This window comes from Haemophilus sp. HMSC071C11 (assembly GCF_001837655.1).
Taxonomy (GTDB): Bacteria; Pseudomonadota; Gammaproteobacteria; order Enterobacterales; family Pasteurellaceae; genus Haemophilus; species Haemophilus influenzae.
The window spans coordinates 1-93,726 of record NZ_KV833409.1 but is presented as its reverse complement, the minus strand read 5'-3'; the positions used below and the strand labels follow the sequence as shown (position 1 = coordinate 93,726).

At 37.7% G+C, this 93,726-nt stretch carries 90 protein-coding genes; 49 read left to right on the top strand and 41 right to left on the bottom strand.

The genetic code is table 11. From position 1 onward, the window contains the following. Positions 1-96 precede the first annotated feature (96 nt). On the bottom strand, positions 97-636 hold the full coding sequence (gene hpt / locus HMPREF2644_RS03995) for a hypoxanthine phosphoribosyltransferase (RefSeq protein WP_070828246.1): 540 nt from the start codon (positions 634-636) through the stop codon (positions 97-99). 374 nt (positions 637-1,010) lie between these two features. Next, positions 1,011-2,366, bottom strand: a complete 1,356-nt coding sequence (pmbA, locus tag HMPREF2644_RS03990; protein WP_005686457.1) for a metalloprotease PmbA — start codon at positions 2,364-2,366, stop codon at positions 1,011-1,013. An 88-nt stretch (positions 2,367-2,454) separates the two neighbouring features. On the opposite strand from pmbA, the gene yjgA reads away from it, so the two are divergent. Genes yjgA through rapZ form a run of 6 tightly spaced genes read left to right on the top strand, consistent with a single transcriptional unit; the run spans position 2,455 to position 6,256 of the window. Beyond that, complete coding sequence (yjgA, locus tag HMPREF2644_RS03985) at positions 2,455-2,991, top strand: ribosome biogenesis factor YjgA (RefSeq protein ID WP_005651852.1); 537 nt, start codon at positions 2,455-2,457, stop codon at positions 2,989-2,991. A gap of 50 nt (positions 2,992-3,041) precedes the next feature. Further along, the gene (gene lptC, locus HMPREF2644_RS03980) at positions 3,042-3,656 is read left to right on the top strand and encodes an LPS export ABC transporter periplasmic protein LptC (RefSeq protein WP_005647563.1); all 615 of its coding nucleotides are present in this window, start codon (positions 3,042-3,044) and stop codon (positions 3,654-3,656) included. Then, on the top strand, positions 3,637-4,155 hold the full coding sequence (gene lptA / locus HMPREF2644_RS03975) for a lipopolysaccharide transport periplasmic protein LptA (protein ID WP_005661318.1): 519 nt from the start codon (positions 3,637-3,639) through the stop codon (positions 4,153-4,155). The genes lptC and lptA overlap by 20 nt, the downstream gene beginning before the upstream one ends. A 3-nt stretch (positions 4,156-4,158) precedes the next feature. Next, complete coding sequence (gene lptB / locus HMPREF2644_RS03970; protein WP_005686454.1) at positions 4,159-4,884, top strand: LPS export ABC transporter ATP-binding protein; 726 nt, start codon at positions 4,159-4,161, stop codon at positions 4,882-4,884. 2 nt (positions 4,885-4,886) lie between these two features. After that, a complete protein-coding gene (ptsN, locus tag HMPREF2644_RS03965) occupies positions 4,887-5,381 on the top strand; it encodes a PTS IIA-like nitrogen regulatory protein PtsN (protein ID WP_014550926.1) in 495 nt (164 codons plus the stop codon). A gap of 17 nt (positions 5,382-5,398) precedes the next feature. Beyond that, positions 5,399-6,256: an RNase adapter RapZ gene (gene rapZ / locus HMPREF2644_RS03960; protein ID WP_005686449.1), complete on the top strand. Its 858-nt coding sequence runs from the start codon at positions 5,399-5,401 to the stop codon at positions 6,254-6,256. Positions 6,257-6,299: 43 nt separating this feature from the next. Here the strand turns inward: rapZ and pheA are convergent, their stop codons facing one another. The 18 genes from pheA to HMPREF2644_RS03870 all read right to left on the bottom strand — a co-directional run bounded on the left by pheA (position 6,300) and on the right by HMPREF2644_RS03870 (position 27,553). Further along, positions 6,300-7,457 (bottom strand): prephenate dehydratase, encoded by a 1,158-nt coding sequence (gene pheA / locus HMPREF2644_RS03955; RefSeq protein WP_014550927.1) that lies wholly within the window; start codon positions 7,455-7,457, stop codon positions 6,300-6,302. A 126-nt stretch (positions 7,458-7,583) separates the two neighbouring features. After that, complete coding sequence (gene lpxC, locus HMPREF2644_RS03950) at positions 7,584-8,501, bottom strand: UDP-3-O-acyl-N-acetylglucosamine deacetylase (RefSeq protein WP_014550928.1); 918 nt, start codon at positions 8,499-8,501, stop codon at positions 7,584-7,586. 38 nt (positions 8,502-8,539) lie between these two features. Continuing rightward, positions 8,540-9,805 (bottom strand): cell division protein FtsZ, encoded by a 1,266-nt coding sequence (gene ftsZ, locus HMPREF2644_RS03945; protein ID WP_005686445.1) that lies wholly within the window; start codon positions 9,803-9,805, stop codon positions 8,540-8,542. 83 nt (positions 9,806-9,888) lie between these two features. Further along, positions 9,889-11,166, bottom strand: a complete 1,278-nt coding sequence (gene ftsA / locus HMPREF2644_RS03940) for a cell division protein FtsA (protein WP_005667496.1) — start codon at positions 11,164-11,166, stop codon at positions 9,889-9,891. Between the two features lie 18 nt (positions 11,167-11,184). After that, positions 11,185-11,949 carry a cell division protein FtsQ/DivIB gene (locus HMPREF2644_RS03935; RefSeq protein ID WP_005651833.1) on the bottom strand — a complete coding sequence of 255 codons (765 nt, stop codon included), beginning with the start codon at positions 11,947-11,949 and terminating at the stop codon, positions 11,185-11,187. Then, entirely contained in the window at positions 11,949-12,869 is a 921-nt protein-coding gene (locus HMPREF2644_RS03930) for a D-alanine--D-alanine ligase (protein ID WP_005651831.1), read from the bottom strand. The genes HMPREF2644_RS03935 and HMPREF2644_RS03930 overlap by 1 nt, the downstream gene beginning before the upstream one ends. A 71-nt stretch (positions 12,870-12,940) precedes the next feature. After that, entirely contained in the window at positions 12,941-14,368 is a 1,428-nt protein-coding gene (murC, locus tag HMPREF2644_RS03925) for a UDP-N-acetylmuramate--L-alanine ligase (protein ID WP_005690680.1), read from the bottom strand. A 137-nt stretch (positions 14,369-14,505) separates the two neighbouring features. After that, the gene (murG, locus tag HMPREF2644_RS03920; protein WP_005690682.1) at positions 14,506-15,561 is read right to left on the bottom strand and encodes an undecaprenyldiphospho-muramoylpentapeptide beta-N-acetylglucosaminyltransferase; all 1,056 of its coding nucleotides are present in this window, start codon (positions 15,559-15,561) and stop codon (positions 14,506-14,508) included. An 11-nt stretch (positions 15,562-15,572) separates the two neighbouring features. Further along, the gene (gene ftsW, locus HMPREF2644_RS03915) at positions 15,573-16,757 is read right to left on the bottom strand and encodes a putative lipid II flippase FtsW (RefSeq protein WP_070828245.1); all 1,185 of its coding nucleotides are present in this window, start codon (positions 16,755-16,757) and stop codon (positions 15,573-15,575) included. A gap of 22 nt (positions 16,758-16,779) precedes the next feature. Then, positions 16,780-18,093 (bottom strand): UDP-N-acetylmuramoyl-L-alanine--D-glutamate ligase, encoded by a 1,314-nt coding sequence (gene murD, locus HMPREF2644_RS03910; RefSeq protein ID WP_005690684.1) that lies wholly within the window; start codon positions 18,091-18,093, stop codon positions 16,780-16,782. 111 nt (positions 18,094-18,204) lie between these two features. Next, entirely contained in the window at positions 18,205-19,287 is a 1,083-nt protein-coding gene (gene mraY, locus HMPREF2644_RS03905; protein ID WP_005690686.1) for a phospho-N-acetylmuramoyl-pentapeptide-transferase, read from the bottom strand. Beyond that, entirely contained in the window at positions 19,281-20,654 is a 1,374-nt protein-coding gene (gene murF, locus HMPREF2644_RS03900; protein ID WP_005686434.1) for a UDP-N-acetylmuramoyl-tripeptide--D-alanyl-D-alanine ligase, read from the bottom strand. Before murF ends, mraY begins: the two co-directional genes overlap by 7 nt. Before the next feature lie 13 nt (positions 20,655-20,667). Continuing rightward, entirely contained in the window at positions 20,668-22,134 is a 1,467-nt protein-coding gene (gene murE, locus HMPREF2644_RS03895; protein ID WP_011272398.1) for a UDP-N-acetylmuramoyl-L-alanyl-D-glutamate--2,6-diaminopimelate ligase, read from the bottom strand. Positions 22,135-22,143: 9 nt separating this feature from the next. After that, on the bottom strand, positions 22,144-23,976 hold the full coding sequence (locus HMPREF2644_RS03890; RefSeq protein ID WP_014550929.1) for a penicillin-binding transpeptidase domain-containing protein: 1,833 nt from the start codon (positions 23,974-23,976) through the stop codon (positions 22,144-22,146). Between the two features lie 11 nt (positions 23,977-23,987). Then, a complete protein-coding gene (ftsL, locus tag HMPREF2644_RS03885) occupies positions 23,988-24,311 on the bottom strand; it encodes a cell division protein FtsL (RefSeq protein ID WP_005647600.1) in 324 nt (107 codons plus the stop codon). A gap of 2 nt (positions 24,312-24,313) precedes the next feature. Next, the gene (gene rsmH, locus HMPREF2644_RS03880; RefSeq protein ID WP_014550930.1) at positions 24,314-25,279 is read right to left on the bottom strand and encodes a 16S rRNA (cytosine(1402)-N(4))-methyltransferase RsmH; all 966 of its coding nucleotides are present in this window, start codon (positions 25,277-25,279) and stop codon (positions 24,314-24,316) included. Positions 25,280-25,309: 30 nt separating this feature from the next. Further along, on the bottom strand, positions 25,310-25,765 hold the full coding sequence (gene mraZ / locus HMPREF2644_RS03875) for a division/cell wall cluster transcriptional repressor MraZ (RefSeq protein ID WP_014550931.1): 456 nt from the start codon (positions 25,763-25,765) through the stop codon (positions 25,310-25,312). A gap of 201 nt (positions 25,766-25,966) precedes the next feature. Beyond that, positions 25,967-27,553: a carbon starvation CstA family protein gene (locus HMPREF2644_RS03870; RefSeq protein WP_005690693.1), complete on the bottom strand. Its 1,587-nt coding sequence runs from the start codon at positions 27,551-27,553 to the stop codon at positions 25,967-25,969. Positions 27,554-27,749: 196 nt separating this feature from the next. Here HMPREF2644_RS03870 and HMPREF2644_RS09050 point away from each other — a divergent pair, with 196 nt between their 5' ends. Then, the gene (locus HMPREF2644_RS09050) at positions 27,750-27,980 is read left to right on the top strand and encodes a zinc ribbon domain-containing protein (protein ID WP_083321799.1); all 231 of its coding nucleotides are present in this window, start codon (positions 27,750-27,752) and stop codon (positions 27,978-27,980) included. 648 nt (positions 27,981-28,628) lie between these two features. On the opposite strand, the gene tal is transcribed toward HMPREF2644_RS09050, so the two are convergent. Beyond that, positions 28,629-29,582 (bottom strand): transaldolase, encoded by a 954-nt coding sequence (gene tal, locus HMPREF2644_RS03865; protein ID WP_005690695.1) that lies wholly within the window; start codon positions 29,580-29,582, stop codon positions 28,629-28,631. Between the two features lie 294 nt (positions 29,583-29,876). Between tal and HMPREF2644_RS03860 the strand changes: the two genes are divergently transcribed. From HMPREF2644_RS03860 to oppF, 5 genes are all read left to right on the top strand, one after another. Then, the gene (locus tag HMPREF2644_RS03860) at positions 29,877-31,502 is read left to right on the top strand and encodes an ABC transporter substrate-binding protein (RefSeq protein WP_005690697.1); all 1,626 of its coding nucleotides are present in this window, start codon (positions 29,877-29,879) and stop codon (positions 31,500-31,502) included. 80 nt (positions 31,503-31,582) lie between these two features. Then, positions 31,583-32,503 carry an oligopeptide ABC transporter permease OppB gene (oppB, locus tag HMPREF2644_RS03855; protein ID WP_005661284.1) on the top strand — a complete coding sequence of 307 codons (921 nt, stop codon included), beginning with the start codon at positions 31,583-31,585 and terminating at the stop codon, positions 32,501-32,503. A gap of 9 nt (positions 32,504-32,512) precedes the next feature. Beyond that, entirely contained in the window at positions 32,513-33,448 is a 936-nt protein-coding gene (oppC, locus tag HMPREF2644_RS03850; RefSeq protein WP_005661282.1) for an oligopeptide ABC transporter permease OppC, read from the top strand. 9 nt (positions 33,449-33,457) lie between these two features. Then, entirely contained in the window at positions 33,458-34,429 is a 972-nt protein-coding gene (locus HMPREF2644_RS03845) for an ABC transporter ATP-binding protein (protein ID WP_005670792.1), read from the top strand. Next, a complete protein-coding gene (gene oppF / locus HMPREF2644_RS03840; protein ID WP_005657282.1) occupies positions 34,426-35,424 on the top strand; it encodes a murein tripeptide/oligopeptide ABC transporter ATP binding protein OppF in 999 nt (332 codons plus the stop codon). The genes HMPREF2644_RS03845 and oppF overlap by 4 nt, the downstream gene beginning before the upstream one ends. Positions 35,425-35,463: 39 nt before the next feature. Here the strand turns inward: oppF and HMPREF2644_RS03835 are convergent, their stop codons facing one another. Further along, complete coding sequence (locus tag HMPREF2644_RS03835) at positions 35,464-36,330, bottom strand: VirK/YbjX family protein (protein ID WP_032824635.1); 867 nt, start codon at positions 36,328-36,330, stop codon at positions 35,464-35,466. 104 nt (positions 36,331-36,434) lie between these two features. Here HMPREF2644_RS03835 and yihA point away from each other — a divergent pair, with 104 nt between their 5' ends. Both yihA and HMPREF2644_RS03825 read left to right on the top strand, forming a co-directional pair. Beyond that, positions 36,435-37,052 (top strand): ribosome biogenesis GTP-binding protein YihA/YsxC, encoded by a 618-nt coding sequence (gene yihA, locus HMPREF2644_RS03830; protein WP_005662749.1) that lies wholly within the window; start codon positions 36,435-36,437, stop codon positions 37,050-37,052. A 114-nt stretch (positions 37,053-37,166) separates the two neighbouring features. Continuing rightward, on the top strand, positions 37,167-38,696 hold the full coding sequence (locus tag HMPREF2644_RS03825; RefSeq protein ID WP_032824634.1) for a YifB family Mg chelatase-like AAA ATPase: 1,530 nt from the start codon (positions 37,167-37,169) through the stop codon (positions 38,694-38,696). A gap of 33 nt (positions 38,697-38,729) precedes the next feature. Here HMPREF2644_RS03825 and deoC read toward each other — a convergent pair whose 3' ends face one another. Further along, positions 38,730-39,401, bottom strand: a complete 672-nt coding sequence (deoC, locus tag HMPREF2644_RS03820; RefSeq protein ID WP_070828244.1) for a deoxyribose-phosphate aldolase — start codon at positions 39,399-39,401, stop codon at positions 38,730-38,732. Positions 39,402-39,511: 110 nt separating this feature from the next. Here deoC and HMPREF2644_RS03815 point away from each other — a divergent pair, with 110 nt between their 5' ends. Continuing rightward, a complete protein-coding gene (locus HMPREF2644_RS03815; protein WP_032824633.1) occupies positions 39,512-40,015 on the top strand; it encodes a protein disulfide oxidoreductase in 504 nt (167 codons plus the stop codon). 52 nt (positions 40,016-40,067) lie between these two features. Continuing rightward, complete coding sequence (rfaD, locus tag HMPREF2644_RS03810) at positions 40,068-40,994, top strand: ADP-glyceromanno-heptose 6-epimerase (RefSeq protein ID WP_070828243.1); 927 nt, start codon at positions 40,068-40,070, stop codon at positions 40,992-40,994. Between the two features lie 50 nt (positions 40,995-41,044). Here rfaD and xylB read toward each other — a convergent pair whose 3' ends face one another. Together xylB and xylA are read right to left on the bottom strand one after the other, a co-directional pair. Beyond that, the gene (gene xylB / locus HMPREF2644_RS03805) at positions 41,045-42,526 is read right to left on the bottom strand and encodes a xylulokinase (RefSeq protein ID WP_070828242.1); all 1,482 of its coding nucleotides are present in this window, start codon (positions 42,524-42,526) and stop codon (positions 41,045-41,047) included. 56 nt (positions 42,527-42,582) lie between these two features. Beyond that, positions 42,583-43,902, bottom strand: a complete 1,320-nt coding sequence (gene xylA / locus HMPREF2644_RS03800) for a xylose isomerase (protein WP_070828241.1) — start codon at positions 43,900-43,902, stop codon at positions 42,583-42,585. 212 nt (positions 43,903-44,114) lie between these two features. Here xylA and HMPREF2644_RS03795 point away from each other — a divergent pair, with 212 nt between their 5' ends. The 4 genes from HMPREF2644_RS03795 (at position 44,115) to waaF (ending at position 49,086) form a co-directional block, all read left to right on the top strand. Beyond that, positions 44,115-45,287: a MalY/PatB family protein gene (locus HMPREF2644_RS03795; protein ID WP_070828240.1), complete on the top strand. Its 1,173-nt coding sequence runs from the start codon at positions 44,115-44,117 to the stop codon at positions 45,285-45,287. Between the two features lies 1 nt (position 45,288). Continuing rightward, positions 45,289-46,695, top strand: a complete 1,407-nt coding sequence (nhaC, locus tag HMPREF2644_RS03790) for a Na+/H+ antiporter NhaC (protein WP_005651758.1) — start codon at positions 45,289-45,291, stop codon at positions 46,693-46,695. Between the two features lie 111 nt (positions 46,696-46,806). After that, on the top strand, positions 46,807-47,970 hold the full coding sequence (locus tag HMPREF2644_RS03785) for a XylR family transcriptional regulator (RefSeq protein WP_011272388.1): 1,164 nt from the start codon (positions 46,807-46,809) through the stop codon (positions 47,968-47,970). A 75-nt stretch (positions 47,971-48,045) separates the two neighbouring features. Beyond that, the gene (gene waaF / locus HMPREF2644_RS03780) at positions 48,046-49,086 is read left to right on the top strand and encodes a lipopolysaccharide heptosyltransferase II (protein ID WP_011272387.1); all 1,041 of its coding nucleotides are present in this window, start codon (positions 48,046-48,048) and stop codon (positions 49,084-49,086) included. A 108-nt stretch (positions 49,087-49,194) separates the two neighbouring features. Here the strand turns inward: waaF and HMPREF2644_RS03775 are convergent, their stop codons facing one another. The 3 genes from HMPREF2644_RS03775 to cysZ all read right to left on the bottom strand — a co-directional run bounded on the left by HMPREF2644_RS03775 (position 49,195) and on the right by cysZ (position 52,533). Then, a complete protein-coding gene (locus tag HMPREF2644_RS03775) occupies positions 49,195-50,418 on the bottom strand; it encodes an MFS transporter (protein WP_005632805.1) in 1,224 nt (407 codons plus the stop codon). Between the two features lie 247 nt (positions 50,419-50,665). Continuing rightward, entirely contained in the window at positions 50,666-51,616 is a 951-nt protein-coding gene (gene cysK / locus HMPREF2644_RS03770; RefSeq protein WP_005690723.1) for a cysteine synthase A, read from the bottom strand. Between the two features lie 98 nt (positions 51,617-51,714). Next, the gene (gene cysZ / locus HMPREF2644_RS03765; RefSeq protein WP_005690724.1) at positions 51,715-52,533 is read right to left on the bottom strand and encodes a sulfate transporter CysZ; all 819 of its coding nucleotides are present in this window, start codon (positions 52,531-52,533) and stop codon (positions 51,715-51,717) included. Positions 52,534-52,685: 152 nt separating this feature from the next. Between cysZ and zipA the strand changes: the two genes are divergently transcribed. Together zipA and ligA are read left to right on the top strand one after the other, a co-directional pair. Continuing rightward, positions 52,686-53,672: a cell division protein ZipA gene (gene zipA / locus HMPREF2644_RS03760; RefSeq protein ID WP_005690727.1), complete on the top strand. Its 987-nt coding sequence runs from the start codon at positions 52,686-52,688 to the stop codon at positions 53,670-53,672. A 111-nt stretch (positions 53,673-53,783) separates the two neighbouring features. Beyond that, on the top strand, positions 53,784-55,796 hold the full coding sequence (ligA, locus tag HMPREF2644_RS03755; protein WP_053521071.1) for an NAD-dependent DNA ligase LigA: 2,013 nt from the start codon (positions 53,784-53,786) through the stop codon (positions 55,794-55,796). 5 nt (positions 55,797-55,801) lie between these two features. Here the strand turns inward: ligA and HMPREF2644_RS03750 are convergent, their stop codons facing one another. The 11 genes from HMPREF2644_RS03750 to ccmA form a co-directional block, all read right to left on the bottom strand. After that, entirely contained in the window at positions 55,802-56,101 is a 300-nt protein-coding gene (locus tag HMPREF2644_RS03750; protein WP_005647674.1) for a hypothetical protein, read from the bottom strand. 10 nt (positions 56,102-56,111) lie between these two features. Next, on the bottom strand, positions 56,112-56,603 hold the full coding sequence (locus HMPREF2644_RS03745) for a DUF8095 domain-containing protein (protein ID WP_053521070.1): 492 nt from the start codon (positions 56,601-56,603) through the stop codon (positions 56,112-56,114). Between the two features lie 120 nt (positions 56,604-56,723). After that, positions 56,724-57,641: a c-type cytochrome biogenesis protein CcmI gene (gene ccmI, locus HMPREF2644_RS03740; RefSeq protein WP_014550933.1), complete on the bottom strand. Its 918-nt coding sequence runs from the start codon at positions 57,639-57,641 to the stop codon at positions 56,724-56,726. Beyond that, positions 57,642-58,103 (bottom strand): cytochrome c-type biogenesis protein, encoded by a 462-nt coding sequence (locus tag HMPREF2644_RS03735; RefSeq protein WP_014550934.1) that lies wholly within the window; start codon positions 58,101-58,103, stop codon positions 57,642-57,644. Next, positions 58,103-58,648, bottom strand: coding sequence for a DsbE family thiol:disulfide interchange protein (locus HMPREF2644_RS03730; RefSeq protein WP_005690739.1), 546 nt, complete (start codon positions 58,646-58,648; stop codon positions 58,103-58,105). Before HMPREF2644_RS03730 ends, HMPREF2644_RS03735 begins: the two co-directional genes overlap by 1 nt. 142 nt (positions 58,649-58,790) lie before the next feature. After that, complete coding sequence (locus tag HMPREF2644_RS03725) at positions 58,791-60,737, bottom strand: heme lyase CcmF/NrfE family subunit (RefSeq protein WP_014550936.1); 1,947 nt, start codon at positions 60,735-60,737, stop codon at positions 58,791-58,793. Continuing rightward, positions 60,734-61,255 carry a cytochrome c maturation protein CcmE gene (ccmE, locus tag HMPREF2644_RS03720; protein WP_053520997.1) on the bottom strand — a complete coding sequence of 174 codons (522 nt, stop codon included), beginning with the start codon at positions 61,253-61,255 and terminating at the stop codon, positions 60,734-60,736. Before ccmE ends, HMPREF2644_RS03725 begins: the two co-directional genes overlap by 4 nt. Next, complete coding sequence (gene ccmD / locus HMPREF2644_RS03715) at positions 61,252-61,455, bottom strand: heme exporter protein CcmD (protein ID WP_053520996.1); 204 nt, start codon at positions 61,453-61,455, stop codon at positions 61,252-61,254. Before ccmD ends, ccmE begins: the two co-directional genes overlap by 4 nt. A gap of 42 nt (positions 61,456-61,497) precedes the next feature. Next, positions 61,498-62,238: a heme ABC transporter permease gene (locus HMPREF2644_RS03710; RefSeq protein WP_011272382.1), complete on the bottom strand. Its 741-nt coding sequence runs from the start codon at positions 62,236-62,238 to the stop codon at positions 61,498-61,500. Between the two features lie 60 nt (positions 62,239-62,298). Beyond that, a complete protein-coding gene (ccmB, locus tag HMPREF2644_RS03705) occupies positions 62,299-62,964 on the bottom strand; it encodes a heme exporter protein CcmB (RefSeq protein ID WP_005651732.1) in 666 nt (221 codons plus the stop codon). A 4-nt stretch (positions 62,965-62,968) separates the two neighbouring features. Continuing rightward, positions 62,969-63,607: a cytochrome c biogenesis heme-transporting ATPase CcmA gene (gene ccmA, locus HMPREF2644_RS03700; RefSeq protein WP_042599622.1), complete on the bottom strand. Its 639-nt coding sequence runs from the start codon at positions 63,605-63,607 to the stop codon at positions 62,969-62,971. 248 nt (positions 63,608-63,855) lie between these two features. On the opposite strand from ccmA, the gene sodA reads away from it, so the two are divergent. From sodA to pnuC, 12 genes are all read left to right on the top strand, one after another. After that, positions 63,856-64,503 (top strand): superoxide dismutase [Mn], encoded by a 648-nt coding sequence (gene sodA, locus HMPREF2644_RS03695; RefSeq protein ID WP_011272381.1) that lies wholly within the window; start codon positions 63,856-63,858, stop codon positions 64,501-64,503. A 405-nt stretch (positions 64,504-64,908) separates the two neighbouring features. Next, positions 64,909-65,703 (top strand): phospholipid ABC transporter ATP-binding protein MlaF, encoded by a 795-nt coding sequence (mlaF, locus tag HMPREF2644_RS03690; RefSeq protein WP_005651729.1) that lies wholly within the window; start codon positions 64,909-64,911, stop codon positions 65,701-65,703. Further along, a complete protein-coding gene (gene mlaE, locus HMPREF2644_RS03685) occupies positions 65,700-66,485 on the top strand; it encodes a lipid asymmetry maintenance ABC transporter permease subunit MlaE (RefSeq protein WP_011272380.1) in 786 nt (261 codons plus the stop codon). The genes mlaF and mlaE overlap by 4 nt, the downstream gene beginning before the upstream one ends. A gap of 9 nt (positions 66,486-66,494) precedes the next feature. Next, on the top strand, positions 66,495-66,995 hold the full coding sequence (mlaD, locus tag HMPREF2644_RS03680; protein WP_005647699.1) for an outer membrane lipid asymmetry maintenance protein MlaD: 501 nt from the start codon (positions 66,495-66,497) through the stop codon (positions 66,993-66,995). 32 nt (positions 66,996-67,027) lie between these two features. Then, the gene (mlaC, locus tag HMPREF2644_RS03675; RefSeq protein WP_011272379.1) at positions 67,028-67,672 is read left to right on the top strand and encodes a phospholipid-binding protein MlaC; all 645 of its coding nucleotides are present in this window, start codon (positions 67,028-67,030) and stop codon (positions 67,670-67,672) included. Between the two features lie 10 nt (positions 67,673-67,682). Next, on the top strand, positions 67,683-68,000 hold the full coding sequence (locus tag HMPREF2644_RS03670) for an STAS domain-containing protein (protein ID WP_005651726.1): 318 nt from the start codon (positions 67,683-67,685) through the stop codon (positions 67,998-68,000). Between the two features lie 20 nt (positions 68,001-68,020). After that, positions 68,021-68,278 carry a BolA family protein gene (locus tag HMPREF2644_RS03665; protein WP_005647705.1) on the top strand — a complete coding sequence of 86 codons (258 nt, stop codon included), beginning with the start codon at positions 68,021-68,023 and terminating at the stop codon, positions 68,276-68,278. Positions 68,279-68,288: 10 nt separating this feature from the next. Further along, on the top strand, positions 68,289-69,563 hold the full coding sequence (gene murA, locus HMPREF2644_RS03660) for a UDP-N-acetylglucosamine 1-carboxyvinyltransferase (protein WP_014550937.1): 1,275 nt from the start codon (positions 68,289-68,291) through the stop codon (positions 69,561-69,563). Positions 69,564-69,863: 300 nt separating this feature from the next. Further along, positions 69,864-70,637, top strand: a complete 774-nt coding sequence (locus tag HMPREF2644_RS03655; protein WP_005651725.1) for an amino acid ABC transporter substrate-binding protein — start codon at positions 69,864-69,866, stop codon at positions 70,635-70,637. Next, on the top strand, positions 70,621-71,337 hold the full coding sequence (locus HMPREF2644_RS03650) for an amino acid ABC transporter permease (protein WP_005633396.1): 717 nt from the start codon (positions 70,621-70,623) through the stop codon (positions 71,335-71,337). The genes HMPREF2644_RS03655 and HMPREF2644_RS03650 overlap by 17 nt, the downstream gene beginning before the upstream one ends. A 9-nt stretch (positions 71,338-71,346) precedes the next feature. Then, on the top strand, positions 71,347-72,114 hold the full coding sequence (locus tag HMPREF2644_RS03645; protein ID WP_005647711.1) for an amino acid ABC transporter ATP-binding protein: 768 nt from the start codon (positions 71,347-71,349) through the stop codon (positions 72,112-72,114). Between the two features lie 181 nt (positions 72,115-72,295). After that, the gene (gene pnuC, locus HMPREF2644_RS03640) at positions 72,296-72,976 is read left to right on the top strand and encodes a nicotinamide riboside transporter PnuC (protein ID WP_005651723.1); all 681 of its coding nucleotides are present in this window, start codon (positions 72,296-72,298) and stop codon (positions 72,974-72,976) included. 144 nt (positions 72,977-73,120) lie between these two features. Here the strand turns inward: pnuC and pyrG are convergent, their stop codons facing one another. After that, complete coding sequence (pyrG, locus tag HMPREF2644_RS03635) at positions 73,121-74,758, bottom strand: glutamine hydrolyzing CTP synthase (RefSeq protein ID WP_042599621.1); 1,638 nt, start codon at positions 74,756-74,758, stop codon at positions 73,121-73,123. Between the two features lie 652 nt (positions 74,759-75,410). Between pyrG and HMPREF2644_RS03625 the strand changes: the two genes are divergently transcribed. The 9 genes from HMPREF2644_RS03625 (at position 75,411) to nrfD (ending at position 87,268) form a co-directional block, all read left to right on the top strand. Beyond that, positions 75,411-76,976, top strand: a complete 1,566-nt coding sequence (locus tag HMPREF2644_RS03625; protein WP_011272374.1) for a cytochrome ubiquinol oxidase subunit I — start codon at positions 75,411-75,413, stop codon at positions 76,974-76,976. Between the two features lie 14 nt (positions 76,977-76,990). After that, positions 76,991-78,127, top strand: coding sequence for a cytochrome d ubiquinol oxidase subunit II (cydB, locus tag HMPREF2644_RS03620; RefSeq protein ID WP_011272373.1), 1,137 nt, complete (start codon positions 76,991-76,993; stop codon positions 78,125-78,127). Between the two features lie 265 nt (positions 78,128-78,392). Then, positions 78,393-78,845, top strand: a complete 453-nt coding sequence (locus HMPREF2644_RS03615) for a DUF441 domain-containing protein (RefSeq protein ID WP_005665908.1) — start codon at positions 78,393-78,395, stop codon at positions 78,843-78,845. After that, positions 78,846-79,220 (top strand): DUF423 domain-containing protein, encoded by a 375-nt coding sequence (locus HMPREF2644_RS03610; RefSeq protein ID WP_005647722.1) that lies wholly within the window; start codon positions 78,846-78,848, stop codon positions 79,218-79,220. Then, positions 79,217-83,128, top strand: coding sequence for an ATP-dependent RNA helicase HrpA (hrpA, locus tag HMPREF2644_RS03605; RefSeq protein WP_042593756.1), 3,912 nt, complete (start codon positions 79,217-79,219; stop codon positions 83,126-83,128). Before HMPREF2644_RS03610 ends, hrpA begins: the two co-directional genes overlap by 4 nt. Before the next feature lie 251 nt (positions 83,129-83,379). After that, positions 83,380-84,906, top strand: coding sequence for an ammonia-forming nitrite reductase cytochrome c552 subunit (nrfA, locus tag HMPREF2644_RS03600; protein ID WP_038441381.1), 1,527 nt, complete (start codon positions 83,380-83,382; stop codon positions 84,904-84,906). Between the two features lie 75 nt (positions 84,907-84,981). Then, complete coding sequence (nrfB, locus tag HMPREF2644_RS03595; protein WP_038441383.1) at positions 84,982-85,632, top strand: cytochrome c nitrite reductase pentaheme subunit; 651 nt, start codon at positions 84,982-84,984, stop codon at positions 85,630-85,632. Next, a complete protein-coding gene (nrfC, locus tag HMPREF2644_RS03590) occupies positions 85,629-86,306 on the top strand; it encodes a cytochrome c nitrite reductase Fe-S protein (RefSeq protein ID WP_038441385.1) in 678 nt (225 codons plus the stop codon). The genes nrfB and nrfC overlap by 4 nt, the downstream gene beginning before the upstream one ends. Continuing rightward, positions 86,303-87,268 (top strand): cytochrome c nitrite reductase subunit NrfD, encoded by a 966-nt coding sequence (nrfD, locus tag HMPREF2644_RS03585; protein WP_005669842.1) that lies wholly within the window; start codon positions 86,303-86,305, stop codon positions 87,266-87,268. Before nrfC ends, nrfD begins: the two co-directional genes overlap by 4 nt. 238 nt (positions 87,269-87,506) lie before the next feature. On the opposite strand, the gene pyrH is transcribed toward nrfD, so the two are convergent. Further along, entirely contained in the window at positions 87,507-88,220 is a 714-nt protein-coding gene (gene pyrH, locus HMPREF2644_RS03580; protein ID WP_005662848.1) for a UMP kinase, read from the bottom strand. Between the two features lie 131 nt (positions 88,221-88,351). On the opposite strand from pyrH, the gene HMPREF2644_RS03575 reads away from it, so the two are divergent. The 6 genes from HMPREF2644_RS03575 to HMPREF2644_RS03550 form a co-directional block, all read left to right on the top strand. Then, positions 88,352-89,920, top strand: coding sequence for a phosphoethanolamine transferase (locus HMPREF2644_RS03575; RefSeq protein WP_038441387.1), 1,569 nt, complete (start codon positions 88,352-88,354; stop codon positions 89,918-89,920). A gap of 117 nt (positions 89,921-90,037) precedes the next feature. Continuing rightward, positions 90,038-90,442, top strand: a complete 405-nt coding sequence (fabZ, locus tag HMPREF2644_RS03570; RefSeq protein WP_042599657.1) for a 3-hydroxyacyl-ACP dehydratase FabZ — start codon at positions 90,038-90,040, stop codon at positions 90,440-90,442. A gap of 13 nt (positions 90,443-90,455) precedes the next feature. Then, positions 90,456-91,244 (top strand): acyl-ACP--UDP-N-acetylglucosamine O-acyltransferase, encoded by a 789-nt coding sequence (lpxA, locus tag HMPREF2644_RS03565; protein WP_011272366.1) that lies wholly within the window; start codon positions 90,456-90,458, stop codon positions 91,242-91,244. Positions 91,245-91,310: 66 nt separating this feature from the next. Continuing rightward, the gene (lpxB, locus tag HMPREF2644_RS03560) at positions 91,311-92,483 is read left to right on the top strand and encodes a lipid-A-disaccharide synthase (protein ID WP_011272365.1); all 1,173 of its coding nucleotides are present in this window, start codon (positions 91,311-91,313) and stop codon (positions 92,481-92,483) included. Next, entirely contained in the window at positions 92,476-93,069 is a 594-nt protein-coding gene (gene rnhB / locus HMPREF2644_RS03555; RefSeq protein WP_011272364.1) for a ribonuclease HII, read from the top strand. The genes lpxB and rnhB overlap by 8 nt, the downstream gene beginning before the upstream one ends. 215 nt (positions 93,070-93,284) lie before the next feature. Further along, a partial coding sequence (locus HMPREF2644_RS03550; RefSeq protein ID WP_257285946.1) for a site-specific DNA-methyltransferase occupies positions 93,285-93,726 on the top strand: 442 nt, incomplete at its 3' end.

Genomic DNA, 93,726 nt, shown 5'->3' with positions numbered 1-93,726 from the left:
ATGAAATGAAATGAAATGAAATGAAATGAAATAATATAAAAAAGTTCGGCTAAAAATTCATTTAAAATTTCAACCGCACTTTTCAATAAAATCAAATTATTCTTCTAAAACAACTTTACCGATATAGCCTAAATTACGATGGCGTTGCGCGTAATCGATACCATACCCCACCACAAATTCATCAGGAATGTCAAAACCAACCCATTCAACAGGCACTTCCACTTCGCGGCGAGAAGGTTTATCAAGTAACGTACAAATTGTAAGGCTCGCAGGCTCACGTAAATTCAAAATATCACGCACTTTTTCCAAGGTATAACCCGTATCAATAATATCTTCCACAATTAAAACGTGTTTACCTTTTATATCGCCGTCCAAATCTTTGGTAATACGAACGTCGTGATTCGTGGTCATACCTGTGCCATAACTTGAAGTTGTCATAAATTCAATTTCCACAGGTAAATTTATCTGACGAACGATATCCGCCATAAACATAAAGGAACCACGTAAAAGCCCTACGACAACAAGGCTATCGATCTGTTTTTCTTGATAAAATTTTGTAATTTGAGCACCTAATTCAGCAATACGCGCATGAACATCATTCTCTGAGATTAAAACATCTACGTGGTGTTTTTTCATTGTGTTTCCTTATGAAATGATAGGGGATAAAATCGTTTGCTATTTTACAAAAAAAAGGCTGAAGTTTAAACCTTCAGCCTTTGTATTCCTGCCCTACATTAGCCCACGAGTTTGTTATATCCCGCGACACCACGTTTTTAATTAGTTGTAGGGTGGGCTAAAGCCCAGCCTATAAACTGAAAAACTTCCTTTGGCGAATAAAAAATCAAAAAATAAAAAAGACTGAAGTTTAAACCTTCAGCCTTTTTGAACCCTAACGAATTTACTTTCTACTCTACCTGTTGGAGCAACCTGCAATCGCTTAACAGATGTGTGTATAGTAACAGATATTTATTCATTGTCAATAAGAATTATTCTCAATTTCAAAAATATTCTTAATTTCCTGAAATTTTCATTTTATCTAACAAAATAGAACCCGTTTGAATGTTAGAACGATGCTCTATATCATCGGCTACAGCAACCATATTTTTCAGCATATCTTGTAGTTGCCCTGCAATGGTAATTTCAGCCACTGGATACTGAATTTCACCATTTTCCACCCAAAAACCTGATGCACCACGGGAATAATCGCCTGTAACGATATTGACACCTTGTCCCATCACATCTGTTACTAACAATCCCGTTCCCATTTGATGTAAAAGTGCGGTCAATCCTCCCGTTAAATTTGGCTTAACAAGCCAGTTGTGAATGCCTCCAGCATGCCCTGTACTTGGCATACCAAGTTTTTTACCACTGTAGCTTGTCACTAAATAAGTTTGTAATATCCCGCCTTCAACAATTTCACGATCTTGCGTACGAACACCTTCACTATCAAAAGGCGTTGAAGCCAAACGACGTAATAAATGTGGTCTCTCACTGATATTGAACCAATCTGGTAAGACCTGTTTGCCTAAATGATCGAGCAAGAAACTCGATTTTCTATATAAACTGCCACCACTTATTGCAGCGGCAAAGTGAGAAATAAGACCAGTTGCAACATCATTTAAGAAAATGACAGGCACTTCTCGTGTACTCAATTTTTGAGGATTTAAACGAGAAACGACTTTCTTTGCACAATTTTCTCCGACCCAAATTGGCGATTGGAGTTTGTCGAATTCACGAGAAATTGTATATTCGTAATCATTTTCTAAGGCAGCTTCTACGCCACCAATAACCGAACAAGATAAAGAATAACGGCTTGATAAATAACTTTGCAACATACCGTGACTATTACCATACACTTTCACGCCTGTATGTGAATTAAAACTTGCGCCATTACTATTTATAATACGTTCATCCGCCTCTAAAGCCGCCTTTTCAGCCTGAAGTGCAAGTTCTGTTGCTTTATCAACATCCACATCAGCAGCATGATAAAGCTCTAAATCAGGCGCATCAAAAGCCATTAGATCTTTATCAGCCAACCCTGTGCAATCATCAGGCGAGGTGTATTTTGCAATAGCAAGTGCGGCTTCCACTGCATTTTTAATTGCGCTTTCGCTTAAATCGGAAGTCGAGGCATTGCCTTTTTGTTGCCCCATATAAACAGAAATCCCCAATGCACCATCATTAGTAAATTCTACGTTTTCAATTTCTTGCAAACGAGCAGATACAGATAAACCGCTCACTTTAGTGACCGCGACTTCTGCACTCGCGCCAGCTTTCGTTGCTAACGCCACTGCAAAACTGACGGCTTGACGTAATTCTTGTTCTTGTGCTTTTAAAAGTGCGGTTGAATTTTCAGCTGTTTTCATTATTTTTTCCTATTAAAAATTTTCAACATTTTATCTTATTTTCAAAGTTTATGGTAAAATGTGCACCAATTTTTATAAAGGATAAAAAATGGCAAAACGTAAGAAAAAAGAAGTTTTCGATTGGGAAGATGAAGATCAAGAAGAAATTATTTGGGTGAGTAAAAGCGAAATCAAACGCGATGCGGAAGATTTAAAACAACTTGGCGAAAAGATTGTCAATTTAACCAAAGCTAATCTTGCCAAAATCCCACTTGATGAATCCTTACTTGATGCCATTGAACTTGCACAGCGTTTACAAAAAGAAGCTCGTCGCCGTCAATTACAGTATATCGGCAAATTATTTCGAGGAATTGATGTTGAACCCATTCGTGAAGCCTTAGATAAAATTGAAAATAAGCATAACCAACAACAAGCTATGCTACATAAAATCGAAAAAGTGCGCGATGAATTGGTGGAAAAAGGCGATGTGGCTTTAACAGATTTATTAAATGATTATCCTAATGGCGATCGTCAGCAACTACGCAATCTGATTCGTTCTGCACAAAAAGAACTGGAGCAAAATAAACCATCGAAAGCCTATCGAGAAATTTATCAAATGCTCAAGGTATTAATGTTGGAAGATTAAAAACATTGAAATTTTCATCCGCACTTTGTGGATAAGTGATTGAAATAAAAATGAATATTCGTTGGAATGTAATTTTGGGCGTTATCGCACTTTGTGCTTTGGCGTGGTTTTATTCCTTAAATCAGGAAACCGCAGATTTATCTGAACTGGTGAAAAAGCCAGATAGTCCTGATTATGTGGGTTATAAAATGGAAACTACGGTTTTTTTCCCTGATGGTAAAAAACAATATTTGGCTTTATCCGATAAAATTGAGCATTATACAGTCAATGAACAAACCCTTTTTACCGCGCCTTTAGTTTATTTATATCCCACAACATCAAATGAAAAGGAAGAGGAAAAAAATGCCAATCAAAATGTAGATTTTTTTAGCACACAAAGCTGGAAATTAAGTGCAAATCAAGCAAGATTGACAAAAGATCAAATATTGTATTTAGAGGGTAATGTCGTCGCGCAAAATTTAACATCAGATTCACGTTTGCAACGCATTGAAACAGAATCAGCGGTCGTCAATTTGAAAACACAGGATATGACTTCCGAAACACAGGTTAAAATTAAGGGTAAAAATTTTAGTTCTACAGGATTAAAATTAGTCGGAAATTTACGCCAACAAGTGGCGACATTAAAGGAACAGGTAAAAACATATTATGAAGTTAGTAAGCAATAAAATTCTTTTTCTTGCAACGATGGTATTAGCATCAAGTTCAGCTTTTGCATTGAAAGGTGATGTTAATCAGCCGATAAATATTGTTTCGGATAATCAATCCTTAGATATGGAAAAAAGTGTAGTGACATTCACAGATAATGTGGTAATTACACAGGGGTCTATTGTTATCAAAGCAAATAAAGTTGTCATCACTCGTCCTGCTGAAAAATCAGGGAAAAAAGAAACTGTAGAAGCATTCGGCACGCCAGTCACATTCCATCAACAGTTAGATAATGGTAAGCCAGTGGATGGAAAAGCAAATAAAGTTCATTATGATCTTGGTAACGAATTTTTAACATTAACTAACAATGCCGAATTAAAGCAGCTTGATAGTAAAATTAATGGCAGTGTTATTACCTATGATGTGAAAAAACAACAACTTAAAGCTAATGGTAATGGAAAATCACGGGTAACAACAGTTCTTATTCCATCTCAATTACAACAAGCTAAAGGGAAGTAATCTATGTCAATTTTGACTGCAGAGAATTTAGCTAAAAGCTACAAAAGTCGTAAAGTTGTTTCGGATGTCAGTTTAACTGTAAACTCTAATGAAATTGTTGGTTTACTCGGGCCAAACGGTGCAGGTAAAACAACAACTTTCTATATGGTCGTTGGGCTTGTTCGCCAAGATCAAGGTAAAATTGTTATTGATGGCGAAGATATTAGTTTGCTCCCAATGCATAATCGTGCGCAACGTGGCATTGGTTATTTACCGCAAGAAGCCTCGATTTTTCGCCGTTTGACTGTCTATGAAAATTTGATGGCGGTATTGGAAATTCGTAAAGATTTAACCCTACAACAACGTCGCGAAAAAGCAGATGAATTAATTGAAGAATTTAACATTAGTCATATTCGAGATAATTTAGGGCAAGCCTTATCAGGCGGAGAACGTCGCCGTGTAGAAATCGCACGAGCCTTAGCAGCAAATCCAAAATTTATTCTATTAGACGAACCTTTTGCTGGTGTAGATCCTATTTCTGTGAGCGATATTAAGAAAATTATTACTGATTTGCGCAATCGTGGATTAGGTGTATTAATTACTGACCATAATGTTCGTGAAACCCTTGATGTTTGCGAACGTGCTTATATTGTTGGCGCAGGTAAAATTATCGCAACAGGCACACCAGAACAAGTGATGAACGATGAACAGGTTAAACGCGTTTATCTTGGCGAACAATTCAAATTATAAAAATGAAAATAACTGAACTATTAAGCCCTGAAAATATTCGTCAGGGCGTTAGTTTTTCTAGCAAAAAACGATTATTTGAGTCTATTGCGCATTTTGTAGAAGAACAAATCCTTGCAGAACAAGGCGAACAAGCCTGTTTTGAATGCCTTTTTGAACGTGAAAAACTGGGGAATTCTGGTTTAGGAAATGGGATTGCAATGCCAAAAGCGAAAATCCCCGTAATAGTATCAGATAAAACAATTGCAGTGTTTATGCAACTCGATAATCCGATTGATTACGATGCTTTTGATGGTAAACCAGTGGATTTAATCTTTGCCTTGCTGATTCCAGAAAATCAATGTGAAACCTACATTCCAATTTTAGCATCATTAATAGAAAAACTGACTGATAAAAATGTGTTGAAACAATTACGATCAGCCAAAAGTGCGAATGAAATTTGGCAAGTTTTTGAAATTACCGATCAATCAGAAACGACACTTGAAGAAGTGAAAGAATAATTACAGTGGGGAAACTTATGGAAATTATCATTATTAGTGGACGTTCTGGCGCAGGAAAATCTGTAGCCTTACGAGCATTAGAAGATGCCGGATATTATTGTGTTGATAATATTCCTTTAGATTTGCTTCCTCAATTGACTGATATTCTATCTCAATCCCAATCATCTGTCGCCATCAGTCTTGATATTCGTAATATTCCAAACTCCGCTCATTCTCTTAAGCAAACCCTTTCAACATTACAAAAGCATCATCAGATTAAAATCATTTTCTTAGAGGCTGATCGTGCCACCCTGATTCGCCGATATAGCGATTCACGCCGTTTGCACCCGCTTTCATTAAAAGATTTATCTCTTGAAGCCGCAATTGATGAAGAATATTGCTATCTTGAACCATTGATTCAACACGCAAATCTTATTCTTGATACCACCCATCTTTCTACGCATAGTCTTGCAGAGCGATTACACGAATTTTTACGCGGTAATAGTGAAAAAGAATTAAAAATTATTGTTGAATCTTTTGGTTTTAAATATGGGATTCCTTTAGATGCGGATTATGTTTTCGATGTACGATTTTTACCTAACCCCCATTGGGATCCAACATTACGCCCAATGACTGGATTAGAAGCCCCTGTCGCAGAATTTCTAAATAGTCATACAGAAGTCAATGAATTTATTTATCTCACTCGTCATTACATTGATACTTGGTTGCCGATGTTAGAAAAAAATAACCGTAGCTATTTGACGATTGCCATCGGATGTACTGGGGGAAAACATCGCTCCGTTTATATTGCCCAGCAATTAGGCGAATATTTTCAAGCCAAAGGAAAAACGGTGAAAATTCAACATAAATCTTTAGAACGGAACAAAAAAATATAAAAAGTGAGGTCATAAAAACATTATTTTTATTGACCGCACTTTTTTATACACTCACAGGCTTTACAATCTCACTAGGATAACAGCCTAAAATCTTTAAGTAATTACTATAATTTTTTAGTTCTTCCAAAGCCTGTTTTGTATCTGGATGATGAATATTTGCTTCAATTTCTAGATAAAACATTTCTTCCCAAGGCTTACCATAAATCGGTCGAGATTCCAGTTTTGTCATATTGATTTGATGCTTTTTAAACACCAATAAAGCATCCACTAACGCACCAGCTTGCTGTGAAGTTGTCATTAATAATAAGGTCTTTGTGGGAATCTGTGATGAAACTTCGCGAGGCTCTTTAGCCACCACAATAAAACGCGTAATATTGTTCTCTTGATTAGCAATATTAGTTTTTAATACACTAAGTCCATACAATTTTCCACCGTCTTCATTGCCCAATGCTGCAATATTAGGTTTATTCAAACTTGCGACTAATTGCATTGCGTGTGAACTACTTTCGCAATATTCAATATGCACGCGATCAAGGCTATGAATAAATTGACTACATTGTTGAATCACTTGAGGATGACTATACAACGTATCAATTTGGTTCAAATCTGTCTTATCATTGACAAGTACGCAATGTTTGATTGGATATGCCAACTCTCCCACTAATGATAAATCAGTATGCTGAAGTAAATCATAAACTTCATTAATTGCACCCGATGTTGTATTTTCTAAAGGTAACACACCAAAGTCAGCTTCTTCAGTCTGAACTTTTTCAAATACTTGCTCAAAAGACTGACATCCTAGTTCTACAAATTGTTTTTGATAACGAGCAGCATAACTACGTGCAGCTAAATTAGAATAAGAACCTCGTTTACCTAAAAAAGCGATATGTAAATTTTGATTACGTTGTTCATTAAGTTTATTCTGCAAATAGACTTGCTGGGTCAATACCGAGTCTTCAATGATTTTTTGGAAAATTGAAGTGATATATTGTGCTTCAAGCTGATAATTTTCATTTTCTGCAAATTGCACTAGTTCTTGTAAAAGTTGCTGTTCTCGCTCTACATCACGTAAAGATTTTTGCGAGATCTCTTTACTTCTCACTACATCGAAAGCTAAACGATGACGCTCAGAAAGTAATTTTAATAAACTACGATCTATTTGCGTAATTTGTTGGCGAATGTCAGATAATTCTAATGCCATAATGCTTCCTTATAAAAAATCCCACGAAATTGACCGCACTTTTAGTACATTCGATATTTAAGCACGAGATGAAATAAAAAAGCTATACTTCCCACCAGAAATATAGCTTTTTCAACAATAAAACAATTAAATAAGCACTTGCACTGGAGCTACATACCCTTGTGGCACTTGCTCTTTATCTTCAAAGGTTACAAATTCCCACGCTTCTTGATTTGCTAAAACAGCACGAAGTAACTTGTTATTTAAACCGTGACCTGATTTATAGGCTTTAAAATCACCGATAATGTTATAACCAGCCATATAAAGATCACCAATTGCGTCTAACATTTTATGACGAACAAGTTCATCTTTAAAACGTAAACCATCTTCATTTAAAATTCTATAATCATCAAGAACAATCGCATTATCAAGGCTACCACCTAATACTAAACCTTGAGATTGAAGATATTCAATATCTTTCATAAAGCCAAAAGTTCTTGCTCGGCTAATTTGATGAACAAATGCTTGGGCAGAAAAATTCATTTCATAGTTACGTACATCTTTGCCAATCGCAGGATGGTCAAAATCAATAGTAAAATCTAAACGAAAACCATTGTAAGGCTTAAATTCAGCCCATTTATCGCCATCTTCAACTCGAACATATTCCTTAATACGAACAAATTTTTTCGCTGCATTTTGTTCTTCAATTCCCGCATCTAACAACAAATAGATAAACGGACTAGCACTACCATCCATAATTGGAATTTCAGGAGCATCAACTTCAATAATAATATTATCAATACCAAGCCCTGCCAAAGCTGCATTTAAATGCTCGACGGTAGAAATACGCACACCTTGTTCATTAATTAGTGCGGTACAAAGCATTGTATCACGCACTGAATTAGGATCAGCAGGGAATGCCACCGCAGGGTTTAAATCTGTACGATAATAAACAACACCAGTGTTTGGCATAGCTGGGCGCAAAGTTAATGTCACTTTTTCACCGCTATGCAAGCCAACGCCTGTAACTTTAATACTTTGTTTTAATGTTCTTTGTTTAATCATTCTACTACCTTCATTTACTAGGTATTTTCCGAAACTTATTAATTTTCTTCACGCTGTGCAGGATTAAAGAAATTATTTTTCTTAAATGCTTCCAAGCGATCTGTAATCGGTTTATCTAACGGCCGTTGATATTCTTCTGATGCAGCTCTTGACACTTCAACAGATTCACGACGATGAAGTTCAGGAACAATGTTTACACGTCCTTCACCTTCAATATTCTGCGTAGAAAGCCCTTGACGAACAACCTGAATTGGTTCATTTCCTGCAATTTCACCGAGACCAGTTGCCACAATAGTTACACGAATTTCATCGCTCATCTCAGGCACTAAACTCGTACCAACAACAACTGTAGCTTCTTCAGAAGCAAAACTACCTATTGTCTCACCTATAATGTTAAACTCTTCAAAAACTAAATCCATTCCAGCAGTAATATTAACTAAAATTCCTTGAGCGTTAGAAAGATCGATTTTTTCTAGAAGATCATTGCGTACTGCAAGACGAGCTGCCTCTTCTGCTCTACCTGCACCGGGTTCTCCCACAGCTGAACCAAAACCAATCATAGCTTGCCCTTGAACTGACATTACCGTTCTTACATCAGCGAAGTCCACGTTAATTAAACCAGGAGAGGTAATCATATCTGAAATTCCCATTACAGAATTACGCAATACGTCGTTTGCAGCAGCAAAAGCATCAATTAATTTAGCATTTTTAGGGAGAACTTTTTGGATTTGTTGATTCGGAATAATAATCATTGAATCAACATATTGGGATAAATCTTTAATACCAAGCTCTGCAAATTGCATACGTTTTTTGCCTTCAAAGGCAAAAGGTTTAGTCACTACAGCAACAGTCAAAATACCCAGTTCTTTAGCAATTTTAGCAACAACAGGTGCCGCACCCGTACCTGTGCCGCCGCCCATACCTGCTGCAATAAAGACCATATCGGCACCTTCAAGCATTTTGCGGATTTCATCCTGATCATCTTCAGCTGCCTTACGACCAATATTCGGATTTGCCCCAGCACCTAAACCTTTGGTTGTTTCTCCACCAATTTGTACGGTCTGTTGAACTTGACTTTTACGCAATGCTTGAGCATCAGTATTGACGGCATAAAATACTATGCGACCGTGTTCCTCTGATGTTAATGAACTTTCGCCAACAAAGGTTCCGCCCATTTCTTGTTTTACCATATTCATTACCATATGGTTTACGGCATTGCCACCGCCACCGCCTACACCTACGACTTTGATCAGTGCGCCGGATTCGTTAAAATTATCGTACTCAGGGTACTCTGGGTATAGCATTGATGTTCTCCGTTACTGCCAGATAAGCTGACTAAATATATAAAATATAAATTCCCTTTATTGTAGATGAAAAATTAAAATAATCAAAATTCTGACCGCACTTTATTGACAATTTTTTTTACTCCTTGCCAAATAGATTCAAAGAAAGTTCCTTCAGAATCATCACTTCCTGAAATTAAATCATCATCACTATTACTGTGATTATATTGCAATAATCCCACCACCGTTGAATATTGTGGACGATTCACGTAATCAGTCAAACCAGTAATATTTAATGGACTCGCAATACGCACCTGACAATGGAAAACATTTGAAGCACATTCTTTAAGATCTTCAATCTGCGCTCCACCACCAGTTATTACCACACCTGCAATTAATTCAAATTTAATATGTTTTGCTTCTAATTCAGCTTTTAACTTATCTAATTCATCTTTTACCACGCCTAAAAGCTCCGTATAACGAGCTGATGTAATTAAAGATAAATCACTTTTTGTTAATGAACGAGGCGCACGACCGCCAATACTTGCCACCTCAATTTTTTTATCTCCGTGCAAACGAGCTGGGTAAAATGCACTAGCATAGTTCACTTTGATCCGTTCTGCTTCTGCTCGCGAAATTGTACAAGCGTGCGCAATATCATTTGTCACAATATTTCCTGCGTAAGGAATTACCTTGCTAAAACGTAATGCTCCATTCGTATAAACCATCACGTTCATTGTGCCAGCACCAAAATCAATTAAACACACGCCGAGATCTTTTTCATCCTCAGTTAGCACAGAATGTGTTGCTGCAAAACCAGAGAAAACCACTTTATCCACTTGCAATCCACAACGTTCAACGGCTTTTTTTAAGTTATTTTGCCAATCTTGATGACAAGCGATCAAATGTACTTGTGCTTTTAAACGCACGCCTTGTAATCCCAATGGATTTTTAATGTTCATCTGACGATCAACAGCGTATTCTTGTGGAATAACATGCAATAAAGATAAGCCTTCTGGCAATTTTATTGAGCTTGCTGTATGAAGTGCGGAATCGATTTCCTCTTGTGTTACTTCACTTTCTGCTATCGGCACAAAACCACTTTCATTGAGGCTTTGAATATGCTCTCCAGTAATAGCTAAAGTCACACTCATAATCTGACAATCAGCCATAGATTCTGCCGCTTCAATAGCACGTTGAATCGAACCCACTACGGCATCAAGATCAGTGATGCTGCCACGATCAATCCCTTTTGAAGGACAACTGCCTACACCAAGCACATTCACTACACCATCAGGAAATACTTCGCCAACTACAGCGACCACTTTTGACGTGCCAACCTCTAAACCTACTATTGTTTTTGTTTCCACACCTTTAACCATTTTCGCACCCAGTTATTTTTATCTATCAACCATACCTACAGCTGCACCTGCCGTATATCTTAAATCTATATAATCTATTTTTTTGTTTTCTGGCACATCAATTTGCGGATAAATTGTGACAAATCGCTCAAGTTTTGATTTCCAATCGCCACGACCTAATTTTAGCACAATATCATTATCAAGCTGGATCTGCCACGCACCGCGATCATCAATATTAATTCCCTTTGCCATTATATTATTTGATTTTAAATTAATATAAATTTGGTTCCACGTCTCAATTACTTTCAAACTCTGATAATCGGGCCCGCCCAAATAGGGCAAATTTTTTGCAGTTAAACGTACAGAGGGAAGCTGAAAAACGATACCATCAAGGGTAACAAATTGATTTTGATTCCAAAACGCAACAGGTTGATATTCTGATACCCAAATACTTAAACGATTTGGCCACATTTTTCTTACGATTGCACCTTTAACCCAAGGTAAAGCCTCAATTTGCTCTTGAATCGGTGCCACATCTTGCCCCCAAAATCCTTTTAATTCGCCCATTTTTAATAGGCTTTCTTTAATATCATCAGCAGTAGTAAAGGTATTTTGTCCAACAAGTGCAAATGCACTAATCGGCTTATCATCCATTTTTTCTAAAATGCTTTGCCAATTAAAATAAACACCAAGTAAAAAAAAGACACCAAGCAATACCGCAAAAGCCCGAATATGAAAATAATATTTAGGCTTTTGTTCTCCAAAACGAATATTCTGTGGCGTTTTTCTTTTCAGAATGTTCATTACAGGCTCAACTCCAAAATTTTCACGACGAGTTGCTCAAAAGAAATACCTACTGTCGCTGCAGATTTTGGGAATAAACTATGGCTCGTCATTCCAGGATTAGTATTAACCTCAACCAAACGGAAATTACCTTTTGCATCACACATTACATCAATACGACTCCAACCACGACATCCCAGTGCATCATAAGCACGTTTTACTAATATTGCTAACTCTTGCTCGCGTTCAGGCGTTAAACCTGCTGGGCAGAAATATTGCGTATTATCAGAAATATACTTCGCTTCATAATCATAAAATTCGCCCTCTGGAACAATACGAATTGCGGGTAATACTTGATTGTCAAGCACAGGCACAGTTAATTCATCGCCAGCTAACCACTCTTCAATTAGAATGGTATTATCAAATTTAAGCGCATATTCCACCGCACTTTTTAACTCTTCTACCGCTTTTACTTTCGTTAAGCCAACGCTAGAGCCTTCTAAAGAGGGTTTAACCATTAATGGTAAGCCTAATTTTGCCACAACAGCCTGAGGATCTAATTCAGAAAAAGTTTCTCGGGTAACCACTTTCATATCTGCAACAGGTAAACCAAAAGCTTTCCACAACATTTTTGTACGCATTTTGTCCATCGTTAATGCAGAAGCCATCACGCCACACCCCGTATAAGGCAAACCAATTTGCTCTAATAAACCTTGCATTGTGCCATCTTCTCCACCACGACCGTGCAAAATATTAAATGCTCGATTAAAGCCATCCTTTTTAAGATTTGCAACATTATATTCTTTAGGATCAATAGGATGTGCATTATAACCTTGCTTTAATAATGCTTCTAATACCGCTTTGCCTGAATTGAAAGAAACTTCACGTTCAGCAGATGTGCCGCCTAATAACACCGCGATTTTTTCTTGTTTTAAGTTCATTTTCTATCCTGTTTTTCTTCTTACTGATGATACTTTTCTAATACTAAGATTTTCAATCAATCCATCTGGCATTAATTCTTCCAAGATTCAGCCAAGCCACGAGAAATTTTACTTACGCTACCAGCACCTTGTGCCAAAATCAAATCGCCATCTTGAATAATTTGATCGAGAACATCGCCTAGTTGCGAAGTATCTGATACCAAAATAGGATCAACTTTACCAAGATTACGAATGGAACGGCAAAGAGATTTACTGTCAGCGCCAACAATAGGGGCTTCTCCCGCTGCGTACACATCAAGCATAATCAAAGCGTCTACTAGCGAAAGCACTTGTACAAAATCATCAAACAAATCACGAGTGCGCGAATAACGATGCGGTTGGAAAATCATTACAATACGTTTATCTCCCCAGCCTTCTCGCGCTGCTTTAATGGTTACGTCTACTTCTGTTGGATGATGACCATAATCATCAACTAAACGCACTTTACCATTTGGACGAATAAATTCGCCTAGCTGATCAAAACGACGACCAGCCCCCTGAAAATCAGCCAGAGCCTCTAAAATTGCCTCGTTAGCAATACCCTCTTCTTTTGCTACAGCAAGTGCAGCCGTTGCATTTAATGCATTATGTTTTCCAGGAACATTGAGCAACACATTAATACGTTCATTATTTGGGCAAATCACTGTGTAATGACCTTGAAAACCTGTTTGTTCATAATCTTCAATGCGATAATCTGCCTGCTCACTAAAACCATATGTAATCACTTGGCGACCAACTTTTGGCACAAGTTCCATTAAAACAGGATCATCAGCGCACATCACGGCTAAACCATAGAATGGTAAATTATGCAGGAATTTCACATAAGTGGCTTTCATTTTTTCAAAATCGCCTTCGTAAGTATCCATATGGTCTGGCTCCATATTAGTTACAACAGATACCATTGGCTGTAAATGCAAAAACGACGCATCACTTTCATCGGCTTCGGCAATTAAATAACGACTTGCCCCTAAATGTGCATTCTTACCCGCCGATTTCACTAAACCACCATTTACAAAAGTCGGATCAAGTTTAGCTTGGGTGTAAATCATTGAAATCATTGCTGTTGTTGTCGTTTTCCCGTGTGTTCCTGCAACAGCAATACCGTGACGAAAACGCATAATCTCCGCCAACATTTGTGCGCGTTGAATCACTGGAATGCGTTTTTGTTTCGATGCAACTAATTCAGGGTTATCATCTTTTATCGCACTAGACACAACAACAACACTGGCACCTTTAATATGTTCTTCTGCATGACCAATGTAGATTTTTGCCCCAGCTTGAGCTAAACGTTGAGTGACTACGCCATCGGCAATATCTGAACCTGAAATTTGATAACCTTCATTTAATAAAATTTCTGCAATGCCGCTCATTCCCGCACCACCAATGCCAATGAAATGAATTTGCTGTACACGGCGCATTTCAGGGATAATTTTTCTAATTTCTTCGTGGGAATGTTTCATTTATTTTTCCTTTTCTCCCAATGACAAAACTCAACTAAAAGTGCGGTTAAAATTCGCAACGTTTTTATTTCTAATATTAGCACTTTTGGATATAAAAAATACTTATGACTGAGGCTATTTATAAAACGCCACAACCCCTAGTTTGAATATTGTTTAATTACTTCAGCTACACGTTGTGCCGCATTAGGCATCGACATTGTTTTCGCTTTCAATGCCATCTGCAATAAATTTTCACGAGTTAAATTTTTTAAATAATTCACTAGCATTTCAGGCGTTAAATCTGCCTGTTCTATAATTTTCGCCGCGTCAACATCTGATAAATATTTCGCATTTAAATATTGTTGGCGATCTTTATGTTGGAATGGTACAAAAATTGCTGCGACTCCCACTGCTGCAATTTCACATACGGTTAATGCGCCAGAACGGCAAATAACCACATCAGCCCAAGCATAAGCCTCTGCCATATTATCAATAAATTCTGTTATTTTAACTTGTTCTAAATTCTCGCCATAAAGTTGGCTGACTTCTTCTACCGCACCTTTACCTACTTGATGACGAAGCTCTAATTTATCTGCAAGCTGGGCGACTACTTTAGGTAAAGTATGATTAAGCACTCTCGCTCCTTGACTACCACCAACCACTAAGACACGTAATTTTTCCTCACGATCCGAAAAACGAATATCAGGATTTGGCATCTCAAATAAATCTTCTCGAACTGGGTTTCCTACTACTTCAGCATGAGGAAAAGCAGTTGGAAATGCCTGTAATACACAGGTTGCAATTTTACCTAATAACTTATTCGTTAAACCCGCTATCGCATTTTGTTCATGTAAAATGATTGGTACACCACAAAGTTTTGCCGCAACGCCAGCGGGGCCAGAAACATAGCCTCCCATACCAAGTACAGCGTCAGGCTTTTCTTCTTGAATAATTTTTTTTGCCTGCAACACGGCACGAAAAATGGCAAAAGGCGCATTTAACAAAGCTTTTATACCTTTACCACGCAAACCAGAAATTTGAATAAATCGAATAGGAATACCATATTTTGGTACAAGTTGAGCCTCCATTCTATCTTTCGTACCTAACCAGCAAATATCCCATTCTTGTTTTTGTAAAGTTTGAGCAACTGCAATGGCAGGAAAAACATGACCGCCAGTGCCACCCGCCATCACTAATAATTTTTTATTTTTCATCTTTTTTATCTCTAATCATCACGCAAGCGTGCTTGACCTATACGAAATAAACGATTTTCGTGATCAATTCGCAATAAAATACCAATAGTGGCGGACATAATGATAATACTCGAACCACCATAACTCACGAGTGGAAAGGTTAAACCTTTAGTTGGTAGCATTCCAAGAGCCATACCTAAATTCACAAAGCCTTGAAAGAAAATCCAAAAACCAATACCTAATGCAAAAAAACCTCGAAAACGTTGTTCTAACATTAAGGATTCTCGTCCAATTTTCATTGCACGAAAAATTAATAAACCTAATAAAAGAATAACAATCAATATACCGATAAATCCAAATTCTTCGCCGATAATCGCCATAATGAAATCGGTATGTGCTTCAGGCAGATAATCTAATTTTTGAATTGAATTACCTAATCCTTCGCCAGTAATTTCTCCCCGCCCAAATGCTATAAGAGAGTTTGTTAATTGGAAACCAGTGCCATAAGGATCTTTAAAGGGTTCTAAAAATCCTATAAATCGCTTTAACCGATAAGAGGCGGTCAATACTAGCCAAACGAATAAGATTCCACCTAATGCTATCAATCCTACAAACTGTAAAATTTTCGCCCCTACGATAAAAAGCATCCCAGACATAATAATAAATAGCACGACTGTACTACCTAAATCAGGTTGCAATAAAAGAAAACAACCCAATACAAGCATAACAATAAACGGTTTAAAAATACTAATATGTCGCGACCGCACTTCATCATAACGACGAGTGAAATAACTTGCTAAAAAACAAGTCAAAGCCAATTTTGCAAATTCTGCAGGTTGAAAGTTTAAGATCCCCAATGAAATCCAACGTTTTGCGCCATTAACCGATGTACCGATAAAAGGGACAAGCAATAATAATATGACAGAAAATAAAAAAATTTTAGCGTGCCATTTTTCCCATTGCGAAGAAGAAATTTGTAATGAAATATAACAAGTGAGCAAAGAAAGTAGCACATAAATAGCGTCGCGTTTTGCAAAGTAAAAAGGATCATTAAATAAACGAGAGCTATAAGGAATAGAAGCAGATGTTACTGCCACTAAACCAATTAAAAGCAAAATAACAAATAACCAAAATAGTGCGCGATCATACAACAAACCTTGAGGTGTGATGCGTGTCCATTCATCGTAATTTTTTTTGATGTTCTGTAAAAATTCCATCTTATTTTTATTAATGACTAAATTAGGCTGAATATTGCGCTAAATGCGTAAATTCTTCGCCGCGCTTTTCAAAAGAAGCAAACTGATCGAGACTTGCACAAGCAGGCGACAATAATACCATATCTCCGCTTTGCAATGTTGGGCGTAAAAATTCTATCGCTTGTTCCATTGTTTCAAACAAATAGCTTTGTGATGAAAATTTTGCAAGCTGCACACCATCTCGACCAAAACAATAACAAATAATGTGTGGTTGATTAATTAATTCAGCTAATTCTGAAAAATCAGCCCCTTTTCCGTCTCCGCCTAGCAACAAATGCAATTTACCCTCAATATAAAGCCCAGCTAATGCAGCAACTGTACTCCCCACATTTGTTGCTTTAGAGTCATTAATCCAACGAATACCATTAGCTTGATGCACTAATTGAAAACGATGATCTAACCCTTTGAAATGACGAAGTGCGGTACGAATTGAATCTAAATTAATACCGACAGCTTGTGCCAATGCTGTTGCTGCCAAAATGTTCATATAATTATGGCGACCGACTAATGTTACTTCTTCACAAGGCAAAATTACTTCATCTTTTACCATTAAGTATTGCTTGCCATTTTCAGTTTTTAGCCAATAATCCGCACTATTTTCCGCAAAAGAAACGGTTTGTCTCGCTTGATTTTCACCTTCACCAAAAGTCAGCTTATCCTCATTATTCAAAACTCCGACCTCAGCATTATGATAAATGCGTAATTTTGCTTGGCGATAATCTTCTAAATCCATATAGCGATCCATATGATCTTCAGTCACGTTCAAAACAGTCGCAGCCGCAGCTTTTAAGCTATAAGTTGTCTCAAGCTGAAAACTAGAAAGCTCTAGTACATAAAGTTCACAATCTTCATTCAACAATGACAAAGCGGGAATCCCAATATTTCCGCCCATACCAACTTTCACGCCAGCAGCTTTCGCCATTTCATAAACTAAAGTAGTAACAGTACTTTTTCCATTTGAACCTGTAATCCCTACAATTGGCTTTGTCGCTGCGCGGCAGAATAATTCAATATCGCCGATTACTTCCACTCCCGCTTTAAGTGCGGTTTGAATTTCTGGTGTTTTTACCGCAAGCCCTGGGCTAATAACAATCATATCGCTTTCAAGTAACCATTCCTGATTTAAACTACCAGTATGAAGAGGGATATTTTGAGGAAGTTTATCAATACCAGTAGGCTTTTTTCGGGTATCAATCACACGAATATTAGCCTGTTGGGATAAGAGATAATCCACACAAGAAAGACCTGTTTTGCCAAGCCCAATGATCGTAATATTTTTGTTTTGATAGGCATTCATTTTATTTCTTCTTAATTACTATAAGTTTTAAATTTTGCTGATGGGAATATCAATTTATAACGTAAAAGCTCGCTCTTTCAAAAACTGAAAGAGCGAACCTCACAACATTTATTAACGCAACTTCAAGGTGACTAATCCCATCAACACTAACATTAAGGAAATAATCCAAAACCGAATAATCACTCTTGGCTCAGGCCATCCCTTCAATTCAAAATGGTGGTGAATCGGTGCCATTCTAAAAATGCGTTGTTTGCGTAACTTATAAGACCCTACTTGCAAAATAACAGAGAGTGCTTCAACAACAAATACACCACCCATTATCACAAGCAAAAATTCCTGACGAACAAGAATTGCTACGACACCCAGCGCACCACCTAATGCTAGAGAACCCACGTCCCCCATAAATACTTGAGCTGGATAAGTATTAAACCATAAAAATCCTAAACTCGCGCCAACAATAGCTGTACAGAACACCACTACTTCAGAACTGTATTTAATATACGGAATGTGCAAATATTCTGCGAAATTCACGTTACCTGTAGCCCAAGCAATTAAAGCAAACGCACCTGCAACAAGCGCAGTAGGCATAATCGCTAATCCATCTAAACCGTCGGTTAAATTCACTGCATTACCGGTTCCAACAATCACAAAGTAAGATAACACAATATAGAACAAACCTAACTGAGGCATAATGTCTTTAAAGAATGGAATCACTAAACGGGTGGCATCAGTGTCGTGACCAAGCCAATAAAGCCAAAGGATTGCCACTAATGCCACCACAGACATCCAGAAATATTTCCAACGCGCAATCAATCCATCAGTATTTTTACGGGTAATTTTACGGAAATCATCCACAAAACCAATTGCGCCGTATCCAAATAAAACAAATAAACAAACCCAAATATAAGAATTAGCAAGATTTGCCCATAATAACGTACTTACGCCAATAGAGAATAAAATCATCACACCGCCCATAGTGGGTGTGCCTTTTTTTGCAAAGTGACTTTCAGGGCCATCATTTCGCACTTCTTGACCAAATTTTAAGATCTGTAAACGTTTGATCACTTTAGGGCCAATCCAAAGTGAGATAAAAAGTGCGGTTAATAATGCAAGAATTGCGCGGACGGTAATATAAGAAATCGCATTAAAGGCGGTTTCGTAACGAACAAGATATTCAGCAAGCCAGACTAACATTTAATTTTATCCTTTAATGAATAGATCACATCTTCCATTTTCATTGAGCGTGAGCCTTTTCCCAGCACCACAACTTTTTTATTTTGTTGTAATTGGTTTTCAATAAGTGGAACTAAGAAATCCACCATTTCAGTTTTATCCGTAAAATGCTTACCCAAAACAGCCTCAGAAATAACCGCACTTTCATTGCCATAAGAACACACCAAATCTAAATTTACCAAATTAACATATTGTCCAACTTCACGATGAATAGCGAGAGAATTTTCGCCCAATTCTTTCATATCTGCGACACATAGAATAAGGAAAGCATCATAACTTTTTAGGACATCAATAGCCGCACAGAGAGAATCTTTATTTGCGTTATAAGTATCATCTAATAACAATAAATTAGGCGTTACTTGAATAGGAAATAAACGCCCTTTCACTTGTGAACGTTGTTCTAATCCAGCTTTGACATCGGCAAGCGTAGCACCAACATTCATCGCTAGTGCGGTAGCAGCTAAAGCATTTTTTACATTATGCTCTCCAAGATAAGGTAAACTAATATCAATTTCGCCTTGCGGAGAAACTAACGTAAAGGTTGAACCTTGTTCGTTACCTTGAACATTTTTGACGGAATAGTCCTTGCCGTTGAAATATTGAATGGCGTGATTACTAATTTCTTTTTGCCAAATATCTAAGTGATTATGTTCAGCATTGATAATCGCCACACCATTTTTTGTTAAACCTCGATAAATCTCGCCTTTTGCTTGAACAACTCCCGCTAAAGAACCAAACCCCTCTAAATGTGCGGGCGCAATATTATTAATCAATGCGGCATTAGGTTGAACTAATTTTGTGGTGTAATTGATTTCATTTTGATGATTTGCACCAAGTTCAATCACAGCAAAACGATGTTTTTCTGTTAAGCGAAGCAGAGTTAAAGGCACACCTATATCGTTATTGAAGTTACCATTGGTAAAAAGTACCGCTTCTGAATCTGCTGCGGTATGCTGCAAAATACTTGCTGTCATTTCTTTTACTGTGGTTTTTCCAGAAGAGCCGGTCATCGCCACAGTACGCGGATTAATTTTCTCGCGTAACCATTTTGCAAGCTCGCCCAAAGCAATACGAGTGTCTTTAACCACAAGTTGAGGAACTAAAATAGACGAGTTTTCTTGCTGAACAACAAGCGCAAGCGCACCCTGTGACACCGCTTGATCAAGATATTGATGAGCATCAAATTTTTCGCCTTTTAAAGCAAAAAATAAGCTATTTGATACGCTTTTTCGAGTATCCGTATTAATTTCTTCAACTTGCACATTTTCATCGCCAATTAATTTAGCTTGAAGAATCTGTGCAAGTTGTACAGTAGAGAGTTTAATCATAATTGAGTGATTATTATTTTAAGAAATCAAGTGCAATTTCTTGGTCGGAAAAATGCACAACTTCCGAACCAATAATTTGATAATGCTCGTGACCCTTTCCAGCAATTAAAATCACGTCATTTTCTACCGCACTTTCAATCGCAAACTGGATCGCCTGTGCGCGATCAGGAATAATCCCCACTTTTTCCATATTTTTAAAGCCAGCTACAATATCTGCTTCAATTTGGCTTTGTGGTTCTGTTCGTGGATTATCTTTTGTCACAATAATCTTTTCAGCAAACTGCTCTGCAACCTGTGCCATTAACGGACGTTTGCCTCTATCACGGTCTCCGCCACAACCAAAGATGCACCATAATTCGCCTTGGCAATGTTCACGCGCAGCAATCAACGCTTTTTCCAACGCATCTGGTGTATGCGCATAATCTACAATAACGATTGGTTTATTTGGATATTGAATCATTTCCATTCTTCCACATACTCCTTTTAAAGATTTCGCCGTAGCGAGTAAATTTTCCAATGGGTAACCAAACGATAACAACGTGGTCATTACTAATAATAAATTACTTACATTAAAAGCACCAATTAATGGGCTATGCAAAACACCATTACCCCAGCTAGATTCAAAAGTAATATCTGCACCTTTAAAATGATAATGGATATTTATTGCTTTCATCCATTGGTGTGAACCTACTTTAAAATCCGCATTCATACTTACGGCAATAGCATCAGGTAGTTCAGTTAGCCATTGGTATCCAATTTCATCATCAGCATTAATCACTTTAATTTGGGTATCTAATTCAGTGAACAAGCGTTTCTTCGCCGCAGCATAATTTTCCATAGATTGATGATAATCTAGATGATCACGGGTTAAATTCGTGAAAATTGCCGCTTTAAAATGCAAGGCTTCTACACGATGCTGCGCCAAACCGTGTGATGAAACTTCAATAGAGGTAAAATCTGCACCTGCGTGTTTGAAAGTTGAAAGAGATGACTGAATTTCTACTGCTGAACCTGTCGTATTTTTAGCTTCTACAATTTGCCCCAAAAGTCCATTACCAATGGTTCCCATCACAGCCGCACGATGCCCCAATAATTCCGCCCATTGCGCTAATAATTGAGAAATAGTGGTTTTGCCATTTGTTCCTGTAACGCCAACAAGGGTTAAATTTTTAGAGGGCGAATCATAAAAAACATCAGCTAAGGACGAAAGATGACGTGCAAGTTGATAATATTTAACTACCGGCACATTCCTGATAAACGCCACAGTTAAATGCTCGCTAGATAATTCTGTCTCAGAAACCACCGCACTCGCACCAGAATGAAGAGCAGAATCAATAAATTGATTTCCATCCACCTGATGACCTTTTATCGCCACAAAAAGATCGCCAGCTTTAACCTTACGGCTATCTAACACCATATTATGGAGTTCTATATCATTCTTTAATTCAGGCAAATTAAAAAGTGCGGTGAGTTTTTTCATAATTTTTCCTTAATTCACTTTTTGATTCTTGTGTTCGCCAATATAAACAATTCGTTTTGCACTTTTCGTTGTTGTGTTTTCAGCTGCTTCAGCATCTTGCGGAATAGCATTTGCACGTAACGCATAGCCCATAATGTTAGAGAATACAGGGGCAGAAACCGCACCACCATAATATTCTCCTGCTTTTGGATCATTGATCAAAACCACTAATGCATAACGAGGATCACTAATTGGTGCAATACCCGCAGTAAATGCCACATATTTATTTACATAATGTCCATTTTCAATCTTACGTGCCGTACCTGTTTTTACGCCGACACGGTAGCCTTCCACCATTGCGCGTTTATTTTTAATTGCTACTTTCTCTAAAATTCCCACAATATCTTTAGTTATTTTTTCAGAGAAAACCCGTTTCCCAATAACTGGCGGATCAACTTTAGTGATAGAAAGCGGGCGATAAACACCGAAACTACCAAGGGTTGCATAGGCACGAGCAATTTGTAAAGGTGTCGCAGTAATACCATAACCATAAGCGACTGTTGCACGCTCAATATCTGCCCAGCGTTTACGATTTGCATTCAAAATCCCAACTTGTTCTCCGATCAAGCCTAAATCTGTCGGTTTACTTAAACCTGCATTTTGATAAGTTTCCATTAATGCGCTAGGTGGCATACGTAATGCAAGACGACTTACACCACGGTTACTAGAGTTCATTAAAATCTCGTCTAAAGTTTGCTGAGCACGTGGTGCAACGTCCACAATTTCTTTACCGCTTAATTTAAAGGACGTAGTATCAATAATTTCATCTCGTTTAACTACACCTCGTTGAAGTGCGGTTAAAACAACGAAAGGTTTTACCGTAGAACCTGGCTCAAAAGTATCGGTAATTGCACGGTTACGCATTAACTCTGATTTCACGCCGACACGGTTGTTTGGATTATAAGAGGGCGCAGTCGCCATAGCTAACACTTCCCCAGTACGAACATCAACTAACACCGCAGTACCAGATTCTGCATTATTCTCAGACACCGCCTTTTTAATCTCACGATACACCATAGATTGCAATTTTTCATCGATACTTAAGGTAACATCTTGTGCATCATATTTTTTCTCATCGGAGATATGTTCAACAATATTTCCTCGTTTATCTTTACGAACAGTACGTGAACCGTCTTTACCAACAAGCAGGGAATTAAAACTTTTCTCAATGCCTTCAATACCATTTCCATCAATATCCGTATAACCCACCACGTGTGCAGCTTCTTCTACACGAGGATAAAAACGGCGATGCTCTGTTTCTAAAATAATACCCTTAATTTTTAATTTACGAATATAGTTAGCTTTACTTAATTCAACTTGACGTGCTAAATACAAATAACCAGATTTAGAATTTTTCTCAATTTTTTTCACTAAATCATTTTTAGTCATACCTAATTCTTCGGCTAAAGCTGCAATTCGTTCTTTATCCGCAAGCGAATTTTCCTTCAACATCGTTTTTGGATCTGCCACAATCGCGCTCATCGGCACGCTTACAGATAAAAGCTGACCATTACGATCTAAAATAGAACCACGCACCGATAATACTTCATCTTTACGCAAAGAACGCTTATCCGCTTCATTTGATAACGTATCGGCATTAATAGATTGAACATAAGCTGCTCGTGCGACTAAAGCACACAGACCGAGTAAAATAAGAACCGTAGAAAGCATATAACGTCCACGCATAAAGCATTTTTCAAACACCTTTTGAGACTTGTTTTGCTTTACAGTTTCAGGTGCGGTCAATTTTCTAATTGTTTTTTTTGACTTACCTGATTTACGCGAGGAATTAAATTTCACCATTTTTTTACCTATTATTCTCTAATTTCAACTTCTTGCTCTGAAGAAACAACTTTCATTTTTAATGTACTAATCGCAATAGATTCTACACGCGTGCTATCCCCTTCCGTAGCTTCCTGCACTTGTAAATTACGGTATTCATTCTCAAGTGCTTGACGCTGTAAAATTAACATTCCATTTTCAGAAATTAATTGGCGAGTTTTATGGGTTATCCAAATCGTTCCCATTGCAGAAACTAAAATCCCTATTAACAGCAACACCACTAACTTATTTGAAGAAAATAAATCTTCGACTAAAATCTGCTGTAACGGATAACGAGGCTTATTATTTTCAGACATCGCTAAATTCTCTCTGCCACACGTAATATGGCACTTCTTGAACGAGGATTTGCTTGAATTTCTGCATCACTTGGCTGAATGGCTTTACCAATAATTCTTAATTTTTGATTACGCTGAATTTGATCTTCTCGCAATGGTAAACCTTTGGGAATATCCTCGCCCTTACTTTGTTTTTTCATAAAATGTTTCACCATTCTATCTTCTAAAGAATGGAAACTAATAATTGATAAACGACCTTCTGGTGCTAACATATCTAACGCAGAATTAAGCAGACTTTCTAATTCATCTAATTCCGAATTAATAAAAATACGAATAGCTTGGAAACTACGCGTCGCAGGATGTTTATGTTTATCTTTAAAAGGAACTGCCTGTGAAATAAGTTCCGCCAATTGACTGGTACGCGATAAAAATTCTGTGCTATTTTTTACCGCACTTTTATTGAAATCAACAATAGCAGTGGCAATACGTTTAGCGAAACGCTCTTCGCCAAAAGTTTTCAACACCCAAGTTAAATCCTCAATGGACACTTGTTTTAACCATTCTTCAGCAGATAAACCTTGAGTTGTATCCATACGCATATCAAGCGGGCCATCTTTCATAAAACTAAAACCACGTTCTGCTTCATCAAGCTGAGGGGAAGACACACCAAGATCAAGCAAAATACCGTCAATTTTGCCCACTAAATTTAATTTGTCACAAATTTCAGGAATATGCGAAAAGCTGTTATGTTCAATCTGAAAACGCGAGTCTTGGATTTTGTGTGCTTCTGCAATAGCACGAGGATCGCGATCTACAGCTATCAAACGACCATTAGAAGAAAGTTGAGAAAGGATAAACCGAGAATGCCCCCCACGCCCAAAAGTACCATCAATATAAATGCCATTCTCCTTCAATGCCAAGCCATTCACGGCTTCGTGAAGTAAAACTGTAATATGTTCAGATGAAGAAAAGGAATTTTCGCTATTCATAAATTTAAGATAAAAGTACTACATTATTTTCTATAATGAGAAATCATTTAACGCATCAGCAGCAAAATCTGTGCTGGAGCCAATTTCTATATCCTCTGCAATTTGAGTATGCCATTCTACATCGCTCCAAATTTCAAATTTATTAAGTTGCCCTACCAACATTAAACCTTTTTCTAATTTTGCGTGTTGGCGTAATGGCCCACTAAGCAAAATACGACCCTGAGCATCCATCTCACATTCAGTGGCATGGCCAAGCATTACTCGCTGCAAACGGCGTTGGGTAGGATCAAAGTTAGAAAGTGCGAGAAGTTTTTGTTCGATTTTTTCCCATTCATCAAGGGGATAAAGTAAAAGACAGGGTTGGCGAATATCTACAGTACAAACCATTTTCCCTTGGTTCTTTTCAAGAATTTCAGCGCGATAGCGAGTTGGAATCGCTACACGTCCCTTAGAATCTAAATTAACCGCCGTTGCACCACGAAACATATTACGCCTTAAAAATTGAACTTATTTTTAGAAAATCTCTAAAAATCTCCACAAAACACCACTTTTCTCCACTTCTGGCAAGTTTATAATTTGTTCGCTCAACTTGCAAGTAATTCCACATTAAAGCAACTGATTTTTATCAAAATAAAAAAGCCGTTTGAATAAACAATTCAAACGGCTTTTTTCATCAAATTTTATTGACTAATTATTTATATAAGCTTCTTCATCTCGCGTACCTAATGGTTTAAGCATTGTGAAGAACAATACGATACAAACGATGGTTGTTGCTAAACCAAGATACACAGAAAGCTGATAATCTAAGCCGAAACCAATTTTGTTGTAGAACAAATAAGTTGCACATACTGTTGTGATAAACCACGCAGGAAGAGACGCAACCCAGTGGAATTTATGATAACGATATAAATATCCCGCTGCAGTCCATAACATTACCATTGCTGTCATTTGGTTTGCCCAAGTGAAATAACGCCATAATACGCTGAAATCAATGGTTGAAATAAAATAACCTAATACAAACAACGGCACAGCAATTAATAAACGTTTAGGTAATGAACGTTGATCAACATTAAAAATTTCGGCTATCTGTAAACGCGCAGCACGGAATGCAGTATCGCCAGAAGTAATAGGAAGAACAATCACGCCTAATATGGCAAAAATACCACCAATAAAACCTAAGAAATGTAACGAACTATCATACACAACTTTAGATGGAGAACCTGCTGAAATTGCATCTTGTAACGCTTGTGGATTTTCATAGAATGCAAGACCAACCATACACCATACTAATGCAATTACCCCCTCAGTAATCATTGCACCGTAGAAAATGAAGCGACCTTCACTTTCATTTTCTGTACAACGCGCCATTAATGGAGTTTGCGTTGCGTGGAAACCTGATAATGCGCCACAAGAGATAGTTAAGAATAAAAGTGGCCAAATTGGAACATCACCTTTCACTTGGAAATTTTGTGTAAATTTCGCCCAAGTTAAACCCTCGCCATCAGCATTGATTGTACGGAAAAACTCAATTGGATCTGTTGCACTAAAATGTGAAACAACTAATCCGTATACCATACCAACTGACATAAAGAGTAATAACGCACCAAAGAGTGGATAAATTCGACCAATAATCTTATCAACTGGAAGTAAGGTTGCAAGAATATAATAAGCAAAAATAATTGCTGTCCACAGAGCAACCACTGTTGCTTTATCCATTCCCCATACTTTAATCCCACCAGCTTCAACAGAATGATGAACTGCCTCTGCATCACCAAGCACTAACGCACTTTGCGAAGCACCAAATACATCCATTGTAATGGTACCCATTAATTGAGCTGGGCTTGCCACAAACACAACACCGACAAGTAAAAGCAACACAAGTGCTAATGTATTGATAAAGACTTTAACGGGACGACCTAAAAACTTACCCGCCAAATATGGCATTGTTGCGCCACCGTGACGAATACTTAACATACCACAGAAATAATCGTGTACTGCGCCCGCAAAAATACAACCAATAACAATCCAAAGCATTGCAACAGGTCCATATAATGCACCAAGAATAGGGCCAAAAATAGGGCCTGTTCCCGCAATATTTAACAATTGAATTAGCCAAATTTTCGTTTTAGACATTGGCATATAGTCCACACCATCATTTACTTGGTAAGCAGGTGTTTGACGTTTTGGATTAATCACAAAAATTTTTTCGATAATTTTTCCATAAATAAAGTAACCGATAATCAACACGGCTACACAAAAGAAAAACCATAACATAGGAAGGCTCCTCAAAAAATAAAGTAAAAGTATTTATATGCCCTAAACAAGCGGCTGTATTCTATTTCAAATTACGTCAAATCAAAATTGAATTTAAAGATTTTTATAAGATTTGTGACTTGTATCACATTTGTAAAATCTAAAACATCCATTAAAATGCTAATAAATAAGTAATTGAATAGGTATAAAAGCAAATATGTCCTTAACAGGATGCCCTGAATGCAGAAAAAAGATTAGTGAAAATGCAGAAAATTGCCCTAATTGCGGCTTCTCTTTCAAACAAAAAGATCTAGAGATGTACAAACAAAGATTAGAAGCTCGACGCTTACATAATGAAGAAGTCAATCGTAAAAGCACAAAACTCCACATAATTTGGTTTTGCATCTTTGCTATTTTTATCGCAGTCACAAGCTGGATGGTAAATTAATCTATCAATGATAAATTTATTAAGGAGTTACTATTAACTCAAAAAGCTGATAAAAATTATAATTCTATTTATAACTTACAATGGCTTGATGAAAATACATCGAAAAAAAGATGCTTCTCTTGAAGAATGGTAGATAAAAATGCAAAATCTAATATAACCTCTTTTTTCGACAACCATCTTTATACCTGATGTGAACTTATCTATTGGTAATTTTGATCAATTCTTTGAGGAAAGAAAAATTATCTTAATTAAGAAATTAAGTGATTTATTAAGCTAATTTATAATCATATATCAAATGGTAGTCATTCTGGAATGTATAAAATCTTAAGAGAACTACCACTTTTATCTGATTATCGCAAGTTAAAATTCTAACTACTAATTTAGTATAAATTAAAAATATAATTTATCTTTATTAAAATATTTTTATAATAAATTTCATCTATTTTGTTATGAAAATGTATTACTTAATAATATTTCTGTAACCATTATCTATTGCCGCTAGGAGTAAATAAACAAAAATACACCGAATTTTTACCGCACTTTTATATCTTAATAAATAAAAAATCTGCACTCAAATTAGTTAAATATTTTCTTTAACTAATTCAAGAGCAGATTGAAGTGCGGTTATTTTTTATATTGAATTATAGATTAAAGTTTTGCTGAAAGCATGGTTTCCAATTTTTCTTGGTCAATAGCAAATTTACGAATACCCTCTGCTAATTTTTCAACAGCCATAGCATCGCTGTTATGTTGCCAGTAGAACTCAGCTTCTGTTAATGGTTGTGGTTTCGCTTTTACTTCGCCTTTGTATTCTAGTTTGCGTATAAGTGCGGTTGAATTTTCTTGTAATTCTTTCAGTAACGCCGGTGCAATAGTTAAGCGATCGCAACCTGCAAGTTCAGTAATTTCGCCTACATTACGGAAACTTGCGCCCATCACAACGGTGTTGTAGCCATATTCTTTGTAGTAATTATAGATTTTGGTAACAGAAATAACGCCTGGGTCTTCTGCTGGCGCATATTCTTTTTTGTCGGAGTTTGCTTTGTACCAGTCTAAAATACGACCTACAAATGGCGAAATTAAGTAAACGCCCGCTTCTGCACAAGCACGAGCTTGCGCTTCAGAGAATAATAAGGTTAAGTTACAGTTAATGCCTTCTTTTTCAAGGATTTCTGCAGCTCGGATACCTTGCCATGTGGAAGCGATTTTAATCAAAATACGATCATTTGAGATGCCAGCTGCATTATAAAGTGCGATTAATTTACGTGCTTTTTCAACCGTTGCTTGGGTATCGTAAGAAAGGCGAGCATCCACTTCAGTAGAAATACGTCCCGGAACGATTTTTAAAATTTCTAAACCAATATTTACCGCTAATTTATCTTCTGCATCAATAAGTTGCTGTGCTTTATTCGCACTTTGAGCTTTTGCATAAGCAATCGCTTCATCAATTAATGGTGCATATTGTGGTAATGCTGAAGCACTTAAAATTAAAGATGGGTTTGTTGTTGCATCTTGTGGTTGGTATTTTTTGATTGCATCAATATCGCCAGTATCAGCTACGACGACGGTCATATTACGAAGTGAATCTAACTGTGTTGTCATTGTATTCTCCTTGAATGGACTTGTTTAAATCTAATCAGGTTACGATAGCACAATTAGCATTAAAAGGGTAATTTATGTAGGAAAATATTTACAATAGGAAAAATCAATACATCCTAGATTCCCCCCTCTCATATCATCACTTTTAGCAATTTTTTTAGCGATTTATTAGACACAACTCACAAAACTCAATTTTTCTTCAAATAATTTCCTGACAAATCTTTACAAAAATGAATTTTTGAGCTAATAAGTAGAAGACTTTTTATAAAAATATTGCCTAATGACAAGGAGGCTCAAATGCAACACAAACTACTCTTCTCTGCAATCGCTCTTGCTCTTTCCTATTCTGCACAAGCAGTTATAGTGCCTGAAGGAACACAATTAGATGAAAAACAACATATCGTCATCAATAACGGAGCTGAACCACAAAGTTTTGACCCACACAAAACCGAAGGTGTGCCAGAATCTAACGTTGCTTATCAATTACTTGAAGGCTTAGTCACCTCAGACTCTGAAGGTAAACTTCAACCGGGTGTGGCTGAAAGCTGGGAAAATACACCTGACTTCAAAACCTGGACATTCCATTTACGTAAAGATGCTAAATGGTCAAACGGAGATCCTGTTACTGCACACGATTTCGTGTTTGCGTGGCGTCGTTTAGTGGATCCTGCAACTGCTGCACCTTATGCGAGTTACTTAAGTTATTTACAAGTTGAAAATGCGCAAGACATTATTGACGGTAAGAAAAAACCGGCTGAATTAGGCGTGGAAGCAAAAGATGATTACACCTTTGTGGTTCATGCAACCAATCCTGTGCCTTATGCAGTCAGTTTAACGACTCACCAATCCTTATTGCCATTACCACAAAAAGTAGTCGAAAAATTGGGTGATGCATGGGTGAAAAAAGAAAACTACGTGGGTAACGGTGCGTATAAGCTGGCTAACCACATCATTAACGAAAAAATCGAATTTGAACGTAACCCACTTTATTGGAACGATAAAGAAACCGTAATCAATAGCGCGACATTCCTCGCCATTGAAAACCCAAGTACCGATGTAGCGCGTTATCGTGCGGGCGATTTAGACATGACCAGTTATGGTTTACCGCCAGAACAATTCGCTAAATTACAAAAAGAATTGCCAGGCGAAGTATACGTTACTCGTACCCTAGGAACTTATTCTTATGAATTAAACAATAAGAAAGCACCTTTTGATAACGTGAATATTCGTAAAGCCTTGAACTTATCCCTTGATCGTAATGTGATCACCGATAAAGTATTGGGCCAAGGTCAAACACCAACCTATGTGTTTACTCCAACTTACATCGAAGAAGGCCATCTCATTCAACAACCTGCTTATTCAAAAGAACCGATGGCACAACGTAATGAAGAAGCCATTAAACTCTTAGAAGAAGCTGGTTACAGTAAAGCGAATCCGTTGAAATTCAGCATTCTTTACAATACCAATGAAAACCACAAAAAAGTGGCGATCGCTGCAGCATCTATGTGGAAAGCGAACACCAAAGGTTTGATTGACGTGAAATTAGAAAACCAAGAGTGGAAAACTTACATTGATAGCCGTCGTGCAGGTCGTTACGATGCGGCACGTGCAGGATGGAGTGCGGATTACAACCAAGCAACAACATTCGGCAACTATTTCTTATCTAATTCTAGTAACAATACCGCGAAATACGCGAACCCAGAATATGATAAAGCGATGGCAGAATCTTACGCAGCAACTGATGCAGAAGGTCGTGCAAAAGCTTATGCGAAAGCCGAAGAAATTCTTGCAAAAGATTACGGTATCGTACCAATCTTTAACTATGTAAATCCACGCTTAGTGAAACCTTACGTAAAAGGTTATTCAGGCAAAGATCCACAAGATCATATTTACTTACGCAATCTTTATATTATTAAACATTAATTCGTTGCTCGTATTTAAGTGCGGTTAAAAATCGTCGTATTTTTTGACCGCACTTTTCGCCCATTTTGGTTGGAGTTGTTATGCTCAAGTTTATTTTTAAACGGCTGTTGGAAGCCTTGCCGACGCTGTTTATTTTAATTACTTTTTCTTTCTTTTTGATGCGTCTTGCCCCTGGCAGCCCGTTCACTTCTGAACGCGCTTATCCGCCAGAAGTCATGGCTAATATCGAAGCGAAGTATCATTTAAATGAACCATTATATAAACAATATTTCCTTTATTTAGAAAATCTTTCCAAAGGAGATTTTGGTCCCTCTTTTAAATATAAAGACCAATCAGTCAATGATTTAATCGCGTCAGCTTTCCCTGTTTCCATAAAATTGGGCATGGTGGCCTTCGCCTTTGCAGTCGTGCTAGGAGTAACAGCAGGTACGCTCGCCGCTCTGAATCAAAATAGCCGTTGGGATTATATTTTGATGAGTTTCTCAATGCTTGGGGTCATTATGCCAAGCTTCGTATTTGCACCTATTTTAGTGCTAATTTTCGCCATTTATCTAGGATGGCTGCCAGCTGGCGGTTGGAACGGCGGTACCGCCATATACATGATCTTACCTGTAGCCTCCTTAACTATCGCTTATGTTGCAGGGATTGCGCGTATCATGCGTGGTTCGATGATTGAAGTGTTACATTCCAACTTTATTCGAACCGCCAAAGCTAAAGGACTTTCCATGTCGAGAATCATTTTAAAACATGCTTTGCGTCCCGCACTTTTACCCGTGATAACCTATTTAGGACCTGCTTTCGTAGGGATTATTACCGGCTCAATGGTCATCGAAAGCGTATTTGGTTTACCTGGCATGGGATTATTATTTGTAAACGGCGCATTGAACCGCGATTACTCTTTAGTTTTGAGCCTCACCATTTTAGTGGGGACATTAACCATTTTATTTAATGCGATTGTGGATATTTTATACGCCATCATCGATCCAAAAATTCGTTATTAAGGATAAGTTATGACAGATTATCGTACTCAGCCGATTAATCAGAAAAATGCGGATTTTGTGGAACAAGTGGCTGACCGTATTGAAGAAATGCAACTGGAAGGCCGCAGCCTATGGCAAGATGCGAAACGCCGTTTTTTCCGCAACAAAGCGGCCGTTGTCAGTCTGATTATTTTGGCGTTTATTATTATATTTATCACCGTAGCGCCTTGGTTCTTCCCATTTACCTATGAAGATACCGATTGGAATATGATGAGCGCCGCACCAACAATGGAAGGCTATCACTTCTTCGGTACCGATGCCTCAGGTCGAGACTTGTTGGTACGTACTGCTATCGGTGGACGTATTTCATTATTGGTCGGTATTGCTGGTGCTTTCATTTCCGTCACTATCGGCACAATTTATGGGGCTATTTCCGGTTATGTAGGCGGTAAAACAGATATGCTGATGATGCGCTTTTTGGAAATTCTTAGCTCATTTCCATTTATGTTTTTCGTGATTTTGTTGGTGACCCTTTTTGGCCAAAACATTTTCTTAATTTTTATCGCTATCGGGGCCATTGCCTGGCTTGGTCTTGCACGTATTGTACGCGGACAAACCCTCAGCCTAAAAAATAAAGAATTCGTCGAAGCCGCCATCGTTTGTGGCGTACCTCGTCGCCAAATCATTTTGAAACACATTATTCCGAATGTATTAGGCTTAGTGGCAGTTTATGCCTCGCTTGAAGTGCCTGGACTCATTCTATTTGAATCATTCTTAAGCTTCTTAGGATTAGGAACTCAAGAACCGATGAGTAGTTGGGGCGCACTCTTAAGTGATGGTGCTGCACAAATGGAAGTGTCGCCTTGGTTATTAATTTTCCCGGCATTTTTCCTTTGCCTTACCCTATTTTGTTTTAACTTTATCGGTGACGGGTTGCGTGATGCACTCGATCCGAAAGATAGATAGGAGCGAATAATGAATCCTTTATTAGATGTAAAAAATCTCTACGTTCGCTTCAAAACACCAGATGGCGTCGTCACAGCAGTGAATGACTTAAACTTCACGCTGAATGCAGGAAGCACGCTGGGCATCGTAGGCGAAAGTGGATCAGGCAAGTCACAAACAGCCTTTGCTTTAATGGGTTTATTGGCAGCCAACGGTGAAGTGGAAGGCTCTGCCATTTTTGAAGGGAAAGAATTAGTTAATTTACCGAATGCTGAATTGAATAAAATCCGCGCCGAGCAAATTTCCATGATTTTCCAAGATCCAATGACGTCGCTAAATCCTTACATGAAAATCGGTGAACAACTCATGGAAGTGCTGCAATTGCACAAGGGCTATGATAAACAAACTGCCTTTGCCGAATCCGTGAAAATGTTAGACGCAGTTAAAATGCCAGAAGCTAAAAAACGCATGGGCATGTATCCGCACGAGTTTTCTGGCGGTATGCGTCAACGGGTGATGATTGCGATGGCCTTATTATGCCGTCCCAAACTACTCATTGCAGATGAACCAACAACCGCTTTGGATGTGACCGTTCAAGCACAAATCATGACTTTGTTAAATGAGTTAAAACACGAATTTAATACTGCGATTATTATGATTACCCATGATCTTGGGGTAGTGGCTGGTATCTGCGATCAAGTCATGGTGATGTATGCTGGACGAACCATGGAATACGGCACATCGGAACAAATTTTCTATTATCCAACCCATCCCTATTCCATAGGCTTAATGGATGCGATTCCTCGCTTAGACGGCAATGAAGAACACCTGGTAACCATTCCTGGCAATCCACCGAATTTATTGCATTTGCCAAAAGGTTGTCCATTCTCACCTCGTTGCCAATTTGCTACCGAACAATGCCAAATTGCGCCAAAACTGACTACATTTAATCACGGTCAATTACGTAATTGTTGGTTATCAGCGGAGAAATTTAACCTATGACAGTCTCAAACAACAAAGAATTACTCCTTGAAGTCAATCACTTAGGCGTCAGTTTTAAAATTAAAAATGATAAATCCCTTTTCTTCGCCAAACCGCAAACCTTAAAAGCGGTGAAGGATGTGTCTTTTAAACTTTACGCAGGTGAAACTCTCGGCGTAGTAGGTGAATCTGGTTGCGGTAAATCCACACTTGCACGCGCTATTATCGGTTTAGTCGAAGCGAGTGAAGGGGAAATCTTGTGGCTTGGTAAACATTTACGAAAACAATCAGCGAAACAATGGAAAGAAACGCGTAAAGATATTCAAATGATTTTCCAAGACCCACTAGCCTCTCTCAATCCGCGAATGAATATTGGCGAAATCATTGCTGAGCCATTAAAGATCTACCAACCGCACTTAAGTGCCGCCGAAGTGAAAGAAAAAGTGCAAGCTATGATGTTGAAAGTTGGGCTTTTACCGAACTTGATTAACCGCTACCCACATGAATTTTCTGGTGGTCAATGTCAGCGTATCGGTATTGCTCGTGCGTTAATCATTGAGCCCAAAATGATCATTTGTGATGAGCCCGTTTCAGCGTTAGATGTGTCGATTCAGGCTCAAGTGGTGAATTTATTGAAATCCCTGCAAAAAGAAATGGGGCTTTCCTTAATTTTTATCGCCCATGATTTAGCGGTAGTAAAACATATTTCTGACCGCGTATTAGTGATGTATTTAGGCAATGCAATGGAATTAGGCAGCGATGTGGAAGTATATAACGATACCAAACATCCTTATACCAAAGCCTTAATGTCTGCTGTTCCGATCCCCGATCCAAAATTGGAACGCAATAAATCCATCGAATTACTTGAAGGTGATTTGCCTTCGCCAATTAATCCACCGTCTGGTTGCGTATTTCGTACTCGCTGTCTAAAGGCTGATGAGAATTGTGCGAAACAAAAACCACCTTTCACCAGCCAAAACAACAGCCATTTTGTGGCTTGCTTGAAAGTCTTATAAAACAAAAAGTGCGGTTAAAATTCACCGCACTTTTTACTTTTACAATCCTAACTTTTCTTCAATTACCTTAGCCAAATCATCTAGCATCGCATAACGTTTACGATACATGGAACGTTTTTTACTTGGAATATCATCCAGATTTCTATCCATTTCTAAAGGCAATTCCCAGTAATCTTTTAATTCTCCGCCTGATTCGCCAAAAATTGCATCATAGTCCACTGTATATTGTTTGCTTTGGATGAAACGAGATTTATTTTGGTATTTTTGTGGAATGCCCAGCAATTTATTGTAGCCTAGTATTTTTGTGAGTGATTTCATGGTTTCAACCATTAAATAGGCAGGGCGTAAACCGTGGCATAATTTGGTTAGTTGTTTCACCATTTCCTTTGAGCCTTCAAAATTTGGCCCTTGTACAACAGCAATAAGCAACGCATCGCCTAATTTGGCAAAAGTAAGCAAATAAACTAATTCATTTCTTGGTTTATGCCATAGCTCCAATACCCAATATCCTTCCATTGGTTGATGGGTTGTCATGCTTAATGTCATTTCAAAATCAGGAATGACTTCGCCAAAACTTAATGGTTTTTCCCATAACGGCGTAGAAAGTGCGGTAAGTTTTTCGGGTAAAAATAAAAGATTCTCACAAACGGCATGAAAACGTTGTGATGCGTTAAAACGCTTATCTAAAAAACGACAAGCAACAGGATAACTATAATCCAAGTGCGTATTAAAAATATCGACGAGAAAAGGATATTGATTGATAAATTGTTCAAAGCGACGAATTGAACCACGATTTAAAAAGCTACGTAAGTTATAACGCCAATGTTTTGGTGCATCAAAACGCCCTGGTCGATATGGATAAATATCCTTAGATTGAGGCCATTGGTAAGTTGTTTTTGTTGTCATCTGGATTGCCATTAATTGATTATAATTTCAGAGAGAATTTTGACATAATTTCAGGAAATTTTCCATTTATGCTATTCTAAACACAATTTTTAAAAGGAATACTTATGTCTGAAATTAAACTTAATTACCACAAAACCCACTTTTTAACGAGCGCGCCGAATATTCGTTCCATTCCTGAAGATACGGGCATTGAAATTGCGTTTGCGGGTCGTTCAAATGCAGGAAAATCAACCGCACTTAATGCATTAACCAATCAAAAAAATTTAGCGCGCACCTCAAAAACACCGGGGCGCACGCAATTGATTAACTTATTTGAAGTAGAGCCTAATTGTAAATTGGTAGATTTACCGGGTTATGGCTATGCCGCAGTGCCAGAGCAAATGAAAATCCAATGGCAAAAATCCTTGGGCGAATATTTGCAAAAACGAGAATGTTTGGCGGGATTGGTTGTGTTGATGGATATTCGCCATCCGCTTAAGGATCTTGACCAACAAATGATTGAATGGGCGGTTTCCGCAGATTTACCAGTACTTTTATTGCTAACTAAAGCCGATAAATTGAGCCAAAGCGCACGTAGTAAACAAGTAAAAATGGTGCGTGAAGCAATTCTTCCATTTCAAGGCGATATACAAGTTGAGGCTTTTTCTGCACAAAATAAAATTGGTATTGATAAATTGGCGGCGAAATTAGATTTTTGGTTTTCGCCACTTTTTGCGAAATAAAATATGAATTTTGCGATCTAGATCGCAAAAAAAGCACGGAATGAATGATTTCATTACGTGCTTTTTTTATAGTGCAAAAACTATCTTCATTTTTACCGCACTTTAAGGATTATCATGTCCCTTGCTATTGTTTACAGCCGTGCTTCTATGGGTGTGCAAGCGCCGCTAGTCACCATTGAGGTGCATTTAAGCAACGGAAAACCAGGATTTACACTTGTTGGTTTGCCAGAAAAAACCGTGAAAGAGGCACAAGACCGGGTGCGTAGTGCGTTGATGAATGCACAATTTAAATACCCAGCCAAGCGTATCACAGTGAATCTCGCCCCTGCGGATTTACCGAAAGAAGGTGGGCGATTTGATTTGCCTATTGCTATCGGAATTTTAGCTGCATCGGATCAGCTTGATGCAAGCCGTTTAAAGCAATTTGAATTTGTGGCTGAACTTGCGCTGACGGGACAATTGCGTGGCGTACATGGTGTGATTCCCGCTATTCTTGCAGCACAAAAGTCAAAGCGAGAGTTAATTATCGCGAAACAAAATGCTAATGAAGCCTCGCTCGTGTCTGATCAAAATACTTATTTTGCACAAACGCTTTTAGATGTAGTGCAATTTCTCAATGGTCAGGAAAAATTACCCCTCGCCACTGAAATTGTGAAAGAAAGTGCGGTAAATTTTTCAGGTAAAAATACGTTAGATTTAACGGATATTATTGGACAACAGCACGCTAAACGAGCATTGACCATTGCCGCAGCGGGGCAGCATAATTTGCTCTTTCTTGGCCCACCGGGTACAGGAAAAACCATGTTAGCCAGCCGTTTGACAGGGCTTTTACCTGAAATGACAGATTTAGAAGCGATAGAAACAGCATCTGTAACGAGTTTAGTTCAAAACGAGTTAAATTTTCATAATTGGAAGCAACGTCCTTTTCGCGCACCACATCATAGTGCATCAATGCCAGCTTTAGTTGGTGGCGGAACGATCCCAAAACCAGGCGAAATATCCTTAGCAACAAATGGGGTACTTTTTCTTGATGAACTTCCAGAGTTTGAACGAAAAGTGTTAGATGCACTACGTCAGCCTTTGGAAAGTGGTGAGATTATTATTTCTAGAGCCAATGCCAAAATTCAATTTCCGGCTCGTTTTCAATTGGTGGCTGCAATGAATCCAAGCCCCACAGGCCATTATACTGGGACACATAACCGTACTTCACCGCAGCAAATTATGCGTTATTTGAATCGACTTTCAGGGCCATTTTTAGATCGTTTTGATTTATCTATTGAAGTGCCTTTATTGCCACAAGGCAGCTTACAAAATACAGGTGATCGTGGCGAAACCAGCGCGCAAGTTCGTGAAAAAGTGTTAAAAGTGCGTGAGATTCAAATGGAAAGAGCAGGGAAAATTAACGCTTATTTGAACAGTAAAGAGATTGAGCGTGATTGCAAGTTAAATGATAAAGATGCCTTTTTCCTTGAAAAAGCACTGAATAAACTGGGGCTTTCTGTTCGGGCTTATCATCGTATTTTGAAAGTTTCTCGAACCATTGCCGATCTACAAGGAGAACAACAAATTTCTCAACCGCACTTGGCGGAGGCCTTGGGCTATCGAGCAATGGATCGTTTGCTGCAGAAATTGTCGAATATGTAAAAACGCATGGAAAGAATACCACGCGTGAAAGGATTAGTAAGTGCTTTGAGTGTCTTGAGTACCGCTAATAATTGCAATGCCAGCACTTGCACCAATGCGAGTCGCACCCACCTTAATCATTGCAAGTGCAGTTTCAGTATCACGCACACCGCCTGATGCTTTAACACCAATATTGCCGACCGTTTGTTTCATCAATGCAACATCTTCTACAGTTGCGCCGCCTTTGTTGAAACCCGTTGATGTTTTAACAAAAGCCACGCCGATTTCTTTACAAATTTCACAGGCTTTCACTATTTCATCTTTAGTGAGCAAACAAGTTTCTAAAATCACTTTTAATGGCGTGCCATTACAAGCATTAAATACCGCTTGAATATCTTGTTTTACTGCATTCCATTTTTGCGATTTTATCCAACCTACATTGATTACCATATCAATTTCATCTGCACCTGCTTTAATGGATTCTTGTGTTTCAAATGCTTTGACTGAGGTTAAATTCGCCCCCAAAAGGAAGCCAACTACGGTGCAAATTTTTACATTTGAGCCAGCAAGTTTTTCTTTAGCGAGTGGAATATAACCAGAATTGATACATACAGAATAAAATCCGTGTTCAATCGCTTCATTACAGAGTATCGAAATATCTTGTTCATTTTTTTCTGCGGTAAGTGCGGTGTGATCGATATATTGAGCAAGTTGATTCGGTGTCATGATTTTCCTCCTTTTATTTATGTTTTACCTATTGTAGCAAAAATTCTTTATTTTTGACTATGGTTTTACGCTCAATTACAATCATCTCAACAAGATAAGGAATAAATAAAATGAAGATTAAAAAATTACTCAAGAATGGATTATCCCTCTTTTTAACTTTTATTGTGATAACTAGCATACTGGATTTTGTTCGTCGCCCTGTAGTGTCAGAGGAAATAAATAAAATCACGTTACAAGATCTTCAAGGGAATACGTTCTCTCTTGAAAGTCTTGATCAAAACAAACCCACATTACTTTATTTTTGGGGAACTTGGTGTGGTTATTGTCGTTATACTTCGCCAGCAATTAATTCTTTAGCAAACGAAGGCTATCAAGTTGTATCGGTGGCATTACGTTCAGGCAATGAGGCGGACGTAAATGATTATTTAAGTAAGCATGACTACCACTTCACTACGGTTAATGATCCTAAAGGGGAATTTGCAGAACGATGGCAAATTAATGTGACGCCCACAATTGTGTTGTTGAGTAAAGGCAAAATGGATCTTGTTACGACCGGCCTAACGAGTTATTGGGGATTAAAAGTGCGGTTGTTTTTCGCAGAGTTTTTTGGCTAAGCGGTAGAAAATCTATTACAATACGCAGACTTATTTTAAAGAGGACAGAATTATGATTATCGTAACAGGCGGCGCTGGTTTTATTGGCAGCAATATTGTCAAAGCATTGAATGATTTAGGGCGCAAAGATATTTTAGTGGTGGATAACTTACAAGATGGCACGAAATTTGCCAATTTAGTTGATTTAGACATTGCAGATTATTGTGATAAAGAAGATTTCATTGCTTCTATTATTGCAGGAGACGAATTTGGCGATATTGATGCGGTATTCCACGAGGGGGCATGTTCTGCGACTACGGAATGGGATGGCAAATACATTATGCACAATAACTATGAATATTCTAAGGAGTTGTTGCATTATTGCCTTGACCGCGAAATTCCTTTTTTCTATGCCTCAAGTGCAGCAACTTATGGAGACACCAAAGTATTCCGTGAAGAACGTGAATTTGAAGGCCCATTAAATGTTTATGGCTATTCTAAATTCTTGTTCGATCAATATGTACGCAACATTTTGCCAGAAGCAAAATCGCCAGTATGTGGTTTCCGTTATTTCAATGTTTACGGGCCGCGTGAAAATCATAAAGGTTCTATGGCGAGTGTGGCATTCCACTTGAATAACCAAATCTTAAAAGGCGAAAATCCAAAATTATTTGCAGGCAGCGAAGGATTCCGCCGTGATTTTGTTTATGTGGGCGATGTGGCTGCAGTGAATATTTGGTGTTGGCAAAATGGTATTTCGGGTATTTACAACCTTGGTACAGGAAATGCAGAAAGTTTCCGTGCGGTGGCTGATGCGGTAGTGAAATTCCACAGTAAAGGCGAGATTGAAACCATTCCATTCCCAGAGCATTTGAAATCTCGTTATCAAGAATATACGCAAGCAGATTTGACTAAACTTCGTTCAACAGGCTACGATAAACCATTCAAAACAGTGGCGGAAGGCGTGACTGAATATATGGCATGGTTGAATAGAAAATAAATTATTAATGTAGTAAATCCCCTATAGCTTATCGGTATAGGGGATTTTATTTAATATAATTGTGATAAATGTGTTAAATAACGCTCATAAGCACTTTGATAATTTTTCACCTGTGATGAGTTGGGATAAGCTTTTGAGTTTTCATCTAAGTGAATGAAGGTTTCGCATAAAAATTCCAGTTCTCCTTCTCCATTTGCCCACATAGCTTGAATTGCTCCTCCTAATGCAGCAGCTTCTTCTTCCTGCAAACATACCACTTCAGAATTCATCACATCAGCAATCATTTTCCGCCAAAATGAGCTTTTCGCGCCACCTCCAATTAGGCGAATTTGTGAGGTTTCGAGGCCAGCTTGACGAAATAAATCTAAGCCATAGCGAAGCGTAAAAGTAGCACTTTCCATCATTGCTCGACAAAGATTTTCTCGTGTGAAATTACTTGAATCTAATCCTAAAATGCTCGCTTTTGTATTGGGTAAAGGTGGAACTCTTTCACCATTAAAGAATGGCAAAATAGTGATGCCATTCGCACCAATAGATGCTTGTTGAGCAAGTTGATTTAATTCTTCAATATCAATATTGAGCAAATTCATTAGCTGTTTATTTGAGGAGGTTATATTCATTACACAAACCAGTGGTAACCAGCCATTATTACTTGAACAAAAATTTGCGATCATTGGTGGTAAATTAAGTAATGGCTTTTGCGTATAAGCATACAAGGTACCAGAAGTACCGAGACTCATCGTAGCAATCCCTTCTCGAATATTTCCTGTACCAATTGCTCCCATCATATTATCGCCACCACCTGTGGAGACGATGACATTCTCATTAAAACCAAATAAAGTCGCAATTTCAGGTTTAATCACACCGATTTTTTGTTCAGCAGAAAGTAATTTTGGTAACACTTCATCCATATTTAATTCTGGCGCAAGATATTTGAAAACTTCTCTTTTCCATTCTCTTTTCACAACATCGAAATAACCACTACCAGAAGCATCACCAAATTCAGTGCAGAATTTTCCTGTTAGCCAATAATTTAGATAATCGTGCGGCAGCATAATTTTGCGAATATTGGCAAATTTGTCAGGATAATTTTGACGAAACCAACTCAGTTTTGAAGCCGTGTAACCAGTTTGACAAATGATGCCTAATTTTTCAAATACGGCTGTTTGTCCGCCTAATTTTTCGATCAGTATATCATTTTCCGTAGCGGTTTCTGTATCACACCAAAGCTTAGCCTTATATAGAGGACGATCGTTTTTATCTAACATTACCAGTCCATGTTGTTGCCCTGAAATGCCTATTCCCTTCACTAAATTAGGTGAAAAGTGCGGTGAATTTTTTGCTTGTTTCAATGCAATTTGTAATGCTTGCTGTAATGCCTCAATCCACCAATTTGGTTGTTGTTCACGTCTTCCATTGGATTGTGTAATTAATTCATGTTTTGCGTAACCAACTCCAATCACTTTTTTTTGGACAGAATCAAGCACTATTGCCTTTGTTCCTTGTGTGCCACAATCAATTCCTATATACATAATGTCTCCTAAAATAAAAAAGTGCGGTGGAATACAACCGCACTTTTGCTTCATTTTTAGCTATAAATAACTTGGTTTACCAAATTTTCCAAATATTCTTGCTGACCTGAAACTGGTTTTGGTGCTAAATCTTTTTGTTGGACAAGTTGCGCAAGTGTTTCAAGTGAAGTTTTGCCTTGCAAAATATGCTGACCAAGTTCACTATTCCAACCTGCATAGCGTTCATTAACAATTTTTTGTAAGGTTTCCTCTTGTAACATTTTTGCTGCACGTTTTAAGGATAATGCCAATACATCAATTGCACCGATATGAGCGTAAAATAAATCATAAGGATCAATACTTTGTCGGCGAATTTTCGCATCAAAATTAAAACCTCCAGTAGTAAAACCACCATGTTTTAAAATTTCATACATAACTAACGTGTTTTCTTCAACACTATTTGGGAATTGGTCGGTATCCCAGCCTAATTGTGAATCGCCACGATTAGCATCAATTGAGCCAAAAATATCTAATGCACAAGCTGTTGCAATTTCATGTTGAAAGGTATGGCCAGCAAGCGTCGCATGGTTAGCTTCAATATTAACTTTAATTTCTTTTTCTAAACCAAATTGTTTTAGGAAACCATACACTGTTGCCACATCATAATCATATTGATGTTTAGTTGGTTCTTGCGGTTTTGGCTCAATTAATAATGTACCTTTAAACCCAATTTTATGCTTATGTTCTACCACCATTTGCATAAAACGACCAATTTGTTCACGTTCACGTTTCAAATCGGTATTCAATAAAGTTTCATATCCCTCACGTCCACCCCATAATACGTAATTTTCTCCACCTAAACGTTGAGTGGCATTCATCGCATTAAACACTTGTGTTGCAGCCCAAGCAAAAACCTCAGGATTAGGATTGGTTGCTGCACCAGACATATAACGAGGATTAGTAAAACAATTTGCAGTTCCCCATAAGAGTTTTACACCCGTTTCTACTTGTTTGCGTTCTAAAATATCAACAATATGATGAAAATTTTGTACATATTCCCGCACTGAATTACCTTCAGGTGCAATATCGACATCATGAAAACAATAATAAGGCACGCCTAACTTATTCAAAAACTCAAAAGCAATATCGGCTTTTTGTTCTGCACCAGCAAGCAAATTTGGATTTTTCTGCCAACTTCGCTCCAAAGAACCTAGCCCAAACATATCATTCCCATTCCAGCAAAAGGTATGCCAATAACACACCGCTAAGCGTAAATGTTCAGCCATAGTTTTACCTAAAATTACTTGATTAGCATCATAATGTTTGAAAGCAAAAGGATTTGTGGATTTTTCTCCCTCAAAGGAGATTTTTTCAATTTTATCGAAATAGGTTGTCATAACATTTTCCTCTCTAGGTGATGAAATTTTTCGCATTTTTGTGAAAAACTAACTTTTCATCAATTATGTTATTTAATTTTTCTATGTTGATTATTTGCAACTGTGGCGTGGATCACAGTTGTGAAAAAACGTAATAGATAAAGTAGTTTTAGTAATTTTAATTCTTTTCTTCTTTGACTAAAGTAAATTTGCCTTATACATCAGGAGGAATAATGAATAATTTTTATAATTTTGATGTGATTATTGATCGTCTAAATACATTTAGTGCTAAATGGAATGTAGATAATGATATTATTCCAATGTCTGTTGCGGATATGGATATTCCAGCCCCTCAGATAATGATAGATGAATTAGAAAAATTTAATCGTTTAGGAATTTATGGTTATACTGAATTACCAGCCGACTATTACAAGATAATCAGTGATTATATTTTCGAACAATATCATTATTCTGTTCTCTCTGAAAAAATTGTATTTTGCCCAAGAATAATCCAAGCCGTATCTATTTATATACGAGCATTTACAAAAGAAAATGATGGAATATGTATTCTATCACCTTCATATAGTCCAATATTAAACAAGATAAAATTAAATGACAGAAAATTATATCAATGTCCTTTGGTTTATGAAAATAGAAAGTATCATATTGATTTTCATTTATTAGAGGAATGTTTTAAACATTCTAAAGTATTTGTTTTAATTTCTCCTCATAATCCAACTGGAACGATTTGGAATAAAGAAGTCCTTATTAAAATTATAAACTTAGCTAAAAAACATAATGTATTTATCATTTCCGATGATGTCCACGCAGACTTTACACTAACAAATGACTCCCACTATTTAATATCATCATTAGATGAATGGGTAGCAAATCACTCAATGATCTGTTTATCCCCAGCAAAAACTTTTAATATTCCTGGATTGGAAATAGCTAACCTAATTATTGAGAATAAAGAAATTCGAGAAAAATTTATAAAAGAAATGATGGCATTAGGTATACATAATCCAAATTATTTCTCTATACCAGCTATTATTTCGTTATATAAATATTGTACTGATTGGGTAATCTATCTAAAAGAATACATAAAGAATAATAAGAAGATAGTAAAAGAATTTTTCAATGAGTATATTCCATTATTAGATATTACTGAAAGTGATGGAACTTATTTACTTTGGATAAACTATAAAAAGCTAAGTATAAATGAAAATGAATTAGCTTATTGGATTAATAATTTATCAAGAGTAAAAGTATCTTTGGGGAGTGAATTTGGCAAAGAGGGAGATGGTTTCTTTCGTATGAATGTCGCTATGCCTAGAAAAAAATTATTAGAAGCATTGAATCGAATCAAAAATGGGTTTTGTTTATTAAACAATAGGGAGATTTAATATGAAAACCACTCATCGCACAAGAATGCCAACAACATTAGAAGCTTTTTCACCAATCATTGTGATGCTATTACTGTTAGGGCTTGGGTATGCTTTATTTGATTTGCCAGCAGAGCCATTAATGATTATTTCAACGGTATTTGCTGGTTTTTTAGTTATTAAATTAGGTCATTGCTATTTAGATATTTTAGACGCCATTTCAGAAAAAATAGCTAAAACAATGCCTGCGCTATTAATTTTAATTACTGTAGGATTATTAATTGGAACTTGGATTAGTGGAGGAACAATTCCTATGATGATCTACTACGGACTAAAAGCAATATCACCAGAATATCTTTATGTGACAGCCTTATTCCTTACTGCTATTGTTTCCATTTGTACTGGAACCTCTTGGGGGTCAGCAGGGACTGTCGGTGTGGCATTTATGGGAGTTGCGATTGGATTAGACGCCAATTTGGCTGCTACGGCAGGTGCTGTGGTCGCTGGTGCGTATTTTGGAGATAAATTATCGCCATTATCTGATACAACCAATATTGCATCCGCAGCTGCTGGCGTAGATTTATATGAGCATATAGTTCACTTACTTTATACAACATTACCATCTTTTATTCTTTCGGCTACTGTCTATGTGGTATATGGTTTAAACTACGATTTTTCTAATGTAGCGACTCCAGAAAAAGTAAATACAATGATTCATGAGTTAGAGCAAGTTTATCATTTTAACTTTCTATTACTTATTCCAGTCGCTATTGTATTATGGGGATCTATTACTAAGAAACCGACTATTCCAGTGATGTTATTATCAGCATTTATCGCAATTATTAATGCTATCTTAATTCAAAAATTCTCTCTATCTGATGTGATTAATAGCGCAGTTAATGGATTTGATACCTCAATGATTCACCATACTTCAGTTAGCTCTGATTTAAGTCGTTTGTTGAATCGTGGTGGAATGAACTCAATGATGGGAACACTATTAATTTGTTTCTGTGCATTATCATTTGCAGGTGTATTACAATTGAGCGGTGCATTAACCGTGATTATTCAAAAATTACTCACCTTTGTTCATTCAACTCTTTCTTTGATTATTACAACGATTCTTTGCGGTCTAACAATGATTGGGGTTACTTGTAATGGGCAAATTTCTATTCTAATTCCAGGAGAAATGCTTAAAAATGCGTATGTAGAAAAAGGATTACATCCAAAAAATCTAAGTCGAACAGCAGAAGACTCCGCAACAATTATTGAACCTATTTTGCCATGGACTGCCGCAGGTGCATATATGGCAGGCACATTAGGTGTTGCAACATTGTCTTATTTACCTTGGGCAATTTTATGTTGGAGCGGTATTATCTTTGCTATTATTTATGGTGCAAGTGGAATAGGTATTGCGAAGCTAAAAAAATAAATGTGGTATTGGATATAAAAATGGCCAGTTATTCTGGCTATTTTTATCTTGAAGCTAAATATCTTTTCTATTATAACTTAAATAGCAATTTCCCATAGATAAGGATATAAAATGACGGAACAATACTACAAAATTGCCCTCTTATTTAATGCAAACAAAGTATATGATCGGCAGGTGGTGGAGGGTATTGGACAATATATTCAGGCATCGCAATGTATGTGGGATATTTTTGTAGAAGATGAATTTATCTATCATACTGATACTATTAATCAACTTTCTATTGATGGCATTATTGCAGACTTTGATGATCCAAAAACTGTTGAATTATTGCAACACACTCTTATTCCTACTATAGCAGTTGGTGGATCTTATAAACAAGCTGATTTTTATCCGCACTTTCCTTATGTAGCAACAGATAATATGGCATTGGTTGAAATGGCTTTATCTCATTTACAGGAGAAAGGACTGTCACAGTTTGCATTTTATGGTTTGCAAGTAAATACTCATAAGCATTGGTCTATAGAACGAAGAGATGCTTTTGTAGAGTTGATGGAGAAAAATCATTACCCTATTTACCTATATGAGGGTGTGCAGGTTCATGCTCAAAATTGGTTGGAAGAGCAACAAAAGCTAATTGTCTGGTTAAAATCTCTTCCTTCTCATACTGGTATTATTGCTGTTACGGATGCGCGTGCTCGTCATTTATTGCAGGCTTGTGAATACAGTAAAATTGCTGTACCTGAAGAGCTTTGTGTGGTTGGTATTGATAATGAAGAATTGATCCAATATTTATCGCGTATGTCCCTTTCCTCCGTAGAACAAGGCACGAGAGAGATTGGTTATCAAGCTGCGAAATTATTACACAAATTACTCAATGGTCAAAAAGTTTCACATACCCCTATTTTAATTCCACCGATTACCGTTCACTCTCGAAATTCTACAGATTATCGATCATTAACAGATCCGCTTGTCATTCAAGCAATGCATTATATTCGTCATCGTGCCTGTCATCGAATTAAAGTAGAACAAGTTTTAGATCATCTTGAAACCTCACGTTCTAATCTTGAACAACGTTTTAAGAATGAAATGAATAAAACAATTCACCAAGTCATCCACGAAGAAAAAATTTCCCGAGCAAAGAATTTATTACAACAAACAGATATTTCTATTCAAGAAATTGCTGAGATTTGCGGCTATCCATCAATTCAATATTTTTACTCTGTTTTTAAGAAAGAATTTGAAATGACTCCTAAAGAGTTTCGACTAAATTGTTAAAGGAGCATATTTTTATTCAACTCTGTGCCATAATAACAAGTATTTTTGACCGCACTTTTATCTGAAAGACAGAAAATGAATATTCTAATTATTGGCCCATCTTGGGTTGGCGATATGATGATGTCGCACAGTTTGTACCAGCAACTGAAAATTCAATATCCAAACTGCAATATTGATGTGATGGCACCGAATTGGTGTAAGCCTTTGCTTGCGCGTATGCCAGAAGTGCGTAAGGCGATTGAAATGCCATTAGGGCACGGAGCCTTTGAATTGGGAACGCGTTATCGTTTAGGTAAGGCATTGCGCAATCAATATGATATGGCGATCGTATTACCAAACTCCTTGAAGTCAGCTTTTATTCCCGCTTTTGCAAAAATTGCGGTGCGTCGTGGCTGGAAAGGGGAAAGCCGTTATTTCTTGCTTAACGATTTACGCAATAATAAACGTGATTATCCTATGATGGTGCAACGTTATGTCGCGTTAGCTTTTGAGCAAAATGCGGTACCGAAAGCGGCTGATATTCCTGTTCTAAAACCTTATTTAACCGTTGATCCCACTCAACAAGCTGAAACCTTAAAAAACTTTAAAAAACAAACCGCACTTTTAGGCGAGCGTCCAATTATTGGTTTTTGTCCTGGTGCGGAATTTGGCCCGGCAAAACGTTGGCCACATTATCATTATGCAAAATTAGCAGAAATGTTAATTACCCAAGGCTATGCTGTGGCGCTATTTGGTTCAGCTAAAGATGAACCAGTGGGAGAAGAAATTCGTCAAGCACTGCCAGAAGCGTTGCGTGAGTTTTGTGTCAATTTAGCAGGAAAAACCAACTTAAATGAAGCAGTGGATTTAATTGCAAATTGTACGGCGGTCGTGACCAATGACAGTGGTTTAATGCATATTGCGGCAGCAGTAAATCGTCCATTGATTGCACTTTATGGACCAACTAGCCCACAATATACGCCGCCGCTTTCAGATAAAGCAACGATTATTCGTTTAATTGAAGGTGGATTGATTAAAGTCCGTAAAGGCGACAAAGAGGGGGGGTATCATCAAAGTTTGATTGATATTACGCCAGAAATGGCATTAGAAAAATTGAACGAACTGTTGGCAAAATAATGAAAGTTTGCTTAGTGAAAAGAAAACTTATAAAGATATTACTTATAAGATGACTTGTTTCATAAAAAATGCTCGCACTTGGCGAGCATTTTTATCTTTTATATTTTCTTAGTCTAAGGCTTTACCTTTTAATTCAGGGATTAAGAAAATTGTCGCTAACATATCAATTACGTAGATAATCGCAAGTAGAGCGATGGCCGTTTGGAAAGAGTAAGCAAGTACAACTGCGCCCACAACTACAGGTCCAAATCCCCCTACGGCACGACCAATATTGAAAAGTACGTTTTGTGCCGTTGCTCGAGCTTCTGTTGGGTAGGCTTCCGCCATCAATGCACCGTAACCGCCCAGCATTCCGTTCACAAACATACCTAAAAATGCCCCAGCAAGAAGCATGATGTCAGGATCGGTAAGTTGTGAGTAAACCACGATACTTATCACTGCGCCTAATTGGAAAAGTAAGAAACTTGGTTTGCGTCCGATTCGGTCGGCGAGTTGTCCGAAAATCCAAATGCCAGCCATCATGCCGCAGACGGTAACGGCGGTCCAAAGCCCAGATTTAGTTAAACTGAATCCAAGTTGTTTTGATAAGAAATTAGGTAACCAAATCATAATGCCGTAATAACCGAAGTTTTGTACAGAAGTGAGTACGACGATACCAAGACTAATTTTGCTCGTGGCTTTGTCTTTAATCAGAAGCTGGAATGAACGTAATTTATCAGTAAAGCTGGATTGCGTTGAAAGTGCGGTTTGTTTTTGAGTGAAAATTTCAGGTTCGTGCAGATGAGAACGTAAGAACCAAGCGACAAATGCAGGGAAGATACCCACTAAGAACATTCCACGCCAGCCAATATGCGGGAGCAATAATGGTGTAAGCAACGCAGCACCTAACACACCAACTTGCCAACCCAATGCAACATAAGATGCTGCTTTCGCTCGGTGGCGTGCAGGCCATGCTTCTGCTGCTAGAGCCATCCCAATTCCAAATTCACCGCCTAAGCCAATACCAGCAATTGTGCGATAAATCAGTAAATCCCAATAACCTTGTGCAATCGCACATAAACCAGTAAACACCGCAAAAAGAAGAATAGTCCAAGTCAGTACGCGTACACGACCGTATTTATCGCTTAATGCACCAAATAAAATGCCGCCAAATACGGCACCAATCAGAGTCCAAGTTACGAGAGATCCACCTTGGGCGGGTGTTAGATTTAAGTCTGCGGAAATTGCACTAAGCATGAAACCTAAAATGAGAAGATCGAAACCGTCCATTGCATAGCCGACGGCAGAGCCAATTAAGGCTTTCCAGCCATAACTGTTTACTTTGTTTGTCATGATGTGTCCTTTTGTTACTCGCGGGTAACATTTAAAGTGAAAAGAAAGATGATTAAAAATCGGTGGCTAGTTTACTGCATTAATAAAAAAATTCAATGAACAGAATATGAAAAGAAGAAAAAATTGATTTTGAATAAGAAGGAAAGGATAAAATAAGGGGATTAAACAATCTAATGTCATTCAGATTGAACTACTCTAGTCTTAATAAAAGTGCGGTAAAAATTCACCGCACTTTATTCTTTTTTGTTTATCCCTCAATCCCTTCAAACAGTGCTGTGCTTAAGTAGCGTTCAGAAGCTGAAGGCAAAATAACAACAATGAGTTTATCGGCAAATTCTGGTAATTTAGCTAAGCGATCTGCAGCCGCGACAGCTGCACCAGATGAAATACCTGCAAGAATGCCTTCTTCCGCCATTAAGCGACGAGCTGTGGCAAGTGCGGTATCACTATCAACAGTTTCTACGCGATCAATAATAGATAAATCTAAATTTTTGGGAATGAAACCCGCACCGATACCTTGAATTTTGTGTGGACCTGGTTTTACTTCTTCACCCGCTAAAGTTTGACTAATGACCGGAGATTCCACTGGCTCAACGGCAACAGAAGTGATTTGTTTACCAAAATCTAATTTAATCGCGCGAGAAATACCCGTAATCGAACCACCTGTTCCTACGCCAGCAACAACAACATCGACTTTGCCATCCGTATCTTTCCAAATTTCAGGCCCTGTTGTTTCTCGATGAATTTGTGGGTTGGCTGGATTTTCAAATTGTTTAAGCATGACATAGCGGCTTGGATCAGAAGCAACAATTTCTTCTGCTTTCGCAATAGCACCTTTCATTCCTTTTGCACCTTCGGTAAGCACTAAATTTACACCCAATCCGCACAATAAGCGTTTTCTTTCAAGACTCATTGTTTCTGGCATAGTGAGCGTGATTTTATAACCTCTAGCCGCCGCAACATAAGCCAAAGCAATGCCCGTGTTACCACTCGTTGCATCTACAATCTCTTTCCCTTTTGTGAGCGTGCCATCTTTTTCTGCTTGCCACACCATATTCGCCCCAATACGGCATTTTACGCTGTAGCTTGGGTTACGACCTTCAATTTTTACCACCACATTGCCGTTATGGCCAAAGTGTTTTAAACGCACAAGCGGCGTATTTCCGATAGAATAAGAATTGTCTGCATAAATTGTCATAATATTTCCCTTTCGTTGGACTTCGTTAATGTTGGTTTATTTATAGTACCGCACTTTTGATTAAAAAAATAGTTATTTGATCTATTTATAACTGTAGGCTATTTAACAATCCCTGTATTTTCTGAACGAACATCAAGCCCCGTTTGAGAGGAAAAAGATCTATTCATATTAAAACCTAAGTCATTACGATAATTTTCCACCCACATCAGCGTCGCACCACATACTGCAACAGGCATAATTAATAAATTAATCACTGGCACAAATGTGCAACAAGTAACCAATCCACCAAAAGTTAAACTTTGAGTTCGTTGATTGCCAAGTGCATTTTTCATGATATCAAAAGAGACTTTGTGATTATCAAAAGGATAATCACAATATTGAATTGCCATCATCCAACAAGTGAACAAGAAAGTAAGTACTGGCACGATGGTTTGCCCAACCAGAGGAATAAAACTCAGTAAAAATAAGGCGATAATTTTGGGTAGGCTATAACGTAATTTTTGCCACTCTCGAGCAAGCATACGAGGCACATCCCTCATTATATCCACGAGACTATCATCATTAATATTTTCCTCCGTCAGCATTTTTTCTACTTTTTCCGCCAACAAACCATTAAAGGGGGCTGCGATAAAGCCAGAAAACGTGGTAAAAGTAAAATAAAAGAGCAATAAAATCGTTAAAATCGAAAGTGTCAGTAAAATGACACTGAGAAAACTAAGCCAATCTGGAATAAAATTCATCACCCAATCAATAGCACTGCTGATTTGGCTAATAAAAAGCCAAAATAAACCACAAAGCAAAATGGTATTGAGCAAAATTGGAATAATAACAAACCGACGCAAACCTTTTTGTGTGATGAAATGCCAGCCCATCACAAAATAGTGGAAACCAGATTTTAATTCATTAAGATTTAACATTTTTCTTTCCTTTCAATAAAAATATGCTTAAAACAGACCGCACTTTTCCTTTAAAATTCCACACTTTGAAGTATTTTTTCACCTACTGAAATATGGTAGCATTAGCACCATTTATAGCACTCTCGCCGAACTATCGCGCGTAAGGAATAAAAATGGATTTAAATACAATTTTGATTATTGTGGGTATCGTAGCACTTGTCGCCTTAATCGTACACGGATTATGGTCAAATCGTCGTGAGAAATCAAAATATTTTGATAAAGCCAATAAATTTGACCGCACTTCTCCAACATCTAGATCCCATACGCAAGAAGAAATGGTACAGCCAAACAATATTTCGCCGAATACCTATGTGGAAAATGGGCATACACCAATTTCTCAACCGACCACAGAAAAATTACCATCAGAAGCTGAATTGATCGATTATCGCCAAAGCGATAAAAGTGTGGATGACATCAAAATTTCTATTCCTAACACGCAACCTATTTATGATATGGGGAATCATCGTTCCGAGCCAATACAACCAACGCAACCTCAATACGATATGCCAACCGCAAATAATGTCGCAAGTATGACCTTAGAACAACTTGAAGCACAAAGTCAAAATGTTGGTTTTAATGGCATTAATTCATCATCGCCAGAATTAAGAGTGCAGCTTGCAGAATTATCTCACGAAGAACATCAAGTAGACTACAACCTCTCGTTCAATGAACCAAAAGCAGAAACGACAGCTCAGCCAAAACAAACAACTGGCTATATTCAACTTTATCTTATTCCAAAATCTAGCGAAGAATTTAATGGTGCTAAATTGGTGCAGGCTCTTGAAAACTTGGGTTTTATCTTGGGTAAAGATGAAATGTATCATCGTCACTTAGATTTAAGTGTGGCAAGTCCCGTGCTTTTTAGTGTGGCAAATTTAGAACAACCCGGCACATTCAATGCTTATAACTTAGCGGAATTTAACACCATAGGAATTGTATTATTTATGCAATTGCCCTCTCCAGGTAATAATCTTGCTAATTTACGTATGATGATGCGTGCTGCCCATACATTAGCCGAAGATTTACAAGGTGTTATACTGACTGAAGAACAAGAAATTTTTGATGCAAATGCAGAGCAAGCCTATCTTGCTCGAGTGTAAATTCATACCTTAAATTTACCGCACTTTTATATTCATTTAGACAGGCTTTGTACCTGTCTATTTTCACGCTAAATACATAGAAAAGTGCGGTCATTTTTCTCCGAGAATTTTATGACAAATATTCAAACTCAACTAGACAATCTACGCAAAACCTTGCGCCAATATGAATACGAATACCACGTTTTAGATAATCCGAGCGTGCCTGATAGCGAATACGATCGTTTATTTCATCAGCTCAAAGCCCTAGAATTAGAGCATCCTGAATTTCTGACGTCAGATTCGCCCACTCAACGTGTTGGTGCAAAACCACTTTCTGGGTTTAGCCAAATTCGTCACGAAATTCCTATGCTCTCTTTGGATAATGCTTTTTCCGATGCAGAATTTAATGCTTTTGTAAAACGCATTGAAGATCGTTTAATCCTATTACCGAAACCACTTACTTTCTGTTGCGAACCTAAACTTGATGGCTTGGCTGTGAGTATTTTGTATGTTAATGGTGTACTTACCCAAGCAGCTACTCGTGGCGATGGCACTATAGGAGAGGATATTACGGCAAATATCCGTACTATTCGTAATATTCCATTACAACTTTTAACAGATAATCCTCCAGCACGTTTGGAAGTGCGAGGCGAAGTTTTTATGCCGCACGCAGGCTTTGAGCGTTTAAATAAATATGCGCTAGAACATAATGAAAAAACCTTTGCTAATCCTCGCAATGCAGCGGCAGGCTCTTTACGCCAGCTTGATCCTAATATTACCAGTAAACGTCCACTAGTATTAAATGCTTATGGTATTGGAATTGCTGAGGGGGTTGATCTGCCGACTACGCATTATGCTCGTTTGCAATGGCTAAAATCTATCGGGATTCCAGTAAATCCTGAAATTCGTTTATGCAATGGTGCAGATGAAGTTTTAGGTTTTTATCGAGATATTCAAAATAAACGAAGCTCGTTAGGTTATGATATTGACGGAACGGTATTAAAAATCAATGATATAGCCTTACAAAATGAACTAGGATTTATTTCTAAAGCACCTCGCTGGGCAATTGCTTATAAATTCCCCGCCCAAGAAGAATTAACGGTGCTGAATGATGTTGAATTCCAAGTGGGGCGAACTGGTGCAATCACACCAGTTGCCAAATTAGAGCCAGTGTTTGTTGCAGGCGTTACAGTAAGTAATGCCACCTTACACAATGGCGATGAAATTGAACGTTTAAATATCGCTATTGGCGATACTGTTATTATTCGTCGAGCAGGCGATGTAATTCCACAAATTATCGGTGTATTACACGAACGTCGCCCTGATAATGCTAAACCAATCATTTTCCCAACAAACTGCCCAGTGTGCGATTCTCAAATTATTCGTATTGAGGGCGAAGCGGTAGCACGTTGCACGGGAGGATTATTCTGTGCTGCACAACGCAAAGAGGCGTTAAAACATTTCGTCTCTCGTAAAGCGATGGATATTGATGGTATTGGCGGAAAATTAATAGAACAATTAGTCGATCGAGAACTGATTCATACACCAGCCGATTTATTTAAACTTGATTTAACCACGCTCACACGCTTAGAAAGAATGGGCGTAAAATCGGCAGAAAACGCACTCAATAGTCTTGAAAAGGCAAAAAGCACAACGCTTGCTCGCTTTATTTTTGCTTTAGGCATTCGTGAAGTAGGCGAAGCCACTGCATTGAATCTTGCGAATCACTTCAAAACCTTAGATGCGCTTAAAGAAGCCGATCTTGACCAACTTCAACAAGTACCTGATGTAGGGGAAGTTGTGGCGAACCGAATTTTTATATTTTGGCGTGAAGCACATAATGTTGCAGTCGTGGAGGATTTAATCGCACAAGGTGTGCATTGGGAAACTGTAGAAGTGAAAGAAGCAAGTGAAAACTTATTTAAAGATAAAACCGTCGTCCTCACAGGCACCCTCACTCAAATGGGGCGTAATGAAGCAAAAGCCTTATTACAACAGCTTGGCGCAAAAGTAAGTGGTTCGGTATCCAGTAAAACAGACTTCGTTATCGCAGGCGATGCAGCAGGCTCTAAACTTGTAAAAGCTCAAGAGTTAAATATTACAGTATTAACAGAAGAAGAATTTTTAGCACAGATAACAAGATAATTTTTTTATCTAAAATAGTGATAATTATAATGATACCCAACGCTTGGTGTAACTGGAAGAACAGGCAATACACGTCTTGTTCTCGTTTTAACTTTATTGTCACTTTGGTTTAATTTTAAACTTGTATCAATTTGTTGCGTTATTTTATCCTTTTGAGTTTGTGTAACAGTATTACCACTAATAACTCGAGCATTATATTCTTGCACAGTTTTCATATCGTAAACACCGCCACCAATTTGTTCTGGTTGAGATGAACATGCTGCTAAACCTAAAATTACACAACTAACAAAAACTATTTTTCTCATTAAATACATCCTATTTACAAATTACGTCAGTTAATACAGCCCTACCTTCTGATACATAATTCGCTGCTTTTTCCTTTAATTTTTTATTTTCTTGTGCCTGAATACACTTAGACAAATCTTTGTCTGTAATTGAATAAACAGGCACATAACTTAAATTTTGAGGATCTTTTTGGTTATAAATAGTTGCACCAACCACACTGCCATAGAATTCTCCTCTATTGTCTGGATAAAGATAATGGTAAGTCGAATTTGTGTAATCTACACCTCTTGTAATCTTAAATCCCTGACAAATTCCAGCTGGAGATTCATAAATACTTTCTGATGAAGTGGTTTCATCTATTTTATAAACTTTAAATTCAATACTTTGAGCTAGTTTTTGAGCATCATTATTTGAAACATCGGAATTAAATGCTTTTTTATCTTCAAAATCAACTGCACTAGAATCATTTTCTGCAATCGAAAATTGTGAAGTAAATAAACTTCCAATAATGACGCAGAACAAAGAAAAAAGTGCAATTTTTATTATTCATTTCTCGTTCCTTTAGTACTTTATTAAATGCTAATCTGTTCGACTACGAATAATTTTTTCGCACTATATCAAAAAGTCTTATAACGTACTAGGTTATTTTTCGGGAGTGATACTTTTTGATTTTTCTTCATTTTGCGCTTCTAAAGCATCACGCGCGGTACGAATACTTTTTTCAATTAATGGAACTCGCTCATCATCTTTCGGCATTAAGCGTAGCATCATCGCCCAAGTCACTGCCGCCATTTTATAATCTTCTGTTTCAAAATAACGGAATGCGAGTAAACTCAATGCTTCAATGTTAGTGTGTTCTTGACGAATCACTTCACGCAATAAATTGCCACCTTTAAGTTTATCAGTCGCATCTTCAGAAAACATCAATATACGAGCATAGCCTAATTTATATTGCACATTATCTGGTTCAAGTTTATTAGCCTTTTGATAGCTATCGAATGCCAAACGTGCATCACCTAAATTCATCCCAATTTGACCGAGCATCCACCATTTTTTAGCATCAGTTGGATTTTTTTGCAAATCGATTCGAAGTGCGGTAGAAAATTGCTGCATTTCTGCATCAGAAAATGGATTTTTATCTTCATCTTTCATTCGGTCAAAGAAATAGGGCAATTTCGCATAAGTTTGCTCTAACATTGATTCGGCTTGCCAAGATCCCACCATAAAATAAGAAGAACCTGCGATAATTCCTAACGCTAATACACCAGAGACAAACCAAATTTTTCCATAAGATTTGCCAGAATAATCCACATTCTCTTGAACCTTGCTCGGTACATCATCAAGCAAGGTTTTCTGTAATTCTTGTTTGAGTTGCTCAACATTTTCAACTAAACCTTGGGAATTATCTTGCTCAATTTCTTCCAAGCGTGAGAAATATAACGCCTTATTTAAATCATCACGTTTTTGCCCATGTTTCGCTTTAAATTGACGTAATAAAGGATAAAAACAAATTAACGCCACAACTAAAGTGGTTAAGATAAAAATTAATGTAAAATTCATCTATTTATCCTTGTTTAATAATTCTGCCAAACGCGCATTATCTTCATCCGTTAAAACCTCTTGGGATTTCACCGCACTTTGGGTTTTAGGTTTGCGTCTTAATAAAAACACCACGCCTAACAACACAAGCAATAATGGCGCAATCCATAGCACTAATGTACTCGCTGTTATAGGAGGATCATAGGTTACAAAATTGCCGTAACGTGCCACCATATAATCCACTACGTCATTTTTCGATTTGCCTTCTTGTAAAAGCTCAAATACTTTGCCACGCATATCCACAGCGATAGTCGCATTGGAATCCGCAATATTGTTATTTTGACATTGAGGACAACGCAAAGATTGTGTTAATTGGTGGTAATCACTCTCTTGCTGTGGAGAACTAAAATTTAATGCGTCAATAGCTGAAAACGCCACTGAGCTAAACAAAAATGCGGTCAAAAATAACCATGTTTTTTTCATTATTGTTGCTCCGAAAGTTTGTCATAAATTGGTTTTAAAGTCTGAGTCCAAACTTTTTCGTTTACATCTCCAGCATAACGATAATGAATCACGCCTTTTCCATCTACAATGAACGTTTCTGGCGCACCATATACCCCTAAATCCAAACCGAAAGAACCTTTTTCATCTTTTAAAACAACTTGATAAGGATTGCCAAGATCTTTTAACCACTTCATTGCTTTAGGTGATTCATCTTTATAATCTAAACCGATAATTCTCACACCCTCTTTAGCAAGTTTGTTTAAATATTGATGTTCGGCATAACAAGTCGGACACCAAGTCGCCCATACGTTAAGCAAAACTGGCTTACCTTGTTGAAACAATTCGTTCGTGTAAGCTTTATTTTCAAACAACTCCGTCAAATTTTTTTCTGGCACAGGCTTTCCAACCAAAGCTGACTCTAATGCTTTAATATCTTCGCCTTGTGCATTACGTTTTAATTGCACTAAAAAGGCAATTGTTATCGATAAAAAGAGAATAAGAGGAACGAGTAATTTTTTTTTCATTTTTTACCGCACTTTAAAATTAGTGCCTAGGGTAAGTATACCCTAGGCTAGTAAAAGTATAGCCTCTTTGAGGCTAGTTGAAATTCCCCAAAGGGGAACCATTTCAATTAGCCATGGGTATACCTACCCATGGCAGTATAAACTATTTCTTCAACAACACATTAAACCGATAGCGTCGATCGAACATGCACAACAATCCACCTAACGCCATAAATAAGCCGCCAATCCAAATCCAGCGAATAAATGGCTTGTAATATAAGCGTAACGCCCAAGAATTGTCCTCAAGTTTTTCGCCAAGTGCCACATAAAGGTCACGAGTTAAACCACCAGCAATTGCGGCTTCTGTCATAGACATCCGACTTACTGTGTAAAAACGTTTTTCTGCGAATAAACTTGTCTCTGGTTGCCCATCTTTCGAAATATCAATTTGAGCTTTTCCACCAATATAGTTTGGACCATTTTCATCCGTCACACCAGCGAATTTAAAATCGTAACGACCAATTTGTGCGTTCTCGCCAACTTTCATTCTCACATCACGTTCTACGCTAAAGTTTTGGCTAAATGCGATCCCCCAAACAGTCATAGCTACGCCTAAGTGAGCTAACATCATTCCCCAATGAGAACGAGATAGTTTGCGTACGCCAACAAAGAATGATTCACGATGCGTCGCACGTTGTTGCAATTCATAAAGCACAAGTAACACAATAATCACAGTCATCATTGAACCAAGCACTGAACTCACGGTAATTTTATCTTGCAAGAAATAAGGTAACGCAAAACCTGCAATCAGCATAACAAATACGCTGATAACAACAGGCGTACGAATTGCAGAAAATTGGTCTCTACGCCATTTCACTAAAGGTCCAATACCAAGCAATAATGCAAATGGTGTCATAATAATTAAGAACATTTGATCAAAGAACGGCGCACCAATAGAAATAGAGCCTAAACCAAGTTGTTTGTGAACGAGTGGTAACAACGTTCCTAAGAATACAACGCAAAGTGCGGTCATTAATAAGATATTATTCAATAACAACATACTTTCACGTGAATAGCGTTCTGCATTATCACGAGAACGAATTTGACTGCCTTTATACGCATAGAGTGCAAGCGAACCGCCAATTACCACAACGAGGTAAGCCAAAATATACAAACCACGAGTTGGATCCGATGCAAATGCGTGAACTGAAACTAAGATACCAGAACGAACTAAGAAGGTGCCGAGCAGACAAAGTGAAAAGGCTAAAATCGCAAGTAATACCGTCCAAGCTTTGAAAGAACCTCGTTTTTCTGTCACAGAAAGAGAGTGAATCAATGCAGTACCAGCAAGCCACGGCATAAACGATGAGTTTTCTACTGGATCCCAGAACCACCAGCCCCCCCAGCCAAGCTCATAATAAGCCCACCAAGAACCGAGTACGATACCTAAAGTTAAAAACACCCAAGCAGCAAGCGTCCAAGGACGTGACCAACGCGCCCAAGCTGAATCTAATTTTCCAGTCATTAAGGATGCTATCGCAAACGCAAATGCCACCGAAAAACCCACATAGCCCATATAAAGTAATGGAGGGTGGAAAATCAAGCCTACATCTTGCAACATTGGATTAAGTTCTTTTCCATCTACTGGGAAATCAGGGAAAGTACGCGTGAAAGGATTTGAGGTAAACAAGACGAACAATACAAAACCGACGCTAATAATCCCCATAATACCAAGCACGCGAGCAACCGCTTCTTGGGGTAAATGTTTACTCAATAAAGCAACGGCAAATGACCAAACCGCCAGTAACCAAATCCACAGTAACAAAGAGCCTTCATGGGAACCCCATACCGCAGATAAACGATAATAAATGGGTAAAGTAGTATTAGAATTATTTACAATATATTGCACGCTAAAATCATTGACTGCGAATAAATAAAATAGCGCAGCAAAAGCAATGCTTAGGCTTGCAAATAAACCATAAGTCATTGGGCGAGCTAATGCCATTAATTGTACATTGCCCTTTTCCGCCCCCCACAAAGGGAAAATCGCCAACATAAGCGATACAGCTAAACTTAAAGCCAGCGCATAATTTCCTAATTCAGCAATCATTTTGCGCCTTCTTTTTCTTGACGATCACGCTCACTTTCGCCTTTTAAATCTGCTGCCTTAATCCCCATTGGTTTATGTACTTTTTGCATTTTTTCGCCTAATTCTGGCGGCACATAATTTTCATCGTGTTTAGCCAATACTTCTGTCGTGCTTAAAACCGCTGACTGAGTTAATACGCCTTGAGCCACAATCCCCTGCCCTTCACGGAAAAGATCTGGCAAAATGCCTTCATATTCAACAGTGATCGCAGGACCAATATCATTTAAATCGAACCGCACTTTTAAGCTTTTTGGATCACGCACTACCGTGCCTTCAACCACCATACCGCCAACACGAATACGCTGCCCCACTTCAGGTTTTTGATTCGGATTATTATCCTTACCTTGAATCACTTCAGATGGCGTATAAAACAAGTCGATATTTTGACGTAATGCATACAGCATCAATCCACTTGCAATAGCAATGCCGAGCACAACAAAAATGACTAATTTAAATCTGGATTTACGTCTTGGATTCATAGTGTGTTCCCCTTACTTGCTTGTTGTAAACGTTCTTCGCGTTGTTGCTCACGCAATACATTTTGTAACACTGTCTTGCGTTGTTTTACACTTTGAACAATTAAGGCAATAACTGCCACTAAACTTACTGCATAGGATAACCATACGTAAAAACCGTAGCCACCCATATTAAAAAAATCACTCCAAGTTTGGAAAAACATAAAATATTCCTTATAAAAAATCGCTAAAAAACTAACCGCACTTTATTTCAGTGTTTGAGCTAATGCTTTAACCCAAGGACGTTTTGCATCTTCTTTCAATAATTCCACGCGATAACGAACTAAAGTAAGCCAAATATACAAGGTCAAAAAACCGAAGATACATAAAATTAATGGAACCAACATTGGAATTGCAATGGATGGTTTTTCAAATTTGGTAATACTCGCCCCTTGATGTAATGTGTTCCACCACTCCACCGAAAAATGAATAATCGGTAAAATCACGACCGTTGTAATGCATAAAATCCCCGCCGCTTTTGCACCTATGTTACGATCTGAAAAAGCAGAATAAAGGGCTAAGATACCAAGATAAAGAAAGAATAAAATCAATTCTGCAGTTAAGCGAGCATCCCACACCCACCAAGTACCCCACATTGGTTTCCCCCAAATTGCCCCCGTAACAAGCGATAAGAAAGTAAACAATGCACCAATTGGCGCCATTGCAATCATTGCGAGATGAGCTTGCTTAATTTGCCACACTAGGGCAACCACAGCTGCAATCGCCATTGAACCGTACACACCCATTGACCAAATCGCTGTCGGCACATGTACATACATAATTCGGAAACTATTGCCCTGTTGGTAATCTGCTGGGGCGAATGCTAAGCCCCATACAATGCCAATACCGAGTAAGATAAGCGTTAAAAATGCAAATAACGGACTCAATTTACCGCAGATACGATATTGAGTTTCAGGTTTTGCATAAGGATGTAACCACTTCCACATAAAAAAGATCCTTAAAAATTAAAGAGAAAAACCACCGCACTTTTATACAATGAAATAAAATTAATTATCTAAACTAATTCGCAACGCTGCAGCAATGGCAAAAGGCGAAAGCGTTACTGCACCAACCATCATGGCACCTAAAATCGCCAGTTGTCCCCCATAAGGCACATTTAATCCTGCTGCTTCTAGTATTGATGAAGCAAAAATTAAAACAGGAATAAACAACGGAACAACAAGCAAACTCAACAACACGCCACCTTTTCGCAATCCCACCGTTAAAGCCACGCCAATAGCACCGATACAGCTCAATACAGGAGTGCCCAGTAACAATGTCAAAACCAATGCCCACCAAATATTGACCTCAAGAGAAAGCAACAAAGCGGCAATAGGTGATAGCAAAATAAGCGGCAAACCAGTGAGCAACCAATGTGCAACGACTTTAGCCAAAGCTGTCATTGGCAAAGGCTGTGCGGTTAGCATTAATTGTTCAAGAGAGCCATCAATAAAATCATCACGGAATAAACGTTCAAAAGAAAGCAATGCTGAAAGTAATGCAGCTACCCATGCGATACCCGGTGCGATACGGGAAAGTAATTTAGGCTCTGGCCCAATAACAAGCGGAAACAAAGTAATCACAAGCAAAAAGAACCATAGCGGATTTAAAATCTCCGCATTTTTGCGCATTGCAATTTGAAGTTCTCGTTTAATTATCTCTAAAAAAATCATTAAGTTATTCCGCTTTATAAGCCGCTAAATTCAATTTTTGCAGATGAGAACTTGGCACTTCTTGGTGGCTGGTCAATAACACAATACCTCCACGTTGAGCATGCTCATCAAAAAGTGCGGTTAGAATTTCCACGCCTTTTTTATCAATCGCAGTAAAGGGCTCATCTAAAATCCATAAGGGCACTTGAGACAGCCATAAGCGACCTAACGCGATACGTTTTTGTTGTCCTGCAGAAAGTTGTGCGGCAGGCAAATCTTCACGCCCTAATAATCCCACTTTCTCAAGCAAATCCCACAACATATCGGTGTTTTGTTCAGCTTGACTAATTCGTTGATAAAACTGCAAATTTTCCCACGCCGTTAGCTCTGGTTTAACGCCTAAAAGATGTCCTAAATAAAGCAAATTCTGATGATACTGTTCACGTTGTTTAGAAATTGCTTCAGCATCCCACCGCACTTCGCCTTCTAAAGGTTGGGCTAAACCAGCAAGAATACGTAACAAGCTCGTTTTACCTATGCCGTTATGCCCTTCAATTTGTACAAAATCACCGCTATTAAAATCGCAAGTCAAAGCACGAAAAAGTACGCGCTCACCACGTTGGCAGGATAAATTTTGCAGAGATAACTTGTGTTGCTCAAACATAATTACAGAGGGAAAATAGAAAGTGGTGGTATTCTAATATTTGATGAAATTTTCGCAACTCAAACACATAACTCTTTAGAAGTAGATCGATAGGTTTATTGATTTAAAACAAAATTTAATAAATTCACTTTTTAAAAAAGGAAAAACATTTAATGATCTAAATCAATTTTTTTGCTATTATTTGCTCAATTTTGGTTATAGACCAAAACCTCAACGAAATCTGTTTTTAACAATAGAAGGAATACATTATGTCTTACACTCTCCCTGAATTAGGCTATGCCTACAATGCGTTAGAACCACATTTTGATGCGCAAACAATGGAAATCCATCATAGTAAACACCACCAAGCTTACGTAAACAATGCAAATGCTGCATTAGAAGGTTTACCTGCTGAATTAGTAGAAATGTATCCGGGTCATTTAATTTCTAACCTTGATAAAATTCCTGCAGAAAAACGTGGAGCATTACGTAATAATGCTGGAGGCCACACAAACCACAGTTTATTTTGGAAAAGTTTGAAAAAAGGCACTACTTTACAAGGCGCATTAAAAGATGCGATTGAACGCGATTTCGGTTCTGTAGATGCATTTAAAGCAGAGTTTGAAAAAGCAGCAGCAACTCGTTTCGGTTCAGGTTGGGCATGGTTAGTATTAACCGCTGAAGGTAAATTAGCCGTTGTATCAACAGCAAACCAAGATAACCCATTAATGGGTAAAGAAGTGGCAGGTTGTGAGGGTTTCCCACTTTTAGGTTTAGACGTTTGGGAACACGCTTACTACTTAAAATTCCAAAACCGCCGTCCAGACTACATTAAAGAATTCTGGAATGTGGTAAACTGGGATTTCGTTGCAGAACGTTTTGAACAAAAAACAGCACACTGTAACTGTGCAAAATAATAAACATAGGAAAACCTAGCAAAAGTTAGGTTTTTCTGCTTTCCTCTCTATAACTTTTCTTTTGCAATCTTTTTTATCAAATCTGTATCTTTTACAGGCTTATTATTTATAGGCATTTATCAATGTTTATTTTCCATAAACAAAGTATTATTAAAATTCAATAAATAATGAAGAAATGTAAAGCTTCTTTAGTGAGGTCAAAAAGAATGTTACTATGGCAAAATTTTAAGTTATTAAAAATAGAATTTATCACTATTTTTTATAACTATTTTTATGACCACATTAAAGTTAAGCCAAAAAAATGTGTTGCTATAAATAACAAAACTTAATCTTTAAATTAAACGAATCTAACTTTTTAAGGTCATATAAAACTGATTGAACTTTTTATTTATAAACGAGATTTTAATGAATCAAAATCTAATTGAAGTTAAGAATCTCACCTTTAAACGCGGTGATCGCGTGATTTACGATAACCTGAATTTGCAAGTAAAAAAGGGAAAAATCACTGCGATCATGGGGCCGTCGGGGATTGGTAAAACCACCTTACTTAAATTGATAGGTGGGCAACTAATGCCAGAGCAAGGTGAAATTTTGTTTGATGGACAAGATATTTGTCGTCTATCTAATCGTGAACTGTACGAAGTACGCAAGCGGATGGGGATGTTATTCCAATCAGGTGCGCTTTTTACGGATATTTCTACTTTTGATAATGTCGCCTTTCCAATTCGTGAACATACGCATTTGCCTGAAAGTTTAATTCGTCAAATCGTGTTGATGAAATTGGAGGCGGTTGGGTTGCGAGGTGCTGCCGCATTGATGCCTTCAGAACTTTCCGGTGGTATGGCTCGTCGAGCTGCATTAGCGCGCGCTATTGCGCTTGACCCTGATTTAATTATGTTTGATGAGCCATTTACGGGGCAAGATCCGATTAGTATGGGCGTAATTTTAAGCCTGATTAAACGATTAAATGAAGCGTTAAATTTGACTTCTATCGTAGTGTCACACGATGTGGAGGAAGTATTGAGTATTGCAGATTATGCCTATATTATTGCAGACCAAAAAGTCATCGCAGAAGGAACATCTGAGCAGCTTTTACAAAGCCAAGATCCGCGCGTGGTGCAATTCTTAAAAGGTGAATCTGATGGTCCTGTGCGCTTTAAGTACCCAGCGCAAGATTATATGAAGGAATTGTTTGAATGATCGTCAATTTTATTTCTGCTTTAGGAAAACAGGTGATCGACTTTTTCCGTGCATTGGGGCGAGCAGGCTTTATGTTATTTGGTGCATTGATCGGCAAGCCACAAATTCGTAAGCATTTTCCTTTGCTTGTGAAGCAAATGCATGTTTTAGGTGTCCAATCGTTACTCATTATTTTGTTGTCCGGTTTATTTATTGGAATGGTATTAGGACTACAAGGTTATGTCGTATTAGTTGATTTTTCTGCTGAAACAAGTTTAGGTCAGTTGGTGGCACTTTCTCTTTTGCGAGAATTAGGGCCTGTTGTTACCGCACTTTTATTTGCTGGTCGAGCAGGTTCTGCATTGACGGCTGAAATAGGCTTAATGAAAGCCACTGAACAACTTTCTAGTCTTGAAATGATGGCTGTTGATCCTTTACGTCGAGTGATTGCACCTCGTTTTTGGGCAGGGGTTATTTCCATGCCAATTTTGTCAATCTTGTTTATCGCGATTGGTATTTGGGGCAGTTCCTTAGTAGGTGTGGATTGGAAAGGTGTTGATTCAGGCAGCTTTTGGTCTGTTATGCAAAATTCCGTGAGTTGGAGCTATGATATTTTAAATGGCTTTATTAAAGCGGTTTTCTTTGCTGTAGCCGTAACTTGGATTGCACTTTTTAATGGTTATGATTGTATGCCAACATCAGAAGGTATCAGCCAAGCTACAACACGAACAGTTGTGCACGCTTCACTTGTTGTTCTAGGATTAGATTTTATTTTGACTGCTATTATGTTTGGCGCAAGTTAAGGATTTTTTATGAGACAAACAATTAAATATGAATTTTGGGTCGGGTTATTTTTATTACTTGGTATTGGTGCCTTAGTTTTTTTAGGTTTACGCGTAGCTAATGTACAAGGTTTTGCTGAGACGAAATCTTATACCGTGACGGCAATTTTTAATAATATTGGCGGACTTAAAGTGCGCGCACCACTAAAAATTGGAGGCGTAGTAATTGGGCGTGTGAGTGCTATTACGCTTGATGAAAAAAGCTATTTACCAAAAGTAAGTATTGCGATTAATCAAGAATATAATGAAATCCCAGAAAACAGTTCTTTATCAATTAAAACATCAGGTTTATTAGGTGAGCAATATATTGCCTTGACAATAGGTTTTGATGATGGAGATACAGCAATGCTTAAAAATGGTAGTCAAATTCAAGACACTACATCAGCTATAGTATTGGAAGATTTAATTGGGCAATTCTTATACGGAAGTAAAAAATCAGACGGCAATGAAAAATCAGAATCCGCAGAATAATAGGTTAAATTTTATAAATTAGGAGATTGACAATGTACCTTACTCAACTAAAAAAATGGTTTACTATTTTAACTTTCGTATTAACCGCACTTTTGGTTACACGAACAGCTATTGCAGAAACAAGTCCTTATGTTTTAATGCAGCAAGCGTCAGATAAACTATTTTCTGATATACAAGCTAATCAAAGTAAAATTAAACAAGATCCAAATTATTTACGTACTATTGTTCGTAATGATTTATTGCCTTACGTAAACTTAGAATATGCAGGTTCTAAAGTATTAGGTTCATACTACAAATCAACCTCTACAGAACAACGAGAAAAATTTTTCAAGACTTTTGGTGAGTTGATTGAGCAAAAGTACGCACAAACATTAACAAATTATTCTAATCAAAAAATTCAAATTGAATCAGAAAAAGAATTAGGCGATAACAATTTTGTAAATATTCGCGTAAGTATTATTCAAACTAATGGCGTTGCTCCGATCCTATTAGATTTTAAATGGCGTAAAGGCAATAAAAGTGGGGAATGGAAAGCCTACGATATGGCAGCAGCAGGCGTAAGTATGCTGGAAGATACGATAAAAAATTGGGTTGGTATTTTAAACAAACAAGGTATTGATACATTAATCACAAAGATGCAGCAATCTGCCTCACAACCTATAATTTTCAATCAATAAATGAATAACTATGCTAAATTGGGATTTGCAAAAAAATAATGATAAAATAACGCTCTTTTTGTTTGGGGAACTATCTCGCAGCACCTTGTTACCAATGTGGCAGCAACGTGGCGTTTTTTTGTCAGAAAGTACACTTGATAAAACTATTGTTGAATGGAATTTATCTGGTCTTCAGCATATTGATTCAGCTGGTTTTACAGCTCTTTGTGATTTTTTACGAGAGTGTCAAAAGATTAACAAAACAGTACGATTAGTTTATCCACCAAAACAATTATTAACCCTAGCAGATCTTGTTGGTTTATCTGATTGGATCGCAAATTTTACATAGCTTACTTAAACGGAAATCCAATGGAACTTCAAAAAATTGAACAAATTTTAAAAGACACGCTAAATATCGTAGAAGTCTATGCACAAGGTGAAAATGCACATTTTGGTGTAATTGTAGTGAGTGATGAAATTGCTGCACTATCTCGTGTAAAACAACAACAAACGATTTATGCCCCTTTAATGCCTTATTTTAGCACTGGTGAAATTCACGCTCTAACCATCAAAACTTATACCGTAGAAAAATGGAAACGCGATCGTGCATTAAACCAGTTTAATTAAGGATTTAAAAATGGATAAATTTCGTGTTTATGGGCAATCTCGTTTAAGTGGAAGTGTGAATATTTCAGGCGCAAAAAACGCCGCACTTCCAATTCTTTTTGCGGCTATTTTAGCTACAGAACCTGTTAAATTGACAAATGTTCCCGAACTTAAAGATATTGAAACAACTTTAAATATTTTGCGTCAATTAGGCGTAATTGCAAATCGTGATGAAACTGGTGCAGTTTTATTAGATGCCTCTAATATCAATCATTTCACTGCACCTTATGAATTGGTTAAAACTATGCGTGCTTCAATTTGGGCATTGGCACCTTTAGTCGCTCGTTTCCATCAAGCTCAAGTCTCATTACCTGGAGGTTGTTCTATCGGAGCTAGACCTGTTGATCTCCACATTAGCGGTTTAGAAAAATTAGGTGCGGACATCGTTCTTGAAGAAGGATATGTAAAAGCACAAGTATCAGATCGTCTTGTTGGAACTCGAATTGTAATAGAAAAAGTAAGTGTAGGCGCAACTTTATCTATTATGATGGCAGCAACCCTTGCGAAAGGTACGACTGTTATTGAAAACGCCGCTCGTGAACCTGAAATTGTAGATACTGCAGATTTCCTTAATAAAATGGGTGCGAAAATAACAGGTGCAGGTTCTGATCACATTACGATTGAAGGTGTTGAACGTTTAACTGGTTGTGAGCACAGTATTGTGCCAGATCGCATTGAAACGGGTACATTCTTAATTGCTGCAGCAATTTCGGGCGGTCGTGTTGTTTGTCAAAATACTAAAGCGGATACTTTAGATGCCGTAATTGATAAACTCCGTGAAGCTGGTGCGCAAGTTGATGTAACTGAAAATAGCATTACTTTAGATATGCTTGGTAATCGCCCTAAAGCAGTGAATATTCGTACTGCACCACATCCAGGGTTCCCAACTGATATGCAGGCTCAATTTACTTTATTAAATATGGTGGCAGAAGGTACAAGCATTATCACTGAAACGATTTTTGAAAATCGTTTTATGCATATTCCTGAATTAATTCGTATGGGTGGTAAAGCTGAAATTGAAGGGAATACAGCGGTATGTCACGGGGTTGAACAATTGTCTGGCACAGAGGTAATAGCGACAGATTTACGCGCTTCAATCAGTTTAGTGCTTGCAGGTTGTATCGCAACGGGTGAAACCATTGTAGATCGTATTTATCATATCGATCGTGGTTATGAACATATCGAAGATAAATTACGTGCTCTAGGTGCGAAAATTGAACGTTTTTCTAGAAGTGATGAAGCGTAATTAGGTACGCGACTTTTCTATAATAAATTACAAGTTTATTTATAATCTTAAATTTCTATTAATGCCTTTCTTTAGAAAGGCATTTTTTTACTGAAATTTTATAAGAGTAGATTGATTGCATTGTTTAGAAACGTATTTTTCTACAAGAAAGTGCGGTAGATTATTTTCTTATTTTGATAGTAATCACTTATATCAATTTTTTATAACTAAAATTTATAAACCATAAATAAATAATCTTTTTTTTTCATAAGTTTGGTTTTTATAATCACGCTTAGACAAACACAACACAAGGAAGAAAAAATGAAAAAATTACTTTTTACGACCGCACTTTTAACTGGAGCTATTGCTTTCTCAACGTTTTCTCACGCAGGCGAAATTGCCGATCGTGTTGAAAAAACGAAAACTTTATTAGTTGGAACAGAAGGGACTTATGCACCATTTACTTTCCATGATAAAAGTGGAAAATTAACAGGCTTTGATGTAGAGGTTATTCGTAAAGTTGCTGAAAAGCTCGGTTTGAAAGTGGAATTTAAAGAAACACAATGGGATGCAATGTATGCGGGGTTAAATGCAAAACGTTTTGATGTGATTGCAAACCAAACTAACCCAAGCCCAGAGCGTTTAAAAAAATACAGTTTCACAACGCCTTATAATTATTCTGGTGGGGTGATTGTAACAAAATCATCGGATAACAGTATTAAATCATTTGAAGATTTGAAAGGTCGTAAATCTGCGCAATCTGCAACAAGTAACTGGGGTAAAGATGCAAAAGCTGCAGGTGCGCAGATTCTTGTAGTGGATGGTTTAGCACAGAGCTTAGAGCTTATTAAACAAGGCCGTGCAGAAGCAACAATTAATGATAAATTGGCTGTATTAGATTATTTTAAAAAACACCCAAATTCTGGTTTAAAAATTGCTTATGATCGTGGGGATAAAACTCCGACTGCCTTTGCTTTTTTACAAGGTGAAGATGCATTGATTACAAAATTTAATCAAGTACTTGAAGCACTTCGCCAAGATGGTACATTAAAACAGATTTCAATTGAATGGTTTGGTTATGATATTACTCAATAATTGGTTGGCGAGTCTTCCATTTATGAGTGCAGAACGAGCTGATTATGTAATCAGCTCGTTTTGGCCTATGTTGGAAGCAGCAATTTTATACACATTGCCATTGGCAGTCATTTCCTTCTTCTGTGGTTTGCTTATTGCAGTGATTGTTGCAGTTATTCGTACTTTGCCTAGCCCTAATTTACCCTTAAAATTGTTACAGGCTTTATGTCGAGTGTATATCTCTATAATTAGAGGTACACCGATGTTAGTACAAATTTTTATTATTTTTTATGGGTTACCTGAAGTCGGTATTACTTTAGAGCCTTTTCCGACAGCGATTATTGCATTTTCTATTAATATAGGTGCTTATGCAGCAGAAACTGTTCGTGCTTCAATTATTGCTATACCTAAAGGGCAGTGGGAAGCCTCTTATGCGATAGGTATGAATTATCGACAAGCATTTATTCGTACAATTATGCCACAGGCTTTACGTATTTCAGTACCATCGCTTTCTAATACTTTTATTAGTACAGTGAAAGACACTTCATTAGCTTCTCTTGTTTTAGTGACAGAATTATTCCGTGTCGCACAGAATATTACGGCAGCAAACTATGAATTTATTTTAATTTATAGTGAGGCAGCTTTGATTTATTGGATTTTCTGTTTTGTTTTATCTTTCTTACAAGATCGTCTTGAAATTCGCTTATCTCGCCATTTATAAGGAATGTCTATGTTAAAAGTAAGTAATATTCAGAAAAACTTTAATGGCAATCATGTGTTAAAAGGCATTGATTTTGAAATTAATAAAGGTGAAGTGGTCGCAATTTTAGGCCCTTCTGGTTCTGGAAAAACCACCTTTTTACGTTGTTTAAACTTGCTTGAACGACCAGAGCAAGGCATTTTGGAATTTACTGATGGCAGTCTAAAAATTGATTTTAGCCAGAAAATTAGTAAAGCAGATGAATTGAAGTTACGCCGACGTTCATCAATGGTCTTTCAGCAATACAATTTATTCCCTCATCGTTCTGCCCTTGAAAATGTTATGGAGGGAATGGTTGTTGTGCAAAAACAAGATAAAGCTCAAGCTCGTGAAAAAGCACTTAGTTTGCTAGAAAAAGTAGGGCTTAAAAATAAAGCGGATTTATTTCCATCCCAACTTTCTGGCGGTCAGCAACAGCGAGTGGGGATTGCTCGAGCCCTTGCGGTAAAACCTGATATTATTTTATTAGATGAACCTACATCGGCATTAGATCCTGAATTGGTGGGCGAAGTGTTACAAACACTAAAAATGCTCGCCCAAGAAGGCTGGACAATGATTATTGTTACTCACGAAATGCAGTTTGCGAAAGATGTCGCGGATCGTGTGATTTTAATGGCGGATGGATATATTGTAGAACAAAATACGGCAGATAAATTCTTCACTTGCCCACAACACGAGCGCACTAAACAGTTCTTGTTACAAGCAAAAATACCACTTGAGCTTGATTATTATATTTAAAGTGCGGTCAATTTTTAGAGCGTTTTTTGAAACAAACTCAATAATGGATAATGTAGGCTTTAATTAAAACGTGATGGATTTCACAACTTTAGAATTAAATGCTTCTACACCTTTACATTACCAATTCACTATGCAAGAATAAGAATGCTCACGTTAAAATTTAAGTCAATAGGAGTAAATAATGACTTTGGCAGCGCGTTTAAAACGAGAATTTGTTTCTGGTTGGAAACCTTTTGAGGTGGTTTGGCTTGCGCTTTTTATCATTGCGCAAATTTGGGCTTATGTACAAACACCTGATTCTTGGTTAGCAATGATTTCTGGTATCTCGGGTATTTTGTGTGTGGTATTGGTAAGTAAAGGTAAAATTAGTAATTATTTCTTTGGATTGATTTTTGCCTATACTTATTTTTATGTTGCTTGGGGATCGAATTTCTTAGGCGAAATGAACACCGTACTTTACGTATATTTGCCCTCTCAATTTATTGGTTACTTTATGTGGAAAGCCAATATGCAAAATAGCGATGGTGGAGAAAGCGTGATTGCAAAAGCATTAACTGTTAAAGGATGGATGACATTAATTGTTATGACTACGGTTGGCACTTTGCTTTTTGTTCAAGCATTACAAGCTGCTGGTGGTAGTTCAACAGGTTTAGATGGTCTAACTACAATTATTACGGTTGCGGCACAGATTTTAATGATTTTACGTTATCGTGAACAGTGGTTGTTATGGATTGGATTAAATATTCTTTCTATTTTCTTATGGGCAGAGACACCTGCAATATACTTAATGTATTCAGCCTACTTACTTAACTCGTTGTATGGTTATTATAACTGGACGAAATTAGTTAAGCGTACTAACTAAATATAAAAACAGTAAATAGCTTATAAAAAATCCCCGTTAAATGATAAATTTAACGGGGATTTTTTTACTTCAAAAACATCAAGTTATATCATAACCAAATAAAAATATTTCATTTTTTTACCGCACTTATTGCAGAACCAAGAATTACTTCACAGATTTTTTGTGATTTTCATAGGCTGCTTTTACAAAGCCTGCAAACAACGGATGACCATCACGAGGCGTAGAAGTAAATTCTGGATGGAATTGACAAGCGACAAACCAAGGATGATTTGGCACTTCGATAATTTCTACCAATTTTTTATCTGCAGATAATCCAGTTACTTTCAATCCTGCTTTTTCAATTTGTGGAAGCAAGGTATTGTTCACTTCATAGCGATGACGATGACGTTCTTCAATGGTTTCTTTGCCATAAAGCTCACGAGCTTGGCTACCTGATACCAAATGACATTGTTGTGCGCCTAAACGCATTGTTCCGCCAAGATCTGATTCATCGGTACGCACTTCAGTATTACCCTCCGCATCTTGCCATTCTGTGATTAATGCCACCACAGGTTGTTCACAATCTTTATCAAATTCAGATGAATTGGCTTTAGTTAAACCCGCTACATTACGTGCATATTCAATCAATGCGATCTGCATACCTAAGCAAATACCCAAGTAAGGAATTTTGTTTTCTCGTGCATATTGTGCGGTACGAATTTTACCCTCTACACCACGATAACCAAATCCCCCTGGAACAAGAATGCCATCAACGCCTTTTAATACTTCAACACCTTTGGTTTCAACATCTTGGGAATCAATATATTTAATGCTTACACTTAAACGGTTCGTTAAACCTGCGTGTTTTAAGGCTTCATTTACTGATTTATAGGCATCGGGTAACTCAGTGTATTTACCTACCATACCGATGGTTACTTCTCCCACTGGATTGGCTTGCTTGTAAAGCACTTGCTCCCATTCAGTAAGATCTGCTTCAGGGCAAGTTAAACGGAAACGTTCACAGACAAAATCATCTAAACCTTGAGATTTTAATAATGCGGGGATTTGATAAATTGAATTCACATCTTTTAATGAAATGACTGCACGTTCTGCAACATTACAAAATAAAGCAATTTTCGCACGTTCATTTGGTGGAATCATACGATCTGAACGGCAAATCAACACATCAGGTTGAATACCAATAGAAAGCAATTCTTTTACCGAATGCTGGGTTGGTTTAGTTTTTACTTCACCCGCCGTTGGGATGTAAGGCACCAAGGTTAAATGCATAAATAACGTATGTTCACGACCAACTTGAACGGCTAATTGACGTAATGCTTCTAAGAATGGAAGTGATTCAATATCCCCAACAGTGCCGCCCACTTCAACAATCACAACGTCGTGACCTTGAGCACCAGCAATGACGCGATCTTTAATTTCATTCGTGATATGTGGAATCACTTGAATTGTTGCACCAAGATAATCGCCACGACGCTCTTTACGTAATACTTCAGAATAAATTTTACCTGTAGTGAAGTTATTACGTTTGGTCATTTTCGTGCGGATGAAACGCTCATAATGACCTAAATCTAAATCTGTTTCTGCACCATCTTGAGTAACGAAAACTTCCCCGTGTTGGGTTGGGCTCATCGTACCAGGATCCACATTAATATATGGATCTAACTTCATAATGGTTACGTTTAAACCACGTGCTTCTAAAATTGCCGCCAATGATGCTGCCGCAATGCCTTTACCTAACGATGAAACCACACCGCCAGTGACGAAAATATAATTTGTAGCCATAGGGAACCTAATCTGTATTGGAATATAAATGATTATAGCTAATCATCTTACAGACAAAATCAACCAAAAGTGCGGTCAAAAATCGAAGATAATTAGCTATCAAAGACGGGATGGTAGTTTACCTGATTTGCGCAATGAACTCAATGCTAGTTTTGGCTTAATCCTTTTTATCCTTGGAAAGGATCAACAATTACATTACAAATGTTGAATGATAAATTAAGTATTAAATGCCACTACATACTTATTCAAGCAGTTAAAAACATCAAGAGATGATGTTGGTTGAGACAAATATTAAAATATGATCTTACACAATGAAATTAATCATCTTTAAAACAAAAATTATTGCAAAAATGTCAATTTGATCTAAATCAATTAAATGAAATATAACAAATAAGCCCTATTTTTGTATTTATATCAAAAATGTGATCTATATAGCATTTTTTACTATTTTTTATCCTTATGTTTAGTAGTAGAATAGCCGCCAATTTGGATTATCTCTATAATAACTGGTGTTTTTTTAACCTTTAAAAATAATTATGTAGATAAGTCAATATAAACTTAGCTGATTGGAGTTGAGTAATTAGGGATTATTTAAGGCATCGCCTTGTTAATCATTGTTGGAACTAATGTTGTTTATACAAAGGAGTTGAGAATGTTAGACGTTGTTGATCTTTCTCGCTTGCAGTTTGCTTTAACTGCGTTGTATCACTTCATTTTCGTGCCGCTAACATTGGGTTTATCCTTTATTCTTGTAATTATGGAAACTATTTATGTGGCGACAGGTAAAGAAGTTTATAAAGATATGACAAAATTTTGGGGAAAGTTATTTGGTATTAACTTTGCCCTTGGGGTGACCACCGGTATTATTATGGAATTCCAATTTGGTACTAACTGGTCTTATTATTCTCATTACGTGGGGGATATTTTTGGTGCGCCACTTGCTATTGAAGCGTTACTTGCCTTCTTCTTAGAATCCACTTTTGTGGGGTTATTTTTCTTCGGTTGGGATCGTTTATCAAAAGGAAAACACTTATTAGCAACTTATTGTGTGGCTTTCGGTTCTAATTTATCTGCTATGTGGATTTTGGTTGCAAATGGCTGGATGCAAGCACCAACAGGTTCAAAATTTAATTTTGAAACTGTACGTATGGAAATGACTAACTTCTTAGATCTTTGGTTAAACCCTGTTGCACAAAGTAAATTCTTACATACTCTTTCTGCAGGTTATGTGACAGGCGCATTTTTTGTTTTAGCCATTAGCTCATACTTTTTACTAAAAGGTCGTGATTTTGAATTTGCAAAACGTTCTTTCTCCGTAGCTGCTACTTTTGGATTTATCGCCTCTATTTCAGTGCTAATTCTTGGTGATGAATCTGGTTATGATATTGGTAAAGCACAACCAGTAAAATTAGCCGCAATGGAAGCTGAATTTGAAACTCATCCAGCACCTGCTCCATTCCTTCCAGTAGCAATTCCAAATACGGCTGAAATGAAAAATGATTTTGCGATTGAAATTCCTTATCTTGGCGGTGTAATAGCAACTCGTTCAATTGATAAAGAAATTATAGGTCTAAAAGATCTTCAAGCATTAAATGAAACTCGTGTACGTAGTGGTATCCGTGCTTATGAATTATTTACTCAACTACGCGCTGAGAAAAAAGCAAATGGTCAAGTAAATGAAGAAACCAAAGCACAATTCAATGAAGTTAAAAAAGATCTTGGTTTCGGTTTATTATTAAAACGCTATACAAACAATGTTGTTGATGCGACAGAAGAACAAATTAAACAAGCCGCTCGTGATACTATTCCAAATGTAGGCCCTAATTTTTGGGCATTTCGTGCAATGATTGCAGCTGGTGGTTTAATTGCTTTACTTACATTCGGCGCATTTGTTCAAAATTTACGTAATAAAGTCACTCAAATTCCATTATTGTTAAAAGTTCTTTTATGGGGCTTGCCATTACCTTGGATTGCCATTGAGTGCGGTTGGTTCTTAGCAGAATATGGTCGTCAGCCTTGGGCTATTTACGAGATCTTACCTGTTGGCGTATCCGCTTCTAATTTAAGTACAGGCGATTTATGGTTCTCCATTGGTTTAATTTGTGCGCTTTATCTTGCGTTCATTATTGTTGAGATGTATTTGATGTTTAAATATGCGCGTTTGGGTCCAAGTGCGTTAAAAACCGGCAAATACTACTTTGAACAATCAGCTAAATAAGTAGGAGATAAATTATGATTGATTATGAATTTCTACGTTTTATTTGGTGGGTGTTAGTTATTGTATTATTGATTGGCTTCTCTGTAACTGATGGATTTGATATGGGCGTGACTGCACTTTTACCTGTAATAGGTAAAAAAGAAGTGGAACGCCGTATTATGATCAACACTATTGCTCCCCATTGGGATGGTAACCAAGTTTGGTTATTAACTGCAGGTGGTGCAATATTTGCAGCTTGGCCAATTGTATATGCAGTATCTTTCTCAGGTTTTTACATTGCATTAGTATTAGTCTTGGCAGCGTTATTCTTACGTCCATTGGGTTTTGAATATCGTGCAAAAATTGATAATCCAACTTGGCGTTCTGTTTGGGACTGGGGATTATTCGCAGGTGGTTTTGTACCAGCATTAGTATTTGGCGTGGCTTTTGGTAATTTATTACAAGGCGTTCCATTCCATTTTAACGAATTAACTCAAGTGACTTATACAGGTTCATTTTTTGAGCTATTAAATCCATTCGCATTATTATGTGGTGTTATTAGCTTATCAATGCTTGTCACTCACGGCGCAAACTGGTTACAAATGAAAACCACTGAAGTCTTACGTGATCGTGCTCGTTCAGTAAGTCAAATTGGTTCTATTGTGACTTTAATTACATTCGTATTAGCTGGCGTATGGTTATATTCTAAAGATGGTTATGTAGTTACTAGCACTATCGATCATTTCGCTCCATCGTCTCCAATGAATAAAGAAGTTGCTGTAGAAACTGGCGCGTGGTTTAGAAATTTCAATGAAATGCCAATTCTTTGGATTTTCCCTGCTTTAGCTGTAGTTGCTGCATTATTAAATGCTGCATTTTCTAAAGCGAATCGTTGTGGTTTTGCATTTTTCTTCTCTGCATTAACAATGGCTGGTGTGATTATTACTGCAGCAGTATCAATGTTCCCATTTGTGATGCCTTCAAGTTCACATCCTGAACAAAGTTTATTAATGTGGGATTCGACTTCAAGTGAATTAACATTAACATTAATGCTGATTTTTGCAGTTGTTTTTGTGGTCATTGCTTTAGCTTATACTATTTGGTCTTACTCAAAAATGTTTGGTCGTTTAGATGCTAATTTCATTGATAAAAATAAACACTCATTATACTAAGGAGAAATAGAATGTTATATGCGATTTGGGTAGTGGGTGTATTGTTTGCAATTTGGGCTAGTGCAAAATGCACCATCAATAAAGAAAAAAAAGGTAAATTTGAAGAATAAATGATTTAAGAATTTTACCGACTAAATAAAAGGGTTCATAATGAACCCTTTTTAACTTTTCTCATTTATCTTTTTCTCAACAACAATGGAAAATAATTTTACGAATTTCTATGCTAGAATATTTACCAAAATTTCCATTTTTTTAACCGCACTTTATGACATTACAACTCAATACCATTGCTCTATTACTAGTGATACTTCTTATTCTTGGCGTATTAAGCAACAACAGCGCAATTACCATTTCTGCTGCCGTATTACTTATCATGCAGCAAACTTTTTTATCTTCTCATATTCCTTTGCTCGAAAAATATGGCGTTAAAATTGGTATCATTATTTTAACCATTGGGGTTTTAAGCCCCTTAGTTTCAGGAAAAATTCAGTTGCCTGATTTATCAGGTTTTCTTAGTTGGAAAATGGCTCTTTCTATTGCAGTTGGAGTGCTTGTGGCATGGCTTGCAGGTAAAGGTGTGCCTTTAATGGGCGAACAACCGATTTTAGTCACTGGCTTGCTTATCGGCACAATTATTGGTGTAGCATTTTTAGGTGGAATTCCCGTTGGCCCACTTATTGCTGCAGGTATATTAGCTTTACTTTTAGGGAAAATTTAAATGAAAAACAAATACCTTACTATTGCCACTTTAAGCGGATTCTTCTGTGTCGCACTAGGCGCATTTGCAGCTCATGGCCTAAGCCATATATTAGAAGCCAAAGCATTATCATGGATTGATACGGGGTTAGAATATCAAATGTTCCATACCATTGCAGTACTTGCCGTTGCATTATCTGCTTTACGTGACAATAAATTCGCCCGATTATCTATGTCTTCTTGGTTAATTGGAATCTTATTATTTAGTGGAAGTTTATACGCACTTGCTTTCGAAGCAAGCAATGTAATTGTATGGATTACGCCTATTGGCGGCACTTTATTTTTAATCGGATGGATTAGCTTAGCTTACGGAAGTTTCAAAAGTAAATCGCTATGAAAAACAGCTCGGTAAAACACACATTAACTCCCTTACAACAATCTCTTTTTTCTCAATTAAATGACATCATGCGGGTGGATCAACGTCGCTTATCCGCCCGCATTCATGGTATTGGAAAAATTAAAAGCCAAGAGGCTCAACAAGCCGTTGCCGCTGAAATCCAACAGCAAATTGAACAAGCTAGATTACGTGTAGAACAACGGAAAAGTGCGGTACAAAATCCGATTGTTTTTCCAGAGAGTTTGCCCGTTAGCCAACGCAAAGTCGAAATTCAAAAACTGATTTCTGAACATCAGGTCATCGTGGTGGCAGGGGAAACTGGTTCAGGTAAAACCACCCAATTGCCGAAAATGTGTTTGGAATTAGGTTTCGGCAATTTAGGCATGATTGGTCATACTCAACCACGCCGTATTGCTGCTCGTTCGGTGGCGGCGCGTATTGCGGAAGAACTGGAAACGGAGCTTGGCGGTTTAGTTGGTTATAAGGTTCGTTTTAACGATCAAATCAGCGATAACACCCAAATCAAATTGATGACTGACGGGATTCTGCTAGCAGAAATTCAAAACGATCGTTTTCTCAATCAATATTCTTGTTTGATTATCGATGAAGCCCACGAACGTAGCCTAAATAACGATTTTATTCTCGGTTATCTGAAACAGTTGTTGCCACGTCGTCGTGATTTAAAACTTATTATCACTTCTGCAACCATTGATGTGGAACGCTTTTCTAAACATTTTAATAATGCACCGATCATTGAAGTCTCAGGCAGAACCTATCCTGTTGAAGTGCGTTATCGTCCCGTAGTGGAGGAAGACGATCAAGATCAGCTACAAGGTATTCTTAATGCGGTGGATGAATTGCAAGCAGAAAGTCGAGGCGATATCTTGATCTTTATGAATGGAGAGCGTGAAATTCGTGATACTGCCGAAGCCTTGCAAAAGCAAAATCTAAAACACACGGAAATTCTACCGCTCTTTGCACGCTTGTCTGCGCAAGAACAAAATAAAATTTTCCATCCAAGTGGCTTAAATCGCATTGTATTAGCGACCAACGTCGCAGAAACCTCATTGACCGTGCCGGGCATTAAATATGTGATTGACCCAGGTACTGCGCGCATTTCCCGTTATAGCTATCGCACCAAAGTACAACGTTTACCGATTGAACCTATTTCACAGGCATCTGCAAATCAGCGTAAAGGTCGATGTGGTCGTGTAAGTGAAGGGATTTGTATTCGTTTATATTCGGAAGAGGATTTTAATTCTCGTCCAGAGTTTACCGATCCTGAAATTCTACGCACCAATTTAGCCTCCGTTATTTTGCAAATGACGGCATTGGGTTTGGATGATATTGAAGCGTTCCCATTTGTTGATGCGCCAGATAAACGCCATATTCAAGATGGGATAAAACTGTTGGAAGAATTGGGCGCGTTTGAAATGGTTCGCACCAAAGCGGGTGAAAAACGCCTATTAACTAGAGTTGGTCGCCAACTCGCTCAACTTCCAGTCGATCCGCGCCTTGCCAAAATGATCCTAAGTGCGGTCAATTTTGGCTGCGTTTATGAAATGATGATCATCGTCTCTGCGTTATCCATTCAAGATCCGCGCGAACGACCACAAGAAAAACAGCAAGCTTCTGATGAAAAACATCGTCGTTTTGCCGATAAAAAATCAGATTTCTTGGCTTTCCTCAATCTTTGGTATTATCTACAAGAACAACAAAAAGCATTGAGTAAAAACCAATTCCGTCGTCAGTGCCAAAAGGATTTCTTAAATTATTTACGCATTCGTGAATGGCAGGATATTTATCATCAAATTCGTTTAACCGTGCGTGAAATGGGCTTACCGATTAATTCCGAAAAAGCAGAATATCAGCAAATTCATACCGCACTTTTAAGCGGTTTGCTTTCTCATATCGGTTTAAAAGAAGCGGAGAAACAACAATATCTTGGCGCACGTAATGCCCATTTTGCAATTTTCCCCAATTCTGTGCTTTTCAAAAAACAACCGAAATGGGTGATGGCGGCAGAGTTAGTGGAAACCTCCAAACTTTGGGGGCGCATGGTGGCAGAAATCGAGCCAGAATGGATTGAGCCACTTGCCGAGCATCTCATTAAAAAATCCTATTCAGAACCGCGTTGGTCGAAATCCCGTGGCGCTGTGATTGCAGATGAGAAAGTCACGCTTTACGGTGTGCCGATTGTGGCTGCGAGACCAGTGAATTACGGAGCTATTGATCCAACGGTAAGCCGTGAGATTTTTATTCAATCTGCCTTGGTGGAAGGGGGTTGGAATACCAAGCATAAATTCTTCAAAGAAAATCAAAGGCTCGTTCAAGAAGTAGAAGAATTGGAACACAAAAGCCGCCGCCGCGATATTTTGGTGGATGATCGCACATTGTTTGAATTTTACGATCAGCGTATTGGCACAGAAGTTGTCTCTCAAAAACATTTTGATACCTGGTGGAAAAAGGCACAGCAAAAAGATCCTGAATTGCTTAATTTTGAACGTTCATTTTTGATCAATGATGATGCGGAACAAGTGAGCAAGCTGGATTTCCCGAATTTCTGGCATCAAGGTAATTTAAAACTCAAATTGACTTATCAATTTGAACCAGGTACCGATGCGGACGGCGTGACAGTACATATTCCATTGCCATTGCTCAACCAAGTGGAAATGACAGGCTTTGACTGGCAGATTCCAGGCTTGCGTGAAGAATTGGTGATTGCGCTGATTAAATCTCTGCCGAAATCTTATCGCCGTAACTTCGTGCCTGCACCTAATTATGCTCAAGCTTTTTTAAGTCGTGCGGTGCCGTTGGAAAAGCCATTATTAGATACGCTGATTTATGAATTGCGTCGTATGACTGGCGTCACCGTAGAAGCGGAACATTGGAATTGGGAACAAATTCCAAGCCATCTGAAAATGACGTTCCGTGTGGTGGATGAAAACGGTAAGAAAATCGCAGAATCCATGAATTTGGATGAGCTGAAATTCAACTTAAAAGATCGTGTGCAGGAAAGTATTTCTGCTGTGGCAGATGATGGCATTGAGCAAAGCAGGCTGCATATTTGGAGCTTTGCAGATTTACCACAATGTTATGAACAAAAACAACGTGGTTTCAGCGTCAAAGCGTTCCCAGCTATTGTAGATGAAAAAGATGCGGTGGGTATCAAACTGTTTGAAACAGAGTTTGAGCAATCGGTGGCGATGCAACAAGGTTTACGTCGTTTGTTATTGCTCAATGTGCCATCACCAATTAAATATCTTCATGAAAAATTGCCGAATAAGGCTAAATTGGGTCTGTATTTTACTCCGTTCGGTCGCGTATTGGATTTGATCGATGACTGTATTGCTTGTGCCGTAGATAAGCTAATTGCCGATTTTGGCGGTTTTGTGTGGGATGAAGCAGGCTTTGAAAAATTGCGTGATTTCGTTCGAGAAAATCTTAACGAAGTGACCGTGGATATTGCGCAGAAAGTGGAGCAGATTCTTACTCTCACTTACCAACTTAACCAACGCCTTAAAGGCAAAATGGATTTCACGATGGCATTTGCATTATCCGACATCAAATCGCAACTTGCAAGTTTGGTGTATCAAGGTTTTGTGCAAAAGAGCGGTTATGATCGCCTACCAGATTTACAACGTTATCTGCAAGCCATTGATAAACGTATTGATAAGTTGGCTCAAGATGTAAACCGTGATCGTGCCGCGATGCTACGCGTGGAACAAGTGCAACAGGCTTACCAACAATTGCTCGCTAAACTGCCAAAATCTAAACCGATTTCGGATGAGGTGGCGGAGATTCGATATATGATCGAGGAATTGCGTGTGAGTTTGTTTGCCCAGCAGTTGGGGACGAAATATCAAATATCAGATAAAAGAATAGCAAATATTATTAGTCAATACTAATGATAATAATACTCAAAATTAAGGCGGTTTTATACCGCCTTAATTTATTTAAAACAACAATATACCTCTTTTTGAGTATTTTAAAAGATAAGCTTGATCAAGCTCAAACTTTAGCATTCTGCGAGTAGAAAAACTTTTTTCTTTTGGTATCTTACGCTTGAATGAAAATATATCTACGTTTTGTATGGATATTAATAATAATTCTCAACTTTCTACTTAACCTTTTTATTACAACAAATGGAGTAATTATCGTGAACGCATTCAAAAAAAGCCTTATTGTGGCAGCGTCTTTCGCGAGTTTAAGCTTATTTAACTCAGCTACTGCTGAGCTTGTATATAAGCCATTAGAACAACCTGTTGAACCCGCAAAACCTGATTTGAAAATTGAATCTGTAAATGAAAAATTTGCAGAAAAATATCCAAATCAATATAACAGCTGGCGTTCTACAGCAAACGGCGATGGCGAAAACATTATTTATGCTGATGAAGAAAATCCGCGCCTAATCGTACTTTGGGGTGGTTATGCATTTGCAAAAGAATATAACGCACCACGCGGTCACTTTTATGCGGTAACAGATGTGCGTAATATTTTACGTACAGGTGCGCCAAAAACTGCAAATGATGGCCCTCAAGCTATGGCATGTTGGACATGTAAAGGTCCTGATGTTCCACGTTTAATCGCGGAATGGGGTGAGAAAGATTATTTCAATGCGAAATGGGCAAAGGGAGGGCCTGAAATCGTGAACTCAATTGGCTGTGCTGACTGTCACGACACAACCTCTAAAGATTTTGCAGAAGGCAAACCTGCATTACGTATTGCTCGTCCACACGTATTACGCGCCCTTGATGCTTTAGAAAAAGCCACTGCTGAAAAAGATAAAGCAGAAGGTCGCCCACACAACAATTTAAGCTTCAACACGGCAGCGCGTACTGAAAAACGTGCAGAAATTTGCGCAAACTGCCACGTTGAATACTATTTTGCAGGGGACATCAAGCAAGTAACTTTCCCTTGGGATAATGGTCAAACCGTAGATGATATTGAAAAATATTATGATGATATTGGTTTCACTGACTGGACTCACTCACTTTCTAAAGCACCAATGTTAAAAGCACAACACCCTGACTTTGAAATTTGGTCTTTAGGTATGCACGGTAAAAATGGGGTAACTTGTGTAGATTGCCATATGCCAAAAGTACAAGGCGCAGACGGTAAAGTTTATACTGACCACCAAATCCAAAATCCATTCGATGCATTTGACCACACTTGTGCAAATTGTCACGATCAAAGCAAAGAAAAATTACGCGATATTGTTACTTCACGTAAAAAAGAAGTGAAAGATGTAATGGGTCGTTTAGAAGACCAAGTTGTTAAAGCTCACTTTGAAGCAAAAGCGGCTTGGGACGCAGGTGCAACTAAAGAAGAAATGGAAGCAGCATTAATGGATATTCGTCATGCTCAATGGCGTTGGGATTACACTGCTGCAAGCCATGGTGGTCATATGCATGCGCCTGAAGTAGTACTTCGTGTATTAGCTTCTGGCTTAGATAAAGTAGCAGACGCGCGCACTAAACTTGCTGTAATCTTAACTAAACACGGTGTGAAAACTCCAGTTCAAATCCCAGATATTTCAACAGCTGATAAAGCGTGGAAAGTAATGGGTATTGATATTGAAAAAGAACGTAAAGCGAAAGAAGAATTCTTAAAAACTGTGGTACCGCAATGGGAGCAACAAGCTAGAGAAAAAGGCTTATTAGTTGATCCACCAACACAAAAATAAATGAAAAATCTACCGCACTTTTAACTGCAACTAGAAAGTGCGGTAATTTTCAAGGTCAAATTTGAGGTAACCCAAATGAATTTAACTTCTTTAATCAACAAATCTGCAAAAGCGTTAGCGTTAAGTGTGGCATTTGTCGCATTGCCGTTTTTGGCTTATGCCGATGATGCACAAAAACCTGCGGATCATTTTACTTATGAACCGCAATTAGATAACCAACGCGATCCAAATCAATATTGTGCTAAATGCCATAAATTCGACAAGGTAGATAAGAACCAAACGCTAGAACAGTCTGGTGGCGAACTCCACTTTGGTAAATTTCACGGCGCACATTTAGATAAGAAAAATCCAAATAACGGTAAAGCAATTACTTGTGTAAGCTGTCACGGTAACATTTCTGAAAATCACCGTCGTGGTGCTAAAGATGTTATGCGTTTTGAAGGGGATATTTTCGGTAATAAAAAACCGATGTATTCAGTTCAAGAACAAAACCAAGTTTGCTTTGCTTGTCACCAACCTGACAAACTTCGTGAAAAACTATGGGCGCATGATGTTCACGCAATGAAATTGCCTTGTGCAAGTTGCCATACTCTTCATCCTAAAGAAGACGCAATGAAAGGTATTCAACCAAAACAACGCGTTAAACTTTGCGTAGATTGCCATGGTAAACAACAAAAACGTAAAGCTGAACAAGATAAACTAACCAAACAAAAGGATAAACAATGACAGTCTGCTCACGCCGAAACTTTGTTTCTGGCATGGGGGCAGTGATCCTTATGACGGGAACATCTTTACCTTCTTTTGCAAAAGAAGACAAGGCGGATAAACCTAAACGTTACGCAATGATACATGATGAAAATGCGTGTATCGGTTGTACAGCCTGTATGGACTCATGTCGTGATGTAAACCAAGTGCCAGAAGGCGTTTCTCGCTTAGAGATTCTACGTAGTGAACCTTATGGGGAATTTCCAAATCAAGAATACGAGTTCTTTCGTCAATCTTGCCAACATTGTACAAATGCACCTTGTGTAGCAGTTTGTCCAACTGGTGCATCTTTTATTGATAAAGAGACTGGCATTGTAGATGTACATAAAGATTTATGCGTAGGCTGCCAATACTGTATAGCAGTTTGCCCATATCGTGTACGTTTTATTCATCCAGTACATCGTACCGCAGATAAATGTAACTTCTGCCGCGATACAAATTTAGCCAATGGTAAACAACCTGCTTGCGTAGAGGCTTGCCCAACCAAAGCATTAACCTTTGGGGATATGAATGATCCAACAAGTGCAGTTTCACGTAAAGTGAAAGAAAAATCAGTTTATCGCACTAAAGTGGAATTAGGTACACAACCAAACTTATATCACATTCCATTCCAACATGGGGAGCCTAGAAGATGACGTTAGATTATCCAGTTCCATTTCATACGCCTAATCTAGTGTGGGATTATACCATTGCGATCTACTTGTTTTTATTGGGGATCTCATCTGGTGCAGTACAGTTAGCAATTGCCTATAAACGCAGTAATAAACTAGAAAATCTAAGCCAAAACTGGATTATTCGATCTGGGGTAATTTTAGGATCTGTGCCAACATTAATTGGTTTAACGCTATTAATTTTCCACTTGACTCGACCTTGGACATTCTGGAAATTGATGTTTAACTATCAATTCAACTCCGTAATGTCGATGGGGGTCATGCTATTCCAAATCTATATGTTATTTTTAGTAATTTGGGGTGTAGTGATTTTTAAAAAAGAAATCGAAGCATTAATTAATCGCTTTATACCAAAACTGCAATTTGTGATGAAACTCATCGGTATTGCAGAACGTATTGCAAGTCCAGTCGAAGTTATTCTTTTCATATTGGCTGCAGTGCTTGGTGCATACACAGGGTTCTTACTTTCTGCATTGATTAGCTATCCAATGTTGAATAACCCAGTATTACCCGCATTATTCTTAGCCTCTGGCACATCATCTGGTATTGCTGCAACCTTCTTAATTATCTTAATTGCAGGAAAACTAAAAGGTGATTCTCACGAATCGCACTTTATCCACAAATTTGAAGTGCCAATTATGGTGACAGAACTTGGTTTGCTTGTGTGTTTCTTCGTTGGCTTACATTTTGGTGGCGGACAAAAAACAGTTGCCTTACATAATGCCTTATCTGGTTTTTGGGGAGCGATATTCTGGGTTGGAGTATTGATTATCGGTATCTTGATCCCATTAATCGCCAATATGTTTGTTAATGACCGTTTAAAATACAATCGTAACTTTATTATCTTGGTGTCAATTTTTGACTTAATTGGGGTATTCTGTTTACGTTTCTTTGTTTTATATGCGGGACAACTCACTGTAGCCTAAACTGACTTTTTATAAAAAATTAATCTGCATTCTAAAAGTTTGATTAACTTTCTCACTTATTAGCGTGCAGATTTTTATATCTAAATAATCCAACTATGAAGACTAAACAGAATTTACGAAAACTTTCATTCCTGCCGTAATGCTTTATTTAAATTAAAAAGACTAAACTCAATGAATTAAAAGTTTAGTCCTTAATTTAATTATGTATTTTCTTTAATATTATTCTTTTCAACATTCACTAACAAATAGTGGTGCCTTCTTCAGTACCAGTCACTACTTGACGTAATGCCCCAGGTTTACCCATATTGAACACTCTAATCGGCATGCCATGATCGCGAGCTAAAGTAAACGCCGATAAGTCCATCACTTTTAATTCTTTATCGATCACTTCTGCATAAGTTAAATTTTTATAAAGTTTTGCATCAGGATTTTTCGCTGGATCACAATCATACACACCATCAACTTTAGTCGCTTTCAACACAACATCAGCTTCAATTTCAATACCACGCAAACAAGCGGTAGAATCAGTGGTAAAGAATGGATTTCCCGTTCCCGCAGAGAAAATGACTATGCGTTTTTCGCGTAACATTTTGATTGCTTCAGACCAGTTATAAGTATCGCAAATACCATTTAATTGGAAAGCGGACATTAATTTTGCGTTCACATCAGCACGGAATAAAGAATCACGCATTGCCAAACCATTCATCACCGTAGCAAGCATTCCCATATGATCGCCCACCACGCGATTCATCCCCGCTTTTGCTAGTTTTGCACCACGGAATAAGTTGCCGCCACCAAGAACGACGCCAACTTCCACACCCATCTCCACTAATTCTTTAATTTCAACAGCCATACGATCGAGAATCGCAGGATCGATACCAAAACCATCTTCTCCTTGTAATGCTTCACCGCTTAATTTCAATAAAATACGTTTATAAATTGGTTGGCTCATTGTTTTTTCCTTCTGGCTTAAAAAAATTGGCTTATTCTATAAAATAACCGCTCAAGAGTGAAGAAGTTAAATATGGAAATTCTGAGTGAAAGGTGGATAATAGCGATATTTTCTTTTCAGGGAAGACAATGATGAACACGAAAAAAACAAGCCAAATTTTGCCCGCACTTTTTGCGGTGATTTGTGCCGCATTCGCGGGTTATTTTATTTTAATCGGTTCTGGGATGTTTACAGAACCAACTGTAGATCTTATTCTGCTTGCGACAATAACTATTCTCTTATTAAGCAGCAGTAAAAAATCCTTCTATTTTATTTTGCTACCTCTTACGTTACTGCATGCTTTTTATACACCTACGGGGCTAAATTTTGGCCCTCCAAGCTATCAATATATCGCCTCGCTTTTCGCAACAGATATATTGGAAACGAAGGAATTTCTATTGCAAATTCCAGTGAGTAGTTACTTAATTGCTTTCGCCATTCCTATTTTGATTTTTCTTCAGTACAAAAGTGCGGTGAAATTTGGCATAAAATTTTATCGTAATAAAACATTTATTGCCTTGGCGACATTGCTTTTTGCTTACAACATGCCGCTTGCTGAACCGATTAAAGAAACGGTAAGTTCCACATTAAAAATTGTAGATGAAGTACAAAAACTAAAACAAATCTCTCAATCTGATAACTGGGGAAAATCAACATTAGAAAATTCACGCTATGATGATTATGTAATTGTACTCGGAGAAAGTGCGCGGAAAGATTACCACCATGCCTACGGTTATCCAATAGAAAACACCCCCTTTATGTCTAACGCTAAAGGCACGTTGATTGATGGTTTTCGTTCAGCAGGAACAAATACCGTCGCCTCACTTCGTCTAATGCTAACCCTTCCTAACAAAGAAAAATGGGAACCAAATTACAGCTTGAGTTTAGTGGATCTAATCAAATCTGCAGGCGTGAAAACTTATTGGCTTTCTAATCAAGGTATGCTCGGTAAATTCGATACGCCCGTTTCATCCCTCGCTTCAAAATCTGATGAAACCTTTTTCTTGAAAAAAGGCGGAAGCTTTAATTCGACTAACTTTAGTGACTTTGATTTATTACCCAAATTCGCCCAAGTATTAGAAAATTCTGTTCAAGGAAAACGTTTTATTGTGTTGCATATTTATGGTTCACACCCAATGGCTTGCGATCGTATCGAAGATTATCCAAAAATTTTTGATGATAAAGATCTTAATCCGAAATATGGTTATTTAAATTGCTATGTGTCGTCTATTAAGAAAACCGATGAATTTTTAAAACGTGTATATGATCAGCTTGAAGAAAATGCGAAGAAAAATCACCGCACTTTCTCAATGATTTATTTCTCAGATCACGGTTTGTGCCACCAACAAGATGAAAAAAACAATATACTTTTGTTCAATCAAAACTGTTTCAGCCGAGAGCACCATAATATTCCGCTATTCAAAATTTCATCAGATGATATGGAACGCAAAGAATATAAGGTGTTTAAATCAGGTTTAAATTTCTTAGAAGGGATTGCAAATTGGATAGGAATTCAAAATCCTCAATTAACGCAAACAGAAGATTTATTTTCTAACGAATCGGATAAAAATGACTTTGGATTGCAAAAACGAATTGATGAAAAATATCGTAAAGATGACGATCCAGCCATTGATATTCGTCCTAAACACGGAGCATATTGAGTACGTTTTATTTTTAGCTATAAATATCGTATAATCCGACAGATTTTATTTGTTTATTTTTTGTAAGGTATCAACGTGTCAGAACAACAACCAAGAGTGATCGAATCAAAAGAAATTATGACTTTATTGCCACATCGCTACCCATTTTTGTTAGTGGATCGCGTATTGGATTTTAAAGAAGGCGAATGGTTAAAAGCGATTAAAAATATCAGCGTGAATGAGCCTTGTTTCACAGGTCACTTCCCAGGCGAACCCATTTTACCGGGCGTTTTAATTTTAGAAGCTTTGGCACAAGCAATGGGCATTTTAGCCTTTAAAACTCTCGAATTAAAAGGCGGCGAACTATTCTACTTTGCAGGTATTGATGAAGCGCGCTTTAAACGCCCGGTGTTACCTGGAGATCAAATGGAATTAAACGTTCAAGTGATTAAAGAACGCCGTGGTATCACTTCATTTACTGGCGTTGCTACCGTAAATGGCGAAATCGCTTGTGAAGCAAAACTAATGTGTGCTCGTCGTTAATTAAGGGGTAAATATGATCCACCCAAGTGCAAAAATTCATCCAACTGCCCTCGTTGAAGAAGGGGCGGTAATTGGCGAAGACGTTTTTATTGGGCCTTTCTGTATTATTGAGGGCAGTGTTGAAATCAAAGCTCGCACTGTATTGAAATCTCACGTTGTGGTACGTGGCGATACCGTGATTGGCGAAGATAACGAAATCTATCAATTTGCGAGCATTGGCGAAGTAAACCAAGATTTGAAATATAAAGGCGAAGCTACAAAAACCATTATTGGTAATAGCAACCGAATTCGTGAACACGTGACAATTCATCGTGGCACGATTCAAGGCTGTGGCGTAACCTCTATTGGCAATAACAATTTATTAATGGTGAATGTTCACGTTGCACACGATTGCCAAATTAAAAATAACTGTATTCTGGCAAACAATGCAACGCTTGCAGGTCACGTAGAATTAGATGATTTCGTGATTGTTGGCGGTATGTCAGCGATTCATCAATTTGTGATTGTTGGTGCACACGTTATGTTAGGCGGTGGTTCTATGGTAAGCCAAGATGTACCACCTTATGTTATGGCACAAGGCAACCACGCCCGTCCATTTGGCGTAAACTTAGAGGGTTTGAAACGTCGTGGTTTTGATAAACCAACCATGCACACAATCCGTAACATTTATAAAATGCTCTATCGTGGCGGTAAAACACTTGAAGAAGTGTTACCAGAAATTGAGCAAATTGCGGAAACCGATTCAGCGATCAGTTTTTTTGTTGAATTTTTCAAACGTTCAACTCGCGGAATTATTCGTTAATAAAACTTCTTCATTTTCAACCGCACTTTGCACACCAAAGTGCGGTTATTTTTTAGGATAAATTTGATGAACAAAACAAATCCAACCATTGCTCTTGTTGCAGGAGAAGTATCTGGTGATATTCTCGGTGCTGGTTTAATTCGCCAGCTCAAAGCACATTATCCTAATGCTCGCTTTATTGGTATTGCAGGCACAAGAATGTTGGCTGAAGGCTGTAAAACGCTCGTCGATATGGAAGAGCTTTCTGTTATGGGTTTGGCTGAAATCTTGAAACATCTTCCTCGTTTGCTGAAAATTCGTAAAAATGTCATTCAAACTATGTTGCAAGAAAAACCTGATGTTTACATCGGCATTGATGCGCCTGATTTTAATTTGGATGTAGAACTCAAGCTCAAAGCTAACGGAATTAAAACCATTCATTACGTGAGCCCCTCTGTATGGGCATGGCGTCAAAATCGTATCCATAAAATTGCCAAAGCGACCCATCAAGTTCTTGCCTTTTTGCCTTTTGAGAAAGCCTTTTACGATAAATTTAATGTCCCTTGCCGTTTTATTGGACACACAATGGCAGATGCTATTCCGCTCAAACCAAACCGTGCCGAAGCATGCCAAATGCTACAGATTGATCCCGCACAACGCTATTTAGCTATCCTAGTTGGAAGCCGTGGTTCAGAGGTGGAATTTCTGGCTGAGCCTTTCTTAAAAACAGCTTTATTGTTAAAAGAACAATTTCCTGATTTACAATTCCTTGTTCCTTTGGTGAACGAAAAACGACGAATTCAATTTGAAGCCATTAAAGCTAAAATTGCGCCAAATCTAGACCTGCATTTAATTGACGGCAATGCACGACAAGCAATGATTGCAGCTGATGCAACACTTCTTGCTTCAGGAACAGCAGCACTTGAAGCAATGCTTTGTAAATCCCCAATGGTGGTAGGCTATCGAATGAAACCACTGACCTATTTCTTAGCAAAACGTTTAGTGAAAACCGATTATATTTCTTTACCAAATTTGCTTGCGAATGAAATGCTCGTGCCTGAAATGATTCAAGAAGAATGCACGCCAGAATTGCTCGCTGAAAAATTATCTGCTTATCTTTCTGATGATGAAAGTGCGGTAAAAAATCGCCATATTTTAATTCAGCACTTCACGGATTTACACCAAAAGATTCAATGCAATGCCGATAAGCAAGCGGCTCAAGCAGTCATTGATTTATTAGAAGGAACAGAAAATGTTTGAATATCCACAAGGCTATGAATTGATCGCTGGTGTTGATGAAGTTGGGCGAGGCCCTTTAGTTGGGGCTGTTGTCACGGCTGCCGTTATTTTGGATCCGAATAATCCAATTGAAGGACTCGCTGATTCTAAAAAACTTTCTGAGAAAAAACGTTTAGCCCTTGCTGAAGAAATCAAAGAAAAAGCCCTTGCTTGGGCATTAGGTCGAGCTGAAGCTAACGAAATTGACGAGATAAATATCCTGCAAGCCTCCTTGCTGGCAATGACTCGAGCAGTAAAATCTTTAAAAATTCAACCGCACTTTGTGTTGGTTGATGGCAATAAGATCCCAAAAGATTTAGCTATTCCAGCGCAAGCCGTCGTCAAAGGCGATAACCTTGTGGCAGAAATCAGTGCAGCCTCTATTTTGGCGAAAGTGGCACGAGACCAAGAAATGGAAGAATTAGACAAGCAATATCCAGAATACGCTTTTGCCCAGCATAAAGGCTATCCGACCAAATTACATTTGGAAAAATTAGCTGAACTTGGTGCGTTACCGCAACATCGTCGTAGCTTTGCCCCAGTGAAAAAAGCACTAGAACAGTTTTAGAATGCTAATTTGGTTTAACAAAGGCTGTGTTTTAATACTGTGTTAATGCTTTCACTAAAATTTGATGCACATAAACAAAATTTTTTGACTTCTGTGAGTCAAAGAAAACAGGTTAAGAGAGTAATTAAACCTGTACGGTCGATAAATATACCTAAACACTCTGCTATTCCTTTGTAATAGCACATTAAAATAATGACTTATGAGGATTTATAACGATGAAGACAGACATTCAAACCGAATTAACCCAAGCCCTACTATCACACGAAAAAGTATGGGCGAACGAAGAAAAAACCATTTTAGCCAAAAACATTCTGTTGGATTTGGTAGAAAAAACCGACCCGACTATTATCGGGTTGTTATTGGGGAATGATGAGTTAAAACGCCATTTTTTTGTGGAAGTGAATGGTGTTTTGGTGTTTAAATTGCAGGATTTTCGTTTTTTCTTGGACAAACACAGAATCAATAATTCCTACACAAAATACGCCAATCGCATTGGCTTGACGGACGGCAACCGCTTTTTGAAAGACAGTTCGGATATTGTGTTGGATTTTCCGTTTAAAGATTGTGTGCTAAATGGCGGACAAAGCACCGAAGAAGGCGAAGAAATTTATTTTAAACGCAATAACAGCCAGCCAGCCAGCCAGCCAGCCAGCCAGC

Bases quoted from the DNA above. Each gene is read 5' to 3' on its own strand.
- hpt (WP_070828246.1), bottom strand. From the start codon at position 636: ATGAAAAAACACCACGTAGATGTTTTAATCTCAGAGAATGATGTTCAT.
- pmbA (WP_005686457.1), bottom strand. From the start codon at position 2,366: ATGAAAACAGCTGAAAATTCAACCGCACTTTTAAAAGCACAAGAACAA.
- yjgA (WP_005651852.1), top strand. From the start codon at position 2,455: ATGGCAAAACGTAAGAAAAAAGAAGTTTTCGATTGGGAAGATGAAGAT.
- lptC (WP_005647563.1), top strand. From the start codon at position 3,042: ATGAATATTCGTTGGAATGTAATTTTGGGCGTTATCGCACTTTGTGCT.
- lptA (WP_005661318.1), top strand. From the start codon at position 3,637: ATGAAGTTAGTAAGCAATAAAATTCTTTTTCTTGCAACGATGGTATTA.
- lptB (WP_005686454.1), top strand. From the start codon at position 4,159: ATGTCAATTTTGACTGCAGAGAATTTAGCTAAAAGCTACAAAAGTCGT.
- ptsN (WP_014550926.1), top strand. From the start codon at position 4,887: ATGAAAATAACTGAACTATTAAGCCCTGAAAATATTCGTCAGGGCGTT.
- rapZ (WP_005686449.1), top strand. From the start codon at position 5,399: ATGGAAATTATCATTATTAGTGGACGTTCTGGCGCAGGAAAATCTGTA.
- pheA (WP_014550927.1), bottom strand. From the start codon at position 7,457: ATGGCATTAGAATTATCTGACATTCGCCAACAAATTACGCAAATAGAT.
- lpxC (WP_014550928.1), bottom strand. From the start codon at position 8,501: ATGATTAAACAAAGAACATTAAAACAAAGTATTAAAGTTACAGGCGTT.
- ftsZ (WP_005686445.1), bottom strand. From the start codon at position 9,805: ATGCTATACCCAGAGTACCCTGAGTACGATAATTTTAACGAATCCGGC.
- ftsA (WP_005667496.1), bottom strand. From the start codon at position 11,166: ATGGTTAAAGGTGTGGAAACAAAAACAATAGTAGGTTTAGAGGTTGGC.
- HMPREF2644_RS03935 (WP_005651833.1), bottom strand. From the start codon at position 11,949: ATGAACATTCTGAAAAGAAAAACGCCACAGAATATTCGTTTTGGAGAA.
- HMPREF2644_RS03930 (WP_005651831.1), bottom strand. From the start codon at position 12,869: ATGAACTTAAAACAAGAAAAAATCGCGGTGTTATTAGGCGGCACATCT.
- murC (WP_005690680.1), bottom strand. From the start codon at position 14,368: ATGAAACATTCCCACGAAGAAATTAGAAAAATTATCCCTGAAATGCGC.
- murG (WP_005690682.1), bottom strand. From the start codon at position 15,561: ATGAAAAATAAAAAATTATTAGTGATGGCGGGTGGCACTGGCGGTCAT.
- ftsW (WP_070828245.1), bottom strand. From the start codon at position 16,757: ATGGAATTTTTACAGAACATCAAAAAAAATTACGATGAATGGACACGC.
- murD (WP_005690684.1), bottom strand. From the start codon at position 18,093: ATGAATGCCTATCAAAACAAAAATATTACGATCATTGGGCTTGGCAAA.
- mraY (WP_005690686.1), bottom strand. From the start codon at position 19,287: ATGTTAGTCTGGCTTGCTGAATATCTTGTTCGTTACGAAACCGCCTTT.
- murF (WP_005686434.1), bottom strand. From the start codon at position 20,654: ATGATTAAACTCTCTACTGTACAACTTGCACAGATTCTTCAAGCTAAA.
- murE (WP_011272398.1), bottom strand. From the start codon at position 22,134: ATGAAAAAACTCACCGCACTTTTTAATTTGCCTGAATTAAAGAATGAT.
- HMPREF2644_RS03890 (WP_014550929.1), bottom strand. From the start codon at position 23,976: ATGGTGAAATTTAATTCCTCGCGTAAATCAGGTAAGTCAAAAAAAACA.
- ftsL (WP_005647600.1), bottom strand. From the start codon at position 24,311: ATGTCTGAAAATAATAAGCCTCGTTATCCGTTACAGCAGATTTTAGTC.
- rsmH (WP_014550930.1), bottom strand. From the start codon at position 25,279: ATGAATAGCGAAAATTCCTTTTCTTCATCTGAACATATTACAGTTTTA.
- mraZ (WP_014550931.1), bottom strand. From the start codon at position 25,765: ATGTTTCGTGGTGCAACGGCGGTTAATTTAGATTCTAAGGGACGTGTA.
- HMPREF2644_RS03870 (WP_005690693.1), bottom strand. From the start codon at position 27,553: ATGTTATGGTTTTTCTTTTGTGTAGCCGTGTTGATTATCGGTTACTTT.
- HMPREF2644_RS09050 (WP_083321799.1), top strand. From the start codon at position 27,750: ATGTCCTTAACAGGATGCCCTGAATGCAGAAAAAAGATTAGTGAAAAT.
- tal (WP_005690695.1), bottom strand. From the start codon at position 29,582: ATGACAACACAGTTAGATTCACTTCGTAATATGACCGTCGTCGTAGCT.
- HMPREF2644_RS03860 (WP_005690697.1), top strand. From the start codon at position 29,877: ATGCAACACAAACTACTCTTCTCTGCAATCGCTCTTGCTCTTTCCTAT.
- oppB (WP_005661284.1), top strand. From the start codon at position 31,583: ATGCTCAAGTTTATTTTTAAACGGCTGTTGGAAGCCTTGCCGACGCTG.
- oppC (WP_005661282.1), top strand. From the start codon at position 32,513: ATGACAGATTATCGTACTCAGCCGATTAATCAGAAAAATGCGGATTTT.
- HMPREF2644_RS03845 (WP_005670792.1), top strand. From the start codon at position 33,458: ATGAATCCTTTATTAGATGTAAAAAATCTCTACGTTCGCTTCAAAACA.
- oppF (WP_005657282.1), top strand. From the start codon at position 34,426: ATGACAGTCTCAAACAACAAAGAATTACTCCTTGAAGTCAATCACTTA.
- HMPREF2644_RS03835 (WP_032824635.1), bottom strand. From the start codon at position 36,330: ATGACAACAAAAACAACTTACCAATGGCCTCAATCTAAGGATATTTAT.
- yihA (WP_005662749.1), top strand. From the start codon at position 36,435: ATGTCTGAAATTAAACTTAATTACCACAAAACCCACTTTTTAACGAGC.
- HMPREF2644_RS03825 (WP_032824634.1), top strand. From the start codon at position 37,167: ATGTCCCTTGCTATTGTTTACAGCCGTGCTTCTATGGGTGTGCAAGCG.
- deoC (WP_070828244.1), bottom strand. From the start codon at position 39,401: ATGACACCGAATCAACTTGCTCAATATATCGATCACACCGCACTTACC.
- HMPREF2644_RS03815 (WP_032824633.1), top strand. From the start codon at position 39,512: ATGAAGATTAAAAAATTACTCAAGAATGGATTATCCCTCTTTTTAACT.
- rfaD (WP_070828243.1), top strand. From the start codon at position 40,068: ATGATTATCGTAACAGGCGGCGCTGGTTTTATTGGCAGCAATATTGTC.
- xylB (WP_070828242.1), bottom strand. From the start codon at position 42,526: ATGTATATAGGAATTGATTGTGGCACACAAGGAACAAAGGCAATAGTG.
- xylA (WP_070828241.1), bottom strand. From the start codon at position 43,902: ATGACAACCTATTTCGATAAAATTGAAAAAATCTCCTTTGAGGGAGAA.
- HMPREF2644_RS03795 (WP_070828240.1), top strand. From the start codon at position 44,115: ATGAATAATTTTTATAATTTTGATGTGATTATTGATCGTCTAAATACA.
- nhaC (WP_005651758.1), top strand. From the start codon at position 45,289: ATGAAAACCACTCATCGCACAAGAATGCCAACAACATTAGAAGCTTTT.
- HMPREF2644_RS03785 (WP_011272388.1), top strand. From the start codon at position 46,807: ATGACGGAACAATACTACAAAATTGCCCTCTTATTTAATGCAAACAAA.
- waaF (WP_011272387.1), top strand. From the start codon at position 48,046: ATGAATATTCTAATTATTGGCCCATCTTGGGTTGGCGATATGATGATG.
- HMPREF2644_RS03775 (WP_005632805.1), bottom strand. From the start codon at position 50,418: ATGACAAACAAAGTAAACAGTTATGGCTGGAAAGCCTTAATTGGCTCT.
- cysK (WP_005690723.1), bottom strand. From the start codon at position 51,616: ATGACAATTTATGCAGACAATTCTTATTCTATCGGAAATACGCCGCTT.
- cysZ (WP_005690724.1), bottom strand. From the start codon at position 52,533: ATGTTAAATCTTAATGAATTAAAATCTGGTTTCCACTATTTTGTGATG.
- zipA (WP_005690727.1), top strand. From the start codon at position 52,686: ATGGATTTAAATACAATTTTGATTATTGTGGGTATCGTAGCACTTGTC.
- ligA (WP_053521071.1), top strand. From the start codon at position 53,784: ATGACAAATATTCAAACTCAACTAGACAATCTACGCAAAACCTTGCGC.
- HMPREF2644_RS03750 (WP_005647674.1), bottom strand. From the start codon at position 56,101: ATGAGAAAAATAGTTTTTGTTAGTTGTGTAATTTTAGGTTTAGCAGCA.
- ccmI (WP_014550933.1), bottom strand. From the start codon at position 57,641: ATGAATTTTACATTAATTTTTATCTTAACCACTTTAGTTGTGGCGTTA.
- HMPREF2644_RS03735 (WP_014550934.1), bottom strand. From the start codon at position 58,103: ATGAAAAAAACATGGTTATTTTTGACCGCATTTTTGTTTAGCTCAGTG.
- HMPREF2644_RS03730 (WP_005690739.1), bottom strand. From the start codon at position 58,648: ATGAAAAAAAAATTACTCGTTCCTCTTATTCTCTTTTTATCGATAACA.
- HMPREF2644_RS03725 (WP_014550936.1), bottom strand. From the start codon at position 60,737: ATGATTGCTGAATTAGGAAATTATGCGCTGGCTTTAAGTTTAGCTGTA.
- ccmE (WP_053520997.1), bottom strand. From the start codon at position 61,255: ATGAATCCAAGACGTAAATCCAGATTTAAATTAGTCATTTTTGTTGTG.
- ccmD (WP_053520996.1), bottom strand. From the start codon at position 61,455: ATGTTTTTCCAAACTTGGAGTGATTTTTTTAATATGGGTGGCTACGGT.
- HMPREF2644_RS03710 (WP_011272382.1), bottom strand. From the start codon at position 62,238: ATGTGGAAGTGGTTACATCCTTATGCAAAACCTGAAACTCAATATCGT.
- ccmB (WP_005651732.1), bottom strand. From the start codon at position 62,964: ATGATTTTTTTAGAGATAATTAAACGAGAACTTCAAATTGCAATGCGC.
- ccmA (WP_042599622.1), bottom strand. From the start codon at position 63,607: ATGTTTGAGCAACACAAGTTATCTCTGCAAAATTTATCCTGCCAACGT.
- sodA (WP_011272381.1), top strand. From the start codon at position 63,856: ATGTCTTACACTCTCCCTGAATTAGGCTATGCCTACAATGCGTTAGAA.
- mlaF (WP_005651729.1), top strand. From the start codon at position 64,909: ATGAATCAAAATCTAATTGAAGTTAAGAATCTCACCTTTAAACGCGGT.
- mlaE (WP_011272380.1), top strand. From the start codon at position 65,700: ATGATCGTCAATTTTATTTCTGCTTTAGGAAAACAGGTGATCGACTTT.
- mlaD (WP_005647699.1), top strand. From the start codon at position 66,495: ATGAGACAAACAATTAAATATGAATTTTGGGTCGGGTTATTTTTATTA.
- mlaC (WP_011272379.1), top strand. From the start codon at position 67,028: ATGTACCTTACTCAACTAAAAAAATGGTTTACTATTTTAACTTTCGTA.
- HMPREF2644_RS03670 (WP_005651726.1), top strand. From the start codon at position 67,683: ATGCTAAATTGGGATTTGCAAAAAAATAATGATAAAATAACGCTCTTT.
- HMPREF2644_RS03665 (WP_005647705.1), top strand. From the start codon at position 68,021: ATGGAACTTCAAAAAATTGAACAAATTTTAAAAGACACGCTAAATATC.
- murA (WP_014550937.1), top strand. From the start codon at position 68,289: ATGGATAAATTTCGTGTTTATGGGCAATCTCGTTTAAGTGGAAGTGTG.
- HMPREF2644_RS03655 (WP_005651725.1), top strand. From the start codon at position 69,864: ATGAAAAAATTACTTTTTACGACCGCACTTTTAACTGGAGCTATTGCT.
- HMPREF2644_RS03650 (WP_005633396.1), top strand. From the start codon at position 70,621: ATGATATTACTCAATAATTGGTTGGCGAGTCTTCCATTTATGAGTGCA.
- HMPREF2644_RS03645 (WP_005647711.1), top strand. From the start codon at position 71,347: ATGTTAAAAGTAAGTAATATTCAGAAAAACTTTAATGGCAATCATGTG.
- pnuC (WP_005651723.1), top strand. From the start codon at position 72,296: ATGACTTTGGCAGCGCGTTTAAAACGAGAATTTGTTTCTGGTTGGAAA.
- pyrG (WP_042599621.1), bottom strand. From the start codon at position 74,758: ATGGCTACAAATTATATTTTCGTCACTGGCGGTGTGGTTTCATCGTTA.
- HMPREF2644_RS03625 (WP_011272374.1), top strand. From the start codon at position 75,411: ATGTTAGACGTTGTTGATCTTTCTCGCTTGCAGTTTGCTTTAACTGCG.
- cydB (WP_011272373.1), top strand. From the start codon at position 76,991: ATGATTGATTATGAATTTCTACGTTTTATTTGGTGGGTGTTAGTTATT.
- HMPREF2644_RS03615 (WP_005665908.1), top strand. From the start codon at position 78,393: ATGACATTACAACTCAATACCATTGCTCTATTACTAGTGATACTTCTT.
- HMPREF2644_RS03610 (WP_005647722.1), top strand. From the start codon at position 78,846: ATGAAAAACAAATACCTTACTATTGCCACTTTAAGCGGATTCTTCTGT.
- hrpA (WP_042593756.1), top strand. From the start codon at position 79,217: ATGAAAAACAGCTCGGTAAAACACACATTAACTCCCTTACAACAATCT.
- nrfB (WP_038441383.1), top strand. From the start codon at position 84,982: ATGAATTTAACTTCTTTAATCAACAAATCTGCAAAAGCGTTAGCGTTA.
- nrfC (WP_038441385.1), top strand. From the start codon at position 85,629: ATGACAGTCTGCTCACGCCGAAACTTTGTTTCTGGCATGGGGGCAGTG.
- nrfD (WP_005669842.1), top strand. From the start codon at position 86,303: ATGACGTTAGATTATCCAGTTCCATTTCATACGCCTAATCTAGTGTGG.
- pyrH (WP_005662848.1), bottom strand. From the start codon at position 88,220: ATGAGCCAACCAATTTATAAACGTATTTTATTGAAATTAAGCGGTGAA.
- HMPREF2644_RS03575 (WP_038441387.1), top strand. From the start codon at position 88,352: ATGAACACGAAAAAAACAAGCCAAATTTTGCCCGCACTTTTTGCGGTG.
- fabZ (WP_042599657.1), top strand. From the start codon at position 90,038: ATGACTTTATTGCCACATCGCTACCCATTTTTGTTAGTGGATCGCGTA.
- lpxA (WP_011272366.1), top strand. From the start codon at position 90,456: ATGATCCACCCAAGTGCAAAAATTCATCCAACTGCCCTCGTTGAAGAA.
- lpxB (WP_011272365.1), top strand. From the start codon at position 91,311: ATGAACAAAACAAATCCAACCATTGCTCTTGTTGCAGGAGAAGTATCT.
- rnhB (WP_011272364.1), top strand. From the start codon at position 92,476: ATGTTTGAATATCCACAAGGCTATGAATTGATCGCTGGTGTTGATGAA.